Origin of the sequence: Blastococcus sp. TF02A-26, assembly GCF_003319125.1 — a bacterium.
Lineage (GTDB): Bacteria > Actinomycetota > Actinomycetes > Mycobacteriales > Geodermatophilaceae > Trujillonella.
The window spans coordinates 57,178-172,520 of the sequence record NZ_QOHG01000002.1; the positions used below are offsets into that span (position 1 = coordinate 57,178).

General features: G+C 74.6%; 101 protein-coding genes (2 of these 101 only partly in view). 34 read left to right on the forward strand and 67 right to left on the reverse strand.

Annotated elements, in window-relative coordinates; genetic code table 11:
- Positions 1 to 344, forward strand: the 3' portion of a protein-coding gene (locus DQ240_RS02355; protein WP_113838059.1) for an oxygenase MpaB family protein. 535 nt of this gene lie to the left of the window's left edge; only the last 344 of its 879 coding nucleotides appear in the window; its start codon lies off the left edge, out of view; its stop codon occupies positions 342 to 344.
- Positions 345 to 369: 25 nt separating this feature from the next.
- On the opposite strand, the gene DQ240_RS02360 is transcribed toward DQ240_RS02355, so the two are convergent.
- From DQ240_RS02360 to DQ240_RS02385, 7 genes are all read right to left on the reverse strand, one after another.
- Positions 370 to 942 carry a hypothetical protein gene (locus tag DQ240_RS02360; RefSeq protein WP_113838060.1) on the reverse strand — a complete coding sequence of 191 codons (573 nt, stop codon included), beginning with the start codon at positions 940 to 942 and terminating at the stop codon, positions 370 to 372.
- Positions 939 to 1,829 carry a PD-(D/E)XK nuclease family protein gene (locus DQ240_RS02365; protein ID WP_113838061.1) on the reverse strand — a complete coding sequence of 297 codons (891 nt, stop codon included), beginning with the start codon at positions 1,827 to 1,829 and terminating at the stop codon, positions 939 to 941. The genes DQ240_RS02360 and DQ240_RS02365 overlap by 4 nt, the downstream gene beginning before the upstream one ends.
- Positions 1,830 to 1,838: 9 nt before the next feature.
- Positions 1,839 to 2,339, reverse strand: a complete 501-nt coding sequence (locus DQ240_RS02370; RefSeq protein ID WP_158548492.1) for a GrpB family protein — start codon at positions 2,337 to 2,339, stop codon at positions 1,839 to 1,841.
- Position 2,340: 1 nt separating this feature from the next.
- Complete coding sequence (locus DQ240_RS02375; protein WP_113838063.1) at positions 2,341 to 3,198, reverse strand: PHP domain-containing protein; 858 nt, start codon at positions 3,196 to 3,198, stop codon at positions 2,341 to 2,343.
- 38 nt (positions 3,199 to 3,236) lie between these two features.
- Complete coding sequence (locus DQ240_RS02380; RefSeq protein ID WP_113838064.1) at positions 3,237 to 3,866, reverse strand: PH domain-containing protein; 630 nt, start codon at positions 3,864 to 3,866, stop codon at positions 3,237 to 3,239.
- Positions 3,867 to 3,871: 5 nt separating this feature from the next.
- Positions 3,872 to 4,030: a hypothetical protein gene (locus DQ240_RS23520; protein ID WP_199588992.1), complete on the reverse strand. Its 159-nt coding sequence runs from the start codon at positions 4,028 to 4,030 to the stop codon at positions 3,872 to 3,874.
- A 149-nt stretch (positions 4,031 to 4,179) separates the two neighbouring features.
- On the reverse strand, positions 4,180 to 4,803 hold the full coding sequence (locus DQ240_RS02385) for a DUF6758 family protein (RefSeq protein ID WP_113838065.1): 624 nt from the start codon (positions 4,801 to 4,803) through the stop codon (positions 4,180 to 4,182).
- Between the two features lie 79 nt (positions 4,804 to 4,882).
- Between DQ240_RS02385 and DQ240_RS02390 the strand changes: the two genes are divergently transcribed.
- Entirely contained in the window at positions 4,883 to 5,326 is a 444-nt protein-coding gene (locus DQ240_RS02390; RefSeq protein ID WP_233498432.1) for an NUDIX domain-containing protein, read from the forward strand.
- A 21-nt stretch (positions 5,327 to 5,347) separates the two neighbouring features.
- Here DQ240_RS02390 and DQ240_RS02395 read toward each other — a convergent pair whose 3' ends face one another.
- Entirely contained in the window at positions 5,348 to 5,854 is a 507-nt protein-coding gene (locus DQ240_RS02395) for a MaoC family dehydratase (protein ID WP_113838066.1), read from the reverse strand.
- Positions 5,855 to 5,988: 134 nt separating this feature from the next.
- Between DQ240_RS02395 and DQ240_RS02400 the strand changes: the two genes are divergently transcribed.
- Positions 5,989 to 6,477: a hypothetical protein gene (locus DQ240_RS02400; RefSeq protein WP_233498433.1), complete on the forward strand. Its 489-nt coding sequence runs from the start codon at positions 5,989 to 5,991 to the stop codon at positions 6,475 to 6,477.
- The gene (locus DQ240_RS02405; protein WP_233498434.1) at positions 6,474 to 7,403 is read left to right on the forward strand and encodes an MFS transporter permease; all 930 of its coding nucleotides are present in this window, start codon (positions 6,474 to 6,476) and stop codon (positions 7,401 to 7,403) included. Before DQ240_RS02400 ends, DQ240_RS02405 begins: the two co-directional genes overlap by 4 nt.
- A gap of 10 nt (positions 7,404 to 7,413) precedes the next feature.
- Here the strand turns inward: DQ240_RS02405 and DQ240_RS02410 are convergent, their stop codons facing one another.
- The gene (locus DQ240_RS02410; RefSeq protein ID WP_113838067.1) at positions 7,414 to 7,707 is read right to left on the reverse strand and encodes a WXG100 family type VII secretion target; all 294 of its coding nucleotides are present in this window, start codon (positions 7,705 to 7,707) and stop codon (positions 7,414 to 7,416) included.
- Between the two features lie 225 nt (positions 7,708 to 7,932).
- Here DQ240_RS02410 and DQ240_RS24360 point away from each other — a divergent pair, with 225 nt between their 5' ends.
- Complete coding sequence (locus DQ240_RS24360; protein WP_147261923.1) at positions 7,933 to 12,006, forward strand: FtsK/SpoIIIE domain-containing protein; 4,074 nt, start codon at positions 7,933 to 7,935, stop codon at positions 12,004 to 12,006.
- A 29-nt stretch (positions 12,007 to 12,035) separates the two neighbouring features.
- Here DQ240_RS24360 and DQ240_RS02420 read toward each other — a convergent pair whose 3' ends face one another.
- The 4 genes from DQ240_RS02420 to DQ240_RS02435 form a co-directional block, all read right to left on the reverse strand.
- A complete protein-coding gene (locus tag DQ240_RS02420; RefSeq protein WP_233498435.1) occupies positions 12,036 to 12,566 on the reverse strand; it encodes a hypothetical protein in 531 nt (176 codons plus the stop codon).
- 63 nt (positions 12,567 to 12,629) lie between these two features.
- Positions 12,630 to 14,012 carry a wax ester/triacylglycerol synthase family O-acyltransferase gene (locus DQ240_RS02425; protein WP_113838069.1) on the reverse strand — a complete coding sequence of 461 codons (1,383 nt, stop codon included), beginning with the start codon at positions 14,010 to 14,012 and terminating at the stop codon, positions 12,630 to 12,632.
- An 80-nt stretch (positions 14,013 to 14,092) separates the two neighbouring features.
- On the reverse strand, positions 14,093 to 15,388 hold the full coding sequence (locus DQ240_RS02430; protein ID WP_113838070.1) for a chromosome partitioning protein: 1,296 nt from the start codon (positions 15,386 to 15,388) through the stop codon (positions 14,093 to 14,095).
- The gene (locus DQ240_RS02435; RefSeq protein ID WP_233498436.1) at positions 15,388 to 16,182 is read right to left on the reverse strand and encodes an SAF domain-containing protein; all 795 of its coding nucleotides are present in this window, start codon (positions 16,180 to 16,182) and stop codon (positions 15,388 to 15,390) included. Before DQ240_RS02435 ends, DQ240_RS02430 begins: the two co-directional genes overlap by 1 nt.
- Before the next feature lie 195 nt (positions 16,183 to 16,377).
- Here DQ240_RS02435 and DQ240_RS02440 point away from each other — a divergent pair, with 195 nt between their 5' ends.
- Positions 16,378 to 16,629, forward strand: coding sequence for a helix-turn-helix domain-containing protein (locus tag DQ240_RS02440; protein ID WP_113838071.1), 252 nt, complete (start codon positions 16,378 to 16,380; stop codon positions 16,627 to 16,629).
- Here the strand turns inward: DQ240_RS02440 and DQ240_RS02445 are convergent.
- Positions 16,626 to 17,192: a hypothetical protein gene (locus DQ240_RS02445; RefSeq protein WP_113838072.1), complete on the reverse strand. Its 567-nt coding sequence runs from the start codon at positions 17,190 to 17,192 to the stop codon at positions 16,626 to 16,628. The two genes, DQ240_RS02440 and DQ240_RS02445, sit on opposite strands and share 4 nt — an antisense overlap.
- Before the next feature lie 84 nt (positions 17,193 to 17,276).
- On the opposite strand from DQ240_RS02445, the gene DQ240_RS02450 reads away from it, so the two are divergent.
- Both DQ240_RS02450 and DQ240_RS02455 read left to right on the forward strand, forming a co-directional pair.
- Entirely contained in the window at positions 17,277 to 18,005 is a 729-nt protein-coding gene (locus DQ240_RS02450) for a LysM domain-containing protein (RefSeq protein WP_113838073.1), read from the forward strand.
- Entirely contained in the window at positions 18,002 to 18,547 is a 546-nt protein-coding gene (locus DQ240_RS02455; RefSeq protein WP_113838074.1) for an Rv3235 family protein, read from the forward strand. Before DQ240_RS02450 ends, DQ240_RS02455 begins: the two co-directional genes overlap by 4 nt.
- A 22-nt stretch (positions 18,548 to 18,569) precedes the next feature.
- Here the strand turns inward: DQ240_RS02455 and DQ240_RS02460 are convergent, their stop codons facing one another.
- The 3 genes from DQ240_RS02460 to secA form a co-directional block, all read right to left on the reverse strand.
- Positions 18,570 to 19,595 (reverse strand): hemolysin family protein, encoded by a 1,026-nt coding sequence (locus tag DQ240_RS02460; protein ID WP_113838075.1) that lies wholly within the window; start codon positions 19,593 to 19,595, stop codon positions 18,570 to 18,572.
- Positions 19,592 to 20,980, reverse strand: a complete 1,389-nt coding sequence (locus DQ240_RS02465) for a hemolysin family protein (RefSeq protein ID WP_113838076.1) — start codon at positions 20,978 to 20,980, stop codon at positions 19,592 to 19,594. The genes DQ240_RS02460 and DQ240_RS02465 overlap by 4 nt, the downstream gene beginning before the upstream one ends.
- 190 nt (positions 20,981 to 21,170) lie before the next feature.
- Complete coding sequence (gene secA / locus DQ240_RS02470; RefSeq protein WP_113838077.1) at positions 21,171 to 24,206, reverse strand: preprotein translocase subunit SecA; 3,036 nt, start codon at positions 24,204 to 24,206, stop codon at positions 21,171 to 21,173.
- Positions 24,207 to 24,265: 59 nt separating this feature from the next.
- Here secA and DQ240_RS02475 point away from each other — a divergent pair, with 59 nt between their 5' ends.
- On the forward strand, positions 24,266 to 24,658 hold the full coding sequence (locus DQ240_RS02475; protein WP_113838078.1) for a pyridoxamine 5'-phosphate oxidase family protein: 393 nt from the start codon (positions 24,266 to 24,268) through the stop codon (positions 24,656 to 24,658).
- A 51-nt stretch (positions 24,659 to 24,709) separates the two neighbouring features.
- Here DQ240_RS02475 and hpf read toward each other — a convergent pair whose 3' ends face one another.
- The 6 genes from hpf to ahcY form a co-directional block, all read right to left on the reverse strand.
- A complete protein-coding gene (gene hpf, locus DQ240_RS02480) occupies positions 24,710 to 25,408 on the reverse strand; it encodes a ribosome hibernation-promoting factor, HPF/YfiA family (protein WP_113838079.1) in 699 nt (232 codons plus the stop codon).
- 94 nt (positions 25,409 to 25,502) lie between these two features.
- Entirely contained in the window at positions 25,503 to 26,267 is a 765-nt protein-coding gene (locus tag DQ240_RS02485) for a ComF family protein (RefSeq protein WP_233498437.1), read from the reverse strand.
- A 63-nt stretch (positions 26,268 to 26,330) separates the two neighbouring features.
- Positions 26,331 to 28,049: an LpqB family beta-propeller domain-containing protein gene (locus DQ240_RS02490; RefSeq protein WP_113838080.1), complete on the reverse strand. Its 1,719-nt coding sequence runs from the start codon at positions 28,047 to 28,049 to the stop codon at positions 26,331 to 26,333.
- The gene (gene mtrB / locus DQ240_RS02495; protein ID WP_304548242.1) at positions 28,046 to 29,770 is read right to left on the reverse strand and encodes an MtrAB system histidine kinase MtrB; all 1,725 of its coding nucleotides are present in this window, start codon (positions 29,768 to 29,770) and stop codon (positions 28,046 to 28,048) included. The genes DQ240_RS02490 and mtrB overlap by 4 nt, the downstream gene beginning before the upstream one ends.
- Positions 29,771 to 29,780: 10 nt before the next feature.
- Positions 29,781 to 30,488, reverse strand: coding sequence for an MtrAB system response regulator MtrA (mtrA, locus tag DQ240_RS02500; protein WP_113838082.1), 708 nt, complete (start codon positions 30,486 to 30,488; stop codon positions 29,781 to 29,783).
- A 169-nt stretch (positions 30,489 to 30,657) separates the two neighbouring features.
- Complete coding sequence (ahcY, locus tag DQ240_RS02505; RefSeq protein ID WP_113838083.1) at positions 30,658 to 32,154, reverse strand: adenosylhomocysteinase; 1,497 nt, start codon at positions 32,152 to 32,154, stop codon at positions 30,658 to 30,660.
- Positions 32,155 to 32,481: 327 nt separating this feature from the next.
- Here ahcY and DQ240_RS02510 point away from each other — a divergent pair, with 327 nt between their 5' ends.
- Entirely contained in the window at positions 32,482 to 34,812 is a 2,331-nt protein-coding gene (locus DQ240_RS02510; RefSeq protein WP_113838084.1) for a hypothetical protein, read from the forward strand.
- Positions 34,813 to 34,825: 13 nt separating this feature from the next.
- On the opposite strand, the gene DQ240_RS02515 is transcribed toward DQ240_RS02510, so the two are convergent.
- From DQ240_RS02515 to DQ240_RS02550, 8 genes are all read right to left on the reverse strand, one after another.
- Entirely contained in the window at positions 34,826 to 35,704 is an 879-nt protein-coding gene (locus tag DQ240_RS02515; protein ID WP_113838085.1) for a DUF1524 domain-containing protein, read from the reverse strand.
- A gap of 65 nt (positions 35,705 to 35,769) precedes the next feature.
- Positions 35,770 to 36,948, reverse strand: coding sequence for a mannose-6-phosphate isomerase, class I (gene manA / locus DQ240_RS02520; RefSeq protein WP_113838086.1), 1,179 nt, complete (start codon positions 36,946 to 36,948; stop codon positions 35,770 to 35,772).
- Between the two features lie 128 nt (positions 36,949 to 37,076).
- Entirely contained in the window at positions 37,077 to 38,873 is a 1,797-nt protein-coding gene (locus tag DQ240_RS02525) for a glycerol-3-phosphate dehydrogenase/oxidase (protein WP_113838087.1), read from the reverse strand.
- A gap of 42 nt (positions 38,874 to 38,915) precedes the next feature.
- On the reverse strand, positions 38,916 to 39,869 hold the full coding sequence (locus DQ240_RS02530; RefSeq protein ID WP_113838088.1) for a DUF808 domain-containing protein: 954 nt from the start codon (positions 39,867 to 39,869) through the stop codon (positions 38,916 to 38,918).
- Positions 39,870 to 39,942: 73 nt separating this feature from the next.
- A complete protein-coding gene (locus DQ240_RS02535; protein WP_113838089.1) occupies positions 39,943 to 41,088 on the reverse strand; it encodes an SIS domain-containing protein in 1,146 nt (381 codons plus the stop codon).
- Entirely contained in the window at positions 41,085 to 41,303 is a 219-nt protein-coding gene (locus tag DQ240_RS02540; RefSeq protein ID WP_113838090.1) for a Trm112 family protein, read from the reverse strand. Before DQ240_RS02540 ends, DQ240_RS02535 begins: the two co-directional genes overlap by 4 nt.
- A complete protein-coding gene (locus DQ240_RS02545; RefSeq protein ID WP_113838091.1) occupies positions 41,300 to 42,664 on the reverse strand; it encodes a phosphomannomutase/phosphoglucomutase in 1,365 nt (454 codons plus the stop codon). The genes DQ240_RS02540 and DQ240_RS02545 overlap by 4 nt, the downstream gene beginning before the upstream one ends.
- A 76-nt stretch (positions 42,665 to 42,740) precedes the next feature.
- Complete coding sequence (locus DQ240_RS02550; RefSeq protein ID WP_029432628.1) at positions 42,741 to 43,091, reverse strand: DUF3499 domain-containing protein; 351 nt, start codon at positions 43,089 to 43,091, stop codon at positions 42,741 to 42,743.
- Positions 43,092 to 43,202: 111 nt separating this feature from the next.
- Between DQ240_RS02550 and DQ240_RS02555 the strand changes: the two genes are divergently transcribed.
- The 3 genes from DQ240_RS02555 to DQ240_RS02565 are packed head-to-tail and all read left to right on the forward strand — an operon-like array spanning position 43,203 to position 45,440.
- A complete protein-coding gene (locus DQ240_RS02555) occupies positions 43,203 to 43,955 on the forward strand; it encodes an SDR family NAD(P)-dependent oxidoreductase (protein ID WP_233498438.1) in 753 nt (250 codons plus the stop codon).
- 19 nt (positions 43,956 to 43,974) lie between these two features.
- Entirely contained in the window at positions 43,975 to 44,442 is a 468-nt protein-coding gene (locus DQ240_RS02560; protein ID WP_113838093.1) for a metallopeptidase family protein, read from the forward strand.
- A gap of 44 nt (positions 44,443 to 44,486) precedes the next feature.
- Positions 44,487 to 45,440 carry a hypothetical protein gene (locus tag DQ240_RS02565; protein ID WP_147261924.1) on the forward strand — a complete coding sequence of 318 codons (954 nt, stop codon included), beginning with the start codon at positions 44,487 to 44,489 and terminating at the stop codon, positions 45,438 to 45,440.
- Here DQ240_RS02565 and DQ240_RS02570 read toward each other — a convergent pair.
- Together DQ240_RS02570 and DQ240_RS02575 are read right to left on the reverse strand one after the other, a co-directional pair.
- On the reverse strand, positions 45,415 to 46,254 hold the full coding sequence (locus tag DQ240_RS02570; protein WP_233498439.1) for a hypothetical protein: 840 nt from the start codon (positions 46,252 to 46,254) through the stop codon (positions 45,415 to 45,417). The genes DQ240_RS02565 and DQ240_RS02570 overlap by 26 nt on opposite strands.
- A gap of 115 nt (positions 46,255 to 46,369) precedes the next feature.
- Positions 46,370 to 46,612, reverse strand: a complete 243-nt coding sequence (locus DQ240_RS02575) for a WhiB family transcriptional regulator (protein ID WP_233498468.1) — start codon at positions 46,610 to 46,612, stop codon at positions 46,370 to 46,372.
- Between the two features lie 322 nt (positions 46,613 to 46,934).
- On the opposite strand from DQ240_RS02575, the gene cofD reads away from it, so the two are divergent.
- From cofD to glmS, 4 genes are all read left to right on the forward strand, one after another.
- The gene (gene cofD, locus DQ240_RS23525; protein WP_233498440.1) at positions 46,935 to 47,906 is read left to right on the forward strand and encodes a 2-phospho-L-lactate transferase; all 972 of its coding nucleotides are present in this window, start codon (positions 46,935 to 46,937) and stop codon (positions 47,904 to 47,906) included.
- A gap of 115 nt (positions 47,907 to 48,021) precedes the next feature.
- Positions 48,022 to 49,059 (forward strand): coenzyme F420-0:L-glutamate ligase, encoded by a 1,038-nt coding sequence (locus DQ240_RS02580; RefSeq protein ID WP_255410861.1) that lies wholly within the window; start codon positions 48,022 to 48,024, stop codon positions 49,057 to 49,059.
- A gap of 29 nt (positions 49,060 to 49,088) precedes the next feature.
- A complete protein-coding gene (gene rfbA, locus DQ240_RS02585) occupies positions 49,089 to 49,958 on the forward strand; it encodes a glucose-1-phosphate thymidylyltransferase RfbA (protein WP_113838288.1) in 870 nt (289 codons plus the stop codon).
- A gap of 113 nt (positions 49,959 to 50,071) precedes the next feature.
- Positions 50,072 to 51,961: a glutamine--fructose-6-phosphate transaminase (isomerizing) gene (gene glmS / locus DQ240_RS02590; RefSeq protein WP_113838097.1), complete on the forward strand. Its 1,890-nt coding sequence runs from the start codon at positions 50,072 to 50,074 to the stop codon at positions 51,959 to 51,961.
- A 66-nt stretch (positions 51,962 to 52,027) separates the two neighbouring features.
- Here the strand turns inward: glmS and DQ240_RS02595 are convergent, their stop codons facing one another.
- The 12 genes from DQ240_RS02595 to DQ240_RS02650 all read right to left on the reverse strand — a co-directional run bounded on the left by DQ240_RS02595 (position 52,028) and on the right by DQ240_RS02650 (position 66,376).
- Positions 52,028 to 52,879 (reverse strand): DNA-3-methyladenine glycosylase, encoded by an 852-nt coding sequence (locus DQ240_RS02595; protein WP_233498442.1) that lies wholly within the window; start codon positions 52,877 to 52,879, stop codon positions 52,028 to 52,030.
- 177 nt (positions 52,880 to 53,056) lie between these two features.
- Entirely contained in the window at positions 53,057 to 53,509 is a 453-nt protein-coding gene (locus DQ240_RS02600) for a GtrA family protein (RefSeq protein ID WP_158548494.1), read from the reverse strand.
- On the reverse strand, positions 53,506 to 54,321 hold the full coding sequence (locus tag DQ240_RS02605) for a glycosyltransferase family 2 protein (protein WP_113838100.1): 816 nt from the start codon (positions 54,319 to 54,321) through the stop codon (positions 53,506 to 53,508). The genes DQ240_RS02600 and DQ240_RS02605 overlap by 4 nt, the downstream gene beginning before the upstream one ends.
- Entirely contained in the window at positions 54,318 to 55,130 is an 813-nt protein-coding gene (locus DQ240_RS02610) for a sugar phosphate isomerase/epimerase (protein ID WP_158548496.1), read from the reverse strand. The genes DQ240_RS02605 and DQ240_RS02610 overlap by 4 nt, the downstream gene beginning before the upstream one ends.
- Positions 55,127 to 55,912: an NAD-dependent epimerase/dehydratase family protein gene (locus DQ240_RS02615; protein WP_113838101.1), complete on the reverse strand. Its 786-nt coding sequence runs from the start codon at positions 55,910 to 55,912 to the stop codon at positions 55,127 to 55,129. The genes DQ240_RS02610 and DQ240_RS02615 overlap by 4 nt, the downstream gene beginning before the upstream one ends.
- On the reverse strand, positions 55,909 to 56,982 hold the full coding sequence (locus DQ240_RS02620; protein WP_113838102.1) for a hypothetical protein: 1,074 nt from the start codon (positions 56,980 to 56,982) through the stop codon (positions 55,909 to 55,911). Before DQ240_RS02620 ends, DQ240_RS02615 begins: the two co-directional genes overlap by 4 nt.
- Complete coding sequence (locus DQ240_RS02625; RefSeq protein ID WP_158548498.1) at positions 56,969 to 58,144, reverse strand: FAD-dependent oxidoreductase; 1,176 nt, start codon at positions 58,142 to 58,144, stop codon at positions 56,969 to 56,971. The genes DQ240_RS02620 and DQ240_RS02625 overlap by 14 nt, the downstream gene beginning before the upstream one ends.
- Before the next feature lie 449 nt (positions 58,145 to 58,593).
- Positions 58,594 to 60,999 carry a hypothetical protein gene (locus tag DQ240_RS02630; RefSeq protein ID WP_113838104.1) on the reverse strand — a complete coding sequence of 802 codons (2,406 nt, stop codon included), beginning with the start codon at positions 60,997 to 60,999 and terminating at the stop codon, positions 58,594 to 58,596.
- A 97-nt stretch (positions 61,000 to 61,096) separates the two neighbouring features.
- Complete coding sequence (locus tag DQ240_RS02635) at positions 61,097 to 62,470, reverse strand: hypothetical protein (protein ID WP_113838105.1); 1,374 nt, start codon at positions 62,468 to 62,470, stop codon at positions 61,097 to 61,099.
- Between the two features lie 286 nt (positions 62,471 to 62,756).
- Positions 62,757 to 64,319 carry a hypothetical protein gene (locus DQ240_RS02640; RefSeq protein ID WP_113838106.1) on the reverse strand — a complete coding sequence of 521 codons (1,563 nt, stop codon included), beginning with the start codon at positions 64,317 to 64,319 and terminating at the stop codon, positions 62,757 to 62,759.
- 174 nt (positions 64,320 to 64,493) lie between these two features.
- Positions 64,494 to 65,264, reverse strand: coding sequence for an SDR family NAD(P)-dependent oxidoreductase (locus DQ240_RS02645; RefSeq protein WP_113838107.1), 771 nt, complete (start codon positions 65,262 to 65,264; stop codon positions 64,494 to 64,496).
- Positions 65,261 to 66,376, reverse strand: coding sequence for a glycosyltransferase family 4 protein (locus DQ240_RS02650; protein ID WP_113838108.1), 1,116 nt, complete (start codon positions 66,374 to 66,376; stop codon positions 65,261 to 65,263). The genes DQ240_RS02645 and DQ240_RS02650 overlap by 4 nt, the downstream gene beginning before the upstream one ends.
- A gap of 108 nt (positions 66,377 to 66,484) precedes the next feature.
- On the opposite strand from DQ240_RS02650, the gene DQ240_RS02655 reads away from it, so the two are divergent.
- Positions 66,485 to 67,702 carry a hypothetical protein gene (locus tag DQ240_RS02655; RefSeq protein ID WP_147261925.1) on the forward strand — a complete coding sequence of 406 codons (1,218 nt, stop codon included), beginning with the start codon at positions 66,485 to 66,487 and terminating at the stop codon, positions 67,700 to 67,702.
- A 70-nt stretch (positions 67,703 to 67,772) separates the two neighbouring features.
- Here DQ240_RS02655 and DQ240_RS02660 read toward each other — a convergent pair whose 3' ends face one another.
- A complete protein-coding gene (locus tag DQ240_RS02660; protein WP_199588998.1) occupies positions 67,773 to 68,147 on the reverse strand; it encodes a DUF2304 domain-containing protein in 375 nt (124 codons plus the stop codon).
- Positions 68,144 to 68,875: a glycosyltransferase family 2 protein gene (locus tag DQ240_RS02665; protein WP_113838110.1), complete on the reverse strand. Its 732-nt coding sequence runs from the start codon at positions 68,873 to 68,875 to the stop codon at positions 68,144 to 68,146. The genes DQ240_RS02660 and DQ240_RS02665 overlap by 4 nt, the downstream gene beginning before the upstream one ends.
- Before the next feature lie 161 nt (positions 68,876 to 69,036).
- On the opposite strand from DQ240_RS02665, the gene DQ240_RS02670 reads away from it, so the two are divergent.
- The gene (locus DQ240_RS02670) at positions 69,037 to 70,002 is read left to right on the forward strand and encodes an NAD-dependent epimerase/dehydratase family protein (protein ID WP_233498443.1); all 966 of its coding nucleotides are present in this window, start codon (positions 69,037 to 69,039) and stop codon (positions 70,000 to 70,002) included.
- A 4-nt stretch (positions 70,003 to 70,006) separates the two neighbouring features.
- Here DQ240_RS02670 and DQ240_RS02675 read toward each other — a convergent pair whose 3' ends face one another.
- Together DQ240_RS02675 and DQ240_RS02680 are read right to left on the reverse strand one after the other, a co-directional pair.
- Positions 70,007 to 71,116 carry a mannose-1-phosphate guanylyltransferase gene (locus tag DQ240_RS02675; protein ID WP_113838111.1) on the reverse strand — a complete coding sequence of 370 codons (1,110 nt, stop codon included), beginning with the start codon at positions 71,114 to 71,116 and terminating at the stop codon, positions 70,007 to 70,009.
- A complete protein-coding gene (locus DQ240_RS02680; protein ID WP_113838112.1) occupies positions 71,113 to 72,084 on the reverse strand; it encodes a glycosyltransferase family 2 protein in 972 nt (323 codons plus the stop codon). The genes DQ240_RS02675 and DQ240_RS02680 overlap by 4 nt, the downstream gene beginning before the upstream one ends.
- A 186-nt stretch (positions 72,085 to 72,270) precedes the next feature.
- Between DQ240_RS02680 and glf the strand changes: the two genes are divergently transcribed.
- Both glf and DQ240_RS02690 read left to right on the forward strand, forming a co-directional pair.
- Positions 72,271 to 73,458: a UDP-galactopyranose mutase gene (gene glf, locus DQ240_RS02685; protein ID WP_113838113.1), complete on the forward strand. Its 1,188-nt coding sequence runs from the start codon at positions 72,271 to 72,273 to the stop codon at positions 73,456 to 73,458.
- Between the two features lie 4 nt (positions 73,459 to 73,462).
- A complete protein-coding gene (locus DQ240_RS02690; RefSeq protein ID WP_113838114.1) occupies positions 73,463 to 75,409 on the forward strand; it encodes a glycosyltransferase in 1,947 nt (648 codons plus the stop codon).
- Here DQ240_RS02690 and DQ240_RS02695 read toward each other — a convergent pair.
- Genes DQ240_RS02695 through DQ240_RS02705 form a run of 3 tightly spaced genes read right to left on the reverse strand, consistent with a single transcriptional unit; the run spans position 75,396 to position 77,901 of the window.
- On the reverse strand, positions 75,396 to 76,310 hold the full coding sequence (locus DQ240_RS02695) for a glycosyltransferase (RefSeq protein WP_113838115.1): 915 nt from the start codon (positions 76,308 to 76,310) through the stop codon (positions 75,396 to 75,398). The genes DQ240_RS02690 and DQ240_RS02695 overlap by 14 nt on opposite strands.
- A complete protein-coding gene (locus DQ240_RS02700) occupies positions 76,307 to 77,074 on the reverse strand; it encodes an ABC transporter ATP-binding protein (protein ID WP_233498444.1) in 768 nt (255 codons plus the stop codon). Before DQ240_RS02700 ends, DQ240_RS02695 begins: the two co-directional genes overlap by 4 nt.
- A complete protein-coding gene (locus tag DQ240_RS02705) occupies positions 77,071 to 77,901 on the reverse strand; it encodes an ABC transporter permease (protein ID WP_199588999.1) in 831 nt (276 codons plus the stop codon). Before DQ240_RS02705 ends, DQ240_RS02700 begins: the two co-directional genes overlap by 4 nt.
- A gap of 194 nt (positions 77,902 to 78,095) precedes the next feature.
- Between DQ240_RS02705 and DQ240_RS02710 the strand changes: the two genes are divergently transcribed.
- Complete coding sequence (locus DQ240_RS02710; RefSeq protein WP_113838117.1) at positions 78,096 to 80,075, forward strand: DUF6541 family protein; 1,980 nt, start codon at positions 78,096 to 78,098, stop codon at positions 80,073 to 80,075.
- Between the two features lie 363 nt (positions 80,076 to 80,438).
- On the opposite strand, the gene DQ240_RS02730 is transcribed toward DQ240_RS02710, so the two are convergent.
- Positions 80,439 to 83,732, reverse strand: coding sequence for an N-acetylmuramoyl-L-alanine amidase (locus tag DQ240_RS02730; RefSeq protein WP_199589000.1), 3,294 nt, complete (start codon positions 83,730 to 83,732; stop codon positions 80,439 to 80,441).
- Between the two features lie 414 nt (positions 83,733 to 84,146).
- Here DQ240_RS02730 and DQ240_RS02735 point away from each other — a divergent pair, with 414 nt between their 5' ends.
- Positions 84,147 to 85,706 carry an LCP family protein gene (locus tag DQ240_RS02735; protein ID WP_113838118.1) on the forward strand — a complete coding sequence of 520 codons (1,560 nt, stop codon included), beginning with the start codon at positions 84,147 to 84,149 and terminating at the stop codon, positions 85,704 to 85,706.
- Between the two features lie 69 nt (positions 85,707 to 85,775).
- Here DQ240_RS02735 and DQ240_RS02740 read toward each other — a convergent pair whose 3' ends face one another.
- The 4 genes from DQ240_RS02740 to DQ240_RS02755 form a co-directional block, all read right to left on the reverse strand.
- Positions 85,776 to 86,531 (reverse strand): decaprenylphospho-beta-D-erythro-pentofuranosid-2-ulose 2-reductase, encoded by a 756-nt coding sequence (locus DQ240_RS02740; RefSeq protein ID WP_113838119.1) that lies wholly within the window; start codon positions 86,529 to 86,531, stop codon positions 85,776 to 85,778.
- 10 nt (positions 86,532 to 86,541) lie between these two features.
- Positions 86,542 to 87,891 (reverse strand): FAD-binding oxidoreductase, encoded by a 1,350-nt coding sequence (locus tag DQ240_RS02745; protein WP_113838120.1) that lies wholly within the window; start codon positions 87,889 to 87,891, stop codon positions 86,542 to 86,544.
- 70 nt (positions 87,892 to 87,961) lie between these two features.
- Entirely contained in the window at positions 87,962 to 88,990 is a 1,029-nt protein-coding gene (locus tag DQ240_RS02750; RefSeq protein ID WP_233498445.1) for a decaprenyl-phosphate phosphoribosyltransferase, read from the reverse strand.
- Positions 88,987 to 89,538 carry a phosphatase PAP2 family protein gene (locus DQ240_RS02755; protein ID WP_113838121.1) on the reverse strand — a complete coding sequence of 184 codons (552 nt, stop codon included), beginning with the start codon at positions 89,536 to 89,538 and terminating at the stop codon, positions 88,987 to 88,989. The genes DQ240_RS02750 and DQ240_RS02755 overlap by 4 nt, the downstream gene beginning before the upstream one ends.
- Positions 89,539 to 89,635: 97 nt before the next feature.
- Here DQ240_RS02755 and DQ240_RS02760 point away from each other — a divergent pair, with 97 nt between their 5' ends.
- The 5 genes from DQ240_RS02760 to DQ240_RS02780 all read left to right on the forward strand — a co-directional run bounded on the left by DQ240_RS02760 (position 89,636) and on the right by DQ240_RS02780 (position 94,925).
- A complete protein-coding gene (locus DQ240_RS02760; protein WP_113838122.1) occupies positions 89,636 to 90,439 on the forward strand; it encodes a TIGR03089 family protein in 804 nt (267 codons plus the stop codon).
- Between the two features lie 41 nt (positions 90,440 to 90,480).
- Positions 90,481 to 91,302 carry a DUF1028 domain-containing protein gene (locus DQ240_RS02765; protein WP_113838123.1) on the forward strand — a complete coding sequence of 274 codons (822 nt, stop codon included), beginning with the start codon at positions 90,481 to 90,483 and terminating at the stop codon, positions 91,300 to 91,302.
- Between the two features lie 105 nt (positions 91,303 to 91,407).
- Positions 91,408 to 92,178 carry a CoA transferase subunit A gene (locus DQ240_RS02770; RefSeq protein WP_113838295.1) on the forward strand — a complete coding sequence of 257 codons (771 nt, stop codon included), beginning with the start codon at positions 91,408 to 91,410 and terminating at the stop codon, positions 92,176 to 92,178.
- Between the two features lie 2 nt (positions 92,179 to 92,180).
- Positions 92,181 to 92,849, forward strand: a complete 669-nt coding sequence (locus DQ240_RS02775; RefSeq protein ID WP_113838124.1) for a CoA transferase subunit B — start codon at positions 92,181 to 92,183, stop codon at positions 92,847 to 92,849.
- Between the two features lie 192 nt (positions 92,850 to 93,041).
- On the forward strand, positions 93,042 to 94,925 hold the full coding sequence (locus tag DQ240_RS02780; RefSeq protein WP_113838125.1) for a glycosyltransferase: 1,884 nt from the start codon (positions 93,042 to 93,044) through the stop codon (positions 94,923 to 94,925).
- Positions 94,926 to 95,007: 82 nt separating this feature from the next.
- Here the strand turns inward: DQ240_RS02780 and DQ240_RS02785 are convergent, their stop codons facing one another.
- From DQ240_RS02785 to DQ240_RS02810, 6 genes are all read right to left on the reverse strand, one after another.
- Positions 95,008 to 95,847, reverse strand: a complete 840-nt coding sequence (locus tag DQ240_RS02785) for a class I SAM-dependent methyltransferase (protein ID WP_113838126.1) — start codon at positions 95,845 to 95,847, stop codon at positions 95,008 to 95,010.
- Between the two features lie 105 nt (positions 95,848 to 95,952).
- The gene (locus tag DQ240_RS02790) at positions 95,953 to 98,136 is read right to left on the reverse strand and encodes an MMPL family transporter (RefSeq protein WP_113838127.1); all 2,184 of its coding nucleotides are present in this window, start codon (positions 98,134 to 98,136) and stop codon (positions 95,953 to 95,955) included.
- A gap of 5 nt (positions 98,137 to 98,141) precedes the next feature.
- Positions 98,142 to 98,738: a TetR/AcrR family transcriptional regulator gene (locus DQ240_RS02795; protein ID WP_113838128.1), complete on the reverse strand. Its 597-nt coding sequence runs from the start codon at positions 98,736 to 98,738 to the stop codon at positions 98,142 to 98,144.
- A 104-nt stretch (positions 98,739 to 98,842) separates the two neighbouring features.
- Positions 98,843 to 100,012 carry an acyl-CoA dehydrogenase family protein gene (locus DQ240_RS02800; RefSeq protein WP_113838129.1) on the reverse strand — a complete coding sequence of 390 codons (1,170 nt, stop codon included), beginning with the start codon at positions 100,010 to 100,012 and terminating at the stop codon, positions 98,843 to 98,845.
- Between the two features lie 38 nt (positions 100,013 to 100,050).
- A complete protein-coding gene (gene purE / locus DQ240_RS02805; protein ID WP_113838296.1) occupies positions 100,051 to 100,539 on the reverse strand; it encodes a 5-(carboxyamino)imidazole ribonucleotide mutase in 489 nt (162 codons plus the stop codon).
- 35 nt (positions 100,540 to 100,574) lie between these two features.
- On the reverse strand, positions 100,575 to 101,780 hold the full coding sequence (locus DQ240_RS02810) for a 5-(carboxyamino)imidazole ribonucleotide synthase (protein WP_233498448.1): 1,206 nt from the start codon (positions 101,778 to 101,780) through the stop codon (positions 100,575 to 100,577).
- A gap of 187 nt (positions 101,781 to 101,967) precedes the next feature.
- On the opposite strand from DQ240_RS02810, the gene DQ240_RS02815 reads away from it, so the two are divergent.
- Positions 101,968 to 102,519, forward strand: a complete 552-nt coding sequence (locus DQ240_RS02815) for a hypothetical protein (protein WP_113838130.1) — start codon at positions 101,968 to 101,970, stop codon at positions 102,517 to 102,519.
- Positions 102,519 to 105,389 carry a hypothetical protein gene (locus tag DQ240_RS02820; protein WP_147261926.1) on the forward strand — a complete coding sequence of 957 codons (2,871 nt, stop codon included), beginning with the start codon at positions 102,519 to 102,521 and terminating at the stop codon, positions 105,387 to 105,389. The genes DQ240_RS02815 and DQ240_RS02820 overlap by 1 nt, the downstream gene beginning before the upstream one ends.
- A gap of 123 nt (positions 105,390 to 105,512) precedes the next feature.
- On the opposite strand, the gene DQ240_RS02825 is transcribed toward DQ240_RS02820, so the two are convergent.
- The 4 genes from DQ240_RS02825 to DQ240_RS02840 form a co-directional block, all read right to left on the reverse strand.
- Positions 105,513 to 108,473, reverse strand: a complete 2,961-nt coding sequence (locus DQ240_RS02825) for an AAA family ATPase (RefSeq protein WP_113838132.1) — start codon at positions 108,471 to 108,473, stop codon at positions 105,513 to 105,515.
- The gene (locus DQ240_RS02830; RefSeq protein WP_113838133.1) at positions 108,470 to 109,621 is read right to left on the reverse strand and encodes an exonuclease SbcCD subunit D; all 1,152 of its coding nucleotides are present in this window, start codon (positions 109,619 to 109,621) and stop codon (positions 108,470 to 108,472) included. Before DQ240_RS02830 ends, DQ240_RS02825 begins: the two co-directional genes overlap by 4 nt.
- Before the next feature lie 179 nt (positions 109,622 to 109,800).
- Positions 109,801 to 110,361: a PH domain-containing protein gene (locus DQ240_RS02835; protein WP_113838134.1), complete on the reverse strand. Its 561-nt coding sequence runs from the start codon at positions 110,359 to 110,361 to the stop codon at positions 109,801 to 109,803.
- Positions 110,362 to 110,444: 83 nt separating this feature from the next.
- Positions 110,445 to 111,314, reverse strand: a complete 870-nt coding sequence (locus DQ240_RS02840; RefSeq protein ID WP_233498449.1) for a biotin--[acetyl-CoA-carboxylase] ligase — start codon at positions 111,312 to 111,314, stop codon at positions 110,445 to 110,447.
- Between the two features lie 78 nt (positions 111,315 to 111,392).
- Here DQ240_RS02840 and DQ240_RS02845 point away from each other — a divergent pair, with 78 nt between their 5' ends.
- The 4 genes from DQ240_RS02845 to DQ240_RS02860 all read left to right on the forward strand — a co-directional run.
- Entirely contained in the window at positions 111,393 to 113,018 is a 1,626-nt protein-coding gene (locus DQ240_RS02845; protein ID WP_113838135.1) for an acyl-CoA carboxylase subunit beta, read from the forward strand.
- The gene (locus tag DQ240_RS02850; RefSeq protein WP_113838136.1) at positions 113,015 to 113,254 is read left to right on the forward strand and encodes an acyl-CoA carboxylase subunit epsilon; all 240 of its coding nucleotides are present in this window, start codon (positions 113,015 to 113,017) and stop codon (positions 113,252 to 113,254) included. The genes DQ240_RS02845 and DQ240_RS02850 overlap by 4 nt, the downstream gene beginning before the upstream one ends.
- Positions 113,251 to 113,859, forward strand: a complete 609-nt coding sequence (locus DQ240_RS02855) for a nucleoside triphosphate pyrophosphatase (RefSeq protein ID WP_113838137.1) — start codon at positions 113,251 to 113,253, stop codon at positions 113,857 to 113,859. Before DQ240_RS02850 ends, DQ240_RS02855 begins: the two co-directional genes overlap by 4 nt.
- A 174-nt stretch (positions 113,860 to 114,033) precedes the next feature.
- Positions 114,034 to 115,343, forward strand: partial view of an acetyl/propionyl/methylcrotonyl-CoA carboxylase subunit alpha gene (locus DQ240_RS02860; RefSeq protein WP_199589002.1) — the 5' portion only. 454 nt of this gene lie beyond the right edge of the window; the window shows 1,310 of its 1,764 coding nt (coding positions 1-1,310); it begins with the start codon at positions 114,034 to 114,036; its stop codon lies off the right edge, out of view.

Sequence of the window (115,343 nt, forward strand, 5' to 3'; positions counted from 1 at the left end):
CCGCCCTCGACGCGTGGTTCGCCGAGATGCGGCCGTCGCTGGCCGCGACCGCCGCGGCGCGCGACGCCGTCCGGACGCTGCTCCTGCCGCCGATGCCCACCTGGGTGCAGCTGCTGACCCCCGCCCGGCCGGCGTGGGGCGGCCTGGCCGGGCTCGGCTTCGCGCTACTGCCGGTGTGGGCACGGCAGATGTTCTCGATGCCCGGGCTGGGTCTGACCGACGCCGCGGCGACCGGCGCGCTGCGGGCGTTCCGGCAGGGCCTGCTCGCGCTGCCGGTGCGGATGCGTCAGTCGCCGATCGTGCGGGCCGGGTTCGACCGGACGGCACCGGCGGTCAGCGCGTAGCAGGCTTCGCTGATGGAGGCCCTGATCAGCCCTTCATCACGTACATCGACATCGCGAGCAGCGCCATGAAGATGACGGTGAAAGGCTCGACGTAGTCCCACGCGCCGGGGACGAGGCGGACGGCTAGGGCCAGCGGCACCGCGGCCGCGGCGAGCGCCACGACGACGACGCCCCGTTGATGCTCCGGCGACCACGGTCGACTCTCGATCTGCCCGGGCTGCGCCCCCGACACGGCCGGTGGACCGACGTCTTCGTCCACGCCCCGTGCCGCCCCGTGCCAGCCGTCGCCCCGTCCGGACGACGACCGCGGAGACTCTTCGGCATGCGCCCGCGACCACGTGTACTCGCTGTCGGGGTGCCACGCCTGCCAGGCACCCAGCCGGCTCACGGCCTCGAGGATGACCGGGTAGAGCTCTTCCGCGAGCCGGTGAACGGCGTTCACCAGCGGCAACATCTGCTGGTTCGCGAACTCCGCCAGGGCCTGCATCGCTGGCGCCAGCTGCCGAGCCAGATCATCCAGAGCAGGCCCCATCGCCTCCAGCAGACGCGCCGCAACCGCCTCTGCGAGAGTCGGCGGTGCTACGGCCGGCGCGGTCATGTCATCAGACTACGACCAGTGATCGACTGCTCGCTCGCCAAAGTGGCCGGCTCCTCCTCGGCGAGAAAGCTCCACGTCTCCGGCTGCGGGCCCGCAGCCCGGCCAGGGGCGCAGCTGGAGCGGAAGTCGCACCAGCCGCACTGCCGACCCGGGACGGCGGGGAACGCGGCGTCGGCGTCCTCCCCCGCCTGGAGCGCCTCGGAGGCCCGCTCGATGTCGGTGGCGGTGTCCTCGGCCCGGCGCACGTGGTTGGCCAGCGAGCGGTCGGTGTGCTCGAACGCGGCGACGGTGCCCGAGGGCAGGTGGTGCAGCTCCACCCGGCTGCAGGCGCGGCGCAGGGTGCGGCGGACACCGAGCACGTAGGTGGCCAGCGCCGCCGAGCCGCGCGCCTCGTCCTCGGTGCTGGGCCGGCGACCGGTCTTGTAGTCCACGACGACCAGCTCGTCGCCACGCAGGTCGATGCGGTCGATCCGGCCCGACAGCGCCAGCCGCTCGGTGGTGGCCGCGACCTGGCGCTCGGTGCCGACCGGTTCCTCGGCCGGGTCGAGGCCGGTCACGTAGTCGGTGAGCCAGCCCGCGGCCCGGGAGCGCCAGCGCTGGGCCTGGTCGGCGTCGCGGAACCCGGCGGGCGACCAGACGCCGTAGAGCAGCTGGCGGGCCGAGGCCGCCGTCCGCTCCCGGAGCGGCAGCTCCCACCACGACCGCAGCGCGGCGTGCACCGCGGAGCCGACGGAGTTGTGCGCCCAGGCGGGGCCCTTCGGCGGCGTCGGCCGGTCGAGGTAGGCGTGCCGGTAGCGGCGCGGGCAGTCGGTGAAGGTGGCGAGTTTGCTCGGTGTCGCGGGGAAGAGCCGGCGAGGCATGCCCGGCATCTCCAGCTGTCCCCCCATGCCCCCACGCTAGCGCCGGGGGCCGACGGTCCCGACGACGCGAGCGACGAAGGAGGACTTACGGGCGGTGTACTCGCCCCAGTCGTCGGTCTGCGCGGCGATGCCGCGCTTGAGGGTCACGTACTCCCGAGCCAGGGCCCCGTCGCGGAGCAATGCGTCGCGGAAGGTGGTCCGGCGGTGCCACTCCGCACCGTCGGCCAGCACCACGTGCACGACGGTCACCCGAGTCCCGTCGACCCACCGGGCGAGCCAGCCGTGGGGTTCGCCCTCGGCCGTGGTCCGGTTCCCGCCCTCGACGAGCCCGGCCTCGGTCAGCACCGCCACCGCCTGCGGGTTGGCGGCCGCAGGAACGCCGACCAGGACGTCGACGACGTCCTTGGCCTCGATGCCCAGGGCCGTGGACCCGACGTGCTCGACGGGCGTGCCGGGTCCGAGGATGCCGCGGATCCGGGCCGCCTCAGTCGCGAACCGAGCCGCCCAGCCGGCGGGGTCCGGGGCGACCAGCTCCACGTCAGTCGGTGAGCGGCGCGCTGCCGGTGCCGGCGGCCAGGAGGGCCTCCAGCTGATCGGGCGCGGTGGTGCAGGCGGCGATCGGCGTCGCCTTGTTGCTGCCGTGGTAGTCGCTGGAGCCGGTCACGACCAGCCCGAGCTCGCCGGCCAGGCCGCGCAGGTGCGCCCGCTCGGCGTCGCTGTGGTCGGGGTGGTCGACCTCCAGGCCGAGCAGGCCCGCCTCGGCCATGGCGGCGATCGCGTCGTCGTCGACGACCCGGCCGCGCTTGGTGGCCAGCCCGTGGGCGAACACCGGCACGCCACCGGCCGCGCGGACCAGGCGGATGCCGTCGAGGACGTCGGTGTCGGCCTTGGCGACGTAGTACGGGCTGCGGTGGTGCAGCAGGTCGGCGAACGCCTCGTCGACCGAGCCCACGACACCGGCGTCGACCAGCGCCCGGGCCACGTGCGGCCGGCCCACCACGCCGCCCTGCGAGCTCTCGACGATCCGCGACCACTCGACCGGGTAGCCGGCCCCGGCGAGCGCGGTGACGATCGCCTCGCCGCGGCCGAGCCGCTCCTCGCGCAGCCGCGCGCGCTCGGCGGCCAGCGCCGGGTGGTCGGGGTCGAACAGGTAGGCCAGCAGGTGCAGGCTGATCGGGTTCCCCTCGCCGCGCATCCAGCGGCACGAGAGCTCCATGCCCGGGACGACGGTCAGCCCGCGGGGACGCGCCCGCTCGGCGGCGGCCCAGCCGTCGGTGGTGTCGTGGTCGGTGAGGGCGACGACGTCCAGCCCGGCGTCGCGGGCGGTGGCCAGCAGCTCGGCCGGCGACTGGGTGCCGTCGGAGACCGAGGAGTGGGTGTGGAGGTCGATCAGCATCGGCGGTCAGCCTGCCCGATGCCTCGTGCGGACGGCGCTCAGGGGCCCCGGGGCGGCTGCGGGATCGGCTGGGTGTCCCGCCGGCCGGTGTCCGGCTGGCCGGCGCGCTGCTGGGCGACCGGTTCGACGCCGCCCTCCTCGTCGTCCTCCACGCCGTCGGTGCCGAACAGCAGCTGGCTGACCCGGCGGTAGAGCACGTCGGCCTGCGGCAGGTAGGTGATCTCCGACAGCGCCTGCTGCTGGCCGGCGGACTCGAACCGGAAGGTGCCGTAGCCCAGCACCTGGCCGAGCAGGGTCTCCTTCCAGGTGAGGTCGGTGATCCGGCGCAGCGGGAGCAGGGCGACCGTCCGGACGACGATGCCGCTGGTCAGCAGCACGCGGCGGTTGGTGACGATGAAGTGGCGCATCCACCACTCGCCGGCGCGCAGCGCGAGGAAGCACAGGGCACCGGCGACGACGAGCAGCCCGGCCGTGGCCAGCACCCGGTTGTCCGGGTCGACGGCGAGCAGCCAGACCCCGAGGACCAGCACCGGCAGCGCCTTGAGCGTGGGTGCGATGAGCACCGCCCAGTGCCGCCGGGTGGCGACGACCGGTGGCTGCTCGGCCGGCAGGAGGTACTTGGCCGCGTCCTTGCGCCACCGCTCTGGGCGCGGGGCCGGGTCGGTCATGCGGCCTAGATCAGCGACGAGACGAAGTCACCCAGCGAGGAGGCCGCGTCCCCGAGGGTCTCCCCGGCGCTCTTCACGATCTCCGCCGACTTCTCCGGCGCCTGGATGACGTAGAAGACGACGAAGGCGATGACCACCCACGTGACGACCTTCTTGAGGTTCACGGCCACCTCCGGGGGCGCTCAGGACACCGGCGGAGAGGTCCCGCCGGGTGGCCCGGGCGGGCCGGCCACATGGGTAACACGCGCCCCACGGGCACCCGCCGCAGACACGCCGCTCGGTTACGGAGCGGTCCGGTCCTGTGCGAGGGCCGCTACTCCCCGGGGAGCAGGTGCTCGCTGGGCGGGCCCAGCGGCAGATCGGGGTAGACGCGCTCGCGCAGGTCGATGAGCTCGAGCTGCTCGGCGAGCAGCCAGGCGGCCGACATCGGCCACATGACCAGCCACAGCCAGACCCCGTAGGCCTCGCCGACGAAGGCGGCCCGGTCGTCGGTGGTGGGTACCGCCCAGAGCGGCGCGTGCTGGCCGGCGGCCTCGACCGTGGCCGAGGACGGGCCGGTGATGACGTCACCGGGGTCGAGGCCCGGGAGACCGGCGTAGCCGCAGCCGACGCCGGTGCCCGGCTCCTCGGCGACCAGCACGAGCTCCGCCGAGCCGCCCAGGGGTGCCGGGCCGGCGCAGTCGACGACGATCGCCCGCGCGCCGGGCTCGCCACCCCACGCCATGCCGGTGACCGACCAGCCCGCGGGCATGGGGTCGGGCACCCAGGCGGGCACGCGCGCATCGGCGGTGACCGCGGCGATGGCGTCGTGCGCGATGAGCGCGGTGTGGTGCAGCGGGGTGATGGCCCCGTGGACGTGGCACCACGCCTGTCCGGGGTCCCCGGGGCGGACGGCGGGGCGCTCGCCGCAGCGGGGGCAGACCGGGGAGGCACTCATCGCAGACACCGTCCTGGGGGCCGTGGGGGTTCGTCAAGCGTGGACCAGGGCGGCGCCGGGCGCGCGTAGCGTCCGCGGCGTGCCCTCTCCCGCCCCTGACAGCGGCCCGGCCGCCGGTGCGCTGCCGGTGGTCGCCTGCGTCGGCGGGGTCGTGCACGACGCCGCCGGGCGGCTGCTGCTGATCCGCCGGGGCACCGAGCCGGGCCGTGGGCGGTGGTCGGTGCCCGGCGGCCGGGTGGAGCCGGGCGAGTCGCTGGCCGAGGCGGTCGAGCGGGAGGTGCTGGAGGAGACGGGGCTGCCGGTGCGGGCGGGCGCGGTCGTCGGCCGGGTGCGCGTGCCCGGGCGGGGCGTCGTCTACGACGTGGTCGACCTCGCGTGCGCGCTGGTGGATCCGTCGGTGGTGCCGGTGGCGGGCGACGACGCCGACGAGGTCACCTTCGTCGACGCCGCCGCCCTCGAGCAGCTGTCGTGCACGGACGGGCTGCTGGAGAGCCTGGGCGCCTGGGGCGTGCTACCCCGCTGACCTGGCCGCCCGCCTCCCGGCTCAGCGGTCCTTGGGCTCCGGGCGGCCGGGCTGCTCGCCGCCGCGGGTGTCGCCGTAGCTGCGCTTGGGGACCATGACCTTGCGGCGGAAGATGCAGACGACGGTGCCGTCCTGCTTGTAGCCGATGGTCTCCACGTAGACCACGCCGCGGTCGTCCTTGGACTTGGACTCGGTCTTGTCGAGGACCGTGGTCTCGCCGTAGATCGTGTCGCCGTGGAAGGTCGGCTTGACGTGCCGGAGGGACTCGACCTCCAGGTTGGCGATCGCCTTGCCGGAGACGTCGGCGACGCTCATGCCCAGCAGCAGCGAGTAGATGTAGTTGCCGACGACGACGTTCTTGCCGAAGTCGGTGGTCTCCTCGGCGTAGTTCGCGTCCAGGTGCAGCGGGTGGTGGTTCATCGTGATCAGGCAGAACAGGTGGTCGTCGTACTCGGTCACCGTCTTGCCGGGCCAGTGCTTGTAGACGGCCCCGACCTCGAACTCCTCGTAGTACCGACCGAACTGCATGTGGGGGCTCCCGCGACGTTGCTGGGTGGAGGGCGCCGGCACGAGCGGGACAGCGGAACCTGGCGGGGCCGGGTGCTGTGCCCACGCACGCGTCGGTGACCCGCCTGGACGGGCGCCGATCCTACGATGGGCCGATGTCCACGCCCTCCACGGCCGGGAAGGCCACCGGAACGGACGTGGTCCACCTCTCCGGCACCTCGCGCCGGGTGCGCCTGGGCGTGACCGCGGTGGTGTTCGCGGTGGTCATGAGCGGCACCGTCTGGGGCGACGACTCCGACTTCCCGTTCGGCCCGTTCCGCATGTACTCGACGCGCGCCGATCCCGACGCCCCGGTCGTCTCCACCCGGGTGGTGGGCCTGACCGCGGCCGGGGAGGAGGTGCGCCTGTCCGGCGGTGCGGTGGGGCTGCGCCGGGCCGAGTTCGAGGGCCAGCTGCCCCGGATGCAGGAGGACCCGGAGCTGCTCGGCCTGCTCGCCGAGACCTTCGCCGAGCGGCACCCGGACGCCGAGCCGCTCGTCGAGGTGCAGGTGATCCACCGCCGCTTCGAGCTCGTCGACGGCCAGCGCACCGGCGAGTTCACCGACACGGTCGTCGTCGACCACGACCTGGAGGAGGCCCCGTGAGCCGGTCCGACGTCTCCTCCCCCGCCGTCCCCGCCGCGGACGACGCGACGCTGCGGAACCCGCTGCGCCCGGCGTGGTGGTTCCGCCCGGTGCCGCTGACCCGTATCGCGGTGATGCGGACCATCGCCTACCTGTTCATCTGGGTCGACGTCTGGCTGACCACCTCGTGGGTCAAGGCGCACGCGGACGTGCCGACGGAGTGGTACGCGCCGCTGACCATCGGCAAGCTGCTGGCCCTCCCCACGCCGACGCACACGGTGGTCACCGTCGTGCAGTGGGCGCTGCTGCTCACCGCCCTGGTCGCGGCGACCGGCCGGGCGCCCCGACTGCTCGGGACGGCGGTGTTCCTCCTCTACTTCGAGTGGATGGTCATCGCGATGAGCTACGGGAAGGTGGACCACGACCGGATCGCCTTCCTGGTGCTGCTGGCGGTCCTGCCCACCGTCGGCGTCGCGCGGTTCCGGGACCGGCGGCGGTCGGAGGCCGCGGGCTTCGCGATGGCGGCCGTGTTCGTCACGGTCATGCTCACCTACTTCCTCGCCGCGTGGGCGAAGATCCGCTTCGGCGGCTGGGACTGGCCGACCGGCGCCACGCTCGCCCGCGCCGTCATCCGCCGTGGCACCCCGCTGTCGGACTGGACGCTGGACTTCCCGTGGCTGCTCGAGGCGATGCAGTGGGCGATGATCGTGCTCGAGGCGCTGGCGCCGCTGATGCTGCTCGTCTGGCGTGACCGGGCACGGGTGGCACTGGTGGTCCTCCTCATCGGCTTCCACCTGATGGTCTTCGCCGGCGTGACCATCGTCTTCCTGCCGCACTGCGTGGCGATCCTGTCGATCCTGCCGTGGGAGCGGGTGCCGGAGCTCCGCAGCCGCCTCACCGGCGGTGTCCGCCGTCCCGCCCCGGCCGGATCACCCGCAGGACCCTGACCCACCCCGCTCAGAGCAGCGCTCCGATCCGGGCCGCCATCTCCGCCTCGTGCTGCTGGTAGGAGTCGGCGACTCCGGCCAGCAGCGCGCCCATGCCGGTCAGCGCGTCGGCGACCCCCTGGGCGGCGATCCGCCACTGCTCGTACAGCTCGCTGAAGCGCGCCGCGGCCTGGCTGTCGGTCCACCCGTCCAGTACCGACGTGTTCACGCTGCTGGACAAGGTGGCCTGGCGCGCCGTGGCCTCCGCCGCCTCGGCTCTGCACTGCCCGGCCATCGACTGCAGCGTGGCGATGTCGACCTTCATGTGTCCTCCTCCGGTCCGGGTCCCTCCCGGTGACGGCGGACGCTAGGCCCGACCGGGGATGGCAGCGCTCCGCCGTCCACAGGCACCGGTGCCGTCCACAGATCCGGGCTCCACGACCACCGACGGGCGCTGGTCACGCACGCTCGCCGGGTGCGTCCTGCCTCCCCACCCGACCGTCCGCGGACCCGTCGGTGGACCCTCTCCGGCCCGTCCGGATCCCTCGACGTGGAGGTGGATGCACCCGACGGGGCACCCCTCGCGACGGTCGCCACCGGACTCGCCGGGATCGTGGGCGGAGAGCCGCCCGAGCTCTGGCACGGCTCGACCCACCTGTCCGGGGACACCGAGCTGGGCTCGGTGCTCCTCACCCACGGCGCCGTCCTGGGTGCGGGCCGCCCCGGTCCCCGGTCGGCGTCCGACCGGCCGGGGAGTGCGCTCTCGCTGGAGGTCGTCGGAGGCCCCGATGCCGGTCTCTCGATCCCGTTGTCCGGAGGGCGGCACGTCGTCGGCCGGGGCAGCACCGCCGACGTGGCGGTGGACGATGCCGACGTCTCGCGGCGCCACGTCGCCGTCGAGGTCTCCGGTGGTCGGGTGTGGATCCGCGACATGGGGTCGGCCAACGGCAGCCGGCTCGACGACGTGCCCCTGGGGCCCGAGCAGGTCGAGTGGTGCTCGGGCTCGGTGCTGTCCATCGGCTCCTCGACGCTCACGGTCCGGGGGCCGGGAGGCGCCCGGCTGGGGACCGCCCCCGCTCCGGGCGGCCGGGTCCTGGTCCGTCCGATCCCCGCCACGGCGTCCCGTCCCGGGGAGACGGAGGTCCGCTTCCCCGCGCCTCCCGCGGAGGTCGCACGCCGACGGCTGGGCTGGATCGCGATCGCTCTCCCCGCGGTCGGCGGGGCAGCCGCGGCCTGGCTGCTCGACGCGCCCACCTTCCTGTTCTTCGCCCTCCTCAGCCCGCTCGTGGCACTGGGGACCTGGCTCGGCGACCGGTGGACCGCCCGGAAGACCTCCCGACGCGGCGCGGCAGCACACGCCGCCGAGACCGCAGCGGCACGCACGGAACTCGAGGAGGCCGTCCGCGCGGACCGGCGGGCGGCCGAGCACGCCGCGCCGGACCTGCCCCGGCTGCTGGCCGCCGCCCGTCGCCGCGCCGCCCCTCTCTGGGAGCGGCGGCGCACGGCCCCGCACGCGTTCACGGTCCGGTTGGGACGCGGGGGCGGGGTCGTCGGAGTCGTGCGGGTGGAGGCCGACGGCACCAGGACGTCGCAGCACTGCAGCGACCTGCCGGTCGTGCTCGACCTGCCTGCCACCGGCGGCCTCGCGGTCGAGGCTCCTCGGACCGCGGCACTGGGGGTGCTGACCGCCGTGCTCGCCCAGGTCTGCACCCTCCTCGCCCCCGGCGACGTCGGGGTCGCCGTGCTGACCACGCGCGAGCGGCTGCCCGACTGGCGGTGGCTGCGCTGGTTCCCGCACCTGGACCCGGCCGACGTCCGGGTCGCTGCTGCTCCGGACGCCGACCGGGCCGGCGACGCCACCTGGCTCGCGGAGGTGATCGCCCGACGTGGGGCCGCACCCGGAACCGGTGAGACCGACGCCCCCTCGCTCCTGGTGGTGCTGGACCGCCCACCGGACCGCCGGCTCGCGGCGGCTCTGCGCCCCGGCCGCGGGAGTGGCGTGGTCGTCCTCGCGACCCCCGGCTCGGCCGGTGAGCTGCCGACCGCTGTCCTCCGCCTGTCCGGCGAGACCGGGCAGGCCGCGCACCTGCACCGGCCCGGCGTCCCTCCGCAGGACCTGGTCCCGGACCGCCTGCCGCTGTCCCGAGCGGTACGGCTGGCCCGCGACCTCGCGCCCCTCGCTACCCCGGAGACGGGATCGAGCCGGCTGCCCGACTCGGTCCGGCTCGTCGACGTGCTCCCCGGGACACCGCCCGGGTCCTCCGGGTGGTCCCGTCGCAGGGACGCGCTCACCGCCGTCCTGGGCCGCTGCGCCGAGGGCCCGGTGGCGGTGGACCTCTGCCGGGACGGTCCGCACGCGCTGGTGGCCGGCACCACCGGAGCGGGCAAGTCGGAGCTTCTACAGACGCTGATCGCCGGCCTGGCCGTGGCCCACCCACCCGACCGGTGCTCGTTCCTCCTCGTCGACTACAAGGGCGGAGCCGCGTTCGCCGAGGCCGCCACCCTCCCCCACACCGTCGGCGTGGTGACCGACCTGGACGCCCGGACCACGGCGAGAGCCCTGCACTCGCTGACCGCGGAGCTCTCGCGCAGAGAAGCGCTCCTGGCGGCCGCCGGGGTCCCCGATGTCACGGGACTGCCCGACGACGCCGACCTGGCGCGCCTGGTGATCGTCGTCGACGAGTTCGCCGGGCTGGCCGAGGAGCTTCCGGACTTCGTCCCGGGGCTGGTGGCCATCGCCCAGCGTGGGCGCTCGCTCGGCGTCCACCTGGTGCTGGCCACCCAGCGCCCCGCCGGGGTGGTGTCCCCGGAGATCCGCGCGAACTGCAGCCTCCGCATCTGTCTTCGGACGACCGACGAGGCCGACTCCCGGGACGTGCTCGGCACCGGCGTGGCCGCGCACCTGCCGGACCGGCGACCGGGCCGCGCGTTCCTCCGCGTCGGCGCGGCCGCTCCGGTGCCCTTCCAGGTCGCGCGCGTGGCCGGTCGCCCCGACCTCGGGCTCGATCACCCCCGCGTGCGCCGCTGGGAGTGGCCGACCAGCGCAGCTCCGGCACGGGCCGAGCGCGAGGAGGGCCCCACCGACCTGGCCCGGATCGTGGCCGACCTGGTGCGGCGCGCGGACCGGCAGGGCGCCGTCCGGCCGCACCGCCCGTGGACCCCGCCGCTCCCCGACCGCCTGGCGGCGGTCGACCTGCCGGCCCCCGGCGCCCCCGGGGCGAGGTCCCGGCTCCGGGTGGGCCTGGTCGACCGTCCCGACCTCCAGCGCCAGGACGTCCTGACGGTGGACCTGTCCCGCGGAGGTGGCTGGCTCGCCGTCGGTGGCCCGGCCAGCGGCCGCACCACGTTCCTGCGGACGGTGCTCGGCGAGGCGGTCGACAGCCACTCGCCGGCCGACCTGCACGTGCACGTGCTCGACCACGGCGGCGGCGCCCTGGCGGGGTCGGTGGCGGGACTGCCGCACGCCGGGACCACCGTGGGCGCCGACGACCCGCTGCGCACCGCGCGGCTGGTCGACCGCCTGGCGGCGGAGGTGGCGCAGCGGCGCGCGACCAGCAGGTCGACACCGCACCTGCTGCTCCTGATCGACGGAGCGGAGTCGCTGTCGGCGCAGCTGGACGAGGCCGACCCCACCCGCGGCTCGTCGGCGCTGCTCCGCCTCGTCCGGGACGGCGCGGCGGCCGGACTGACGTGCGTGCTGACCGCCGACCGGGCCGTTCCCGGCGGACGGCTGACCGCGGCCGTCGGTGTCCGGCTGGTGCTGCCCCTGCCGGACCGCACGGACTACAGCGTGGCCGGCGTCCCGGCCCGAGCCGTCCCGGGTCATCGTCCGCCCGGCCGGGCGCTGGTCGGCGAGGCGGCCCACGAGTGCCAGATCGCGCTGCCCCGACCGCTGCCCGCTCCGGCTCCGGGCACGCCGTCGGCAGCACTGCGCATCCCGGAGCTGGCACCGGATCCGCAGCTCCCCCTGCCGGACGGGGACCGGCCGCACCCCTGTCCGGCCACCGTGCCCCTCGGTCCGGGTGGCGACGAGGGCCGGGTGCTCAGCGTGGACCTCGTGCGGTCGGGCGGGCTGCTGGTCGTCGGTCCCCCCGGCAGCGGGCGGTCCGCCGTGCTGGCCGCCCTCACCGCACACCTCGGAGCGGCGGGCGTCGTGGTGGCGCGCGTGCTGGCTCCGGGAACCCCGCGCTCGGCGGGCCCACACGACGATGCCCCGGGCACGCGGGTGGACGCCGCGGACACGGTCGGCTGGGCCGACTGGGTGGACCGGCTGGACGGGCAGCCCGGTGTGGTGGTCGTCGACGACCACCCGCTCCTGGCCGCGACCCCCGTGGTCACCGCCCTCTGCACCGAGCCGCCGGCGACCGTCGTCCCGTTGCTCGCCGGCACGGCCGCCGAGCTGGCCGGCGTGTTCCGGGGACCGGTCGCGGCGCTCCGCCGCCGCCGCAGCGGCCTGCTCCTGTGCCCGGGTCCGGGGGACGCGGACGTGCTCGGCGTCCGCCTCCCGCGCACGCCCCTGCCGGTGCGACCGGGCTCGGGGTGGCTGGTCGAGGCGGGGTCGGCGCAGCGGGTGCAGGTGGCGCTGCGCCGTGTTCCGGCAGCAGCGTGGGGAGCGGCGGCGTGACCGGCCGGGCGCCGCAGGTGGGACCGGGATCAGAGCAGGTCGAGCAGCGGACCGACCTCCTGCGTCGCGTACCAGGCCAGCTCGTGCCCCTCGGCCTGGTCGACGACGAACTGCGCGTCGTCGCTGCCGAGATCGGCCTCGAGGACGACGTTGACGGCAGCGCGGACGTCGTCCTCGGCGTCGGCTCCGTCGACGTGGACACTCGCGACGTCCCGCAGCCCGATGTCCGCGGTCACCCGCACCGCTCCCGCCTCGATGTGCGGCTCGTCGAGCGAGGTCACGCTCGCGTCGGGAACGTCCGCGGCGACGACCGCCCGCCGGCGCTGGGCCAGCGGGTCGTTGTCGAGCAGGCGCAGGCTGGCACGGGCCGCGGCCAGGAGAGCGGCGTACTCGAGCTCCTCCGTGTCGGCTCCGGCGTCGCTCACCGCGTAGTGCTGGCGCAGCACCTCCGTGACGGCGAACGCGGTGTGCGGGCCCGGCAGTCGGCCCTCGTCCACGAGCGTCCGCAGGACCGTCGTCGTCGCCGGCAGGTACACGCGCACCCGGGTCGCTCCCTCCATCGGTGGAGCGCCGACGGTATCCCGGCCGGCCGGACGCCCTCCGCGGGCGGCGGTCCGGCCGCCTCAGGCGGAGGCCTCGACCAGCTCGGCCATCTCCTGCTCGATGAGGTCGGCGAGCAGATCGACGTCACCGACGGTGTCCCGGTCGGCGTTCAGGCAGACGTACACCCGGCCGTCGTAACTGGTCATGCCGATGGACAGCCCCTGACCGCGGACCAGGGGTACGACAGGGAAGACCTCGAGCATCCGCGCGCCGGCCGCGTAGAGCGGCACCTGCGGACCGGGCACGTTGGTGATGACCAGGTTGAACATGCGGCGCGACAGTCCGCGGGCGGCGCGGGCACCGAGCGCGTGCAGCGTCGGCGGGGCGAAGCCGGTCAGCGCGATCAGCGTGTCGGCGCCCACCGAGCGGCCCGACCGCGCGACCCCACGCATCGCGTAGCTCAGCCTGGCCAGCCGGACCCGCGGGTTGGCCTCCCCGACGGGCAGGTCCACCAGGTAGCTGGCGACCCGGTTTCCGGGAGCCTCCTGCTCGTCGCCCTGCACCGAGACCGGCACGAGGGCCCGCACCGACGTCGACGCGACCACCGCCGCCCCGCGGGACAGCAGCCAGTCGCGCAGCGCACCGGTCACCACGGTGAGCAGGACGTCGTTCACCGTGCCGCCGTGGGCCCGCCGCACCGCCTTGAGGTCGTCGAGGTCCGCCCGCGCGACCGCGACCCGGCGCTGCCGGCCACGGGCGGCGTTCAGCGGACTGTGCGGTGCGGAGAACACCGCCGACCGCGCGGCCCGGACGAACCCGGAGGCCGCGCCACCGAGGCGCGCCATCGTGGCCCGCACATCGGTGACCGCACCGCCGAGACTCTCCACGGCCGCCGAGGGCCGTTGGACGTACTCGGCCATGGCGGCACGCAGCAGCTCGGCGCCGCTGGGCAGCCGGCGCGGGTGCCACGGCTCGATCTCCGGCGCCGTGGCATCCGGCGAGGGGTCGAGCAGCACCTGCGCGATGTCCACCGCGCCCAACCCGTCGACCAGGGCCGGGTGCGTCTTGGTGATGACCGCGACCCGCCCGTCGGCCAGTCCCTCGACGAGGTAGAGCTCCCACAGCGGCCGCCGTCGGTCCAGCGGTCGAGAGGTCAGCCGGGAGACCAGGTCCAGCAGCTGGCTCTCGGTGCCCGGCCGGGGCAGCGCCGACTGCCGGACGTGGTAGCTCACGTCGAAGTCGGGGTCGTCGGCCCACACCGGGTCGGCGAGACGACCGGGGACCTCCAGCACGCGCTGCCGGTACCGGGGCACGAGCGGGAGCCGGGCCTCGACCAGCGCGGCGATCGCGTCCAGTCCCCCGGCCGGTGGCTCGAGCAGCAGGACCCCGGCGACGTGCATCGGGGCGTCGGACTCCTCCAGGTAGAGGAACGACGCGTCGATCGTCGTCAGCCGCTCCAGCATCAGCTCCCCCTCGGTCCGGCGCCCACGCTACGCACCGGCGGCACCGGCCCTGCACGCATCCTGCTGCCCACAGGGCGGGCTCACCCGGCGGTCCGGCCGAGCGACCACCGGGTCCGGCGGGACGCACCGGCGGGGACGCCGGCCAACTGCGCGGCCAGCGCCCGGAGCCCCTCCCGCAACGGCGACGTCGGGGCGACCTCGGCGAGCGTGCGGCCCGAGGCCAGCGCGGCGTCGGCTGCCCGACGGTCGGCCGGCAGGAAGCAGTCGACCTCGCGCCCGGCGAAGCGTTGCAGGGCCTCTCCGATCTCGCGCTGCGGATCGCCGGGAACCGGGCCCCGGCGCACCTGGTTGACCACGACGAGCGGCTCGACCCCGGGGAGGACGTCCCGCAGGTCGCCCAGCGCCCGGATGCACCGCTGCAACGCCACCGGATCGGCGCCGCCGACGCACAGCACCACGTCCGCGGCCTCGAGGACCGCCAGGGTGGCGCCGTTCCGCCGGGGCGCGGCCGTGTCGAACGACAGCTCCTCGTCCTCCTCGAGACTGAAGCCGCAGTCCACGACGGTCAGCGCGGCAAGCCGGCGCGCCTCCTCGAGCACCTGCACCACCGCCGAGGGCCGCAGCTCGGGCCAGCGGTCGGCGCGTGCGAGACCGGTCAGCACGCCCAGACCCGGCCTGATCTCCCAGGCCAGTTGCCGCAGGGCCGTCTCGTCCAGGGTCCCCGCCGCCGCACGCCGCGCGGCTGCCGCCAGTCCGGGTGACTCGTCGAGCAGCCCGAGCACCTGGGCCACCACGCCGCCGTACACGTCGGCGTCGACGAGCAGGGCCTCGACTCCCAGGCGAGCCGCCTCGTCGGCCAATCCGACCGCCACGGTGGTCCGCCCCGGCGCCCCGGTCGGGCCCCAGACGGCGACCACGGTGCCGGCGCCGTCGGTGCGCTCCCCGACCGACTCGACCGGCGGCGACCCGGGCAGGGCCGCCCGCGGGTCCGCCACGTCGTGCCCGCTCGGCGGGCCACCCGCCACCGCCTCCCGCAGCGCCCGGGCGATCTCCTCCGGGCCGGCGTCGGCCGGGAGCACCCGCCGCACGCCCCACGCCTGCATGCGTCCGGCGGCCCGCTCGTCCCCGGGTTCCACCAGGCCGACGACCGCCACCCCCGCGGCGGCCAGCCGGGCCACCGCGTCGCCGTCCAGCCGGCGCAGGTCGGCCGACAGGAGCGCCGCCTGCCCGGTCCCCGTCGCGGCAGCGGCGAGCAGGTCGCCCACGTCGACGCACCGCCGGACGACGGTCACGCCGTGGTCGGCGCGGTCGAGCGCCCCCACGAGAGCCGACTCCCAGGCGGCGCCGGTGACCGCGGTGAAGACCTGGAGCGCCATCAGCCGGTCGGCCCCGCGGGCGTCGTGGACGGGACGGCGGAGGGCCTCGGCCCGCTCGAGGGCACCGTCCCCGACGGCGGCGCCGCGGAGTCCACCGAGTCGTGGACGACCACGACCAGCGGCCGGCCGCCGATCGCGGCCAGGACGTCGTCGGCGTCTCCGGCGGCCACCGACACGACCACCTGCACCGTCGTCGCCGCGCTCGACAGCACGCCGTCGCTCCGCCCCGACACCGCCTGCACCGGAGCACCCACGACGACCGGCGTGACCGCACCGTCGGCCGTCCCGGTCGCGCCTGCTGCGGCGTCGGCGACCGCGTACACGTCGACGACCTGCCCGCGGGCCAGCCCGGGCGGCACGAAGCCGGCCTGCACCGGCAGGGCCAGCTGAACCAGCTCCGGGACGTCCTCGAGCACCGACACCGGCAGCAGCTCGCCGTCGCCGACGGCCCGCGACAGGGTGCGCCCCTCCGGCCGGGTGCTGGTGGACAGGTACCGCCCCGCGGCGTCCTCGAGCCGGACGTCGACGGCGACCAGATCACCGTCGGAGAGCACGGTCCCGGCGGCCAGGTCGGCCGAGGCCGCCCACACCGGCACGGTGGTGTCCGCGGCGCCCACCACCCGGGCACCGAGCAGCACCGCCACCAGGACGAGCAGCACGCCGAGGACCAGCCGCAGGTCCAGCCATCGCGGCGGCCGGACCCGGCGGGGCACCGGGCCGCGCATCCGCACGGTCGGCGGCGGACCCGCCGGACCCGGCGCAGCCGGTGGAGGAGCCGTCCGGACGTCGGTCACCGGCGTCGCCTCCGTCCACGGTCGGCGGGGCGTCCCGCCGCTGCTCAGCCGCCGGGATCCGACGGTCGGACGCAGATGATGCGCGACGAACACGTGCTCGTGCACGGGTTGTCCACACGTTCGGGTGTGGACGGTGCGGCCGCAGCCACCGGGAGGCTGACAGACTGACGCCGACCCCCGGATGAGAGACCGCCGATGCCCACACCGCGCTTCCTGACGCTCGCCGACGTGGCGGAGATCCTGAACGTCTCCTGGCGGCAGGTGTACGCGCTCGTCCGGCGCAAGGAACTCATCGCCATCCAGATCGGCGGGCGCGGTCAGTGGCGGGTCGAGGTCGACGAGCTGGAGCGGTTCATCCAGCAGCGCTACGCCGAGGCCCGTGCCGGGAACGTGCCCGAGCTGGAGCCGGAGACCGGGGACTCGGCGGCGGGCGTCGAGGGCGCCTAGTCCCACCCGGGGGCGAGTCGTCGCACCGCGGCGACCGCGTCGAGCGCGATCGCGCGGACCCCCTGCACCGCCGCTCCCCGCCGCGGCTCACCGGCCGGGTGCTCGGCGAGCTCCAGGTAGTCCGCACCCACGCGGTCCACCGTGCCGGTGCACGCCCCGCCGTCGTCGAGCAGTACCTGGACCGCTGCACGGTCGCGGGCCAGACCACGCAACGCCCACCGCAGGTCCAGCCGCCGGGCGACCTCCCGCTCGTCGGGGACCGCGGTCGTGCGGTCGAGCCCCGCCACCGTGCGCACGGCCGGCAGCGCGACGAGCACCTCGCGCCCGCCGGCCTCGGTCATCAGCAGCCAGCCGGGGCCGCACTCGAGCAGGACCCCGCGCAGGTCCCCGGCACCCCGGCAGCGCACCGTGAGCTGGCGCCCGGTCGCGCCGCCGATGCGGTCCGCCAGCCGGACCGCGCCGGACTCCAGCCGCGCCCGCGAGGCGTCCTCCGCCCGCTCGGCCGCGACCTCGCCGGCGTCCAGCTCCGCCTGCAGGTCGGCGAACAACCGCTGCCACCGCACGGGGCGGAGCGTACCTCTGTACACATGCCTTGCGTTTGGTGACGTTTGCTTGCTCTAGTACTCGAACCGATACGAGGAGGGGCGATGTCGCTACGACGTCTGGCCGGCACGACCGCCGCGATGGCGGTCGTCGCGGCGCTGCTGGCGGCGCTGAGCGCGGATCTGCCGGGTCCGGGCGTCCTCGCCGACCCGCAGGCGTTCGTCGACACCGCCGGTCCCGATCGCCTCGTCGCCGGGCTCGCCGCGCAGCTGGCCTGGCTCGCCTGGGGGTGGGGCGCCCTGGGCCTCGTCCTCACCGCACTCTCCGCGATCCCGGGGATCGTCGGCGGCCTCGCCCGTGGAGTCGGCCGCCTCGTCCTCCCCGCCGGCGTGCGCCGCGCGGCGGCCGTCGCCCTCGGGGTGGGGCTCGTCGTCGTCACGCCGACCCTGACCGCCTGCTCCCCCGCGGCCCAGCCGGCGGCCGCGGTCCAGTCGCTGCCCCAGAGCCTCCCCGTGCCCGACTGGCCGGCCGGCCCCGCACCCGCACCCGCCGAGGCCCCGCCCGCGGCACCCTCTCCCGCACCGGTGCCCGCCTGGCCGGCCGGCGAGCACGTCGTCCTCCCCGGCGACTGCCTGTGGGACATCGCCGCGGCCGACCTCCGCGCACGCACCGGCGCCGAGCCGCACGCCACCGAGGTCGCGCGGGCGGTCGAGGCGTGGTGGGCCGCCAACGCCGACGTCATCGGGCCCGATCCCGACCTGTTGCTTCCCGGCCAGGTGCTGCGCGCACCGGTCACCCCCGCCCCGCCTCCCGAGAGCGAGAACCCCGCATGACCGCGCCACCGTCCGCCGCGCCCGCTCCCCCCGTCGCGCCGCTCCGGACGTTCCGCCTGACCGTCGTCCCGACACCACAGCCCCCGCTCTGCGAGGAGCCGCCCACCCCGCTGGTGCGGCACGGGATGGCACCGCCCCGGCCGCGGTACCGCCCCGGACCGCGCCCCCGCGAGGCACACCGGCGGGCGCCGGACTTCGGGCCGACCTGGTCGGCGCGCGGTGACCTCCCCGATCCGGCCCTGACCGGGCGGCGGCTGCTCACGCTGGCGCTGGAGGGCCTGGCGGGGCTCCGCCCGCTCTCGCAGGTGCAGCGCCTGACCGCACCGAACCTCTACGCGGCGCTCACCGCTCGGCGCCGGCCCGCGTGGTGCGCGGGCGGGACGGCGCCGGTGCTGCTCGGCCCCGTGCACGTCTGCGAGCCGGTCGACGGCGTCGCCGAGATCAGCGCCGTCGCCCGCCGCTCGGGCCGGGCGCACGCGGTGGCCGCCCGGCTCGAGGGGATCGACGGCCGGTGGCGCTGCACCGCCCTGCAGATCGGCTGAGCGGCCATCTGCGGCCCGACCCTCAGCCCGCTACCACCGCCTGCTGCGGGAACAGCCTGCGCAGGACGTCGGCCAGGGTGATCACGCCGCTCACCGACCCGGCGTCGGTGACGAGCGCCAGGTGGTTGCGGGTCTCCCGCATCGCCTTGAGCGCGGCGTGCACGGTGGTGCCGGCGTCGATGGTGAACACGGGCCGGGCGAACGAGGCCGCGGGCGCCTCGTCCGGCGCGGTCAGCGTGTCCCGGACGTGCACCACCCCGGTGATCCGCTCGCCGGCACCCGTGCCCAGCAGGATCCGCAGGTGACCGCTGCGCCGGGTGAGCGCGCGGACGTCGCCGACCGTCGCGCCGGCCGGGACCCCGGTGGGCACCGACTGCACACCGAGCAGTTCACGGACCGTCATGTGCTCCAGCTCCAGCGCGCCGGAGATCTGCGCGGAGAACCGCGCGTCCAGCGCGCCGACGTTGGCCGAGTGCTCGACCAGCGACCGGAGCGCGTCCGGGCTGTGGCCCACGGCCATCTCGTCCGTGGGTTCGACCCCGACCCTGCGGACGAGCCGGTTCGCCAGCTCGTTGAGCCCGCGCAGCAGCGGCCGGAACACCGCCATGAACCCGCGCATGGGCAGCGCCAGCAGGGTGGCCGACCGCTCGGGGTGGGCGATCGCCCACGACTTCGGGGCCATCTCGCCCACCACGAGGTGGATGAAGGTGATCACGACCAGCGCGAGGACGAACCCCAGCACGTCGGCGGCCACCAGCGGCAGCCCCCACGACTCGAACAGCGGGGTCAGCCAGTGGTGGACGGCGGGCTTGCTGATCGCACCCAGCGCCAGCGTCGCCGCCGTGATGCCCAGCTGCGCACCGGCCAGCAGCAGCGTCAGCTCCCCCGAGCTGCGCAGCGCCGCCCGCGCGGAGCGGCTGGTCGCCGCGGCGTCCTCCAGGCGGTGCCGCTTGGCGGCCAGCGCGGCGAACTCGACGGCCACGAAGAAGGCGCTCAGCGCCACGATGCCGATCGTCACCGGGACGACGACCCAGGGACTGTCGCTCATCGCGCGGCCTCCTCGACGGTCCCGGCCGCGCTCTCGACCTCGGGCAGCGTGAGCCGCACCCGCGCGGGCACGTGCCGCTCGACGGCGAGCACCTCCACGCGCAGGTGGCGGGGCGCGTCGTCGCCACCGGCCAGCAGACCGGGGTCGGGCGGCAGTTCCACCTCGATGGTCGTGCCCTCCTCGGGCAGGCCGCCGTGCGCGGCGATCACCAGGCCGGACACGGTCTCGTAGTCACCACGCGGCAGGTCCGTGCCGAGCGCCCGCTCGACCTCGTCGACGTGCACGTCGCCGGCCATCTCCCAGACTCCGTCGCCCTCCACCGGCACGTAGCCGGGACTGACCTCCTCGTCGTGCTCGTCGGTGATCTCCCCGACCAGCTCCTCGGCGAGGTCCTCCAGCGTGATGACGCCGGCGAACCCGCCGTACTCGTCGACCACGCAGGCCAGCTGGTTGCGGGAGTCGGCGAGCTGGCGCAGCACGTCGGGCAGCGCGGTCAGGTGCGAGACCACCAGCGCCGGGCGGGCGATGGCCGTGACCGGCGCGGTGTCCGGCTCGTCGGTCGACAGCAGGTCCGCCAGGTGCACCACGCCGACGACGTCCTGGGTGTCCTCGGCGAGCACCGGGTAGCGCGAGTGGCCCGCGGCCATGCGCTCGCGCACCTCCCCGAGGGTGTCGACGTCCTCCACGACGTCGACCCGGGCCCGCGGGATCATCGCGTGCTCCACGTCGCGGCGGGGGAAGTCGAGGATGCGGTCGAGCATCATCGACAGCTCGACCGGCAGGTCACCGCTCTCGCGGGAGTCCTCGACGATGTGCTCGAGGTCCCGGGCGGTCGCCGCGTGCTCGACGTCGTGCACCGGCTCGATCCGCAGGACCCGCAGCAGCAGGTTCGACGCCTGGTCGAACACCCAGATCAGCCAGCCGAACAGCTTCAGGTAGAGCACGGTCGAGCCGGCCAGCCGCACCGCGACCGGCTGCGGCCGGGCGATCGCGAGGTTCTTGGGGAACAGCTCGCCGAACAGCATCTGGACGACGGTGGAGAACAGCAGCGCGAGGACGGCGCCGATGCCCACGCCGACGGCGGTCGGGATGCCGACGCCGCCCAGCAGCGTGCCGAGGGACTCACCGATCAGCGGCTCGGCGACGTAGCCGACCAGCAGCCCGGTGACCGTGATCCCCAACTGGGCGCCGGAGAGCATGAACGAGGTCCGCCGGGTCACCTGGAGCGCGCGGCGCGCACCGGCGTCCCCCGCCTCGGCGCGCGCGGTCAGCGCCGAGCGGTCCACGGACATGAACGCGAACTCCTGGGCCACGAAGTAGCCCGTGAGCGCGGTGATCGCGCCCACCACGAGCACGCCCGCCAGCAGCGCGAGCACTGTCGTCACCGGCCGCGCACCGCCTCATCGGGCTCCGGGTACGCGGCCTGGGGTCTGTGACTGGTGCTCATGACTCTCTTCGACGGGGGTGCACGGTCGAGAGGTCGAACGGACGAGGTCGTCCGGCGGTTCCGGACAGTGACGCAGACGACCGCGCCCCCGCCGGCACACGGGCCGGCGGGGGCGAGGGGGTCCTTCGCTACCGGGCCGCGCCGTGGCAGAACTTGTACTTCTTGCCCGAGCCGCAGGGGCACGGCGCGTTGCGGGCCGGCTCCTTGGAGCCGCTCACCGTCGCCGTCTTGGCCGCCTTGGCCGCGCCGCCCTCCTTGGGCGAGGCGTCGAGGCTGGGCGCCGAGTACGTCAGGTTCTCCTGCCGGCGCGGCTCGTCCAGGCCCTTGACGGCCAGCTGCGGACCGGTACCCGACGTCGTCGGCTCCTCGACCGGGGCGGGCACCGGAGCGGTCCGCGCGACCGGCTTCGACGTCTTCTTGCCCGGACCGGCGCCGGCGCCCGAGCGGCGGGCGGCCGGAGCCGCCTTGGCCGGCGTGGTCGCGGTCGACTTGCCGGGAGCGCTGCTCCCCGGGGACCCCGCGGGCGCGGTGCCCGCGCCGTTGCCGTTCGCGGCGGCAGCGGCGGCCTGCTGGCGAGCCAGCACGCGGGCGGTGCCCTCCTGGGCGGCGGCGAGCGCCTTCGCCTCCGCTTCGGCCTGCTTGGCCTGGGCCTCGGCCTCCTGCTCCTCCTTGGTCTTCACCTCGAGGTTGAACAGGAAGCCGACGGACTCCTCCTTGATCCCGTCGAGCATCGCGTTGAACATGTCGAAGCCCTCGCGCTGGTACTCCACGACCGGGTCGCGGTTGGCCATCGCGCGCAGGTGGATGCCGGCCCGCAGGTAGTCCATCTCGTACAGGTGCTCGCGCCACTTGCGGTCCAGCACGCTGAGCAGCACCCGCCGCTCGAGCTCGCGCATGACCTCGGAGCCCAGCGCGGTCTCGCGCTCCTCGTACGCGCGGTGCACGTCGTCGAGCAGCTCCTGCTTGAGCGTCTCGGGCGACAGCGCTGCCTGCTCGCCGTCGGCGACCCGGTCCAGCAGCTCGTCGCGGTCCAGGCCGACCGGGTAGAGCGCCTTGAGGCCGGTCCACAGCTGCTCGAGGTCCCAGTCCTCGGCGTAGCCGGTCTCGGTGGCGCCGTCGACGTAGGCGCCGACGACGTCGTCGACCATCGCCTTGACCTGGACGTGCAGGTCCTCGCCGTCGAGCACCTTGCGCCGCTCGTCGTAGATGACGGTGCGCTGCCGGTTGAGCACCTCGTCGTACTTGAGGACGTTCTTCCGGATCTCGAAGTTCTGCTGCTCGACCTGGGTCTGCGCCGACAGGATCGCCCGGCTGACCATCTTCGACTCGATCGGCTGGTCGTCGGGGACGCGCAGCGTGTTCATCATCGACTCGAGCATCGGGCCGTTGAAGCGGCGCATCAGGTCGTCGCCGAGGGAGAGGTAGAACCGCGACTCCCCCGGGTCGCCCTGCCGGCCGGAGCGGCCGCGCAGCTGGTTGTCGATGCGCCGGCTCTCGTGCCGCTCGGTGCCGAGCACGTACAGACCACCGGCCTCGGTGACCTGCTCGTGCTCCTCCTCGACCTGCTTCTTCGCCGCGGCCAGCGCGTCGTCCCACGCGGCCTCGTACTCCTCCGGCGTCTCCGTCGGGGTGAGACCACGGGCGCGCAGGTCCTCGTCGGCGATGAAGTCGGGGCTGCCGCCGAGCTGGATGTCGGTGCCGCGGCCGGCCATGTTGGTGGCCACGGTGACCGCGCCCAGCCGGCCGGCCTGCGCGACGATGTGCGCCTCCCGGGCGTGGTTCTTGGCGTTGAGGACCTCGTGCGGGATCTGCCGGCGCAGCAGGTACTTCGAGAGCAGCTCGGACTTCTCCACGCTCGCGGTGCCGACGAGCACCGGCTGGCCGGCCTCGTGCCGCTCGGCGATGTCCTCGACGACGGCCTCGAGCTTGGCCTTCTCCGTCTTGTAGATGACGTCGGAGCGGTCGATGCGGACCATCGGCCGGTTCGTCGGGATCGGGACGACGCCCAGCTTGTAGGTCTGGGAGAGCTCGGCCGCCTCGGTCTGGGCGGTGCCGGTCATCCCCGACAGCTTCTCGTAGAGCCGGAAGTAGTTCTGCAGCGTGATCGTGGCGAGCGTCTGGTTCTCGTCCTTGATCTGCACCTTCTCCTTGGCCTCGATGGCCTGGTGCATGCCCTCGTTGTAGCGGCGGCCCGACAGCACGCGGCCGGTGAACTCGTCGACGATCAGGACCTCGCCGTTGCTGACGATGTACTGCTGGTCGCGGTGGTAGAGCTCCTTGGCCTTCAGCGCGTTGTTCAGGTAGCTGATCAGCGGGGAGTTGACCGCCTCGTACAGGTTGTCGATGCCGAGCTGGTCCTCGACGAACTCGACACCCTCCTCGGTGACGGCGACCGTCCGCTTGGCCTCCTCCACCTCGTAGTGGGTGTCCCGCTTCATCAGCGGCACGATCCGCGCGAACTCCTGGTACCACTTGCCGGCCGACTCGGCGGGGCCGCTGATGATCAGCGGGGTGCGGGCCTCGTCGATGAGGATCGAGTCGACCTCGTCGACGATCGCGTAGTGGTGGCCGCGCTGGACCAGGTCGGCCTTGCTCCAGGCCATGTTGTCGCGCAGGTAGTCGAAGCCGAACTCGTTGTTCGTCCCGTAGGTGATGTCGCAGGCGTACTGCTCGCGGCGGTGCGCCGGCCGCTCACCGGACAGGATCGTGCCCACCGACAGGCCGAGGAAGCGGTGCACCCGGCCCATCCACTCGGCGTCGCGCTTGGCCAGGTAGTCGTTCACGGTGATGACGTGCACGCCCTCGCCGGTGAGCGCGTTGAGGTAGGCCGGGAGGACGCCGGTCAGCGTCTTGCCCTCACCGGTGCGCATCTCGGCGATGTTGCCCAGGTGCAGCGCGGCGCCGCCCATGATCTGCACGCGGAAGTGCCGCTGGCCCAGGGTGCGGGTGGCCGCCTCCCGGACGACCGCGAAGGCCTCCGGGAGCAGCTCGTCGAGGGTCTCCCCGTCGGCGTACCGCTCCTTGAACTCGTCGGTCTTCGCCCGCAGCTCGGCATCGGTCAGGTCGACGTAGTCGTCGGCCAGCGACTCGACCGCATCGGCGATCTTGTGCAGCCGACGGACGATCTTTCCCTCACCGGCACGGAGGATCCTCGAGAACACCACGGACCCAGAGTAGGCGGCCCACCTCCGAGCACCACGACCTCCGCGCATACCCTCCGCCGGTGGCAGCAGACCCGCGCACCCTGGGCCCCGGCACGCTCACCTTCCTCACGGAGCGGCACCTGGCGACACTGACGACGCTCCGCGCGGACGGCACCCCGCACGTCGTCCCGGTCGGGGTCACCTTCGACCCGGACACGGCCACGGCCCGCGTGATCACCTCCGGGACGTCGGCCAAGGCCCGGCACGTCCGCGACGGGCAGGCCCGGGTGGCGGTCTGCCAGGTCGACGGCCGCCGCTGGCTCACCCTGGAGGGGACGGCGGTCGTGAAGGACGACACCGCCTCCGTCGCCGACGCGGTGGAGCGGTACGCGCGCCGCTACAAGCAGCCGCGGGAGAACCCGGCGCGGGTCGTCATCGAGATCGCGGTCGACCGGGTGCTGGGCAACGCCTGACGTCGGAGTCGCTCGGCGACGGGTCCTGTCACCGAGCGACTCCGACCGGGGTCAGACGGGCGCCGCCACGGGCTCGGCGGAGGCGGGGACGCGGGCGGCGTCGCCGTCCAGCGGCGTCTCGACCAGGCGGATCAGGCCGTAGTCGTAGGCGTGCCGGCGGTAGACGACCGTCGGCCGCCCGGTGTCGGCGCACTGGAAGAGGAAGAAGTCGTGACCGACCAGCTCCATCTCGTGGAGGGCCTGGTCGACGGTCATCGGCGTCGCCGGGTGGTGCTTCTCCCGGACGACCTGCCCGGGGAGGTGCTCGTCGAGGTCGGTGACGAGGGGTTCCCCGTCGAAGCCGGACTCGAGCACGTCGGCCGCCGGTCCGGCGGCGAGGGGGGCGAGCGGCTCGGCGGTGGTGCCGGCGATCCGCACGCTCTCGGGGGTGCGCCGGCCGTGGTGCACCCGGCGGCGGTCGGCCGCCCGGCGGAGCCGGTTCTCGAGCTTGCTGCAGGCCAGGTCGAGCGCCGCGTAGAAGTCCGGCCCCGCGGCCTCAGCCCGGACGACGGGGCCCTTGCCCCGCAGCGTGATCTCGACGCGCTGACAGCTCGCGGACTGTCGTGGGTTCTTCTCGTGGAACAGCTCGACGTCCATCCGGAGCATCTTCAGCTTGCCGTCGAAGCGGTCGAGCGAACCGACCTTGTCCTCGACGTGCTGGCGGTAGTGCTCCGGCACCTCGACGTTCCGGCCGCGGACAACGATCTCCATGAGACCTCCCGGTAGTACGGGTCTGTGTCCGGTTGAACGCTAGTCGTCCGGCAGGTGTCCCGACAGTCGAGCGGGCGGACGGCCACGGCCCGGATCAGCCCGCCGACGGTGTCCGCCCAGGTGGCCCCGCGGGACCCGTCCGGGCGGCCCGGCGCGGCGTCGCGGCCACCACCGCGGCGAGCACCGGCGTGTCGTCCCGGCGTGTCAAAGCCAGGCCGGTGGCGGCCTCGGTGAGCGTGGCGCCGCTGGTCACGACGTCGTCGACCAGGACGACGAGGGTGCCGGGCGGCACGGGCGCGGCGGCCCGGACGGCGAACGTGCCGGCCAGGTTCGCCCGTCGCTGGGCGACCGACAGGCCGGCCGAGTCCGCGACCCGGCCGGTGCGCCGGAGCAGCCGGGCCGACGCCGCGGGGACGCCGGCCGCCCGGAGCTCGGCGACGGCGACGCGGGCCAGCTCGGCGACGTGGTCGCGGCCCCGGGCACGGAGCGCCGACCGCGTCGGGGGCAGCGGCACGAGCAGCACCGGCGTGCCCGTACGCGCGGAGGGGACGCCGGCCCGCACCGCCACCACGGCCAGGGCCAACGCCGTGCCCAGCGGCCGGGCGAGCTCGGCGCGGCCGTGCTCCTTGAACGCGTTGACCGCCGGACGGACCGGCCCGGCGTAGACGGCGGCGGCGACCGTCGGCGGGAAGCCGGCCGGGAACCGCCGGGGCTGCGCCAGGTGCGGGACGGCGAACTCCCCCGCGCAGCGCCGGCACAGCATCGGCCCCGGGACGCCGCAGCCGGCGCAGATCCGGGGCAGCACGAGGTCGGCCAGCGCCGCCGCGGTGGAGCGCACCAGCTCCCCGACGGCACGCACCCGCCCACCCTCCCCCGCCGTGCTGCATGGCCCGGGCCGCCGGCCGAGGCTGTGGACGGGGCGCTAGGCCGGGAAGAAGGGCTCGGTCCCCGTGCGCGGCTGCTGCCCGCGGACCAGGGTCACCCACGTGCCGCCGGACAGCTGCCACATCGACCCGCCGGCACTGACGAGCGGCTGCTGGCTCGGGGCGGCGGCGATCGAGCTCGGCTGGCTGGGCAGCCCGGCGGTGGGGACGGCGGTCAGGCCCCAGCCGTCCACGCTCATCGAGTAGGGGGCGACGCCCTCCTGCGGCCCGCCGGTGGCGAGGACCAGCAGCCGGTCCGAGGCGCTCCAGGCGACGTCGACCACGCCGGCCAGCGAGGGCGCGACCGGCCGCAGGTCCCGCAGGGTCACCGGCGCGCCCTCGGCCCGGACGACCGTGCCGACGAACAGCTGGTTGGGGCCGACGATCACCGCCGCGCGCACCCCGTCCGGGGAGAGCTGCAGCACCGAGGCGCCGCCCAGGTCGTCGAGTGCCGGTGCGCTGACCGGCTGCGGCTGCCCGTCGGCCGGCACCCGCACGACCGCGGTGCCGTCCCGGACGGTCCAGAACTCGTTCCGGGTGGCCGCGACGGTGGGCACGGTGAACGTGCCGCCGGGCAGCACCTCGGCGAGGTCCCCGCCGTAGGGGCCGACCAGCAGACTGGCCCGGAAGTCCCTGGTGGTGACGCCGACCATCGCCGACAGCTCGCCGGTGCGCGGATCGGCCGAGACGGCGGCGGACTGCAGGCCGTAGGTCCCCTGCCCCGCCGGGCCCGGCGCCGGTTCGCCGTCGACCAGGCGCAGCGCGCCGCCGTCCAGGTAGTGCCCGACGGCGCCGACGGGTGCGGCCTCCGGGTCGAACCGCGACCAGTCCTCGACGGTCTGCACGTCGGGCACGCCCTCGAGGGAGAGCCGCTCCCCGTCGGCGAGCAGCTCGACCGACGGCGTGCCGGGCAGCTGGGAGAGGGTCCACACCAGCTGCGCCGAGAGCAGGGAGAGCTCCGGCGGCGCGAGCTGGTCGATCCCGGAGAGGTCGACGGTGACCGACAGGCCGGACACGGTGACCCGGCCGACCAGCCGCGCCTCGCCGAGGAAGTTCTGCACGCCGGGAGCCAGCGCCGAGGAGGGGCCGGCCAGCAGCCGGTCGACCAGCGCCGTCGGCTGCGCCTCGCCGCGGATCACGTAGCGCGGATCGGGCACCACCCGCTGGAGCGTGGGGTCGACGAAGTAGACGGCCCGCTGGTCGTAGAGCCGCTCGAAGTCCGGCTCCTGCATGAGCAGCCCGTCGGGCGGGTTGTCCACCCGCCACTCGCCGGAGACCGGCTCCAGGCGGAACTCGTAGTTGTAGCTGCCGGCGCCGGTGGTGAGCACCCCGCCGGGGGTGACGGTGCCGAGCAGGTCCGCCGTCACCCGCACGGTCGCGGTGCCCTCGGGTCCTGGCCGCTCGGTCACCGTGGCGTAGCCGGCGGCGATCACCGTGATGCCGCTGTCGTCGGACCAGGAGTCGGCCACCCGGGGGGTCAGGTGGTCGCGGGCCACCGGGTGCTGGCGGGCCGTGCTCGCGGCGGCGTCGATGAACCCGCGGACGATCTCCTCGGGGCTGGCGCCCTCGTCCGGCCCCAGGGGCTCGAGGCCCTCGACGTCGGACGAGCGGTCCGGCTCCTGGGTGATCTGCACGGTGGCGGAGCTGCTGGGCACGGTCGAGCAGCCGGTCAGCGCCAGCAGGACGACGACGACGGCGAGCCACGCCGGGCGCCTCACGAGGGCCCCCCGGGCCGGCGGACGATGGCCGGCCGCAGCGGCAGCGGCGAGCTGGTCAGCTCCGCGCCCGAGGTCACCGGCAGCGTCAGCCGGAACTGCGCCCCCAGCCCCGGGGCGCCCCACACCTGCAGCCAGCCGCCGTGCAGCCGCGCGTCCTCCAGGCTGATGGACAGGCCGAGGCCGCTCCCGCCGACCGTGCGGACACGGGAGGGGTCCGCACGCCAGAACCGGTCGAAGACGTGCTGGGCGTCGGCCGGGCTGAGCCCCACGCCGAAGTCGCGGACGGTGACGGCGACGGCGGCCCGGTTCGCCGCCCAGGTGATCTCGACCGGCCGGCCGGCCCCGTGCTCGATCGCGTTGCCGACGAGGTTGCGGAGGATGCGCTGCACCCGCCGCGGGTCGACGTCGGCGATGACCGGCTGCTGGGGCCCGGTGACCCGCAGCTCGCTGTCGTGCCGCGCCGCCAGCGCCGAGAAGTCGCCGACCACGCGGTGGACGAGAGCGCCGACGTCGGTGGGCTCCCAGTCGAGCACCGCGGCGCCGGCGTCGTACCGGCTGATCTCCAGCAGGTCGGTGAGCAGGCTCTCGAACCGGTCGAGCTCCTCGTGCAGCAGCTCCGCGGAGCGGGCGACGTGGGGCGCGAAGTCCTCCCGGGACTCGTGCAGCACCTCCGCGGCCATCTGCACGGTCGTCAGCGGGGTGCGCAGCTCGTGGCTGACGTCGGAGGTGAACCGCTGCTGGAGCTGGGAGAGCGCCTCGAGCTGGGTGATCTGCCGCTGGAGGCTGTCGGCCATCGCGTTGAAGCTCGTCGCCAGCCGGGCCAGGTCGTCCTCGCCGCGCACCGCCATGCGTTCCTCGAGCTCGCCCTCGGCCAGCCGCTGAGCGGTCCCGGCCGCACGGCGTACCGGGTCCACCACCAGCCGGGTCACCAGCACCCCGATGCCGACGACGAAGAGCGTCAGCGCGACCCCGCTGATGACGACGGTGCTGCGGATCAGCGACAGGCTCTCCTCCTCCTGGTCGAGGGGGAAGGCGTAATAGAGCTCGATCCGCTCGGTCCCGGTGGGGTCCTCGGTCACCGGCGCGCCGATCAGCAGCGCGGGGCGCGGATCCCCGTCGGCGTCGGGGACGAGGCCGTACTGGGAGAACTGGCCGCCGGAGTGCACGCCGGCCCGCAGCTCGACCGGCAGGCCCAGGACGACCCCGAGGCGACCGGCGGAGATCTCCCGGTCACCGGCGCGGTAGACGACGACCACCTCGAAGTCGCCCGCGGAGCCCGCGCGGGTCTGCAGCTGCTGGACGGTGCGGTCGAGGGTGGCCCGCACGCTGGCGGCGTCGCCGGTGGCGATGCCGGTCACCTGGTCGCGGGCGTAGGTCACGCCGGCCTGCGCCTGGTCGATGGCCGCCTGGCGCTTCACCGAGAGGATCTGGTCGCGGATCTGGCTGAAGAGGACGAGGCTGACGATGATCACGACCGTGCCGGCCACCGCCATCGTGATGGCGCCGATCCGCACGTGCAGCGAGGAGCGCCACGCGTGCACCACGGTGGCGGCCAGCCGGCGCAGCACCCGACGCGCGCGGGCCGCCCGCACCTGGAGCCGCCGGCGCAGCTGCGCACCGCGCCCCCGCTGCGGCGCAGCGGGCGGCACCGGCGGCGAGGGCGGAGGCGGTGCGGGGGCGGCCGGGGTGGTCACCTCGGCCGGGAGGGGCCGTGCAGTCACCGATCAGCCGTCACGGCGGACCGGCCTTGTAGCCCACCCCGCGCACCGTCAGCACGATCTCGGGCCGCTCCGGGTCGCGCTCGATCTTGGCCCGCAGCCGCTGCACGTGGACGTTGACCAGCCGGGTGTCGGCGGCGTGCCGGTAGCCCCAGACCTGCTCGAGCAGCAGCTCGCGGGTGAACACCTGGCGCGGCTTGCGGGCCAGCGCCACGAGGAGGTCGAACTCCAGCGGGGTGAGGGCGATCGGCGCGCCGTCCCGGGTGACCTGGTGGGCGGGGACGTCGATGGCGATGTCGCCGATCGTCAGGTTCTCGGCCTGACCGGTCTCCCCCCGGCGCAGCTGGGCCCGGACGCGGGCCACGAGCTCGACGGGCTTGAACGGCTTGGTGACGTAGTCGTCGGCGCCGGCCTCCAGCCCCTGGACGACGTCGATGGTGTCGCCCTTGGCGGTCAGCATGACGATGGGCACGCTGGACTGCGTGCGGATGTCCTGGCAGATCTGCAGGCCGTTGCGGCCGGGCAGCATCAGGTCGAGCAGCACGATGTCGGGACGGGTCTGCTGGAAGACCCCCACCGCCCGGTTGCCGTCGGACACGAAGGCCGGTTCGTAGCCCTCGCGCCGGAGCACGATGCCCAGCATCTCGGCGAGGGCGGCGTCGTCGTCGACGACGAGGACGCGGCCGCGACTGGGCCCGGTCGAGGGTGCGGTGGATGCCACGGGCCCATTCTGCGCTGATCGGACCCGATAACGGCGACACCCGCCCGGTTCTTCGACCGGGCGGGTGTCCCAACGGCACCGCAGGTACCCCGTGGAGGGCCCGCGGTCGGCCCCCTCCCAGGGTCCCGCGCCGCGCGGAGCGTGGCGTGGGGAGAGAGGGGGTCCTTCGTCAGTAGCGGTAGTGGTCGCTCTTGTAGGGACCCTCGACCGGCACGCCGATGTAGTCGGCCTGGACCTTGGTCAGCTCGGTGAGCTTCACGCCCAGGGCGTCGAGGTGCAGGCGCGCCACGTGCTCGTCGAGCTTCTTCGGCAGCACGGTGACCGTGGGCTCCTGGCCCTCGTAGGCCGCGCGGTTGCTCCACAGCTCGATCTGGGCGAGCACCTGGTTGGAGAACGAGGCGCTCATGACGAAGCTGGGGTGCCCGGTGGCGTTGCCGAGGTTCAGCAGCCGGCCCTCGGAGAGCACGATGATCGTGTGACCGTCGGCGAAGCGCCACTCGTCGACCTGCGGCTTGATGGTCGTGCGCTCGACGCCGGGGGTGCGGGCGAGACCGGCCATGTCGATCTCGTTGTCGAAGTGCCCGATGTTGCCGATGATCGCCTGGTGCTTGGTCGAGGCGAGCTGCTCGGCCGTGATGATGTCCTTGTTGCCGGTGGCCGTGATGATGATGTCGGCCTTGCCGATGACCTCGTCGAGCGTGGTCACCTCGTAGCCGTGCATCGCGGCCTGGAGGGCGTTGATCGGGTCGATCTCGGTGACGATGACCCGGGCACCCTGGCCGCGCAGTGACTCCGCGCAGCCCTTGCCGACGTCGCCGTAGCCGCAGACGACGGCGACCTTGCCGCCGATCATGACGTCCGTGGCGCGGTTGATGCCGTCGATCAGCGAGTGCCGGCAGCCGTAGAGGTTGTCGAACTTGCTCTTGGTGACCGAGTCGTTGACGTTGATCGCCGGGAAGAGCAGGCGGCCGTCGCGGGCGAGCTCGTAGAGCCGCATGACGCCGGTCGTCGTCTCCTCGGTGACGCCCGCGATGCCCTGGCCGATGCGGGTCCAGTAGCCGCCGTCCTCGGCGAGCGTGCCGCGCAGCGTCTCGAGGATGACGCCGTACTCCTCGGAATCGGCCTCGGTGGTGTCCGGGACGACGCCGTCGGCCTCGAAGCGGGTGCCCAGGTGGATCAGCAGGGTGGCGTCGCCGCCGTCGTCGAGCAGCATGTTCGGGCCGACGATCTCGCCGGAGGAGTCGCGGAACTCGAACAGGCGCTGGGTGCACCACCAGTACTCGGGGAGCGTCTCGCCCTTCCAGGCGAAGACGGGGACGCCGGTGGGCGCCTCGGGGGTGCCGTCGCCGACGACGATCGCGGCGGCCGCGTGGTCCTGGGTGGAGAAGATGTTGCAGCTGACCCAGCGGACCTCGGCGCCGAGGGCGGTCAGCGTCTCGATGAGGACGGCGGTCTGCACGGTCATGTGCAGCGAGCCGGCGATGCGCGCGCCGGCCAGGGGCTGGGCGTCGCCGTACTCGGCGCGCAGCGCCATGAGGCCGGGCATCTCGTGCTCGGCGAGCTGGATCTCCTTGCGGCCGAACGGCGCGAGGGAGAGGTCGGCGACCTTGTGGTCGGCCTCGCCGGAGGGCGTGGTCAGGGTGCTGGGAACCGTGCTGGCGGTCATGTCGCTCCAGGGTGTCGCCCGGCGCTCGGGCCGGGGCGGGCCTCGCGGTGCGAGGCGGTCGGATGCAGGGTCGCTTCGATCCCCGACGACGGGGAGAGCGAGCATGCCGAGGCTTCGGCGGGGCTCGTGCCGGGCGCCACTCTACGCGACGCGGGCCGTCGGTCCGGGAGATCAGCCGCTTCCCACCCACCGGTCGGGAACTGTCCCCGGAGCCGGGAGGGCGGTACCTTGCCCGACGGCGCGGCTCCCCGCGGCGACCCCCGGCGAACGACCGGGTCGGCCGGCCCCTCCCGCCGACGCGCCGACCCTCCGACCTGCAGAGGATGCATGGGCACTGCGATCCGTCGGCCACCGGCGTCCGACGTCCCCTCGCCCGCGGAGCCCGAACCGTCGGAGGGCACGGTCGCGCGGCGCCGGACCTGGCCCGCGGTCCTCCTGTCGACGGCGATCGTGGCCGGGCTCTTCACGCTGCTCTTCCTGCGCAACCACCGGTTCGCCTGGCTCGACGACCGGCAGGCCGACAGCCTCGCCAAGCTGATCGACATCGGGCGGATCCTGCAGTCCGGCGAGTGGCCGTGGCTGAGCACGAACCTCGTCAACAGCGGCGCGCACGCGATCGAGGCCCAGTACGGCGTCTTCAACCCGTTCGACCTCGCGTTCGGGGTGCTGATCGGGAACCTCGACGACCTGGCGCTGGGCTCCTTCCTGCAGCTGCTCACCCACGTGCTGATCCTGACCGCGGCCGCCGCCTGGCTGGGCCGGCTGATCGGCCTCACCACCGGCTGGACGGTGGCCTTCGCCGTCTCCGTCGGGTTCGGGACCTACACGATCTACTGGGGCGCGGCCTGGTACGAGGCGGTCACCTCGTTCTCCTGGTTCGTGCTCGCGCTGGCCGCCGTCGTCGCGATGCACCTGACCGGGCGCACCCGCTACGGCTGGGTGCTGCTGGTGGCCACGTACCTCTGCTACCAGAGCGGCTGGCCGCTGGCGGTGCCGCTGCTCGGCCTCACCGTGCTCGTGCTGGTCGCCGCTCGCTTCCTCACCGGCAACCCGCGGGCGACGTCGTGGTGGATCCTGGCCTGGTACGGCGGCGGCGCGCTCACCTCGCTGGTCGGCCTGTACCCGCTGTTCGTCTCCTTCCGGTTCGCGGCCCGCCAGTCGTCGATCTCCAACGAGTCGAACGCCAACGTCGCCTCGCTGGAGGGGCTGCTGCACGCCGCCGACCCCTCGTACCACGGCTGGTTGAACCTCTTCAGCGGCGTGAACGAACTGCAGCCGCTGCCGCACTACTACGTCGCGTGGTTCCTGCTGCCGGTCGTCTGCTTCTGGCGGATCGACGCGGCCCGGTGCACTCCGCGCGTCCGCGCCCTGCTCGGGGCGAGCGTGGTGCTCGCGGCCGTCACCGCCCTGGCGGCCCTCGGCCCCGAGCGGCTCCTGGTGTTCCGGTTCCCGACGCGCTTCCTCCAGTACGGCGGCCTGTTCCTCCTGCTGACCGCGGCCCTGCTCGTCGCGCACGGCGCGCGCACCGTCACCCGCCGCCGGCTCCTGGTGTTCGGCGCCGCCATCGCGCTGCTGGCGGTCAACGCCTGGCAGGCCGATCCGGCGGGGCTGCACCGCATCGTCGGCCTGACCGTCGTCGTGACCGCGCTCGGGGTGGCCCTGGTCGGCCCCCGCGAGGTCCGCGCCGTGCTGCGGTCGGCGGAGCCGGGCACCGGCACCACCGTCCGCACGGTCGGCTGGGTCGCGGCCGCCGGCACCGTCCTCGTCATGGCCGCGACGGCCTACGGCAACCCCTACGCCCGGGGAGCCGACCGCGGGCTGCCCTCCAGTCAGTCGGACTTCCAGACCCTGAGCCGGGAGGACTACACCCTCTGGTACGGCACCCATCCGCAGTTCCTCTACGGCGGCGAGACCGGCGAGGGGGTGGAGGAGGTCCCCCAGGAGTTCCTCGACGGCTTCTACGCCGAGTACCACCCCTCCTCGACCGGCCTGATCGCCGGCGACCGGTCGGTCAACGGGTACAGCCCGCTGGCGCACCGCTTCCTGCTCGAGCACGTGCCCTTCGACGACCAGGGCAACATGCCGCCCGATGCTGCGCAGTCCTTCCTCGCCGAGGACCCGGAGACCGGGCTGACCTGGCTGGAGCTGCTGCGGGTCGACCAGGTCGTCGCGCCGCTGGGTCCGCGGGACGACGCCCTGCGCCCGCTGCTGGACGACGGCTGGGAACGGGTGCCCGGCGAGTACACCGCGGCGTACCAGCGGGACCCCTACGAGCTGCCGGGACTGCTCTCCTCGGTCTCGCCGGAGGTCACCGTCGCGGCGGAGAGCAGGTGTCCGCAGCGGAACTCCCGGGAGTGCGTCGAGGTGACGGTCGACGACGCCCCGGGCCGGGTCGTCTTCGCCCGGCTGTGGTTCCCCGGCTACCGGGCGACGCTGGACGGGCAGCCGATCGACGTCACCCGGCTCGACGGCACCCTGGTGGCGGTCGACCTGCCGGCGGGGGCGTCCGGGGAGCTGGTGCTCTCCTACCGGTCACCGGGCTTCGTCCCGTTGGCGGCGCTGGCCGTCGCGACGGTCGTCGGGCTGGCCGCGGCGCAGACGGTCGCGGTCCGGCGCCGACGCGCGGCCACCCCGGTCGAGGACTCCTCGGAGGTCTGACCCCGGCCGGCGGTCAGCCCTCGCAGCCGATCCCGTCGCCGTCGCCGTCGAAGGCATCGCTCCAGCCGGGATCGCCGCGGCGGATCGGGGCGGCCCCGGCCGCGCGCACCGCGGCGCAGTCGGCGTAGGTCACCGGGGCGTCCGGCTGCGGTGCCGGTGCGGGCTCCGGGGCCGGCACCGGGACCTGAGCGCCCGGCAGCGGCTCGTCGGGGCAGCCGGCCAGCACCCCGGCGATCGCGTCGCGCTCCGCGGCGGTCACCCAGAGCCCGTAGTCGAGCTTCACCGCCGTCTGCCGCGCCACGTAGGCGCAGCGGTAGCCGCGGTTCGGCGGCAGCCAGGTGGCCGCGTCCGCGTCGCTCTTCTGCTGGTTGAGCGGGCCGTCCACGGCGAGCAGGTTGAGCGGGTCGTTGGCGAAGGCGGTGCGGGTGGCGTCGTCCCAGCCCTGTGCGCCCTTCTGCCAGGCGTCCGACAGCGCCACGACGTGGTCGATCTGCACGTCGTCGCTGGTGTCCTGCCCTCGGGTGAACTCGATCGTCGTCCCGGAGTACGGGTCGGCGAGGGTCCCGGAGACGACGACGCAGTCCCGGGTGCCGGGCTCGAACGTCTCGCCGGTGAGGTCGCGGGCCAGCACGTCGTTGCGGGTGTCGCAGCCGTTGCGGTCGGTGTCGACCCAGCCGGCTCCGAACAGGTCGCGGTCGTAGCCGGTGCGCGGCGCCCGACCGCGGACGTCGAGCTCCCCCAGGGCGGCGAGCGCGGTGTCGGGTCGGGCGGCCGCGATCGCGGCGTCGGCGGTGTCGGAGGTGTCGCTGCCGAACGTGGTCTCGCAGCCGCCGAGCAGGGCCAGCGCCACGAGGGCGGCGGCCCACGGGGCGCGGGGAGGTCGGTGCCGCACCGGCCGACGCTACGTCCGCCGTCCGCCCCTCCCGGGGAGACACACGGGACCGCGCGGGGACGTTCTCAGCGCACGTTCGTGGTGGTCCGGTAGAGGACCGCGGGACCGCGGGCGGTCACCGGCTGACCGGCCGGCACGAACGCCGACTCCCCGCGGCGGAGCACCAGCTCGTCGTCCCCGGCGCCGGCCAGGACGGCCTCCCCCTCGGTGCACAGCAGCACCTGCGGACCGGCCGTGGTGAGGCTGCCGGACTGGTGGTCGAGCTGGCAGCGGGTGAGGTCGAAGTCCTCGACCGGCACGGGGTAGCGCAGACCGCCGGGACCGAGCACCGGGTGCATCACCGGCACCCGGCCGTCGGTGAAGTCCAGCACCTCGATCAGCGCCGCCAGGTCGACGTGCTTGCGGGTCAGCCCACCGCGGAGCACGTTGTCGGAGCTGGCCATGACCTCCACGCCGGCGCCGCACAGGTAGGCGTGCAGGTTCCCGGCGGGCAGGAAGATCGCCTCACCCGGCGCCAGCTTGAGGTGGTTGCACATCAGCGAGATGACCACGCCCGGATCGCCCGGGTAGGCCTCGGCCAGCCGGCCGGCCCAGCGGTAGGTGTTGATGAACTCGGGGTCGGCGGCGGCCACGAACTGGCCGGCCCGCCGGGCGACCGCCTCGACGAGGTGGGTGCGCCGCTTGCCCGACAGCGCGATGAGCTGCGGGATGGCGGCGCGCAGGCCACCGCGGGCCAGGGCGGCGATGGTCGGCTTGAGCTCCGGCAGCTGCAGCTTGGCCAGGCAGTGCAGGGACTCCTCGACCGGGCGGAACCCGCACAGCGCCTCGAAGGTCGTCAGCGCCAGCAGCAGCTCGGGCTTGTGCCACGGGTCCTTGAACGTGCGGGTCGGGTCGTCCTGCGGGACGCCGGCGGCCTCCTCGGCCGCGTACCCGGCCATGGCCTGCTCGATGGTCGGGTGGGCCTGCAGCGACAGGGGGGCGTCCGCGGCCAGGATCTTCATCAGGAACGGCAGGCGGTCACCGAAGCGCTCCCGCACGCGCGGGCCCAGCAGCCGCACCGGGTCCTCGACGATGGCCTTGTCCAGCGGGCGGCCGTCGGCCAGCAGGCTCGGCAGGTCCGGGTGCGCGCCCATCCAGAGCTCGGCGTGCGGCAGCTCCGCGGGGGCCGGCCGGCCGAGCAGCTCGGGGATGACGGTGCGGCTGCCCCACGGGTAGTGACGGACGTTGCTGGTGAGGTGCCACATCGACGAGGAGGTTACCGGCGAGTCGGGTCCCCGGGTCCAGTGGCGACCCGGATCACCCGGAGGGGGTGGCCCCGCTGCAGGGGCCCGCCGCGAGCCTGCGAGCGGTGGGGGGGCAGGGGGGTCCTCCATCAGACGGCGGCGGCGCGCACGTCCTTCGCGCCCAGCCGCGCGGCGTCCGCCGTCCGGTCGTCGGGCATCCGCTGCGACTCGCGCTCGGCGGCCACCCGGGCCTCGTAGTGCGCCACCTCCCGCTCGGTCCGCTCGGCGTCCCAGCCCAGGACCGACGCCATGAGGTCGGCGACGGCCGGAGCGGACTCCGTCCCGCGGTGCGGCGTGCTGATCGACACGCGGGTGCGGCGGGTGAGGACGTCGTCCAGGTGGAGCGCGCCCTCCGCGGTGACCGCGTGCACGACCTCGGCGGCGAGGTGGGCCGGCGCTCCGGGCAGGGGCCGGGCCAGTGCCGGATCGCCCGCGGCGAGGGCCAGCACGGCGCCGACCTGGTCGCCGTGGCGCTGCAGCAGCCGCGCGACGGTCTCCTCGGGCAGTCCCGCGGCCGCGGCCAGGTCCGGCGCGGCGTCGCGGACGGCGGCCCAGCGGTGCGCGCCGACCAGCGGCAGGTCCGCCGTCCGCGAGGGCGCCACCCCGGGGAGCCCGGCGGTGGCCGCGTCCACGGCGTCGGCGGCCATGACCCGGTAGGTGGTGTACTTGCCGCCGGCCACCAGCACCAGACCGGGGGCCGGGGTGACGACCGCGTGCTCCCGCGACAGCCGGCTCGTCTGGTCGGCCTCGCCGGCCAGCAGCGGCCGCAGCCCCGCGTAGACGCCGACGATCTGGTCGGCCGTCAGCGGCCGGGCCAGCACGCGGTTGACCTGGTCGAGCAGGTAGGCGATGTCCTGGCTGCTCGCGGCCGGGTGGTCGCGGTCGAGCACCCAGGGGGTGTCGGTGGTCCCGACGATCCACTGCTCGCCCCAGGGGATGACGAACAGCACGCTGGTCGGCGTCCGCAGGATGAGGCCCGGCCGGTGCTCGTCGGGGCCGCCGCCGGTGGCCACGCCCCCCGCCGCGCCGGCGAACTGACCGCCGTCGATGGCCTCCCGGGGCACCACGAGGTGCACGCCCTTGCTGGCGCGCACGCGGAGGCTGGGGGCGGTGTCGCCCAGCATCTCCCCCACGTCGTCGCTCCACACCCCGGTGGCGGCGATGACGCTGCGGGCCCGGACCACGTAGGACGAACCGTCGGTGAGGTCGGCGACGCGCACACCCACGACCGGCGCGTCCTCGCCGTCGCCCTCCCGCAGCAGGCCGGTGACCCGGGCGCTGGACAGGCAGGCCGCGCCGAGTCCGGCGGCGGTCCGCACCACGGCCAGGGTGTGCCGGGCGTCGTCGACCTGGGCGTCCCAGTAGCGGATCGCGCCGCGGACGGCGTCGCGTCGCAGCCCCGGGAACTCCGCCAGCGCCGCGCGCCGGGACAGGTGCCGGTGCGCCGGGACGCCGCGGTCGGCGGTCAGCGCCGCACCGAGGACGTCGTAGAGCGCCACCCCGGCGCCGTAGTAGGCGCGCTGCCACACCGGCGCGGTCAGCGGCAGCAGGAACGGCAGCGGCCGGACCAGGTGCGGGGCGATCGTCGTGACCAGCCGGGAGCGCTCCTGCAGCGCCTCGTGCACGAGCGGGAACGCCAGCTGCTCCAGGTAGCGGAGTCCGCCGTGGATGAGCTTGCTGGACCGGCTGGAGGTCCCGGCCGCCCAGTCCCGGGCCTCGAGCAGCCCGACCGACAGCCCTCGGCTGGCGGCGTCGAGCGCGGCACCGGCGCCGGTGACCCCGCCGCCGATCACCAGGACGTCGACGACCCCGGAGGTCAGGCGGTCCCGGTCGGCGCGCCGCCGTGCGGGCGACAGGAGCGTGCGGTCGGTGGTTCCCCGTTCCATGTCCCCCACTGTCCCAGCCCGCGCCGACGCGCGGCGGACGTCTCAGTGGGCGGCCGCGTCCTCCCGGCCCTTCCCGCGCACCCGCTGCACCAGCATCACCACGACCACGACCACCGCGCCGACGACCAGGCCGATGATCGCGCTGGCGATCGTGTTGGTCAGCCAGCCCAGGACCCCACCGAGGGCGCCGACCGCGTCGTGCACCCCCTCCTCCAGGTGGTGGACGACGTCGTAGAGGCCGTGCCAGCCCAGGTCGTCGGTGCCGACCAGGAGGATGTGCCCGCCGACCCAGAGCATGGCGGCGGTGCCGATCACGGTCAGCGCGGTGAGCAGCTTGGGCATGGCCTTGACCAGGCCGCGCCCGAACCGCGCCGTCGCGCCGCTGCCCTTCTCGGCGAGCTTCAGCCCGGCGTCGTCCATCTTCACGATCCCCGCGACGACGCCGTAGACGAGCACCGTGATGGCGATGGCGACCACGATCAGGGTCACCAGCCGCGGCACGAACGCCTCGTCGGTGACCTCGTTGAGCGAGATCACCATGATCTCCGCGGACAGGATGAAGTCCGTCCGCACGGCCCCGCTGATGATCGTCTTCTCGTCCTTGGGCCCCTCGTCGTCCGCGCCGTGCCCGTGCCCGTGGCCGCTGACCTTCTCCCAGACCTTCTCCGCGCCCTCGTAGCAGAGGTAGGCCCCGCCGAGCATGAGCAGCGGGGTGAGCAGGTCCGGCAGGAACTCGCTGAGCAGCATGATCGCCGGGAGGATGAACAGCAGTTTGTTGCGCAGGGAGCCCTTGGCGATGCGCAGCACGATCGGGATCTCGCGCTCGGCGGCCAGCCCGCGCACGTACTGCGGCGTCACCGCGGTGTCGTCGACGACGACCCCCGCGGCCTTCGCGCTCGCCTTCGCGGCGGCGGCGCCGATGTCGTCGATCGAGGCCGCGGCCGCGCGCGTCAGCGTCGCCACGTCGTCCAACAGGGCTGCCAGTCCACCCGCCACGGGAGGTCCTCCACTCGTTCGGGGTCGTGAGTCAGATCGTGCTCGGTCGAGCCGGGGGCCGCGACCGCGGAGGTCAGGAGCGCAGCGCGCGCTCCTGGTCCAGGGCGAGCGCGAGGTAGACCGCGCTGAAGTCGGCCACGGCCAGCTGGCGGGCCAGCTGGCACATCCGCCCGTGCCGCTCGGGCTCCCCGTGCTCGGCGAGGCCGCTCACCGGGACGTTCGCCGTGGCCGCGGTGCGCAGCACCTCGTGCATCGCCTCGGCCGCCGAGCGCGGCTCCCGCTCGCCGTGCCCGTCGTGGTCACCGGCGTCGGTGTCGCGGATGGTCAGCAGCCGCAGCCGGCGGCCGGCGTCCTCGGCGCGGTCGCGGAAGAAGTCGTCCTCGCCTGCGTGCGGGGCCAGCGGCCCGCCGAGCACCGCCCGCGCGGCCACCCGCTGGTCGGGCAGCCGGAACGTGGTGACCGGCAGCCCGGCGAGGGTCTCCAGCTGGTCGGCGACACGGGTCGCCGCGGCACCGGCGAGCGGACCCTCCGCGGCGATCACCGGGAGCGCGTCGAGCAGTTCGAGGGCGAGGGTCTTGGCCGGGTTGACGAACGACTCCTGCGCCGGGCCGCACTCGCGGGCGACCTCGTCGAGGGCGTCGGCGATCGCGGCGAGGTCGGCGGTGCTCGCGGGCACCAGCCCGAGGTCGGTGGCGAGCTTCAGCAGCGGCGTGAGCAGCGACCACAGCGTCGTGTGCTGGACCCGCGAGCGCGGCAGCGGGACGTAGGGCGCGCGGGCGGTCGAGCAGGCCGCGCGCAGCGGCGCGTCCTCGGCCCCGATGCCGACGAGGGTCACGCCCCGCCGGGCCGCCTCGTAGGCGGGCGCGACGGCGTACCGGCCGGCGCCGGTCCGCGTGGCGACGACGGCGATGTCGGTCGGCCCGGTCCACACCGGCAGGTCCGGCCCCGGCACGACGTCGACGGTGACCGGGCTCGTGGGGCCCAGCAGGGCGCGCAGCACCGACGCCGCGACCGCCCCCTCGCGCCGGGCCACGATGACCAGGCCGCGGGGACGCCCGCCGTCGGCGACCCGCGCCAGCCCGGACTCCTCGACCAGCCGGGTGGTCTCCCGCACCTGGGCGCCGGCGCCGGCCACGGCCGGCAGCAGCCCCCGGGGGTCGCGGGCCCGCAGCACCTCGAGGTCGTCGAGGACCTCCTCGGCCAGCTCCGGGGAGGTCATGCGCCGGAGGTCCCCCGGTGACGGGCCTCGTCGAGCAGCAGGACCGGGATGCCGTCGCGGACCGGGAAGGCCCGGTCGCACGTCGTGCACAGCAACTCGGCGGCGGCCTCGTCGACCGTCAGCGGGCTGTGGTGGGTGTCGGGGCAGGCGAGGATCTCCAGCAGGGCGGGGTCCAGCCCCAGCGGTCCCCGCGCGGGCTCGGTCGTTGCGGTCATGCGCGCACCATCTCCAGTACTCGGTCCCGTAGCCGTTCCATGGACGCCGCATCGGGCGCCTCGACGTTCAGCCGCAGCAGCGGCTCGGTGTTGCTGGCCCGCAGGTTGAACCACGAGCCGTCGGGCAGCTCGACGGTCAGCCCGTCGAGCTCGTCGATCGTGACGCCCTCGGCGTCCTCGTAGGCCGCACGGACCTCGGCGGTGCGTGCGGCGGCGTCGGTGACGGTCGAGTTGATCTCGCCCGACGCGGCGTAGCGGCTGTACGCGGCGGTGAGCTCCGACAGCGGCCGGCCCTGCTCCCCCAGCGCGGCCAGCACGTGCATCGCCGCCAGCATGCCGGTGTCGGCGCGCCAGAAGTCGCGGAAGTAGTAGTGGGCGGAGTGCTCGCCGCCGAAGACCGCGTCGGTGCGGGCCATCTCGGCCTTGATGAACGAGTGGCCGACGCGGGTGCGCACCGGCTCCCCGCCGTGCTCGCGGACGATCTCCGGGACCGCCCGCGAGGTGATCAGGTTGTGGATGATCGTGGTCCCGCGGCCCTTGGCCAGCTCGCGGACGGCGACCAGCGCGGTGATCGCCGAGGGGCTGACCGGCTCGCCGCGCTCGTCGACGACGAAGACCCGGTCGGCGTCGCCGTCGAAGGCCAGCCCGATGTCGGCGCCCTCGCGGACCACGGCGGCCTGCAGGTCGACGAGGTTCGCCGGGTCCAGGGGGTTGGCCTCGTGGTTGGGGAAGCTGCCGTCGAGCTCGAAGTACAGCGGGACGACGTCCAGCGGGAGGTCGGCGAGCACGACCGGGACGGTGTGCCCGCCCATGCCGTTCCCGGCGTCCACGACGACCCGCAGCCGCCGGATGCCCGAGAGGTCGACGAGCGAGCGCAGGTGGGCGGCGTACTCGGCGAGGAGGTCGCGCTGGGCGATCTCGGCCTGCCGGTCCGGCGTCCGGTCGTAGCTGTCGCGCTCGGCGAGCTCGCGGATGGTGACCAGCCCGGACTCCTGGCCGATCGGCGCCGCCCCCGCCCGGCACAGCTTGATGCCGTTGTACCGGGCGGGGTTGTGGCTCGCGGTGAACATCGCACCGGGGACGTCGAGCGAACCGGCCGCGAAGTAGAGCAGGTCGGTCGAGCCGAGGCCCGCCTCCACGACGTCCACCCCGCGGGAGAGGACGCCCTCGGCGAAGGCCCGCGACAGCGGGACGGAGGAGTCGCGCATGTCGTGCGCGGTGACGACGGCGGTCGCGCCGGTCTCGGCGTGCACGAACTCGGCGAAGGCGGCGCCGATGCGGCGGGCGACGTGCTCGTCCCACTGGTCGGGCACCACGCCGCGGACGTCGTAGGCCTTGATGATCGAACTCAGGTCCACCACGTGTTCGTCGCCCCTCGCCGGGTCGCGCGACGGCTCCCCGGCCGCTCGCGCCCGCTGATCCTAGGAGGACCGGGCGTCAGCTGAGGTCGGGGAGGACCCGCAGGTGGCCGCGGCGCGTGCCCCGGCCGTCGTCGGCCGGGTCGCGGGGCGGCTCCGGCCGCGCGGCCTCGCGCACCGCGTCGGCCAGGGCGAGCAGGTCGTCCCCGGTCGGGCCGACGTCGTCGACGTCGATCTCGTGCCGGACGACCTCCCAGCCGCGCGGCACGGTCAGCCGCTGGGCGTGGAACTCGCAGAGGTCGTAGCTGTGCGGCTCCGAGAACGTCGCCAGGGGTCCCACGACAGCGGTGGACTCCGCGTACACGTAGGTCAGGGTCGCCGCTGCCGGTTGCGCGCAGCCGCTGCGCGAGCAGCGACGTGACTGCCTCACCACCGGTTCCTCACGCCCTGGACAGTAGACGCGAGACGCCGACGACGGGAGCAGGCGCACCGGGTTTTCGGAGTGACGAGAGCAGGAGACACATCCTGCACGATGGACCCCATGGGCACCGATGGCGACCCGGTCCTCGTCCTCGGCGGACGCAGCGAGATCGGTCTGGCGGTCGCGCAGCGGCTGGTGGCCGCGGGCGCGCGGCACGTCGTCCTCGCCGCCCGGCGCGCCGGCGATCTCGACGACGAGGAGCGCGCCCTCCGTGCGGCCGGGGCGCTCACCGTCGACCGCGTCGAGTTCGACGCCGACGACCTGGCCTCCCACGCCGACGTCCTCGCCGAGGTCGAGCGCCGGCACGGCCTGCCCGGCACGACCCTGGTCGCCTTCGGCGTCCTCGGCGACCAGGCGACCGCCGAGCGCGACCCGGCGGCGGCGGTGGCCCTGGTGCATACCGACTACGTCGCGCAGGTGCACGTGCTCACCCTCCTGGCGCAGCGGTACCGGGAGGCCGGCCGGGGCCGGATCGTCGTCTTCTCCTCCGTGGCGGGGGCGCGGGTCCGCCGGGCCAACTACGTCTACGGATCGGCGAAGGCGGGGCTGGACGGCTTCGCCTCCGGGCTGGCCGACGCGCTCGCCGGCTCGGGGGTGCGGCTGCTGCTGGTCCGCCCCGGGTTCGTGATCGGGCGGATGACCGCCGGGATGTCACCGGCACCGCTGTCGACCACCCCCGACGCCGTGGCCGACGCGGTCGCCGGGGCCCTGGCCGCCGACCGCCAGGTGGTCTGGGTGCCGCGGGCGCTCGGACCGGTCGCCGCCCTGATGCGGGTGGTCCCCCGCGCGCTGTGGCGCCGGCTCCCGCGCTGAGACGTACTCTCCTGTCGCCATGACCCGACCTCCCCGCCGACCGGCCCGGTCCCGCCGGGACCGCCACGGCCGCGGGCTGCGTGGCCGGCTGGTGCCCGCCGAGGTCCCGCTGTCGCGCAGCCGCGCCGAGCAGTTCGACGACCTCGTGCTCGACGCGGTCGAGGAGCTCGAACGGCGCTGGGAGCGGGAGCTGGCCGGCGTGGAGTTCGCCGTCGAGGACGTCCCGTGGGTGGAGCACACCAGTCCGGACGAGGTCGTCCTCGACGCCGACGTGCTCGACGACAGCAGCGTCCCGCTGGCGCGCGTGCTGCCCGCCCACCGCGAGGGCGGCCGGGAGGTGCCCGCGCGGATCATCGTCTACCGGCGGCCGCTGGAGATCCGGGCGCACGACCGCGACGACCTGGCCGACCTGGTGCGCGACGTCGTCGTCGACCAGGTGGCCGTGCTGCTGGGTCGCGACCCGGAGGAGATCGACCCCACCGGCTGATCCGGACGCCGGTCGGCGCCGCCGCCCCTGCGATGCTGGGCGCGATGGACGCCGTCGCCGTGCTCTGGGCCGTGCTCGGCGTCCTGGGGCTGGCCGCCGCCGCGGCGCTGGCCTCCCCCGCCCTCCGGCGCCGGACCCGGACCGGCCCGGCCGCACCGGCCGGACCGCGCCCGGCCTTCCTGCAGGACGACCTGCCGTCGTTCCACGCCGCGCCTCCCGGGACCCCCGGCGCGACGCCGGCCGCGGCGCGGGAGCGACCGGCCGTCGACCCGACCGGCGCGACCGGCCCGTCCGCGGGTCGGGTGGTGGCGGCCATGGGGGCCGCCGCCCTGGTCCTGCTCGGCACGCTGGCGGTGATCGCCGCCGTGACCCGGGACCCCGCCGGCGACCCGGCCGAGGACGGGGCGGCGACCCCGTCGACGTCCGCCCGGCCGGTGCCCGCCCTGCCCCCCGTGCCGCCCGCCCCGGCCGCCGGCGAGCCGGGCGCCGGGCAGCTCGCCGCCCTGTCGGTCCCGCTCGACCCCGGCGGCTGGGCCGGGCGGCTGACCTTCGCGCCCGTCGTCCTCGAGCGGCGGGCGGTCGGCACCACGGTGACCACTGCGGCGGTCAGCGTGACCCGGCGCACCGACGGGACGGCGCTGGCCCACGTCCGGCTGCCCACCTGGAACTGCCTGGCGGGCGAGGCGCCCGCCGATCCGGCGGCGGCCGGCTGCGCGCCCGGGCCGGTGGAGTACGCCGACCTGCCCTCCCCCGCGCTGACCACCACGGACGACGACGAGGTGCTGCGCCTCACCGGGCGGTTCCCCACCTACACGCGGCCCAACGGCGACCCCCCGGTCTACACCGGCCGGGTCTACGAGCTCACCGTGTCGCTGAGCGCCGCGGAGCCGGCGGGGCCGGGCCGCTGGGCGGCGGCGGACGGCACCCTCTTCCTGGGCACCGACCGGGCCGAGACGGTCCCCGACCCCGGGCTCAGCGCGGTACTGCGGGCCGGTTGAACCAGCGGTCGGCCAGGCGCAGCGAAGTGGCCGGCGCGCCCATCTCCTGCCCGAGGGCGGCGGGCTCCCCGCAGCCCACCCAGGGCTGCCGGTCGACGCCGTCGACGAGGGTCAGCAGGGCCGCGCGCACGGACGCCCCCTCCGCCGCCACGGCCACCTCCACCTGACCCACCGACGCGTGCAGCCGCGCCGTCGCGCGGAGCAGGAGGCGGGACCGCGTGTCCGGCTGCGCCACCAGCAGGGCGGGGAGCAGGCGCTCGACCTCGCGGGGGTCGCGGCTGCGGACGACGGGAGCGCCGAGGTCGTCCAGCCGGTCGACCAGCCGGGCGGTGCGCGCCGTGCCGAAGGCGGCCTCGGGGCGCAGGGAGCCCAGCGCCCGCGAGGTCGGGTCGCCCAGGGGCAGACCGGACAGCGACAGCTGCCACGGGGCGCGACGGCCGGCGACGAGTCCGAGCACGCCGGCGGCCAGCTGCGCGGCGACCTCGTCGTCCCGGGCGAGCAGCCGGGCGGGCGGGCGTCCCGGTGGCAGCGGACCGAGCCCGTCGCCCAGCAGCGTCAGGTGCAGCGCGGGTCCGCGCCGGCGGGCGGTCAGCAGGGCGAGGCCGTCCGGCCCCTGCCCGGGCTCGCGCTCGACCACCACGGCGACCGGGCGACCACTGCCACATCGGGCGGCCGTGACGTTCAGGACCGCGGTGAGCCACGGGGCGCGGGCCGGGATCGGCGCACGCAGCGCGGCCATCAGCGGCGCGGCGGCCCGGAGCTCGCGGACGACGTCCCCGTGGCCGCTCACCACCCGCGTCTGCACGACCGCCATACGACCACAGCCGCCGACAGCGGACTGTCAGCGGCTGCGATGTCGACCTGCGGTCGGCCCCTGGCAGGGGCCCGCCGCGAGCTCGCGAGCGGTGGGGGGCCGAGGGGGTCCTCCGTCAGACGGCGCGGCGGCGCAGCCGACGGCGCTCCCGCTCGGAGAGCCCGCCCCAGATGCCGAATCGCTCGTCGTTGGCCAGCGCGTACTCGAGGCACTCGGCCTTGACCTCGCAGCCGGTGCAGATCTTCTTCGCCTCGCGGGTCGAGCCGCCCTTCTCGGGGAAGAACGCCTCGGGGTCGGTCTCGGCGCACAGGGCGCGCTCCTGCCACGAGGGCGCGTCGTCCTCACCCAGCCCCAGCAGGCTGCCGAAGGCCGGAGTCGAGGCGACGGTCCCCCGGTCGGCCGACCGCTCCGACGCGCTCACGTGATCGCTCAACCACGACACCTCTGCCATGACGATGCGTCCCCTCTCGTCCTCGTCGCCGGGGCGATCCCCGGGACGTTCCCAGGGCTCAGCTCTCGGTGACACCGCGGGAATTACACGCGTGTCGTTGGGTGACCGTCAACTTCGCATGGTGTAACCAAATGACCACAGGAGCCCCACGAGTCACAGATCATTCGTCAGATCTCGTTCCGCGCCGCGACACGCCGGGCGAACAGTCGACAACTGCCCATGGGGCACCATGAACTTCGTGGAGATCGTCGTACTCGCCGGCGGCATCGGCGGCGCCCGGTTCCTCACCGGGCTCAAGGACGCCCTCGGGGACGTCACCCCCGCGTCACGGATCACCGCCGTGGTCAACACCGGCGACGACGTCACCCTGCACGGGATGCGCATCTGCCCGGACCTCGACACGGTCATGTACACCCTCGGCGGGGGCATCGACCCCGAGCGCGGGTGGGGTCTGGCCGGGGAGAGCTGGCGGGTCAAGGAGGAGCTGGCCGCCTACGGCGCCGAGCCCACCTGGTTCGGTCTCGGCGACCGCGACCTCGCCACCCACCTGATCCGCACCCGCATGCTCGACGCCGGCTACCCGCTGTCGCAGGTCACCGCGGCACTGGCCGACCGGTGGCAGCCGGGTGTCGAGCTGCTCCCCATGAGCGACCAGAGGGTGGAGACCCACGTCGTCGTCACCGATCCCGACTCCGGGCGCCCGGCGGCGATCCACTTCCAGGAGTGGTGGGTGCGCCACCGTGCGGAGCTGCCCGCCAGCGGGTTCGTCCAGGTCGGGGTGGACGATGCCCGTCCCGCGCCCGGCGTGGCCGAGGCGTTCGCCCGCGCCGACGCCGTCCTCCTGGCGCCGTCCAACCCGGTCGTGTCCATCGGCACGGTGCTCGGCGTCCCGGGGCTGCGCGACGCGCTGCTGGCCACGAAGGGCAGGGTCGTCGGCGTCTCCCCCATCGTCGGCGGCGGACCGGTGCGCGGGATGGCCGACCGGTGCCTGCCCGTCGTCGGCGTCGAGGTCAGCGCCGAGGGCGTCGGGCGGCACTACGGCGCGCGCTCCGACGGCGGGCTGCTCGACGCCTGGCTGGTCGCCCCCGGCGACACCGCCGACGTGCCCGGCGTGGACGTCCGCCAGGTCCCGCTGCTCATGTCCGACCCCGACGCGACGGCGGCCCTGGCCCGCGCCGCGCTCGACGCCGCCGGTGTCTGACGAAGGACCGCGCTCTCGGCCTCGCCCAGAGGCTCGTGCCGAGCTCGCGAGGCATGAGGGGGGCGAGGTCCTTTCTCTCGCACGCTCGGCGCGGGACCCTGACGAGGGGCCACCGGTGGGACTGTCGGTGCATCCGGTGCCCGGACTGCCGGAGTTCTCCCCCGGCGACGACCTGGCCGCCGCCATCGCCGCCGCGGCGCCCTGGCTGGCCGACGGGGACGTCCTCGTCGTCACCTCCAAGGTCGTCGCCAAGGTCGAGGGCCGGCTGGTGCCCGTCGCACCGGGCGAGGACCGCGAGGCCGCCCGGCAGCGGGCCATCGACGGCGAGACGGTGCGCGTGGTCGCCCGCCGGGGACCGCTGCGGATCGTGGAGACGCGGCACGGCTGGGTGGTCGCCGCCGCCGGCATCGACGCCTCCAACGTCGCCGGGGACGCCCTGGTGCTGCTCCCCGAGGACGCCGACGCCTCGGCGCGCCGGTTGCGCGCACGCCTGGCCGAGCTGCTCGGCGTCGACGTGGCGGTGGTCGTCAGCGACACCTTCGGCCGCACCTGGCGGGAGGGGCTGACCGACGTCGCCGTGGGCGCGGCCGGGATCGCCGCCCTCACCGACTTCCGCGGCACGGTCGACGCGCACGGCAACCGGCTGGAGACCACGCAGGTCGCCGTCGTCGACGAGCTCGCCGCCGCCGCGGACCTGGTCAAGGGCAAGCTCGCCGGGCTGCCGGTGGCCGTCGTGCGCGGCTGGGCGGCTCCCGCACCGGCCGAGGACACCGGCACCCGGCCCCTGGTCCGGCTGGGGCCCGGTGACCTGTTCCGGTTCGGCACCCGCGACCTCGTGCCCAGCCGCCGGCCGGCCGCCGAGGTCGTCCCGCGGCCCGGTGACCTCGATGCGGTCGCCGAGGCCTTCCGCGTCGCGGCCGCGGCACTCCCCGACTTCCCGGTGGTGCTGCGCTACGGCGGTGGCGACGGCGTGGTCGACGTCCACCTGCCGGAGCGGGCCACGGTGACCACCGCGCTCAACCTCGGCGCGGTGCTCGGGGCCGTCGTCGTCCAGCTGCACGCCGAGGGCTGGGCCACCCGCTGGGAGCCGGTCGGCACGCCGGGCGGCTCCTCACTCGTCGGGAGGTTGTGGCTGGGCTCGACCCCGGCCTGACCTGCACGGAGTCGGTAGCGTCCACCCCCATGCGCGGGATCATCCTGGCCGGGGGCACGGGGAGCCGTCTCTTCCCCATCACGCAGGCCGTGAGCAAGCAGCTCATGCCGGTCTACGACAAGCCGATGGTCTACTACCCGCTCTCCACGCTGATGATGGCCGGCGTCCGCGAGGTGCTGGTCATCACCACCCCCGGCGACCAGGCCGCGTTCCGGGCGCTGCTCGGCGACGGCAGCCGGCTGGGCATGCGGATCGAGTACGCCGTCCAGGAGCGCCCCGAAGGGCTGGCCCAGGCCTTCCTCATCGGCGCGGAGTTCATCGGCGCCGAGTCCGTCGCGCTGGTCCTGGGCGACAACATCTTCTACGGCGCGGGCCTGGGCACCGCCCTGGGCCGGCTGCCCGACCCCGACGGCGGGCACGTCTTCGCCTACCACGTGGCCAACCCCCAGGAGTACGGCGTCGTGGAGTTCGACGGCGCGGGCCGGGTGCTCTCCATCGAGGAGAAGCCGGTCCGGCCCAAGAGCTCCTACGCGGTGCCGGGGCTCTACTTCTACGAGTCGTCGGTGGTCGACGTCGCCCGCGACATCACGCCCAGCGCCCGCGGCGAGCTGGAGATCACCGCCGTCAACGAGCACTACCTGCGCCAGGGCCGGCTCACCGTCACGGTGCTCGACCGCGGCACCGCCTGGCTGGACACCGGCACCTTCGCCTCGCTGCGCCAGGCGACGGAGTTCGTCTCGGTCGTCGAGGAACGGCAGGGCCTGAAGATCGGCTGCATCGAGGAGGTCGCCTGGCGCCAGGGCTGGCTGTCCGACGCCGAACTGCAGGCGATCGCCGAGCCGCTGGGCAAGAGCGGGTACGGGGTCTACCTGCTGGGGCTGCTCGCCGAGCCCCGCTGACCCCACTCCGCGGAGTGGGTCCGGACACGCCCGGTCCCCAGGCGCCCCAGGGCCCACCATGCGTCACGCGCACCCCGGGGTCGGACGTGACGGGACGGTTAGTCTCGGCCTCCATGTGCGGCATCGTGGGTTACGTCGGTCCGCAGGAGGCCCTGGGCGTCGTCCTGGAGGGTCTGCGCCGGCTGGAGTACCGGGGCTACGACTCGGCAGGGGTGGCGGTCCGGGTCGGGAACGCCGCGGGGGGCGAGCTCTCCACGGCCCGGAAGGCGGGCAAGCTGGCCAACCTGGAGAAGGTGCTCGCCGAGGAGCCGCTGCCCTCGTCGACCGTCGGGATCGGGCACACCCGGTGGGCCACGCACGGCGGCCCCACCGACCGCAACGCCCACCCGCACCGGTCCACCGACGGCCGGGTGGCGGTGGTCCACAACGGGATCATCGAGAACTTCGCCGCCCTGCGGGAGGAGTTCGAGGCCGCCGGCACCGAGTTCGGGTCCGACACCGACACCGAGGTCGCCGCGCACCTGCTGGCCGCCGCCTACGACGGGCTCCCCGCCGGACCCGACCGGTTCGCCGAGGCCATGCGTGTGGTCTCGCGGCGGCTGGAGGGCGCCTTCACCCTCGTGGCCACGCACGCGGACGAGCCGGACGCGGTGGTCGCCGCCCGGCGCAACAGCCCTCTCGTCGTCGGGATCGGCGAGACCGCCGACGGCACGCCCGAGTACTTCCTCGGCTCCGACGTCGCCGCGTTCATCGCGCACACCCGCGAGGCCCGCGAGCTCGGCCAGGACCAGGTGGTCGAGATCCACCGCGAGCGCGGCCTGACCGTGACCGACTTCGCCGGCACGGCCGTGGAGCCCACCGCGTACACCGTGGACTGGGACTCCGCCGCCGCCGAGAAGGGCGGCCACGACTGGTTCATGCTCAAGGAGATCGCCGAGCAGCCCCAGGCCGTCGCCGACACCCTGCTCGGCCGGATCGGCGACGGTGGCGAGCTCGTCCTCGACGAGGTGCGGCTGTCCGACCAGGAACTGCGCGACATCGACAAGGTCTTCGTCGTCTCCTGCGGCACCTCGTTCCACGCGGGGTTGATCGCCAAGTACGCGATCGAGCACTGGACCCGCATCCCGGTCGAGGTCGAGGTGGCCAGCGAGTTCCGCTACCGCGACCCGGTCCTCGACCGGTCGACCCTGGTGATCGTGATCAGCCAGTCCGGCGAGACCATGGACACGCTGATGGCGCTGCGGCACGCCAAGGAGCAGAAGGCCCGCGTCCTCGCGATCTGCAACGTGAACGGGTCGACGATCCCGCGGGAGTCCGACGCCGTCCTCTACACCCACGCCGGCCCGGAGATCGCGGTCGCGTCGACGAAGAGCTTCCTGGCGCAGATCATCGCCTGCTACCTGGTCGGGCTCTTCCTCGCCCAGGTCCGCGGCGTGAAGTACGCCGACGAGGTGGGCGACATCGTCGAGGACCTCCGCCGCCTGCCGCAGGCCGTCGAGGAGGTCCTCCTCCAGATGAAGCCGGTCCGCGAGCTGGGCCGGTCGCTGGCCTCGGCCGACACGATCCTGTTCCTCGGCCGGCACGTGGCCTACCCGGTCGCGCTCGAGGGTGCGCTCAAGCTCAAGGAGCTCGCCTACATCCACGCCGAGGGCTTCGCCGCCGGTGAGCTCAAGCACGGCCCCATCGCGCTCATCGACCAGGGCACGCCCGTGGTCGTCGTCGTCCCCTCACCCCGGGCCCGGGGGTCGGTGCACGGCAAGGTCGTCTCCAACATCCAGGAGGTCCGGGCCCGCGGGGCGCGCACCATCGTCATCGCCGAGGACGGCGACGACGACGTGCTGCCCTACGCCGACCACGTCATCCGCGTCCCCCGGACGCCGACGCTGCTCGCGCCCGTGGTGACCACGGTGCCGCTGCAGGTGCTGGCCTGCGAGATCGCCGACAGCCGCGGCTACGACGTCGACCAGCCCCGCAACCTCGCCAAGTCCGTCACCGTGGAGTGAGGCACGGGTCGGCCTCCCTCCCGGTGCCCGCTGCGAGCGTGCGAGCGAGGGGGCAGGGAGGTCCTCTCAGATGCGCCGGTGGTCGGTCGGCGCGTTGCGCGGGCCGAACCGCGGTGCGCGCGCCCTCCCGTTGACCAGCAGCAGCCGCACCACCCGGTGCCGCTGACCACGCCAGGGCTCCAGCAGGGCCATCATCGCGTCGTCGTCGGTGCGGGCGGCACCGGTCAGGGCGAACCCGACCTGGTTCTTCAGGTGGTAGTCGCCGTAGCTCACGGTGTCGGGGCAGCCGAACACCCGCTGCACCACCTCGGCCGCCGTCCAGACCCCGATGCCCGGGACGGTCTTCAGCCGCCGCTGCAGGTCGGCGGAGTCCAGCGCCTCGGGCGGCTCCATGCGCGCGGCCACCGAGGCGACGGCGCGCAGGGCGCGGCGACGGGCTCCGTCCAGACCGCAGCGGTGCCACTCCCAGTCGGTCACCTCGAGCAGCCGCCGGGGGGACGGCGGCACCCGCATCCCCTCGGGGGCGGGCCCCGGCGCCGGCTCCCCCGCCAGGCGCAGCAGCGCCCGCCAGACGCGATGCGCCTCGGTCGTGGTCACCTTCTGCTCGAGGACGGCGGGCACGAGGGAGTCCCACGTCCGCCCCGTCCGGCCCAGCCGCAGCCACGGCGTCGTGCGGTGCAACCGGGCCACCAGCGGGTGGTCGCGGCAGTCGAGCGCGGCGGGGTCGTCCTCGGCGCCGAGCCACGCGGGCACCCGCCGGCCGGCCCAGTCCGCCCCCGGCCCCCAGGCGGCGATCCGCACCTCCCCGGCGACCACGGCGATGCGCACCGTGGCCGGCCCGTCGGGGGTGGTGGTCACCCGCCAGGCGGCGTCCGGCTCGAACCGCAGCGTGGGGTCGCCGGTCCCCCGCAGGTGCACCGACAGCGTCCGGCGGACGTCCAGTGGCCAGTCGGGGCGGAAGGCCGACGTGAAGGCCGGCGGGGCCGCGGGGGCCGTGGCGGTGGCGGTGGCGGTGCTCAGGGTCTGCTCCGGGAGGCGGGGAAGCGGAACCCGCCGAACGCTACGCCGCGGTCGAGGGTGTCCGCCGGGACCGGGTCAGGCGGCCGGCCGGGCCACGGCCCGGGGCGCCGGCGCCACCTCGGCGAGCGCGGTCACCGACGCCGTGGACGCCGGGACGGCCATCGCCCAGCGGGTGAGCAGGAAGGCCGCCGGCATCGTGACGGCGACGGCGACCGGCGGGACGATCTGCTCGGGCACGGTCAGCACGTCGACCATCAACCAGGACACCGCCATCCGCAGGACGATCGTCGACCCGTTCGCCACCACGTAGCGCGCCAGCGACGACCGGGAGGTCTCCACACCGAACGCGTACCGGGCGTTCGCCACGTAGGCCACGAGGACGGAGATCACCAGCGCGAGGGCGTTGGCCACCATGTACGGGCTGATCAGCAGCAGCGCGAGGTACAGGCCCCAGTACAGACCGGTGTTCAGGCCGTTGACCAGGAGGAACCGCAGGAACACCCCGACCTGGGGACGGCGAGCGGTCACTCCTGCCCGCCGTCGTAGCGCCCGCGCGCCGCGCGCCAGAGGATCTTGACGAGCTCGAACTGGGCACGCCGGCCGTGGATCTTGGTCGGCACCGAGCCGGCGTCGGGGTAGGCGCGGGTGACCGGCACCTCCTCGCACCGGTACCCCAGCCGGGCGGCGCGGATCGGCAGGTAGGCGAGCAGCTCGTAGGTGTCGAACACCTCGCGCATCGGCGCCACCCGCGGGTCGGACAGCAGCCGGCGGGAGTGGCCGCGGAACCCGTTGGTCGTGTCGGTGTAGCGCCGGCGCGCGGCGACCGAGGTCAGCGGCGCGTGGAACAGCTTGATGGCCAGGGTGCGCTCGCGCGGGGTGTTGATGGCCGCGCCGCCCGGCACGTACCGGGAGCCCTGGACGAAGTCGCCGCCGGCGTCGAGCGCCTCGACGAAGCGCGGGATCGCGTCCACGCCGTCCTTGCCGTTGCCGTCGACGGTGATGACGCCGTCGTAGCCCTCCGTCAGGGCGAACGCGAAGCCCATGCGCAGCTGCGCCGAGAGCTTCCCGGAGTCCCGCTTGACCAGCAGGGCGCGGACGCCGAGGTCGCGCATTAGCTCCGGGTCGTTGGAGCCGTCGGTGCTGCCGCCGTCGGCGACGACGACGTCGAGGCCGAGCCCGAGGTCCTGGATGCGGCGCAGCTGGCCGAGGATCCGCTCGCCCTCGTTGATCACGGGGATGAGCACGACGTAGCGGCTACCGCGTTCGCGCAGCACGTGCACGTCGGCGCGGGGCACCGCCCACCCGGCGGTCGTGGCGTCGACGAGGAGGTCGTTGGTCACTCGTAGGTCTTCCTCACATAGTCCGCGGTGCGCCGGACGGCGCCCTGGGGGTCGTCGGCGACGGTCAGCATCTCCACCGACACGTGGCCCTCGTAGCCGACCTCGCGCAGGGCGGCGGCGACGACCTCGTGGTCGACGGGGCCGTCGGGCCCGACCGGCCCGAGCTGCGGCGCGCTGGCGTGCACGTGGGCGAGGACGTCGGCGCCGGCGCGGACCCGCTCCGCGGCGTCGTCCCCGGCCAGGGCCATGCAGGCGGTGTCCAGGTGCAGCCGGACACCGGGCGAGTCGACCGCTCGCACGAACGCCGTGGAGGCGACCGCGTCGGTCAGGTAGTCGCAGCGGTACACCTCGGGGTTGGCCTCGATGCAGAAGCACACCCCGAGGTCGGCGGCCCGGGCGCCGATGCCGGCGAACAGCTCGACGGCCATCTCGTCGGCCTGCTCGACCGGCAGGTCCCCGCGGCGGCGGTTGCCCGGCGAGCCGAAGACCAGCCGGGTCGCGCCGAGGCCGGCGGCCAGGCGGGCCATCCCGACGAGGTGGTCGGCCAGGCCCCGGCGGGCCTGGGCGTCCCCGAACAGCTGCAGCTCCGGGCGCTGGAACAGCAGGGACTGCAGCGCCACGATCCGCACGCCCGCCGCCTCGGCGGCGGCGCGGACCCGGGCGACCTCGTCGGGTCCCTGCGCCAGTGGGTCGTCCCACAACCGGGTGGGGGCCACCTCGAGCGAGGCGAACCCGAGCTCGGGGAGCTCGGGCAGCACGGCGTCGTCGAGCTCGGCCGGCCAGGCGAGGTTGGAGTACGCGAGCCTCACGCAGGAGCCCCCACGAGCGCCGCACCCCACGCGCGGATGCCGGCGAGCACCTCGCCGGCCGAGCGCAGGTAGGCGCCGTCGCGGCCGGCGAGCCGGGCGGCGTGCGCGGTGCGCAGGTCGTAGGCGACCTGCGGCCGGTCGGTGCACGAGTACTCGACGCCGAAGCACTCCCGGGCGACCTGCGCCGAGGACACGGGTTCGGTCGCGAGGTTCACGACCCGCAGGCCGGCGTCGCGGGCGAGGAGCACGTGACCCCAGAGGTCGCGCACGTCGTAGAACTGGAAGGTCGAGTCCTCGTGGGCGAACCGGGCCCCGGGCTGGTGGATGAGGTCGTAGACCAGGTTCTTCTTCAGCCCGGGACCGAACATGCCGGGCAGCCGGACGACGAGGGAGTCCTCGAACCGCTCGGTGACGAACCGCTCGAGCAGCGCGCGGTGCCGCCCGTAGGCCTGCTCCTGCGCGGTGTCGGCGGCGGTGTCCTCGTCGGCCTGGCGCGAGTCGCTGTAGACGTCGACGGTGCTCACCAGCACGCAGGAGCGCGCGCTGCTGCGGTCCAGGGCGTCGATCAGCCGCTGGATGTTGGCCCGGTCGGCCTCGGGCTCGGCGTTGGCCTTCCACTTCTCGGCCGGGGCGCCGGCGCAGACGACCTCGTCGACGTCGGCGGCGGGGAGCTGGTCGATGTCGGTGCTGCGGAACCGGGCGACCGGGGCGATCCGCCGGTCGAGCTCGCCGCCGACGAAGCCGGTCCAGCCGATGAGCGCCCGTCGGCGCGCGGCGCTCACGCGTCGGTCCGGGACTCGTCGCGCACGGCGGCGGCCTCGGCGTCCACGTTGAGCATGTCGCGGGCGGCGAGCACCGAGCTGGTCGCCTCGAAGGCCACCCGGTAGATCGGCCGCTCGTTGGCCGTCTCGTTGGCCTGGAACATGAACTCGGCCATGATCCCGATGACCACGCTGAGCAGCAGGAACATGAAGGACATCTGCAGGCTCATCGAGGTCCAGCCGGCGACCGCATCGCCCGAGGCGCCGATGATCGCGACGTAGAGCGCGTAGATGACGTTGACCAGGCTCGCGGCCATCGAGATGCCGACGGCCACGCGGAGCGGGCGGCCGCTGGCGTAGAAGATCGACCGCACGACCTGCCGGAAGCTGCTCGCCGGCCGGGGGTGCTGGCGGGCGCCGGAGGTGTACTCCATGACGGCGCAGGGGTAGCCGGAGATCGAGGGCAGGAGGCGCAGCACCCGGTCGCGGTCACGACGGGGCAGCCAGGCGTCGAGCGCCGGCCGGCTGTAGCCGCGCAGGCCCAGGCTGACCGTGGCGATCTCCTCGCCCATGCTCCGGCTGGCCAGGGCGCGGCTCAGCCGCAGCGCGACCCGTCGCCCGGCCGGGTCGGCCTTGTTGAGGCCGACGACGACCGCCGTCTCGTCGCTGACCATGCCCGCGCAGCGGACGATGTCCTCCGGGTCGTCGACGCCCAGCCGGGCGGTGACGACGATGTCGCCGAGCGCGCCGTCGAGGCCGGCGGTGAACGCCACCTCGTCGCGCACGCCCTTCACGAGGCCGAGGACCTGCATGTTGGCCTGCTGCTCGGCGAGCTTGCGGGCCCAGGCGATGCGGCCGCGGGCGCCGGGGAGCACGAGGACGATCTCGTGCACCGGGTAGGCCGCGGAGACGACGGCGTCGAGGGCGGCGAGGTCGCGCTCGACCTCCGCCGGAGCGCCCTCGGCGACCACCACGACGCTCAGGAACGTGCCGGTCCGCGCGGCGGGCGCCGGGGTGCGGACGACGACGTCGGCGCGCGGCGTACCGGCCTCGGTCGCCTCGGGAAGGGTCTGGGTGTCAAACAGCGTCACGGAGGTGCTCCTCAGCCACTCGGAGTGCGTCACCGATGTTGTCGATCTTGGATCCCAGGAGGGACAGGACCCGGCCACCGTCGGAGCGACGGAGCACGACCGGGCGCGCGTCGTCGCTGTCTCGGCGGGCGGGGACGGACTTGACGCCCCACAGCGACTCGCGGTGCACGGCCTCGCCGATGGCGGGCACGAAGCGCGCGGCGTCGCGGATCATCCAGTCCGCGCGGCTCGCCAGACCGCCCCGGAGGGCGGCGGCGGCCTGCTCGTACGTCGGGTACGAACCGTGCGGGGTGTACCGCACGTGACTCAGGGTGTGGTACGGCGTGGAGGGGAACGGCATGAGCGAGAAGTACGGGCCGTCCATGACGGTCACGCCCTTGCCGCGCAGCGCGTCCGGGAGGTCGACCAGGGCCATCTCGCACGGCTCGCAGTGCAGGCCGGCGTACTCGACGCCCGCCGGCAGGGCCTTGATGCCCTCACCGTAGGTGCACACGAGCGCCTGCCCGGCGGTGACGAGCTCGCCGTCCTCCAGGACCACCTCGACACCGGTGGGCCGCTCCTGCACGCCGGCGACCGGCGTGCCCAGGCGGACGGTGACGCCGGCCTCGTCCAGCTCCTCGCGCACCAGCTCGCGCAGCCGCACGGCGTCGAAGACCGCCTCGCGGACGACCCAGGAGGCCTCGACGGTCGCGGAGTTGAACATCTTGCGGACCGAGACCGGGGCATCCATCAGCGGGGCCCCGATGTAGTCGCAGACGCGCCGGAACTTGCGGGCGTTGGTCAGCGACCCGCGGGCCACGGCGTAGATGCAGAGGAAGTCGTCGACGACGCAACCGGAGTACCGCGCCATGAAGGCCTCGTACGAGGCCTGGCTGCGGCCGGCGGTGCGCAGGGACCGGGGGTAGTGGTAGCCGCCGTGCACCCGGGCCTGGTTGAAGTAGCTGGCCCCGCCCAGGAGGTCGGCGCGGGCCTCGAGGAGGACGACGCGGGCTCCGCTGCGGGCGGCCTGCGCGGCGAGCGAGGAGCCGTAGAAGCCGCCGCCGACCACGACGACGTCCCACTCGCCCGAGGCGCCCCGGCCGGCGAGCTCCTGGCCCTCGTACGTGCGACGGGGCTGGGGGATCGACGGCTCCGCGGGGGACTCGCGGAGAGCTCGGACCACGGGGGGCTCCTCTGCGGCGTTCGGTGTGGGGGTCCGCGTTGTGCGGCAAATGAAGCGTAACGGCGCGAATACGGACCGCTACAGCCCAAAAGTCGCCGAAACGAGACCGGCTCGGCTGGAGCGGTCCCGTCCGTCACACCCGTCACAGGCGACACGGGCCACGGACCGCTGACCTGCGAGGACACGGCGTCGACGGGCCGGGTCGCCAGAACCGGACCCGCCCGGACGACACCCCGGCGGGCCGCCGGGCGAGACCTCGGCAGAGCGGACGGACCGGTTCGGCAGATGTTGCCCGCTCCGACACGCAGCCGGCGCCGCCGGCTCGTCGAGCTGCTCCTCCGTGGCGAGGCCCTTCCGGGAGCGGGTCCGCGCATGCCGACGTCCCCGCAGGCGCGGGTCCCCTCCGGGACCCGCACCTGCGGGGACGGGCGAGCGGCAGCCGCGAGCGGCTACGGCCGGAGCGTGAAGGAGTTCGGGGCGCCGGCCACGGCTGGGTCGAGCGGCGGGCCCTCGAGGCGGATGTCCAGCCACGGTCCGTTCGGCTCCACCGCGCGGATGGTCCGGACCACCCCGTCCGAGAAGCGCACCGCCCGCGCGTCCTCGAACTCCTCCTGGTTGCGCACCGTGTTCGGGACGAAGAAGGCCGCCGTGTCGTTGGCCACGCCACGGGTCCAGTAGGTGTCGGTCAGGTCGACCGGACTCCGCATCAGGTACGAGAAGTACTGCATCGTGGCCGCGCCGTCCGGGACCGTGATCGCCGACGCCGAGCAGCCGGTGACGGTCGTGAGCGGCTCGTCGTCCGGGGAGATGTCCCGCATCGCTATCGTCGTCCCGCCGGGCGTCGGCTGGTTCACCGCGACCGGGAACCGCTGGCTCTCGGCGCCGGGGTCCAGCGGCACGAACCCGCGGGCGCTGGCCGCGATGTTGATGTTGTTCTCGACCATCGTGAACGACCGCGCGTTCGCGCCCGGGCCGACGTAGTCCAGGGTCACCTCGTAGAGCCCGGCCTCCTCCGCGCCCAGCACGGCCTCGCCGTCCTGCACCGTGCAGGGGACGTCCGCCCACTCCGCCGGGGCCACCGGCGTCCAGTGCAGGGTCGTCGGCGACACCTGGACCGGCTCGTAGGACCGGAACAGGGAGCGGTAGAACCACCAGTTCGCGCTGACGTTCCACGACACCCAGTCGCTGAGCCCGGGCACCGTGGTCGCCACCAGGTCGTGGGTCCGCTCCTCCATCTCCTCCTCGAAGACGGCGCGCTGGCTGCCCAGCGCGGCGATCACCGAGTCCACCGGCAGGTCCCGGTTGGGTCCCGTCAGCGCGCCCGCCAGGCCCATGTACTCCTCAACGACGTCGGGGCCGGCCTGGTCGACGGCGGCCACCTGGTCGCGGAAGTAGACGGAGAGGTAGCCCCCGAGCCGCGGCTCGAAGACGTACTCCGGGTCCTCGGCGAGGGAGTCCCGGGCGTCGCGCATGTCGTCCACGCCCAGGGAGCCGGTGACCACGAGGGCGCCGACCACGGCGGCGGCGAGCACGGCACGGCCCGCGACCACCCAGGAACGGCCGATCCCCCCGCGCCGCTGGAGGAGCCACGGGACCGCGACGGTCAGCGCCCGCGCGGCCGCCATGACCAGGACCACCGTCCCCCAGAGGTGGAACGACCAGAAGTACATCCCCTGGTGCCCACCGATGGTCCCGGCGAGACCGCCGGCGAGCAGCGAGCCGCCGACGTAGGTGAGCAGCAGGGAACCCCAGCCCCGCCGGAGCAGCGCGTACACCGCCACGGCGACGAGGACCACGAGGGTGAGGAGCACGTTCTCGGCATCCATGATCCGCACCAGGTCACCGAGGGAGTAGACGCGGTAGGGCTCCTCCCAGGACGCGAAGTACCAGCTCTGGTCCCCGCGGACGTCGGAGAAGTTGTAGCGGAACATCGTCGGGAAGTGCCCGGCGGTCGCGGCGAAGCCGGAGACGAGGAAGCCGACGAGCGCGGCCCCCCACAGGGCACCGAGTCCGCGCAGGCGGTCGCCCAGGCCCCGGCGCAGCACCTGGAAGGTGACGACCGCCAGGAGGAGTCCGCCGGAGACCAGCCCGTAGTCGTTGGACCACAGCGCGACGATCAGCCCGGCGCTCGCGCCCACGACCGCCGCCCGGCGCGGCGTCCACCGCTCGCGCAGCGCCACCAGGGCCACGGCCGCCAGCAGGTACGGCGCGACGGCCCGGATCGGCCGGAGGCTGTTGCCCGGGAACGCGGCGATGGCGAGGTCGCCGGCGCTGGCCCACCACATGCTCGGCCAGAAGTTGGTCACGGCGACCAGCACCGTGGGGACGACCATCCCCCACACCATCGCCAGGCCCCGGCGACGGGAGAACACCAGGGCCGCGACGACGCCGACGAGGAACTGGAACGCCACGAGCGTCACGAAGTGCGACGAGAACACCGAGTCGGCCAGGTCGCCGCCGCGCAGCGCGAACACGGGGTAGATGGCCAGCACCGGCCCGATCCCCAGGTACGGGAAGAAGTCCCGACCGGGCCACTCGCCGTCGGCGATGCGGAGGAGCCCGCTCACCGTCTGGAAGGCCCCGTCGAGGTGGAAGGTGGGCACCTCGTAGGCGAACCGCCGCGCGTGCAGCGCTGCATAGGCGAGGACGAAGAGCACCGGCACGACGTGGCTCGCGACTCGCAGCACGAGCCGCAGCCGGCCGCGCCCACCGGGGACCGCGGACCGCGCCGCGCCCCGCCGCGCCCCGCCCCGGGTGCTCGGCGCCCCGGCCGCGTCCGGCGCGCCGGAGGGCACCCGCGTGGCGGTCGTGACGGGATCGGCCTCGTCACGGGTCATCGTTCCGTCGAGCTTCACACTGCCTCGTTCTCGGTCTCCGTCCGTGGTCGGCGCTGTCGTCGCGCGCGACCGGGCGGACGGCCCGGGGACCGGGGTGGCCGGCACCGGGGGATGGTCAGAGAGGGAGCCCGCTCGGGTCGTTCCGCCGGACGGCGGGCACCTCGGGGAAGCGGACGAGGTCGTCGGGCACCAGCCGGGCCGTCGGGGGGTCGTCAGGCCTCGGGGCGGCGGGCGGTGGCTGCGCCCGGCTGCCGCGCCCGGCCCACACGCGGCGGCTCACCTCGGCCGTGCGCAGGGCGATCATGAGGAAGACCACGGGCAGGAACGGCAGGTAGAACACGATCGCGTCGATGTGGACGTGGTTGATCATGTGGCCGTAGGCCAGCACCAGCCACGAGAGCGCCCCGGCGAGGCCCAGGCCGCCCGCGACGGCGAGCCGCCGCTGGAGCGCGGCGTCGGGCCGGCGGCCGCGGTACGCCTCCACCGCGAGGGCGGCGTAGACCGCGACGAAGGCCCAGATCGGGATGCCGTAGACGCCCGGACCGAAGCCGGTCGCCGTCGGCGCCGGCAGCGTCACCGCGGGAGCCCGGAGGTAGGCCGTCATCTGGTAGAGCCAGAGACCGACCACGTCGCCGGAGCCGAGCAGCCAGCCGAACAGCGGGTCGTCCTGCGCGCGGGCGAGGTCGAGGGCCAGCGCCATGCTGCTGGGTGAGAACGTCCGCTCCCCCATGCGCTCGCCGATGACCGAGGCGTCCCCGTAGAGGGCCAGCAGCTGGCCGACGTGCAGGGCCATCGCGAGGGCGAAGCCGGCGACGCCGGCGACGAGCACCACCCCGAGGCGCAGGAGGAGCCGCCGGTCGATCCGGCCCCGGAACTCGTGGAAGGCGACGGCGGCCGCGGAGCCCAGCAGCACGGTGCTGATGAACTCGTACCCGCACAGACACTTGAGCAGGACGAGCCCGGCGACGAGGGCGCAGCCGCGCACCCACTTGCGCCGGCCCTCGCCCAGCCGGGGCCACACCAGCAGCGGGACCAGGATCGGCAGCAGCATGGTCCACAGCTGCCAGTAGGTGCTCGCGCCGAAGCCGTTGGTCCAGAAGGACAGGGTCAGCAGGACCAGGAGCACGGCGGCCACCCGGTTCCCCCACGCCCGCCGGCTGGCCATCACCGCGGTGGCGAGGACGGCGGCGGCGAGCAGCGCCGTCGTCATCCGCATGGCCTCGTAGAGGTGGTCCCCCGGGCTCAGCCAGTTCATGACCATGCCCTGCAGGCCGAACTGGCTGGTGTACTCGGCGCCGCGGGAACCGAGCGGCGGCAGGAGCACCGGGGCGGGGTCGAGCATCTCGGCGCGGACCAGCGCGTCCGAGTCGGCCTGGAAGAGGTCCTTGTAGCCGGGGTCGAGCAGCCTCAGGACGTCGAACCGGATCTCCAGCGCCAGGAGGACCGTGACGGCCAGCCAGGCGAGCCGCTCGCGGGTCATGCGCAGCACCGGTCCCCCCTCTCGCTGACTCGCGGCGCCTGAGGGCACCGTCGTCCGGTACGGCCAGCGTATGGGCGCGACCACGCACGGTCACGACGCAGATGTTGCCGAATCGGGACCGGTTTCGGCTGGAGTCCGGCGACGAGGCGGCCGATGCCCGCTGACACCCGACTGACCTGCACGAACACCGACGACCGGGTCAGCACGCCGGCGCGACTCCGACGTGCCCGGTGTGACGGAGTGGTCCCGATCACTACAGGGTGCGGACCCTGACACCCCGGAACCGACCGGTTCGTCAGATGTTCACCACTGCGCGGGCGCGGTCGGCCCGGCGTGTCGCCCGGCGGTCCGCACCCGAGCGGAACCGGTCGGCGGCGAACAGCAGGCCCGCCAGGGTGACGCCGATGGCCGGCCAGTACACGTAGCGGTAGTCGTAGCCGATGACCGTGGGCACGTAGCTGACGATGTACAGCAGCGAGGACGCGCACAGGGCCAGGACCACCGGCGCGTGTGGCAGGTCCCGACGCCGGCGCCAGGTCACGGCCAGGAGCACGGCGCCGGCCAGCAGCCAGGTGAACGGCTTGTAGAGGAAGCCGAAGTTGCGGAACGAGAAGTCCACGTAGGTGTACAGCCCGTCGGTCGCCGCGTTCGGCGTGAAGGTCAGGCCGTACGGGTTCGGGCCGACCCCGTACCACCACACGAAGCTCTCGCCGAAGGGGGTGTCGAGGAACCGGCTGAAGACGTAGGCCCGGTAGTGGAGGTAGCCCAGCGGGTCGCCGGCGATCCCGCTCAGGTACAGGTCCCGGATCTCCGCGGGGTGGTCGAGGAGGAACTGCGGGATGTCCCCGGTGCTGGCGCACCGCCACGTGTAGTTGACGTCCCGCTCCGAGGAGGGGCACCGCTGCGCCAGCGCCACGAGCTCCCGACGCAGCGACGGGCTGACGTCCGCGTCGGCCAGCTCCTCGACCGTGTACAGGTGCATGACGTCGTCGAGCATGATGCTCGACGAGGGGTGGGTCGCCGCCACCGGCCGCACCAGGTCGATGACCGGGGTGACCGCCAGGGCACCGACGACCACGCCACCGGCCAGCGCCAGGCGCGCGCGCCTCGCGTTGCGGGCACCGGGCCACCGCAGGAGGAACAGCAGCGGGACCAGCGCCGGCAGGGCGTTGTAGCGGACGGCTCCGGCGTAGGCGAGCAGCAGGACCACCGCGGCGACGGCGGCGGTGCGCAGCCACCGCCGGCCGATGCCGAGCTGCAGGTGCAGCAGCAGCGCGACCGCGCCGAGCATGGCGAACGCGAGATGGGTGTCCTTCCAGATGACACCCGAGATGTTGGCGACGTACGGCAGCACGCCCAGCGCCAGAGGCAGGAGGGAGACCGGCCGCAGGCCGGTCCGCCGGAACGCGTAGACGGCCAGGAGGACGAGGCTGCTCCACAGGGCCGTGAGCTGCACGACGAGCATGGCGCCGACGGTCTGGAAGGAGAGCTTGTTGACCACCCACCACAGGGCGGTCATGACCGGCGGGTGCCAGTCGTCCAGCTGCCGGGTGTCCAGCGCCTGACCGAACTGGTCGATGGAGTCGTTGGACAGGAAGCCCGGGTAGTACGCGACGACGTTGAGGGCCAGCAGTCCCACGCCCAGGGCGACCAGCACCCGCGGCCAGGAGCCCAGCGCCCGGGTGGCGGTGTCCAGCACCCGCGTGCCGGCGTGCCGGACACGCCGCCAGCGGTTCCCCGCCGGTGGGCGGGAGGGGAGCGCCGTCCGGCGCCCGGCCGGGCCGGGGTCCGGGGCGGCCGCGGCCTGCTCCGGTGCGGCCGGGACCTCGAGCGGCGACGCACTCGTCTGGGTCAGCATCGATCTGGAAACCGTTCTCGTGCGGGCCGGGGGCGTCTCGAGGAGACCCCGGCCTCCGCCGGCCGAGCTCGGCCGCTGCGCACGGACTCTAAAGTCGAACGGCACCGCCGCCAGGACGTCGGGAGCGTGTCAGCCCCACCCGTCCCACCGTGATCACGAGCCGCCCCGAGGGGCTCAGCGCGGCGCCATGCGGAGGGCGCCGTCCATCCGGATCACCTCTCCGTTGAGGTAGCCGTGCTCCATGATCGCCAGTGCCAGCTGCGCGAAGTCGTCGGGCCGGCCGAGACGCTGCGGGAACGGGATGCCGGCCGCGAGCGCCTCCCGGGCCGGCTCCGGGAGCGCGCCCAGCAGCGGCGTGTCGACCAGGCCGGGCGCGATCGTGCACACCCGCACGCCCACCGCGGCCAGGTCCCGCGCGGCGGGCAGCGTCATCCCGACGATGCCGCCCTTGGACGCGGCGTAGGCCACCTGGCCGATCTGCCCGTCGTAGGCGGCGATCGAGGCGGTGTTGACGACGACGCCCCGCTCGCCGTCCTCGAGCGGCTCGGCCGTCGCCATCGCGGCGGCGGCGAGCCGGAGCACGTTGAACGTGCCCACGAGGTTGACCTGGACGGTCCGGCTGAACGCGCCGAGGTCGTGCGGCTCGCCGCCACGACCCAGCGTGCGCTGCGCCCAGCCGATGCCCGCACAGTTGACCGCGATCCGCAGCGGCCGGTCCTTGCCGGCGGCCTCGGCGACGGCGGCGCGCACCGACTCCTCGTCGGTCACGTCGGTGCGGACGAAGGTCGTGGCGCCGCCCAGCTCCGCGGCCAGCGCCTGCCCCTTCTCCTCCTGCAGGTCGAGGACGGTCACCGCCGCACCGCGCTCGGCGAGGGCGCGCACCGTCGCCTCGCCGAGGCCCGAGGCCCCACCGGACACGACCGCCGCGACGTCGTAGGTCTTCACGAGGGCCCACCGTAGCCGCGACCGGTGAGGGCGAGCAGCCGGTCGACGACCGGCGGCCAGGTGTAGCGAGCGGCGATCGTCCGGCGCAGCGCCTCGCCGGCCTCCGTCGCCTCGGCCGGGCGCACGGCCAGCGCGCGCAGCCGGGCGGCGGCCTCCTCGAGGTCGTGCACCCGCCACCCGCCACCGCCGGCCAGCAGCTCCTCGGTCCCGCCGACGGGGAGGGTGACCACGCTGCACCCCACCGCGCCGGCCTCGAGCAGCACGGTGGGGAACCCCTCGGACTCCGACAGGCAGACGATCACGTCGGCGTCGGCGAGGAGCTCCTGCACCTGCGGGTGCGGGAGCGGGCCGGTCAGGGTGATGGGGCGGGGGGACGCCGCCGCGCGCCGGGCCAGCTCCCCGGCCAGGGAGCCCCCGCCGCAGACGGTCAGCTCCACGTCGACCTCCGCCGGCAGACCGGCCACCAGCTGGACGGCCTCGAGCGCCCCCTTGCCCGCCTCGAGCCGCCCGACCGACACCACCCGGAGCGGACCGTCCCGGCGCCCGTCCCGGGCCGGGCCGACCGCGGACACCGCGTTGCCGACGCTCGCGCTCGTGTGCACCCCCATGTGCCCCAGCCACGCAGCGGCCTCCCGGGAGACGCCCGCGACGGTGCGGACCCGCCGCTTGAGGCGGCCGGCCAGCACGTGCTCGTACGCGGTCACCCCCAGGTCGGCCGCCCGACTGCCGGTCGCCACGTGGTCGCAGCCGTGGTTCAGCCACACGGCGTCGGCGTCCCCGACGGCCCGGGCCACCATCAGGCTGGAGACGAACAGGTGCGAGTTGACCAGCACGAAGTCGTACGCGGTGTCCCTGACCTCGGTCATGATCCGGGCGTTGCGCGCGGTGCGGCGCGGGAAGGGCAGCCGCCCGGCGACGAGCCGCGCGTCGAGGCCGTGCAGCCGCTCGCCCACGGGCCCCTCGGTCCGCTCGGCCGCCCCCGGGTCGGTGGCGCAGTGGACGACGTCGACGACCCAGCCGCGGGAGACGAGCTCGGCCGCCACCCCCGCGCTGAAGCGCTCGATGCCCCCGGGGTGCGGGGGGTAGTACGGGGCGGCGATGAGGGCTCGCATGTCGTCCTTCGTTCGCGGTGGCGACCGGCCGGCTGCCCGAGATGCTAGTGACCGGACGGGTAACGTCTCGGCTCGCACGGCCACCCCGAAGACCGCACCACCGGAGGCGTGTCCCGCGTGAACCGGCTCGTCCTCGCCCTGTCGGCCGTCACCGGGGGGCTGAGCGCGGCGCTGGTCCCCGTCCTCGCCGTGCTCCTCCTCCCGGTCGACGACTACGGCACCTTCGCCCTGGTCTTCCTCGTGTTCGCGGAGGGCTGGTCGATCCTGCTGTCGGCCGTGGCCGACACCTGGGCGCGGGTGCGGGCCGCCGGCTCCTCGGCCGGCAGCTGGGCCGACTACACCGGCGCGCTCGCCGCCGTCGGCGCCGTCGCCGGCGTGGTCACGCTCGCGGTCGGCTGGCCGGTCCTGGGCTCGGGCGGGCTCGCCGCGACGATGGCGGTCGCCGTCACGGCGACGCTCTACCGCCAGGGCGCCCGCTACCACCACGCGGTCGAGCACGGGGTGCGGGCGGTCCTGCCGTCGGACGCGGTCGCCGTCGTCGTGCTGGTCGCGGTGCTGGCCGCACTCCTGCTCGCCGACCGCTCCCTGCTGACGTCCCTGCTGGTCGCCTGGGCGGTCTCCGCGGTCGCCGCGGCCGCCCTGTTCACCCGGGGAGCGCTGCGCGGCGGCGGCCCGGTCGGCTGGTACCGCCGCAACCGCCGCACCGTCCGGGTGCTGCTCGGCGAGTCCCTGCTGATGGACGCCGGCGCCACCGGCACACCGGTCCTCGTGGCCCCGGTACTGGGGCTGTACGACTTCGGCGTCTACCGCAGCGTGTCGAGCCTGTCGGTCCCGATCCAGCTGCTCATCGACCCGGTCCGGCCGCTGATCTCCCAGGTGAGCCTGAGGCGGCTGGCCACCGCCCGCGTCGCCGGGGGCCTGCTCGCGGTCGCCACCGCGCTGACGGTCGTGGGGTACCTGGCGCTGGAGTTCGTCGTCCCGGCGGTCCTGTCGTTCAGCCCGGTGCTCTCGGCGCTGAGCGACTTCGCCGTCCCGTGCGGACTCTTCATCGGCCTGCAGTTCCTCACCTACGTGCTGGGCATCCTCGCCCGCATGCGGGTGGCCCACCGCCGTCTGCTGGTCGGCCGGGCGGTGCACACGGTGTTCGCCATCGCGCTGCCGCTGCTCGGCGCGGTGCTGGGCTCGGCGTCCGGCGCCATCTGGGGCTTCGTCGTGTCGACCGGGATGACCGTCGTGATCTGGACGGCGCTGTTGGTCGGCGCGGCACGGGGGCCCGACCCCGCCCCCGCCGCTCCCCCGCAGGCCGGGACGCTCGTCCCCGAGTGAGGCGAGAGCACCGACGACGACGGCCCCCGCACCGGGGGTGCGAGGGCCGTCGGGAACCGGGGGTCCGGCGTCAGGTCCGCGGCTGACCGGTGAGTGTCCCGCCCTGCGGGCGGGCCAGCAGCCGGGCCTCGGTCTCGGCCAGGGCGACCTGGCGGGCGAGCCGGACCAGCCGGGCCTCCTGCTCGCGGAAGCGCACGCTGGTGCTGCCGACCGAGTAGATGACGACGATCGCCAGCAGGTAGAGCAACAGGTCCGTGCCGCGGTCGACGCCGACGACGTCGGCGAGCTCCTGCAGCAGGCCGGGGAAGATGACGGCGAGGACGCCGGCGAGGACCGTCAGCCCGGCGAGGATCTTCCGCCGGGCCTGGCCGCGCAGCGACGCGCGGGAGCGCAGCGAGAAGAAGACGGCCATGACGACCGCCGGGGCGAGCAGGAACTTGATCACGCTCGGCTCCAGGTGCTCACGCGGTGGGCGAGGATGTCACCCAGGATGTTCACGCTGTTGAGCAGCGGCTGCCCCTTGGAGCGCGAGTACTCCGTGTAGAGCACGTGCACCGGGAACTCGGTCAGCCGGTAGTGCGGCTGGGTGAGCACCTGCTCCAGCTCGCTGGCGTGGGCCATCCCGTGGAAGGCGAGGTTGATCCGCGCCGCGACGTCGCGGGTCACCAGGCGCAAGCCGTTGTGCGCGTCGGTCAGCTTGTGCGCGCTCCCGCGGTTGAAGACCTTGGTCGCCGTCTTGAGGATCATCCGGCGGAGGAAGCTCATCTCCGTCGTGCTCTCCAGGAAGCGCGAGCCGAGGACGACGTCGTAGCCGCCCTCCTCCGCCTTGGCGATCATCCCCAGGAGGTCGGCGGCCTGGTGCTGGCCGTCGGCGTCGAACGTCGCGACGTACTTGGCGTCGGTGAAGCGCAGCGCGGCCTCGAAGCCGGTCTGCAGCGCCCCGCCCTGGCCCAGGTTGATCGGGTGGGAGACGCGGATCGCGCCCGCGGCCTCGATCTCGGCGGCGGAGTCGTCCCGGCTGCCGTCGTCGACGGCGATCACCGTGAGTCCGAGGTCGACCAGCTCGGCGATGACCCCCCGCACGACGGTCGCCTCGTTGTAGACGGGCATGACGACTGCCGTGGCGGGCAGCCGGCCGGCCACGGAGCCCGAGTCCACCGTGATCTCGTTCATGACGCAAACGGTAGCTCTGGTCGCCCGGCGCCACCGGATGTTGAGCCGTGTCCGGAGCGTGTGGACCCCGTCCGTCACAGGCGGCCCACCGGACCCGCGTGTGCCCCGCGGGCTCCCTCCGCGGCCGCGTCGGCCCGCCTGGCCGGCTCTAGAGTGCAGGGGTGGACACCACCGGGGGCGCATCGAGCACGACGGACCTGCTGATCACCGGGGGCGCCGGTTTCATCGGCTCGAACCTCGCCCGGCTGGCCCTGGCCGACGACCGGATCGGCCGGGTCGTCGTCCTGGACGACCTCTCCACCGGAGCGCGGGAGAACCTCGCCGGTCTCGACGTCGAGTTCCACGAGGGCTCGGTCGCCGACCCGGCCGCGCTCGACCGGGCCGTCGCGGGGGTCGACGCGGTCGTGCACCTGGCGGCGTTGGCCAGCGTGCCGGCGTCGATCGACGACCCGCTCGGCTGCCACGAGGTGAACGCCACCGGCACCCTGCTGCTGCTGGAGGCCTGCCGGCGCCACGGCGTCCGCCAGGTCGTCGGCGCCTCCTCCAGCGCCGTCTACGGCTCCAACCCCGCACCGCTCAAGGGCGAGCGCGAGTGGGTGCGCCCGCTCAGCCCGTACGCGGTGAGCAAGCTGGCCACCGAGCAGTACCTGCTGACCTACCAGACCTGCTACGACCTCTCGACGGTCGCGTTCCGCTTCTTCAACGTGTACGGCCCCGGCCAGCCGGCCGACCACGTGTACGCCGCGGTCATCCCGCTGTTCGTCGACGCCCTGCTCCACGACCGCCCGCTGGTGGTGTTCGGCGACGGCCGGCAGACCCGCGACTTCGTCTTCGTCGGGACGGTCGCCGAGATCCTGCTCGACGCGAGCCTGCGTCGGCTCAGCCACCCGGAGCCGGTCAACGTCGCGCTCAACACCGAGACCAGCCTGCTCGAGCTGGTCGAGCAGCTGGAGGCGGCCAGCGGGCAGTCCGCGGAGGTCGACTTCCGGGAGCCACGCGCCGGCGACGTCCGCCACTCCCGCGCCGACGACAGCACCCTGCGCTCGCTGTTCCCGCAGGTCGTGCCCGTGCCGCTGGCCGAGGGCCTGAGCGCCACGGTCGAGTGGGCCCGCGGCCGGCTGGCCTAGCGGCTCACGAGTACCGCGGGCCGACCCGGTCCTCGACCGCGGCCAGCAGCTGCTTGACCCGCTCGGCCTCGCCCACGGGGCAGACCATCGTCACGTCGGCGGTGTGCACCACCACGCTGTCCCGGACCCCGACGAGGGCGACGAGGTGCTGCGGGTCGTCGCTGAACACGATGTTCCCGGCCGAGTCCAGCGTGACCGCCAGCCCGCGGACGGCGTTGTCCCCCACCGTCTCCAGGGTCTGCGCCAGCGCCGGCCACGAGCCGACGTCCAGCCAGTCGACGTCGAGGTCGGCGACCAGGACCCGGCCCGGCTCCCGCGCCGCCGGCTCGAGGACGGCGTAGTCGACGCTGATCTTGGGCAGGGTCGGGAAGACCTCGGCCAGGACCGCGGCGCGCTGCTCCCCCGCCCGCGCGGCGACGATGCGCGCCAGCCCCCGAGCGCTCTCGGGCAGGTGGTCGGCGAGCGCGTCGAGCACGGTCTGCGCCCGCCAGACGAACATCCCGGAGTTCCACAGGTGGTCGCCGGACGCCAGATAGCCCTCGGCGGTGGTGCGGTCGGGCTTCTCCACGAACTCCGCGGCCTCGGCCACGCCCGCCACCTCGGTCGGCGCCCCGCGGCGCACGTAGCCGAACCCGGTGGCCGGTGAGGTCGGGCGGATCCCGAGGGTGACCAGGGAACGCGGCCGGGTGGCCAGGGCGTCGAAGGCGGTGCGGAGCGTGGCCGCGAAGCGCTCCACCGGGCGGATGACGTGGTCGGCGCTCACCACCGCGAGCTCGGCCTCGGGGTCCACGTCGGCGACCAGCGCGGCGGTCAGGCCGACGGCGTTGGCCGTGTCGCGGGCCGTCGGCTCGAGCACCAGTCGCTCGGGGTCCAGGCGGGGCAGGGCCGCGCGCACCTGGTCGCCGTAGCGGGCGGCGGTGCAGACCCAGATCCGCTCGGCGGGGAGGACCGCCTCCAGCCGCGCGAAGGCCTCGGCGAGCAGGCTGTGCGCACCGCCGCCGGGGGTGGCGGGCCCGTCGCTGATGACGTCGAGCAGCTGCTTGGGCCGCTGCGCCCGCGACAGCGGCCACAGCCGCGTCCCCGACCCGCCGGCCATGATCACCGCGTGCCTCACCGGGTCTTCCCTCCGGCGGCCCGCCCCGGCCGGGCCAGCTTGGCCGCCCCGGGCACCCGGCCGCGGCCCACGTCGTCGGCCCGTCGCTGGAACGGAGCGCCCGCCGCCACCCGCCCGCTCGCGTAGGAGAGCAGCATCCGTGCCCCGAGCCCGGCTCGGAACGCGGCCCGCAACGGGGCGTTGCGCCGGCCGGGGTGCCGGTGGGACAGGTAGCGCAGCGCGCTGGTGTGGTGCACGCGCGCCATCCGGTGCGGCTCTCGGCTGGTCGCCTGACCGCCCTCGTGGACGACGACCGCGCTGGGCACGTACACGTGCAGCCAGCCGCGCCGTCCCAGCCGCTCGGCCAGGTCGACGTCCTCGAAGTACATGAAGTAGCCGGGGTCGAACCCGCCGACCGAGCGGAAGGCGGCCACGTCGATCAGCAGGCAGGAGCCCGACAGCCAGCCGGCGGGCCGCTCGCGGGGCTCCTCGCGCTCCCGGCGATAGCGCGCGGTCCACGGGTTGCCCGGCCAGATCCAGCCGAGCGCGGCGTGCCCGATGCCGGTCGACAGCCGCGGCAGGTCGCGGGCCGAGGGGTAGAGCTGCCCCTCGGGCGTGCGGATCGCCGGACCGAGGGTCGCCGCCCGGGGCCAGCGCGCGGTCGCGGCGAGCAGCTCGTCGACCGAACCGGGCTCGAACCGGACGTCGGGGTTGGCCACCAGCGCGTGGCCCGTGGTCAGGTCGGCCAGGCCGGCGTTGGCGGCGGGGCCGTAGCCGACGTTGCCGCCGGTGCGCAGCAGCCGGACGTGCGGATGGGTGGCCGCGGCCGCCTCGGGCGCTCCGTCGGTGGACCCGTTGTCGGCCAGGACCACCTCCACCGGCCGCGTCGTGGCCAGCGCCAGCGACTCGACGAAACCGGCCAGGGACTCCCCCGGGGAGTAGGTGACCGCGACGACGCGCAGCGGGGCGGTCGGGTCCTCGGGCGGCACACGGCGACTGTAGTGAGCGGGCCGGTGGCGTCGAGGCGGTGGGCGCGCGGCGCAGCGCCGGGCGGCCGATCCGGTGGGACCCGTGTGACCAGCGGGGCGCGGAGGAGGACCGATTCGTCACGGAAACCCCGCAACCGCCCGTTCGCGGGCCGGACGACGGCGCCCGCGCCGGTATCGTCCGGAGGCGTGACTTCCGCGCGCCCCGACCTCGTCATCGTCGGCTCCGGCTTCTTCGGGCTGACCGTCGCCGAACGGGTGGCCACCCAGCTGGACAAGCGGGTGCTCGTCCTCGACCGCCGCGACCACATCGGCGGCAACGCGTATTCCGCGCCCGAGCCGGAGACCGGCATCGAGGTGCACGTCTACGGCGCGCACCTGTTCCACACCTCGAACAAGCGGGTGTGGGACTACGTCAACCAGTTCACCTCCTTCACCGACTACCAGCACCGGGTCTTCACGACCTACGCCGGGCAGACCTACTCGTTCCCGATGAACCTCGCGACGCTGTGCGAGTACTTCGGCCGCAGCTTCACCCCGAGCGAGGCCCGGGCCCTGGTCGCCGAGCAGGCCGCCGAGATCGACACCGCGAACGTGACGAACCTGGAGGAGAAGGCGATCTCGCTGATCGGCCGCCCCCTCTACGAGGCGTTCGTCCGCGGCTACACGAAGAAGCAGTGGCAGACCGACCCGACCGAGCTGCCCGCCGCGGTCATCGCCCGGCTGCCGGTCCGGTACACGTTCGACAACCGCTACTTCAACGACACCTACGAGGGTCTGCCGGTCGACGGCTACACCGCGTGGCTGACCCGGATGGCGGACCACCCCAACATCGAGATCCGGCTGTCGACGGACTACTTCGACGTCCGCGACGAGCTGCCCCGGGACGTGCCGACGGTCTTCACCGGCCCGATCGACAAGTACTTCGACTACGAGGCCGGCGAGCTGGGCTGGCGCACCCTCGACTTCGAGACCGAGGTGCTGCCGATCGGCGACTTCCAGGGCACCCCGGTCATGAACTACGCCGACGAGGAGGTGCCCTACACCCGGATCCACGAGTTCCGGCACTTCCACCCGGAGCGGTCCTACCCCCAGGACAAGACCGTCGTCGTCCGCGAGTTCTCCCGGTTCGCCGAGACCGGCGACGAGCCGTACTACCCCATCAACACCCCGGAGGACCGCACCAAGCTCGAGCGCTACCGCGAGCTGGCGAAGCGGGAGGCCGCGGAGAAGCAGGTGCTGTTCGGCGGCCGGCTGGGCACCTACAAGTACCTCGACATGCACATGGCCATCGGGTCGGCGCTGAGCATGTTCGACAACCGCATCCGCCCCTTCTTCGACGAGGGCGGCTCGCTCGACGGCCGTCTGGAGGACTGACCGCATGGCGTCGACGGCGTCCCACGCGTCCCCGGAACGGGTCAGCGACCCCTCGGCCGCGGACCTCGCGGCCGGCAAGGGGGTGACCCTGCTGCAGCGGGTGATCCTCCCCCGCTCCGGTGACCCGCTGAAGGTCCGCTCGCTCTACGTCGACGAGGACCGCACCGTGCGGGCGCGGTCGTCCTCCCGCGGCGATGCCACCCTGGCGCCCGGGCGCGAGGTCTCCTTCGCGACGTACTTCAACGCGTTCCCGGCCAGCTACTGGCGCCGGTGGACGACGTTGGACCGGGTCGTGCTGGGGCTGACCCTCTCGGGTCGGGGCCGCGTCGACGTCTACCGCTCGAAGGCCGACGGCAGCGTCATCCACGTGACCGGGGCGACGACGGCCGGCGAGGAGCGACGCCTGGAGTTCGAGCTGGACCTCACCCCGTTCGAGGACGGCGGCTGGTACTGGTTCGACCTCACCGCCGACGACGCCGAGCTGACCGTCCGCGACGCCGGCTGGTGGTCGCCGCAGGCCCCCGAGCAGGAGGCCCGGCTCTCCATCGGGATCTGCACGTTCAACCGCCCCGACGACTGCGTCGCCGCCCTGCAGGCGCTCGCCGACGACGACGTCGTCCGCGAGCTGATCACCACCGTCGTGGTCGCCGACCAGGGCTCGCGGAGGGTCCGTGCCGCCGCCGCGTTCGCGGCGGCGGAGGCCGCCCTCGGGGGACGGCTGCGGCTGGTGGAGCAGGGCAACCTCGGTGGCAGCGGCGGGTTCTCCCGCACGATGTACGAGTCGCTGACTGCGACCGACGCGACGCACCACCTGCTGCTCGACGACGACGTCCAGATCGAGCCCGACTGCATCGCGCGGCTGTTCGCCTTCGCCCGGTTCGCGAAGGAGCCGGCGATCGTGGGCGGGCAGATGCTGACGCTGCAGGACCGCTCGGTGCTGCACACCATGGGCGAGGTCGTCGCTCCCGACACGTTCTTCTGGCGGCCCGCGCCGAACACCGAGTACACCCACGACTTCGCCGAGGAGTCCCTGCGCGAGTCCCCGGACCTGCACCGGCGGATCGACGTCGACTACACCGGCTGGTGGATGTGCCTGGTCCCCCGCGCGGTCATGGAGTCGGTCGGGCTGGCCCTCCCGCTGTTCATCAAGTGGGACGACGCCGAGTACGGCGTCCGGGCCCGCGAGGCCGGGCACTCCGTCGTGACGCTGCCCGGTGCCGCGGTGTGGCACCTGTCCTGGAGCGACAAGGACGACGAGGCCGGCTGGCAGGCCTACTTCCACACCAGGAACCGGTTGGTGGCGGCGGCCCTGCACAGCTCGTTCGAGCGGGGTGGCCGGCTGCTGCTGGACACCCTCAAGCACGACCTGCGGCGGCTACTGGTGCTCCAGTACGCCACGACGGCGCTGCGCCACCGCGGGTACGAGGACTTCCTCGCCGGCCCCGAGCAGTTGTTCCCGCTGCTGCCGACGGCGCTGCCGACGGTCCTCGCGCACCAGGCCGACTACCCCGACGGCCGGGTCATCGCCTCGACCGGTGAGCTGCCACCTCCGTCCATGGGCGCGACCCGCGCCGAGCGGCTCATGCGCAAGCCGGGCAACCCGGTCACCGCGGCTCGGGCGCTGGTCGGGGCGGTGCTGCACAACATGCGCCGGCCCGACCCCGCGGCCGCCGAGGTGCCTCAGCTCAACGTCCCCGCCCGGGACGCCCGCTGGTTCGTCCTGGCCCGCATCGACAGCGCGACGGTCGGCACCGCGGACGGCCGGGGGGTCACCTTCCGCCGGCGCGAGTACGACACCTTCTGGCGGATGCTGCGGCACACCCTCGCGGTCCACGCCCGGCTCTACCGGGAGTTCCCGGAACTGAGCCGCCGCTACCGCGCCCACCTCGATCAGCTCACGTCGCCGGAGAGCTGGGAGAAGGCCTTCGCCGACGAGGTCAGGGGCGGCTGAACCGCTCCTGGCGCCCGGCCCGGGTGAGGCGACGCCAGTCGCGCCACCCGGCCGGGTCGCGCCGGGTCACGAGGAAGAACCAGCCGAAGCGGACGGTCTCGAGCGGCCGCAGCCAGCGCATGCCCGGTTGCGCCATGAGGTAGCCGCGGTTGCGGTAGGTGAAGTAGCGCTTGACGTCGCTGGCCGGGTACTGGGCCGACAGCCGCCCGCCGAGGATCGGCGCGAACTCCGACGTCCCCTCAGGGTGGACATAGGCCGCCTGCGGGCAGGTGCCGAACGGGAGCCCCGAGCGCACCAGCCGCCGGTGGATCTCGGTCTCGTCGCCACGGAAGAACAGCCGCAGGTCCGGGACCCCGACGACGTCGAGCGCGTCGGCGCGGAACAGCGCCCCGTTGAACAACGACGCGTAGTTCGGCAGGAGGTCCAGGCCGGCGAAGTCGCTGCGTCGCCGCCGCCAGCGCAACCCCCGGCGCAGCGGGAAGGCCAGCCGGTCCGGGTCACTGTCGTCGGTGACCAGCGGCGACACCTCGACCAGGCCGTGCCGGCGGGCACTGCCCAGCAGCGTCTCCAGCACCGCGTCGTCGGCGGGGCGGCCGTCGTCGTCGGCGCACCACACCCAGTCCGCCCCCAGCGAGAGCGCGTGCAGCATGCCGAGCGCGAACCCGCCGGCGCCGCCGAGGTTGTGCGCGCTGGGCAGGTAGGTGACCGGCAGGCCGCAGGCCCGCACGACCTCCTCGGTCGCCTGGTCCGGGCCGTTGTCCACCACGACCAGGTGGTCGACCGGGCGGGTCTGCCCGGCGATCGCGGCCAGGCTGGCGGCCAGCAGGTGCGTCCGGTGCCGGGTGACGACGACGGCGACGACGCTGTCGCGGTCCGGGGTGGCGTCGGCTCCGGCGCTCACGCCGGCAGGCCCTTGTAGGCCCGGAGGACGTCGTCCAGCGGACCCTGCTGCCGGATCTGCCCGTGCTCCATCCAGATCGCCGTGTCGCACAGCTCCCGCAGGAACTCGTCGGAGTGCGAGGCGAAGACCAGCAGCCCCGACCGCTCCACCAGCTCGGACAACCGGTTCTTCGACTTCTCGAGGAAGGCGGCGTCCACGGCCCCGATGCCCTCGTCGAGCAACAGGATCTCGGGGTCGATGCTCGTGACGACGCCGAGGGCCAGCCGCACCCGCATGCCGGTGGAGTAGGTCCGCAGCGGCATCCGCAGGAAGTCGCCGAGCTCGGTGAAGTCGGCGATGTCGTCGACCCGGTCCTCCATCTGCTTGCGGGTCATCCCCAGGAACAGGCCCCGGATCATGATGTTCTCCAGGCCGGAGATCTCCGGGTCCATGCCGACGCCGAGGTCGAAGACCGGCGCCACCCGCCCGCGGATCTCCGCGACCCCGCGGGTCGGCTCGTAGATCCCCGACAGCAGGCGCAGCAGGGTGGACTTGCCGGCGCCGTTGTGACCGACCAGACCGACCCGGGCACCGTGCTCCAGGTTGAGCGTGATGTCGCGCAGGGCCTCGATGATCGGCACCTTGCTGCCGCTGTCGATGTTGCCCCCGACCAGTCCCATGACGGTCTTCTTCAACGACCGGGACTTGGCGTCGAAGATCGGGAAGTCGACGCAGGCGTCCTTGGTGGTGATGCTCACCGGAGCGGCGTTCTCTGTCACGGTCACACCCAGTAGGAGACGCGGGATCGGTAGCGGCGCATCACCAGCATGGTGAGCGTCCAGCCCACCACGGTGATGCCGAGGACGACGACCCAGTGCCGCCACAGGGTGTCCTGTCCCAGCAGGGGCCGCCGGACGATCTCGAGGAAGTGCAGGAAGGGGTTGAACTCCGCCAGCCGGGCGCGGTCGGCGATGGCCGGGTCGGGGCTGTTCACCAGGTCGTCGTAGATCCACACGATCGGCGTCATGAAGAACATCAGCTGCACCAGGCTCTGGGTGATCGGCATGATGTCGCGGAACCGCGTGGTGATGATCCCGACGCCCAGGGCCACCCAGGCGCCGTTGACCGCCAGCAGCGCGAAGGCCGGGACGGCGAGGAGCACCGACCAGTCCAGCGGCTGCGGGTAGATGAGCAGCATCACCGCGTAGACGATGAGGTTGTGCGCGAAGAAGAGCACCTGGCGCCAGACCAGCCGGTAGACGTGCACCGACAGCGGCGAGGGCAGGTGCTTGATCAGCCCCTCGTTGGCGATGAAGACCTCGGCGCCCTCGTTGATGCAACCGCTGATGAAGCCCCAGACGATGAAGCCGACGAGGATGTAGGGCAGCTGGACGGAGAGGTCGTTGCCGAACAGCGCGGCGTACAGGATGCCCAGCGCAACCGCCGTGACGGCCATGCTGATGGTGATCCAGATGGGCCCGAGCACGGAGCGCCGGTAGCGCTGGCGGATGTCCTGCCAGCCGAGATGACCCCACAGTTGGCGCTGCTCCCAGCCCTGGCGGAGGTCCAGCACGGCCCGCCGCAGGCTCGTCGGGGAGGTCGAGACGGACACGCCGACCCACGGTACAGACAGCGGGCTCCGCCGCCGACCAGCGACCCGACTGGCCCCGCCGATCCCATCCGCCCCAGCACTTGCGAGCAGGGAGCTACCGGTCCGTCACGGGCCGTACCGTGGTTCTCGCTCCACGCGTCCGCGCGGCCGGCGGAGCGAACCTGCTCCCAGCACCCGACGGGAAGACCCTGCTCGTGACCTCCGACGTCGCCGTCATCCTCACCACCCTGCTCCTGCTCCTGCTTCCCGGCCTGGCCGTGGCAGGGAGCCTGGGGCTGCGGCCCGCGACCGCCCTGGGCGCGGCGCCGGTGCTCACGTTCGGGCTGATCGCGACCGCGGCCACGGTGGCCACGTTCGTCTCCTTCCCGTGGAACCCCGCGACCTTCCTGCTGGGTACCGCCCTCGTCTGCGCGGTGATCGTCGCCGTCCGCCTGGCCTGGCGCCGCCGCCGGCCGACCGATGTTCCGGCCTTCCCCTACCGCGGCCGGCCGGCGCGCAACGACTGGGTCATCGCCGCGGGCGTCGTGGTGGGCTGGGCGACCTCCGCGATCGTCCTGCTCCGCGCCTTCGGCCGGCTGGACAACGTCAACCAGGACTGGGACTACGTCTTCCACTCCAACGCCGTCCGCCTCATCGCCGACACCTCCGACGTCGACCCGGCGGCGCTCCGGGCGATCAACGACTGGGAGGTCCAGTCGTCGTTCTACCCGAACGCGTTCTCCGCGCTGGGCGCCCTCGTCCGGGACGTCACCGGCGCGCCCGTCTTCGCCGTCCTGAACGCCCAGACCATGATGATCGCCGGGATCGCCGGCCTCGGACTCGCGATCCTGCTGCGGGCGATCGGCGCGCCGACCGTGGTCTCGGCCGCGACGCCGGTGCTGCTGGCCGGGTTCACCAGCTTCCCGTACGACGTCATCTGGCGCGGTCCGGTACTGCCCTTCGCCACCGGCATCGCGCTCATCCCCGCCTTCTTCCTCCTGCTGCGCGAGGCGCTGACCGACCGTCGCCCCACCACGGCGCTGGCGGCCGGCGCCGCCGCGGCCGCCCTGCTCGCGGTGCAGACGGCGACGGCGCTGTCCGCGGCGCTCGTCGTCGTCCCGTTCCTGGTGCAGCGGTGGGTGCCCCGCGGACGCACCGTCGTCCGCGACCTGGTGTCCCTGGTGTCCGTCGGCGTGTCCGCCGTCGTGCTGGGGCTGCCGTTCGTGTCCGGCGCGCTGGGTGTCAGCAGCTCCGGCGCCCGGGTGGACTGGCCGGCCGTCGAGGGCGTGGGCCAGGCGATCGGGGACATCCTCACGCTGAACCACGGCGCCGCCTCACCGCAGTACTGGCTGGCCGGCCTGCTCGGGGTGGGTCTGCTCGCCCTCCCCCAGGCGCGGTACATGTGGTGGTGGATCGCCGGCGGCGCCATCGCGGTCACGCTCTTCGTCATCTCCGCCGCCTTCGACTCGACGGTCGTGGAGGACCTCACCTCGCCCTGGTGGAACGACCGGTGGCGGTTCGCCGCGCTCGCCGTGCTCGCCCTCGCGCCGCTGGCCGCCTCGGGTCTGCTGGTCATCGCCCGGGGCGCCGACCGCGCGCTGAGCAGCGCGCTGCCTCGCGTGCGCCGCGCGGCGATGCGGCCCTCGCTGCTGGCGCTGGTGCTGCTCGTGGCCGTCGTCCTGCTCTCCAACGGGCTGTACACCCGGGCCAACGAGGTGCGGACGGCGCCGGCCTACCAGGGCCCCGGCCAGCTCTCCGCCGTCGAGGTCGAGGCCATGCGCTGGCTGGCCGACCAGCCCGACGCCGAGGACGGCTGGGTGATGAACGACCCCAACGACGGGTCGCCCTACATGCAGGCGCTGTTCGGCCTCACCCCGGCGTTCGCGCACATCCTCCCGCCCGGCATGGCGGCGGGGCGGACGCAGCGGATGCTCCTCGAGCACTTCCACTGCCTGGACAGCTCGCCGGAGATCCGGGACGCCGTCGAGGAGCTCGACATCCGCTACGTCTTCGTCGCGCGGGGCTACGTCCGGGCGGACATGACCCGGACGCCCGGCCTGACCGGGCTCCTCCAGGTCGACTCGCTCGAGCGGGTCTACCAGCGGCCCGGGGTGACGATCTTCCGCGTGGCGCTGACCGACGAGCCGACGGAGCAGGACCGGGAGTGCGAGCTCTCCCGCAACGACAACCCCTGAGCCCGCGCCTCGCCGGCGCCGTCCACCGCCGATCCGGCCCGCTCTCCCGCCCTCCGGGGCCGGAGCGCGGGCCGGACGCATCTGCAGCCCCGGCCCGGCCGGTGGGCGACCGCCGTCCCGGGAACGGGTCACCCGGTTGCGGGCGGGGCCGGTCCACCGGCCGTGGCGCCGCGCCGGGACCCGGCTCCACGTCCGCTCCGGCGGGTCGACCGGCGCCGCGGCGTCCTCCTCCGGGCCGACGGCCCCGGAGCGGTGTCGGCCCCGGGCGCGGTGTCGGGCCCGAGAACGGGATGGCCCCGGTCCGACCGGACCGGGGCCATCCCGTGGCGCTGCTGCCCGACCGCGGAGGGGGGTCGGGAGACGTCAGGCGGTGCGCTGCACCCGCCCCTGGGCGGCGATCCACCGCAGCGTCCCGCCCTGGAAGCGCTGCTCGCAGTCCCCGGAGACGGCGCACGTCATCGCGCCGGTCGGGTAGCCGAGCGAGCCGGTCTCCCACCCCTGCGCCGCCCACGCGTCCCGGATGGCGCCGTGGGTGGCCTGGGCCCCGGTCGCCGGCGACCAGTGCAGCGAGCCGCCCTGGAACTGCTGGCCGCAGCCGCCCCGGACCAGGCCGCACACCATGGCCGAGGTCGGGTAGCCCAGCACGCCGTCCTGCCGCCCGCGCTCGGCCCAGGCCCCGTCGATCGCGCCGCCGGTGACGTGCGTCCCGCCGCCGGGCGACCAGACGAGCAGGCCGCCCTGGAACAGCTGCCGGCAGCCGCCACCGACCAGGCCGCAGGCCATCGGCGACACCGGGTAACCCAGCCCGCCGCGCTCGGCGCCGTAGGCGTTCCACAGCCCCTGGATCGCTCCGGAGACGGTCGACGACCCGCTGGCCGGCGACCAGTACACGGGCCCGCCCTGGAACTCCTGGCGGCAACCGTCGGCGGCCAGTCCGCAGACCATCCCGGAGACGGGGTAGCCGAGCCCGCCGCCAGGGCCGCCGACCTGCGACCAGAACTGCGCGATCGCGCCCGAGACGAACTGGGTGCCGGCCACCGGGGACCACAGGACGCTGCCGCCCTGGAACTCCTGCCGGCAGCCGCCGCCGGGCAGGCCGCAGCTCATGGCGGTGGTCGGGTAGCCGAGCACGCCGGACGGGCCCTGGAGCGCACCCCAGAAGCCGGCGACGGCGCCTCCGGTCGCCCAGGCCCCGGTCGCCGGGGACCAGGCGAGCAGGCCGCCCTCGAAGGTCTGGGTGCACCCACCGGCCACGAGGCCGCAGGAGGTCTCGCCGGTCGGGCGACCCAGTGCGCCGCCGTCGGCCCCGGCCGCCTCCCACGCGGGCAGGATGCCCCCACGGACGGCGTGCGCGCCCGTCGTCGAGGACCAGACGGCGGTGCCGTCCCGGAACTCCTGCGTGCAGCTCGCCCCGCCCGGGGCACACACGGCGTCGGCGTCGGGCGGGCCGAGCGGACCTGCGCCGCCCCCCGTGGTCAGCCAGTAGCGCCCGAGCTCACCGGGGACCGGGTGGGCCCCCGCCGTGGTCTGCCACGCCAGGACCCCGTTCTGGAACTGCTGCCAGCACCCCTGGTCCGCGGTCCCGCAGGCCAGCGCGGCGGCCGGGTAGCCCAGCGAGCCGCCGTGACCGCCCCGGGCGAGCCACGCGGCCTGCACGTCGCCCCGGGTGGCCTGCGCGCCGGTCGACGGCGACCAGTACACCCAGCCCCGCTCGTAGGGCTGTCGGCAGCCGTCCCCGGCCAGGCCGCAGACCAGGCCGGCCACCGGGTAGCCGAGCGGACCGCCGGGCCCACCGGCGTTCAGCCAGCCCGCGCGCACGCCGCCCTCGACCTGCTGGGCGCCACCGGCCTCGGACCAGTAGACGCTCGCGCGCTGGAAGTCCTGGCCGCAGCCACCGCCGGGCAGTCCGCAGGTCAGGTCGATGACGGGGTAGCCCAGGCCCTGCGGGCCGCCGCGGGCGTTCCAGAAGCCGAGGACGGCGCCGCTGGTGGACCGGGCGCCGGTGTCGGCCGACCAGTAGTACGCGCCGTACTGGAACGACTGGGAGCAGCCACCGCCGGGGAGGCCGCACGTCATGTCGGAGGTGGGGTAGCCGACCGGGCTCAGCGGTCCTCCGGCGGTCAGCCACGCCCCGCGGATCCCGCCGAACAGCAGCCGGCTGTCGGTCGTCGGCGACCAGTAGATCGACCCGCCCGCGAAGTCCTGGGCGCAGCCGTCCCCCGGCAGCCCGCAGCGCATGTCGCCGGCCGGGTAGCCGAGGGAGCCGGCGGTCCCGCCGGACAGGTTCCAGCGGTGGCGGATCCCTCCGAACAGCGCGTGCGCGCCCGTCGCCGGTGACCAGTAGATCGCTCCGTGCTGGTAGTCCTGGACCCAGCCGACGCCGTCGCCCACCGGCCGCTCGGCGCCCACGGCCGTCCCCAGCGACGACCGCGCCGCGGCGTTGCTCTGGTAGTAGGTCTCGATCCCCGACAGCGCGCCGCTGATCTGCCGCGCCGCCGAGGAACGGATCTCGTCCATCCGCGAGTACCCGTACCTGCCGGGGCAGGCCGTGGCGCCGACGTCGCGATGGCCGAAGATCGTCGGCACCGTGACCCGGACGCCGGCGGCGTACCGCGACGTCCCTCCGCCACCGGAGACGAGGCTCGTGCTCCCGCGCGGGTCGATGCCGTACAGCGAGAACTTCCACGCGATGATCGCCGACACCGCGTCGACCATGGGCTGCGTGGTGTCGGTGACGTCGTAGTTGCCGAGCATGCTCACGCCGAAGGTGCCGGTGTTGAAGCCGCCGGCGTGCGCGCCGATGGTGGTCCGGGACAGACCGCCCGCGCGCCCTTCCCAGAGCCGGCCGAACTTGTCGACGAGCACGTTGTAGCCGATGTCGCCCCAGCGGTTGGACACCGCGTGCGAGTAGTAGATGCCGCGCAGGATCGCCGGGACGTCGGCCGCCGTGTAGTTGCTCGAGCTGGCGGTGTGGTGCAGCGTCGCCGCCTTGAGGGTGGGCGCGTACTCCGGCGCCCAGGTCCGCAGGTTCTCGTCGGCCCCCCACTGGGCGCGGGAGTAGACGTCGGGCATGGCCATCGCGGCATCGGCGGTGTCCTGGATGTCGGGCGTGCCCAGCGAGGTGTCGGCGGCACTCGTCCCCGGGTCGATGAGGTCCACCTGAACGTCGGTGGGCGCGGCGCCCGACCGCGTCACCAGCTCGACCTCGACGCCGGTGCTCGCACCGGTCCACAGGGGCGCCGTCGAGCCGCGGCGGTCCTCGGCGGCCCCGCCGTCGGCCTCGGGCTCGGCGTCCTCGGTCTCGACCTCGGTCCACTCGCCCCACTGCCCGGCGGCGTCCTGTACGCGGACCTGGACGACGGTGTCGGTCACGGCCGGGTCGTAGGCCCAGTTGACGTTGACCATGGAGAACCCGTCGACGTCGGTCCGCGTCACGGTCAGCGTCGGTGCGGTCTCGCTCACGCCCTCGACGGGCTCGGTGGTCCCCTCCTGCACCTCCACGGCGGCTGCGGGCTCGTCGAGCGACCCCATCGTCACCTGCTCGGCGTCGACCTCGATCGGCTCCGGCTCCGGGACGGGCGCGGCGTACACCGGCAGGACGAGGATCGTGCCCAGCAGGGCGAGGAAAGCGATCGCTCCGGACAGTATTCGGCGCACGGTGGAGATCTCCTGGTGGTGCGGAAGGCCGGCCACCACGCGAAGTGACCGGTTACCTACACAGGATCAGCGTCGACGTCCCTCGTCCGGTCTCGTGACACGCGACTCGGGCGGAACATCCGCCTCGGGGATCCCGTCCGCTCCTCCCGCCCCAGGGTGCGGGGCACCCGTCGGACCCGGGATCCGCCGCCTGCGCGGCGCCGCCCCGCCGGTCCCCGCCGTCAACCCGCGTCCCGTTCGTCCCAGCCGTTTCCGTGTCGAACGCCGCGGTTCCCCGGCAGGGGCGGCGCCCGACCTACGCTGGCTGCACCCCTCGGGGTCCGGCGCGCCCGTGTGGCCGCAGCCGGTGACGGAGGGGTCCCACGCACCGGCCGAGGCCGGGGGCGAGGTGATCCGTACAGGGAAGGACGCCCCGTGAGCCCGAAGAAGCCCGTTCCGCCCGGCGAGTCCGGCGACCGGCCGCTGCCGGCCCGCCTGGACCCGCGGCTGGGCCGGTCCGGCTCCGGCCGCTCCTCCCGCTCCGACTCCCCGGCGGCCGAGCGGCGCCCCCGGGCGGCCGGGCCGCGCACGCCGCGCGTCACCGTCCTGACCCGCGTGGCGGCCGGTGTGGTCTCCGCGGTCCTGCTCGCCACGACCGGCTGGGGCTGGTACCTCGGTCAGCTCGCCGAGGCGTCGGTCAACCGCACCGACGCCATCCCCGACAGCGGCAACGAGGACGACGGCGCCGGCGGCGAGGCGATGAACATGCTGCTGGTGGGCAGCGACAGCCGCGCGGACCTGACGCCGGCGCAGCTCGCGGAGCTCAACGCCGGCGAGGACTCCGGCCTCAACACCGACACCGTCATCCTCGTGCACATCCCCGCCGACGGGTCGCGGGCGTCGTTCGTCTCGTTCCCGCGCGACTCGTACGTGAACATCCCCGGGCACGGCTGGGGCAAGCTCAACTCCGCCTACGCGTACGGCTACTCGTCGGTGGACGACAGCATGCCCGAGGCCGACCGTCAGGCCGGCGGTGCCCAGCTGCTGGTGCAGACCATCCACGACCTCACCGGGCTGCAGATCGACCACTACGCCGAGGTCGACCTGCTCGGCTTCTTCGAGCTGAGCAACGTCGTGGGCGGTGTCGAGGTCAACCTGTGCGCGGCCGTCGACGACCGCGCCTTCTCCGGCGCCTTCTTCCCGGCCGGCCCGCAGACGATCGCCGGGGCCGACGCGCTGAAGTTCGTCCGGCAGCGGCACGGCATCAACGGCGACTACGACCGCATCATCCGGCAGCAGGTCTTCATCGCCGGGGTGCTCCGGAACATGATCTCCAGCGACGTCCTGCTGGACCCGGGCAAGCAGCGGGAGCTGGTCGAGGCCGCGTCCAGCGCCCTCACCGTGGACCAGGGACTGGACCTGTTCTCGCTCGCCCGGCAGATGCAGTCCGTGCAGTTGGACAGCATCGAGTTCCAGACCGTGCCCTACGTGGCCGAGGACCGGATCGACGGGGTCGGCTCGGTCATCCAGCTCGAGGACGAGGACGTCCTCCACCAGTTCTTCGCCGAGCTGTCGGCCGAGCCCGAGCCCGAGGCGCCGGCCGAGGCCCCCGAGCCGCCGGCCACCGTGGACCCGTCCCAGGTGAGCGTCGAGGTGCTCAACGGCTCGGGGACCTCGGGCCTGGCCCGCACCGCGGGCGGCGAGCTCGAGACCGCGGGCTTCGTCCTCGCCGGGACGGGCAACGCCGACAGCAGCGACTACACGCAGACCGTCATCCGGCACGTGACCGGTGACGAGGCGCTGGCCGCCACGCTCGCCGGCCAGGTCCCCGGCGCCGTCGTCGAGGTCGACGACACGCTGACCTCCGGCACGGTGCAGCTGGTGCTCGGCTCGGACTTCAACGGGGTCGGCGTCGCCACCACCGCGCAGCCGGCGCCGGACGAGGTGGTCGGCGAGGACCTGCGCACCGCCGACGACCAGACCTGCATCAACTGACGGACCCCGTCGCCCCCCGCCGCTCGCAAGCTCGCGGCGGGCCCTGCGACGGGGCCATCGCGCGTCGGGCTAGATCGGCAACCTGCGGAACAGGACGCGAGGGGTGTGCCGCAGGCCGCTCATGATCCAGCGCATGGCGCCCGGCACCCAGACGGTGTGCCGGCCCCTGCGCACGCCGGTGACGATCGCCTCGGCCACCGCCTCGGGTGTCGTCGCCAGCGGCGCCTCGGGCAGGCCCTCGGTCATCTTCGACCGGACGAAGCCGGGCCGGACCACCAGCACGGAGACGCCGGTGCCGGCCAGCGAGTCGGCCAGCCCGCTGTAGAAGGCGTCCATGCCGGACTTCGTCGAGCCGTACACGAAGTTCGACGCCCGGGGGCGCTCCCCCGCGACGGACGACAGGGCGACGATCACCCCGTGCCCCTGGGCGCGCATCCGCTCGGCCAGGACCGTGCCGACGACGACGGGCGCCACGTAGTTCACCCGCGCCAGGGCCGCGACGGCGTCGGGGTCGTGCGCCAGCCGCTCGGGCTCCCCGAGCTGGCCGAAGGCGACGACCGCGACGTCGACGTCCCCACCGGCGGTGGCCTCGGCGACCATCCGCTCCGGCGACTTCGGGTCCTCGGCGTCGAAGTCGACGACCTCCACGGTCGCCCCGGCGGTGCGCAGCTCCTCGGCGACCGTCGTGCGCCGGGCGCTGTCCCGCGCCGCGAGGACGACGCGCAGCGGCCGCTCCTGCAGGTAGCGGCGGGCGGTGGCGACGGCGATGTCCGACGTCCCCCCCACCAGCAGCAGGGAGCCGACGGATCCGAGCGCGTCGATCACAGTGGGGGCCTCACAGTTCCAGTCGTCTGGCCAGGTCGGACGTGAAGACGCCGTCGGGGTCCACCCGGGCGCGCACGGCCCGGAAGTCGTCGATCCGCGGGTACATGCGCTCGAAGACCTCGGGGCGGACGCGGGAGTCCTTGGCGAGGTAGGTGCGCCCGCCGACGTCGACCACCTGCTCGTCGAGCTCGTCGAGGAGCCGGGCCAGGCCCGCGACCACGGGGATGTCCAGCGCCAGGGTCCAGCCCGGCGACGGGTAGGACAGCATCCCGGGGTTGCCCTCGCCGAACCGCTTGAGCACGGCCAGGAACGAGGCGTGGCCGCTGGTGGCGATCCGCTCGAGCACCCGGCGCATCGTCTCCTCGTGCCCGAAGGGCACGGTCACCTGGTACTGCACGAACCCCCGCGGGCCGTAGATGCGGTTCCACGCCCCCACCCCGTCGAGCGGGTGGAAGAACGTCGGGATGCTCTGCAGCTGGTCCCGCTTGCGCTTCGGCGCCTTGCGGTACCAGACCTCGTTGAACGCCGAGACGGTGGCGATGTTGAGCAGCCGCGGCGGGAAGACGTCGGGCACCGACAGCTTCACCGAGCCCGAGTACCGCAGCGGGTCGGCCTGCCTGCGCGCGGGGAGCTCGTCGCGGCGGGCGAACCGGCCGCGGGTGAGCACCGAGCGGCCCATGCGGGCACCCTTGGCGACGCAGTCGATCCAGGCCACCGAGTAGTCGTAGAGGTGGTCGGTCTCGGTCAGCAGCGTCATGAGCGAGTCGAGGTCGGGCGTCCGGTCGGTGTCGACCAGCGTCTGCGAGCTCTCGATCGGCTTCATCCGCACGCGGGCCCGCAGGATGACGCCGGTCAGGCCCATCCCGCCCGCGGTCGCCCAGAACAGGTCGGCGTCGGAGTCGGGAGACACCCGGCGGACCTGGCCGTCGGCGGTCAGCAGGTCCAGCCAGCGCACGTGCTGGGAGAAGCTCCCGGCGACGTGGTGGTTCTTGCCGTGGATGTCGGCGGCGATGGCCCCGCCGACGGTCACGTAGCGCGTGCCGGGGGTGACCGGCACGAACATCCCCAGGGGCACGAACAGATCCATCAGCCGGTCGAGGGAGATGCCGGCCTCGACCTCGACCTCCGCCGCGGCGAGGTCGACGTCCAGCACGCGGTCCACGCCGGTCATGTCCAGCACGTGCCCACCGGCGTTCTGCGCGGCGTCGCCGTAGCTGCGGGCCAGGCCGCGGGGCACCACGCCCCGGCCCGGCCCGCCGGCGGCGGCCTCGGCCAGGACCTCGCGCACGTCGGCCTCGTCGCGCACCCGCTCGACGAGCGCGGGCGTGGGCGCGGTGCGACCCCACCCGGTCAGCGCCACAGGGCTTCGCCCGGCCCGGTCCAGGGGCCCGCGCCGAGCTCGCGCGGCGTGCGCGGGACCGGGTGTCTCGTCAGACACCGAGCACCCCCAAGCCCATGGCGACCGCCCAGAGCAGGCCCAGGCCCAGCAGCACCCGGTCGCCGAGCACGATCTCCTCCGGTGCGCCGGCCTCTCCCTTGTCGACGTCCCGGGCGTACAGCAGGATCGCGAGGAAGAACGGCGCGATCGAGATCAGCGACCACGGCACGCCGTCCTGTTCCTCGCCCATCTCGAACGCCCAGAGGCTGTAGGCGGTCACGGTCACCGCCGCGGAGAGGCTCCAGACGAAGCGCAGGTAGCTCGCCGAGTACTCCTGCAGCGTCTTGCGGGTGGCCGCGGCGTCCCCGATCAGGACGAGCTCGGAGTACCGCTTGCCGGCCACCATGAACATGGAGCCGAAGGCGGCGACCAGGAGGAACCACTGCGACAGCGCCAGGCCGGCGGCCACACCGCCGGCGATGCCGCGGAGCAGGAAGCCCGAGGCGACGACGGCGAGGTCGATCACCGGCTGGTTCTTGAGGAACAGGCAGTAGCCGAGCTGGATCACCACGTAGCTGCCCAGCACCCAGGCCAGCGCCGGCCGGGTGGCCAGCACGGCCACCACCAGGGCGACGGCGAAGAAGGCCACCGCCATGGAGACGGCGAGACCCCGCGACACGACGCCGGCGGCGATCGGCCGGAACCGCTTGCGCGGGTGCCGGCGGTCCTCCTCGACGTCGATCGAGTCGTTGACGAGGTAGACGCCCGACGCGGCCAGGCAGAAGAGCAGGAACGCCACGACCGTGGGACCGAGCACGTCCGGGTCGAGGACCTTGCCGGCCGCCAGCGGTGCGGCGAGCACCAGGACGTTCTTCGCCCACTGCCGGGGGCGCACGGCGCGCACCAGGCCCCAGGCGAAGGTGCCCCGCCAGCCGGCCAGACGCGGGGCCAGGGGCGGCGCAGCGGGTGGTGGTGCAGCAGGGAGCGGCTGCGGGGCGGTCGGCGGGCCGGTCGTCAGCGGAGGCACGGGGGCGGGCGGCGACGACGCCGACCTCGGGGACCCGGGCTGGGAGATCGTCACGCGAACGCCTTCCTGCCGTCGGCGGCGACCAGGCGACGCCGCACGAGGGCGGCCGTGCCGGCCCCGAGCGCCGCCCCGGACACGACGTCGGAGGGATAGTGCACGCCCAGCAGCACCCGGGACACCAGCATCACGCCGGTCAGCCCGGCCATCGGGACGGCGCCGAGCATCGGGCCGAACCCCACCGCCGCCGCGGCCGTCGAGCAGCTGTGCGCGCTGGGGAAGGACAGCCGGCTGGGGGTGGCGACGAGTGCCGGGACGTCGGGCAGCTGCGGGCGGACCCGCCGCACCACGCGCTTGACCACCACGCCGGCGCCGTGGGCCGCCACCACGCCGACCGTCCCGGCGGCCCACTCGGGGCGGCGCCGGCCGGACAGCCAGCCGGCCGCTCCGAGGGCGATCCAGCCGAGGGCGTGCTCGCCGAAGTGCGACAGGCCGCGGGCCACGGGGACGGCAGGGGTGGCACCCAGCGCACGCCGGGTGGAACGCAGCAGCGTGTGGTCCCACCGGGTCAGCCGGGATCCGGGGCCGCTCCGGGTCGCAGTCATCGGGGGGAACTGTAACCGGGCCGTGACCTACCGGGCGGTAGCGCGCGGCGGACCACTCGACCGGACTGCCCCGCTGGCCACAGGGCACCCTGGAGGAGTGCAGACCCCCGGCCCCGCCACCCCCGCCGACCTCCTGCGGGAGGCGCTGCGCCGCTCCCCCGCGGCTCCGCTGATCACCGCCTACGACGACGTCGCCGCCTCCCGCGTGGAGCTGTCGGCGACCACCTTCGCCAACTGGGTGGCGAAGACCGCCAACCTGCTGCAGGAGGAGTTCGACGTCGCGCCGGGCAGCCGCGTCGCGGTGGTGCTGCCGGTGCACTGGCAGACCGCCGCGGTGCTGCTGGCGGCCTGGAGCTGCGGCGCCACCGTGGTCGAGGCCGCGGCCGAGGACGACGGCGCCCTGGCCGACGCCGACGTGGTGCTGGCCGACGAGGGACGGCTGCCCCCGCTGGAGGAGCTGGACCTGCCGGAGCTGGTCGGCCTGTCGCTGCACCCCCTGGGGCTGGGCATGACCGGGTACGCCGGTCCGGCCCGGGACTTCGCCGTCGAGGTACGCACCCACGGCGACGTCTTCACCGCGTGGCAGCCGCCGGACCCCGCCGCGCCCGGGCTGCTGCTCGGCGAGCTGGAGCTCTCGCTCGCCGGACTGGTGGAGACGGCGACCGAGCTGGCCGGGCGGCTGGGGATCGTCGCCGGCGACCGGGTGCTGGTCGACGCGCGGACCGCCGCCGAGGCCGGTCCGGTGGCCTGGCTGCTCGCGCCGCTGGCCGCCGGGGCGTCGGTCGTGCTGGTCACCGCACCCGACCCGTCGCGGCTGCCGCGGCGCGCGGCCGACGAGCGGGTCACGGCTACGCTCGGCACCCGGATCGACGGCATCCGCGAGCTGGGCCGCCCCGCCTGACGGCGGCGCCGGCCGGCCGCGCGCGAGGGACGGGGTTCGGCGTGACCTTCTCCGTGGTCGCCCGCGACCCGGCGACCGGCGACCTCGGGATCGCCGTCTCCTCGTGCATCCTCGCCGTGGGCCGGGCGGTGCCGAGGGCCCGTCCCGGGGTCGGGGTGGTCGCGGTCCAGGCCCGGAGCCCGCGCGGGCTGGGCGGGGTGCTCCTCACCGGCCTGGCGGAGGGCACGGCCCCGGCGGTCCTCGTCCGGCGCGCCGCGCACGCCGCCGAGGACGCCGACCGGCAGCTCGCCGTCCTGTCGCGGACCGGCGAGATCGCCGCCGACACCGGCCCGGGCGCGTTCCCGGTGAGCGGTCACCTCCTGGGCGACGGCGTCGGCGTGCAGGGCAACATGCTGGCCTCCGACGAGGTGCTCCCGGCCATGCTGGCCGCCTTCACCGGGGGCACCGGAGCCCTCCCGGACCGGCTCCTCGCCGCGCTCACGGCCGGGCAGGACGCCGGCGGGGACCTGCGCGGCCGCCAGTCCGCGGCGCTGCTCGTGGTCTCCGGCGAGCCGGAGACCGAGGAGGACGACGGGGTGCGGGTCGACCTCCGGGTGGACGACTCCGCCGACCCGGTGGCCCAGCTGCGGATGCTGCGCAACCTGCAGCGCGCCTACGCCGAGCGCGACTACGACACCCTGGCGGTGTTCGCGCCCGAGGGGGCCCGCGACCTCTACGCGGCGCTGGCCGCCTCCCGGCGTGGCGACCGCGCCGGCGCCCGCACCGCGCTGGAGGCGATGCGGACCCGGCCGGACTGGGCCGCCTGGCTGACCGCGATGGCCGGCGACCAGCGCCTGGCAGGGGTCTCCCGGCTGCTGGACTGAGCGGCGCCCGATCCGAGTCGCTCCTCGACGGGGTGGATGATCGGCACCGCGGTCCGGGCCCTCGCCGGGGGAACGGGAGACGACGGAGAGACGGTGGTCGGCAGCATGGACAAGGTGGTGGCCTCGGCGCGCGAGGCGGTCGCGGACGTCGGGGACGGTGCGGTGCTCGCCGTGGGCGGGTTCGGCCTGTGCGGGGTGCCGATCCGGTTGATCGACGCGCTGCTGGAGCAGGGCGCATCCGGGCTGACCACGATCTCCAACAACTGCGGCGTGGACGACCAGGCGCTGGGGGTGCTGCTGTACGCCGGGCGGATCCGGAAGACGATCAGCTCGTTCGTCGGCGGCAACAAGGAGCTGGCCCGGCTGTACCTGTCCGGTCAGCTGGAGGTCGAGCTGACCCCGCAGGGGTCGCTGGCCGAGCGGCTGCGCGCCGGCGGCGTCGGCATCCCGGCCTTCTACACCCCCACCGGGGTCGGGACGATGGTCGCCGACGGCGGCATCCCGGTCCGCTACGACGCCGACGGCAACGTCGTCCAGACGTCGAAGCCCAAGGAGGTGCGGGAGTTCGACGGCCAGCAGTACGTGCTGGAGACCGCGCTCACCGCCGACTACGGCCTGGTCCGCGCCGCGATCGGCGACCGGCACGGCAACCTCGTGTTCAACGAGTCCGCCGCCAACTTCAACCCGCTGGCCGCGATGGCCGGGCGGATCACCATCGCCGAGGTCGAGGAGCTGGTCGAACCCGGCGAGATCGACCCGGCCCGGATCCACCTGCCCGGCGTCTACGTCGACCGCGTCGTGCACGTGGGCACCGAGGGCAAGGGCATCGAGAAGCGCACCACCCGCCCCCGCCCGTCGACCCCCGGAGGGAACTGACCATGGCGCTGTCCCGCGACCAGCTCGCCGCCCGCGTCGCGCAGGAGCTGACCGACGGCTCCTACGTCAACCTCGGCATCGGCCTGCCCACCCTGGTGCCCAACTTCGTCCCCGAGGGCGTGCACGTGGTCCTGCACTCGGAGAACGGCGTCCTGGGCGTCGGGCCCTACCCGTTCGAGGGCGAGGAGGACCCGGACCTCATCAACGCCGGCAAGGAGACCGTCACGATCCTCCCGGGCGCCAGCTTCTTCGACTCCTCGGCCAGCTTCGGCATGATCCGCGGCAAGCACCTCGACGTCGCCGTCCTGGGCGCCATGCAGGTCAACGTCCGCGGCGACCTGGCCAACTGGCTGATCCCCGGGAAGATGGTCAACGGCATGGGCGGTGCGATGGACCTCGTCCACGGCGCCCGCCAGGTGATCATCATGATGGAGCACGTCGCCCGCGACGGGTCCCCGAAGCTGGTCCAGGAGTGCACCCTGCCGCTCACCGGCAAGGCCTGCGTCGACCGGGTCGTCACCGACCTCGCCGTCGTCGACGTCACCCCCGGCGGGTTCGTGCTGCGGGAGACGGCCCCCGGCGTCGACGTCGACCAGGTCGTCGCCGCCACCGGGGCGCCGCTCACCGTCGCCGACGACGTCCGCACGATGGCGCTGCCCGCGGGGGTCTGAGCGCCGGGGGTCCGCCGATCACGACCGGCCGGGCATGCCGCACCTTGGTAATCTGCTGTCCGGGCGACGGCAGCGCACAGGCACCGCGCGACGCCCAGGAGCCGGAGCAGGCAACGGCCGGGACCACCGCGGGGGCGGGCGACCGCACTCAGCGGTCGCCCCCGAGCTCCCGGCTGAGAGGACAGACTTCACATGGCAGACGACACCGGGCCCGTGGCGACTCGGACGACCGACGTCGTGCGCGACGCGCTCGTCGAGCACACCGCCCCCCAGCGGCTGGTCGCCCAGCGCACCCTCTTCGACGGCCCCTCCCCGCTGGTCCCCACGGACCTCTACGCGCAGGTCACGCTGGGCATCGCCGACCGCGAGCGCAGCACGCTGTCCCTGCAGCCGTACGCCCGGGTCACCACCAACACGTACTTCGGCCGCTTCCCCGCGAGCTACTGGCAGCGCTGGACCGCCGTCCAGGAGGTGGAGGTCTCCGCGACCGTCCACGGCGCGGGCCGGATGGCCGTCATGGCCAGCGACGTCGACGGCGAGCGCCGCACCGTGGCGTCGGCCGACATCCGCGAGTCCGGCAAGGTGTCGCTCACCGCGCGGATCGACCGGTTCCTGGACGGCGGCGCCCTGTGGGTGGAGTGGGAGACCGGCGCGAGCGAGCTGCGGGTCGACGAGATGGCGTGGACGGTCCCTCCGCCGGAGTCGATCCGTCCGGTCGCGATGGTCATCTGCACCTACAACCGGGCCGACGAGTGCATCGACACGCTCGAAGCCATCGCCGGGGACCCCGGCCTGCTCCAGTACGCCGACGCCGTCTACGTCGTCGACCAGGGCACGGACCGCGTCGACAGCCGGGAGGGCTTCGCCCGCGTGGCCGCCTCGCTGGGCGACCGCCTCGTGTACCTGACCCAGCCCAACCTCGGCGGGGCCGGCGGCTTCACCCGCGGGCTGTACGAGGTGACCGGCGTGGCCGGCGCCGAGCACGCCAACGTCATCTTCATGGACGACGACATCCTCTGCGAGCCCGAGACGATCGCCCGGGTCAACGCCTTCGCCAACCTCACGGTCGAGCCGACCATCGTGGGCGCGCAGATGCTCAACCTGCTGCACCCCGAGCAGCTGCACGTCGGCGCAGAGACCGCCGACCTGCCGAAGCTGGGCGCCGGCATCGCCTCGCCCCGCGCGCTGTCGTCGGAGGACGTCACTGAGGAGCACCAGGAGGAGCGGGTCGACGCCGGCTACAACGGCTGGTGGTCCTGCCTCATCCCGGCCGAGATCGTCGCGGCCGTCGGCTACCCGCTGCCGCTGTTCTTCCAGTGGGACGACATCGAGTACGGCTTCCGCACCCGGGCCGCGGGCTTCGCCACCGTCACGCTCGCCGGCGCCGGCGTCTGGCACGCGGACTTCGGGTGGAAGGACTGGGACGACTGGCACCGGTACTTCAACCTGCGCAACGCGATGGTGACCGCGGCGCTGCACAGTCCGTTCGAGGGCAAGCCGCTGTCTCGTCAGCTGCTGCTGCAGCTCGGCCGCTACCTGCTCTCCATGCAGTACGGGTTGGCACACACCCTGATCAAGGCCGTCGAGGACTTCTCCGCCGGGCCGGACATGCTGCACGACGGCGGCGTGAGCGCGGCGGCGGAGATCCGCAAGGAGCGCGCGGAGTACCCGGAGACGGTGCGCCACCCGGCCTCGGCCGTCCCCGGCATCCGCGCCGCGGACGCCAGCATCGAGGTGGCCGCGCCGCCGCCGAGCGCCGTCACCGCCGTGATCGGCAAGCGCGTCCTCGCGCAACTGCGTGGCCGGACCCTGAAGCACCCGGTGTCCATCCCCGCGGCCGAGGCGGTCTGGTACCACGTGTCGCGGTTCGAGACCGTCGTGGTCACCGACGCCTCGCAGGAGGGCGTGCGGGTTCGCCGGCGCGACCCGGAGCGGGCCAAGGCGCTGCTCGTCCGGGGTGTCCGGGCCTGCCGCGAGCTGGCCCGGCGGGCTCCCGAACTGCGGGAGCAGTACCGCGCCGCGATGCCCACCCTCACCAGCCGGGAGAACTGGGCCCGGCTGTTCGGCCAGGACTGACGGCCGGGACGGGGACGACTGCGCCGGACGGCCCCGGGCGGGGCCGTCCGGCGCGGCGGCACGGTCGGGGACGGTCCGGGGGCTAGGAAGCCGCCCCCGGGACGCCGGTCAGCCGCAGCGCGATCTGCTCGTCATCGGCGGTGAAGCCGAGGTACTCGAAGGTGATGCCGGTCCGCTCGACGAACTCCGTCCACGCCCGGTGCTCGTGGGCCTCCCAGTCGGGGAAGTTGAAGTACTCGTCGAAGACCAGCACCGTGCCCGGCCGCAGCCGCGACTCCAGGGCGTCGAGGACGATCTTGGTGGAGGAGTAGAGGTCCGCGTCGAGGTGGACGAAGGCGGCCGGCTCCGGGTGCTCGGCGAGGAAGCCCGGCAGCGTCTCGTCGAACCAGCCGACGACCAGCTCGGCGCCCGGGACCTCCGGCAGCTCCGTCATGGCGAAGGTGCCGGCCACGAAGGCGGTACGCCAGTCCTCGGGCAGTCCCTGGAAGGAGTCGAAGCCGAACACCGAGCCCGGCGGGGCCGCGCCGACGATCTGCTGCAGCGTGGTGCCGCTGTACACGCCGAACTCGAGGAACAGGCCTTCGACGTCCGCCGCCTTGAGGCCCGCCGCGAGCGTGTCGGCCTTGTCGAAGTACGGGGTGGCGCGCTCCATCTCCCGCTGCAGGAAGGCGGCCGAGGTCCGCGCCGCCTCCCCGTCGGTGACGGTGAGCAGGTCGCGCCGCTGCCGCCGCTCCCACGCACGCATCGACGACTCGAGGCGCCGCTCGACCAGGCCGAGCTCCTCCCGCAGGGCCACGACCTCGGCCGTGAGCCGCTCCTGCGCCCGGTCCTGCGCCTCCGCCCGCGACCGGAGCTCGGACACCACGTAGTCCTCGAGGACCCGGCCGACCTTGCCGCGCAGCTCTTCGCGCAACCGCCTCATCACACGATCGAGTGTGGCAGCCGGAGAGGGGTCCGACGGATCGTGTCGAGCCAGGAGGAAGCCGTGGGTCGGTTGTGACGGAACGGGTCTCCCGAGGCCTCGCGGTCAGCGCGCCGCGGCGTGGTCGAGCTCCTCCACGGCCGTGCTCCGCTGCTCCAGCGCGGCGCCCTCGACGTCGACACGGGGGAGCCAGCCCAGCCAGCGGGGCAGCCACCAGGCCCGCTCCCCCAGCAGTGCGAGCGCCGCCGGGACCAGGACCATCCGGACGACGAAGGCGTCGAACACGATGCCGGTGGCCAGGGCGAACGCGATCATCTTGATCGTCGACTCGCCCGCGGGCACGAAGCCGGCGAACACCGCGAACATGATCAGCGCGGCGGCGACGACGACCGGCGCGGCCTGACGGAAGCCGGTGCGGATCGCCGCGAGGGACTCCGCGCCGCGGGTGTACGCCTCGTGCATCCGGGAGACCAGGAAGATCTGGTAGTCCATGGCCAACCCGAACAGGATCCCGATCACCAGGATCGGGGCCAGGCTGATCAGCGGGCCGGTGTCCTCGAGGTTGACCAGGTCACCCAGCCAGCCCCACTGGAAGACCGCCACGGTGGCGCCGAGCGAGGCGCCCACCGTGAGCAGGAACCCGAGGACGCCGACGACCGGCACGAGCAGCGAGCGGAAGACCAGCACGAGCAGCACCAGGGCGAGCCCGACGACGAGGACCAGGTACACCGGCAGCGCCTCGTCCAGGGCCTGCGCGACGTCGACGCTGACCGCGGTCTGGCCCGTCACCGAGGCCTCGATGCCGTCGAGGTCGGCGAACTCCGCGCGCAGATCGGCGACGAGCTGCTCCGTGGCCGGGTCGGAGGGACCGGACTCCGGGATGACGTTGAGCGTGGCGACCGTGCCGTCGTCGTTCACGTCGCCCGGGACCGCGCGGGCGACGTCCCCGACGTCGGCGACCGTGCCGGCGGCCTGCTGGGCGGCGGCCGCCGCGCCGTCCCCCTCGAACAGGACGACGAGCGGGCCGTTGAAGCCCGCTCCGAAGCCCTCGGCGAGCAGCTCCTGGGCGGCGGCCTCGGTGCTGCCCTCCGGCGGGTCCTGCACGAGCGTCGTCTGCAGGGAGGCGAACGGGATGGCGACGACACCGAGCGCGACCACGGTCAGCAGCACCGAGAGCACGCGGCGCCGGGTCACGGCGGTGACCCAGCGGACCAGCCACCCACCGGAGCCCGCGGCCGGGCCGCCGGCGGCCGCGGCGGACCCGGCGGCGCCGGGGCGCTTGCCCCGGGGCAGCGCGCGCACGCCGAGGAAGCCGAGCACCGCCGGCACCAGGGTGAGCGCGACGAGGACGGCCACCACGATGGTCGCCGCCGCGGCGATGCCCATCTGCGTGAGGAACGGGATGCCGACGACGGACAGGCCGGCCAGCGCGATGACGACGGTGAGACCGGCGGTGACCACCGCCGAGCCCGCGGTGCCGACGGCCGTGCTGACGGCCGTGCCCACGTCGGCGCCACGGCGGAGCTCCTGCCGGTACCGCGTGATGATGAACAGGGCGTAGTCGATGCCCACCGCGAGGCCGAGCATCGCGGCCAGGATCGGCGTCGTCGAGGAGAGCTCGGTGAAGCCGGTGGCGATCGTGACGCCCATGACGCCCACGCCCACCCCGATGACGGCGGTGAGCAGGTTCATCCCGGCCACGAGCAGCGAGCCGAAGGTGACGGCCAGGACGACCAGGGCGACCACCACGCCGATCACCTCGGCGGGGCCGCCCACGTGCGGCGGCGCCTGGACCGCCTCTCCGCCGACCTCGACGGTGAGGTCGGCGCCGTCGGCGTCCTCGACCGCGGTCCGCAGGGCGTCCTGCTGCTCCGCGGGCACCTCACCGCTCTGGGCGTCGAACACGACGGTGCTGTAGGCGATCGTCGGCTGGGCCGAGTTCACCCCGGGGTTGGCGGGGTCGAACGGGTTCGTGGCGGCGGTGACCCCGGGGAGCTCCCCGAGTTCCGTCACGACGGCCTGCACGGCGGCGGGGTCGAGCACCCCGCCGTCCGGGGAGGCGAAGACCACCCGGGCGGTGGCGCCGCCGGCCGCGGAGCCGAACTCCTCGTCGATCCGCTCGAGGGCGATCGTCGACTCCTGCCCGGGGATGGAGAAGCTGCTGGCGGTCTCGCCGGACAGGGTGACGGCGCCGACGCCGCCCCCGATCAGGACGACGAGCCAGACGAGCACCACCGGCAGCCGGCGCCGGTAGGACAGGGCGCCGAGTCGGGACAACAGGACTGCCATGCGGATCAGGCCTCCACCTGGGAGTGGTCGGGAAGGGAGGCGACGGGCCGGTCGTGACCGAGCGCGTCGAGACAGGTGCCCACGATGAGGCCGCGCCACGCGGTGGCCCGGTCCTCGGCGTGGGCGGCGAGGGTGAGGACGGCGAGGGCGGCCAGGGCGCCGATGACCCGCACCAGCCGCTCCACGTCCGGGGAGTCGGGACTGACCCCGAACGCGTGCAGGGCCGCCTCGAACTGCGCCGCCGGCGGGTCCCCGGGGTCACCACCGGTCTGGGACGCCGGGGCGAGCATCAGGGCGACGATCCCGGGGTGGGCCAGGGCGACGTCGACGAGCGCCTCGACGGCCCGCCGGTCCCGCTCCTCCCCCTCGGGGAGCGCGCCGACCTCGCGCAGCACGCGGGAGCCGATCTCCTCGGCGTGGGCGAGGACGGCGGCGTACAGCGCGTCCTTGCTCGGGAAGTGGTGCAGCAGACCGGCCTTGGACAGGCCGACCGCGTCGGCCACGTCCTGCACCGACGTCTTCGCGAACCCGCGTCGGGCGAACAGCGCGGCGGCGCGGTCGAGGATGCCCTCGTCCACCTGCTGCCGGAACGGTCGCGCCATGACGTCGACGCTACGACCGGACCGACCGTTCTGGTCGGTAAACCGCCCGAAGCGGTCGGGTGTCGTTGCTCACGACCGTGGTGGAGAGCCCTCCCGGGCCGGCCCTACCGGAGGAGGCTGCGCGCGACGACCATCCGCTGGATCTGGTTGGTGCCCTCGTAGATCTGGGTGATCTTGGCGTCGCGCATCATGCGCTCGACCGGGAAGTCCTGCGTGTAGCCCGCCCCACCGAACAGTTGGACCGCGTCGGTGGTCACCTTCATGGCGACGTCGGAGGCGAAGGACTTGGCGGCGGCGCACAGCCGGCCGAGGTCGGGGTCCACCTTGGCGCCGTCGTGCGCGGCCTCGCCGCGTGCCGCGGCCACGTAGACCAGGTGCCGGGCGGCCTCGATCTGGATGGACATGTCGGCGAGCATGAACTGGACGCCCTGGTTGTCCAAGACCGCGCGGCCGAACTGCTTGCGCTCGCGGGTGTACTCGACGGCGGCGTCCAGCGCGCCCTGCGCGACGCCGACGGCCTGCGCACCGATGGTCGGCCGGGTGAAGTCCAGCGTGCGCAGCGCGGTCTTGAAGCCGGTCCCCTCGGCCCCGATGATCCGGTCGGCCGGGATCGTGCAGTCGGTGAAGTAGAGCTCGCAGGTGGGCGAGCCCTTGATGCCCATCTTCTTCTCCTTGGGGCCCACCTCGAAGCCCGGGTCGTCGCGGTGCACGACGAAGGCGGAGATGCCGTTGGCCCGCTTCTCCGGGTCGGTGACGGCCATGACCGTGTACCACTCGGAGACGCCGGAGTTGGTGATCCAGGCCTTGGTGCCGTTGAGCACCCAGGTGTCGCCGTCGCGGCGGGCGCGCGTCTTCATCGCCGCGGCGTCGGAGCCGGCCTCGCGCTCGGACAGGCCGTAGCTGATCATCGCCTGCCCGGAGGCCAGCGTCGGCAGCACCTTCTGCTTCAGCTCCTCGGAGGCCGACAGCAGGATCGGCATCGACCCCAGCTTGTTCACCGCCGGGATGAGCGAGGCGGACACGTCGACCCGCGCCACCTCCTCGATGACGATGCAGGTCGCGATGGCGTCGGCGCCCTCACCGCCGTAGGCCTCGGGGATGTGGGTGGCGTGGAACCCGGCCGCCGTCAGCGCCTTCTGGGCCTCGATCGGGTAGCGCGACTCCGCGTCCACCTCGGCCGCGAAGGGCTTGATCTCGCGCTCGGCGATGTCGCGGACCGCAGCCCGGATCGCGTCGTGCTCGTCGGTCAGCTGGTACAGCCCGGTGCCACTCACGCCCCGATGCTAGGACGTCCACGCACCAGGGGCGTCCCTCAGCCGGGGGTGACGTCGGTCGCGAGTCGCTCCTGCAGCGCGGCGTCGCGGGCGAGGACCGACTCGGCGAGGTCGGCCTGGAAGCGCTCCACGGCGGCCCGCAGCACCGGGTCGGCGGCGGCCAGGATCCGGACGGCGAGCAGGCCGGCGTTGCGCCCACCACCGATCGACACCGTCGCCACCGGCACCCCGGCCGGCATCTGCACGATCGACAGCAGGCTGTCCAGGCCGTCGAGCCGGTCCAGCGGGCGCGGCACCCCGATGACCGGCAGCGGCGTCGCGGCGGCGACCATGCCCGGCAGGTGGGCCGCTCCCCCCGCGCCGGCGATCACCACGCGCAGGCCACGTCCCGCGGCGGACTCGGCGTAGTCGAGCATCCGGCGCGGCGTGCGGTGCGCGGACACCACGTGCACCTCGGACGGGACGCCGAACTCGGCCAGCGCCTCGGCGGCCGGCTGCATCATCGGCCAGTCCGAGTCGCTGCCCATGACGATGCCGACGACGGGGTCTGCCACGGTGCTCCTCAGTGCTCCTCGGGGAACGCGAACGCCGGGTCGACGACGCCGTCGGCCAGGTAGCGCGCGGCGGCGACGGCGCGGGCACGGACCTCGGCGAGGTCGTCGCCCAGCGCGGTGACGTGGCCCAGCTTGCGACCGCGGCGCTGCCCCTTGCCGTACCAGTGCAGCTTCACGTCGGGCCAGTGCGCCATGAGGTGGTGGACCCGCTCGTCCAGGGCGGGACCGGACCACCCGTCCTCCGCGGCGTCCCCGCCCAGGACGTTGGCCATCACGACCACGGGCGCGGTCATCGCCGTGGATCCCAGGGGGTAGTCGAGGACGGCGCGCAGGTGCTGCTCGAACTGGCTGGTCCGCGCGCCCTCGATGGTCCAGTGCCCGGAGTTGTGCGGGCGCATGGCGAGCTCGTTGACGACCACGCCGCCCGGGGTCTGGAACAGCTCGACCGCCAGGAGGCCGACCACGTCCAACCGCTGCGCGATGCGGATGGCCAGCTCCTGCGCGGCGGTGGCGGTGGCCTCGTCCAGATCGGGCGCCGGCGCGAGCACCTCGGTGTTGATGCCGTCCCGCTGCACCGTCTCCACCACCGGCCAGACGGCGACCTGGCCGAACGGGGACCGGGCCACCTGGACGGCGAGCTCGCGGACCATGTCCACCCGCTCCTCGGCCAGCAGCCGGCCGTGCTCCGCCAGCAGCGCGAGGGCCGCGTCCAGGTCGTCGACCACGAACACCCCGCGGCCGTCGTAACCGCCCCGCGGGGGCTTGAGCACGATCGGCCAGCCGGTCGCACCGGCGAAGTCGGCGATCCCCGTGTCGGTGGTGACCTCGGCCCAGGCCGGCTGGGGCTCACCGGCGGCGGCGAGGGCGTGCCGCAGGACCAGCTTGTCCTGCGCGTGCACCAGCGCCGCGGGTCCGGGGGCGACCCGCACCCCGGCGGCCTCCAGCGCCTGCAGGTGCTCGGTCGGCACGTGCTCGTGGTCGAAGGTGAGCACCGTGGCGCCCTCCGCGGCCGCCCGGAGCGCGTCGAGGTCGCGGTGGTCGCCCACCCGGACGTCGGCGCTCACCAGCGCGGCGGACTCGTCGGGGCCGGTGACGAGCACCCGCAGCGACTGGCCGAGTGCGATCGCGGCCTGGTGGGTCATGCGGGCCAGCTGCCCTCCGCCCACCATCGCGACGACGGGCAGGCCGGTGCGGGGGTCCAGGGTGCCGGCCATCGCATCGGACTCTACTGGCGGCACCTGCCACCTCCCCGCCACACCCGATACTCGGACCTCGAGCTCCCCGGCGGCACCACCGCGGTGGGATATCGTCGCGCTGACGTCGAGTCACAGCTCCGTCGCCTTCCGTCACTGCCACGAACGGCCGCCGAGAACGCGCCGGCGACCCACCCTGGGGGGAACAGTGCGCTCACACCGCAAACGCCGGGCGGCCGTCGCCGTCGGCGTCATCGCCGTCGCCGCGGCGGTGGCCGCGGGCATCGTCGTCTCGTCGTCCCTCGGCGGGGACGACGACGACACCTCGGCGCAGGCGGGACCCACCGCCACGCCGACCACGGCCAGTCCGTCGCTGAACGAGGACGGCAGCATCGCGCTGCCCACCAGCGACCCGACCGACGTCGCCACCGACGAGCCGCTCACCGCCGCGCCGGACACCGACGCGGCGATCCTCGTGACCTACGCCGGCTGGGACGAGACGGAGGGCGTCGTCGAGATCAGCGGCTACGTGGACCGCGTCTCCGAGGACGACGGCACCTGCACCGCCACCTTCACCGGCGGGGCCGCCGACCCGGTCGAGGTCACCGGCCCCGGCACGGCCAACGGTGCGTCGACGTCCTGCGGCCGCCTCACCGTGCCCGGCGGCGAGCTGGCGTCCGGCACCTGGACCGCGGTCCTCACCTACGAGTCGGACGACTCCGCCGGCAGCTCCGACCCGGTCGAGGTGGAGGTCCCGTGATGCGCGCCGTCGTCCGACTGCTCACGATCCTGGGCATCGTCGCCACCGCCGTCGTGACCCCGACCGTCGGCTCGACGCCGGCAGGCACGGCCGAGGCGGCAGACCTGCGGCTGTTCGAGGCCGGCAACATCATCTCCGACGCCGTGTTCTTCGACGGCTGGGCGATGGACGCCAACGCCATCCAGGCCTTCCTCGCCACCAAGGGCGCCGGGTGCCGCGCCGGTCAGATGCCGTGCCTGAAGGACTTCGGGCAGGCGACCGCCAACCAGAGCGCCGATGCGATGTGCGACGGCTACACCGGTGCGGCGTGGGAGAGCGCGGCGACGATCATCGCCAAGGTCGCCCGGTCCTGCGGGATCAACCCCCGCGTGCTCCTGGTGCTGCTGCAGAAGGAGCAGAGCCTGGTCACCCGGACCGAGCCGACCTCCTACGCCTACGAGAAGGCGACGGGCTTCGCCTGCCCGGACACCGCGCCGTGCAACCCGGCGTTCGTCGGGTTCGTCAGCCAGGTCTACTTCGCCGCGCGGCAGTTCGAGCGCTACCGGGTCGAGGCCCACCGGTACAACTACAAGGCCGGGCGGATGAACACGATCCAGTGGCATCCCGACCGGGACCGCTGTGGCACGTCCGAGGTCTTCATCGCCAACCAGGCCACCGCGGGTCTGTACAACTACACGCCCTACCGGCCCAACCAGGCCGCGCTGGACGCGGGCACCAGGACCGGCGACAGCTGCTCCTCGTACGGCAACCGGAACTTCTACAACTACTTCACCGACTGGTTCGGGACGACCGGTGCCATCACCGTGCCCGGCGGCATCGGCGCGGTGTGGGAGGCGGAAGGCGGCGGCCCCGGATACCTCGGGTACCCGGTCGGTCACCAGTTCTGCGGCCTGGTGCGCAGCGGCTGCGGCCAGCACTTCCAGGGCGGGTCGATCTACTGGTCCCCGGCCACGCAGCCCCTCCCGGTGTCCGGCGCGATGCGCGCCGTCTGGGCGGCCCAGGGCTGGGAGACCGGCTTCGGCTACCCCACCACCCGGATGGACTGTTCACTGCCCGGCGGCGGCTGCGGCCAGCACTTCGAGGGCGGGCTCGTCCTCTGGACCGAGGCGACCGCGGCCCATGCGCTCAACCGGGCGGTCAAGGGCGCCTGGGACGCGGCCGGCGGGCTGGGCGGCCCGGGCTACCCGACCGGTGACCTCGTCTGCGGCATGGCCGAGGGCGGGTGCCGCCAGCAGTTCCAGAACGCCACGATCTACACCTCCCCCGCCGGTGCGGGCGCCATCAGCGGCGGCATCGGTGGCTTCTGGCAGGCGCAGGGCGCCGAACGCAGCTGGCTCGGCTACCCGACCGGGGCCCAGATCTGCTCCGCCGAGGGCTGCCACCAGCCCTTCCAGCGCGGCACCATCGGCTGGACGCCGGCCAACGGCGTCCAGGTGACCGACGGGGCCATCGGCGGCCTGTGGGCACGGCTCGGGTACGGCGCCAGCGCCGTCGGCAACCCGATCGGCGCGATGACGTGCGGTCTCGCCGACGGCGGCTGCCGCCAGCTGTTCCAGAAGGGCGCGATCTACTGGTCCGCCGGCACGGGCGCGGCCTCCGTCTCCGGGGCGATCGGCACGTGGTGGACCGGCCAGGGCGCCGACACCGCGGCGGTGGGCTACCCGACCGGCGAGATGGTCTGCGTCGCCGGCGGGTGCCGTCAGGACTTCCGCACGGCGACGGCGACGCACACCGCCGCAGCCGGGGTCCGGCTGACCAACGGCGCCATCGGCGGCTACTGGTACGGCCAGGGCGCGGGCACCAGCAGCCTGGGCTACCCGGCCGCCGACATGACGTGCGCGATGCCGGCCGGCGGTTGCCGCCAGGACTTCCAGCACGGCGCCGTCTACTGGTCCCCGCCCAGCGGCACCCACGGTGTCACCGGCGCGATCGCGCAGCACCTGGTCGACCAGGGCGGCCCGGCGGGCGCGCTCGGCTACCCCGTCGGGGAGGTCGCCTGCGGCCTGGCCTCGTCCGGTTGTCGGCAGCCGTTCCAGGGCGGCACGGCCTACTGGTCGCCCGGCACCGGGGCCTGGGGCGTCTTCGGCGGGATCGCCGGCCACTGGGCGGGTCTGGGTGCCGAGCGCAGCAGCCTCGGCTACCCGACGTCGGCGATGGCCTGCGTCGCCGGCGGTTGTCACCAGTCGTTCCAGGGCGGCTGGCTGGGCTGGTCGCCCGCCGCCGGGGTCCGGGTCACCAGCGGCGCGATCGCCGGTCTGTGGCAGCTGCAGGGCGGCGGCTCGGGCGGTCTCGGCGAGCCGGTCGACGACATGTTCTGCGGGTTGACCGGAGGCGGCTGCCGGCAGTCGTTCCAGGGCGGCACCATCTACTGGTCCGCGGCCGGCGGTGCGCACACCGTCGCCGGCGGGATCGGCGGGCACTGGCACGCACTGGGCGCCGAGCGCAGCGCGCTGGGCTACCCCACGGGCGAGATCGTGTGCACCGCGAACGGGTGCAGCCAGTCGTTCCAGAACGGGCAGCTGGGCTGGTCGGACTCCGCGGGCGTCCGGAGCGTCACCGGCGGCATCAACATCTACTGGGCCGGCCAGGGCGGGGTGGGCGGTGCGCTCGGCGCGCCGCTGACCGAGGCGAGCTGCTCCACCGGCTGCAGCCAGACGTTCCGCAACGGTGTGGTCGCGTGGTCGCCGACGACGGGGACCTTCGCGGTCACCGGTCCGATCCGGACGGCCTGGTCGGCCGCCGGGGGCGGCTCCGGGTCCCTCGGCTACCCGCTCGCGGACGCCTACCCGGTGCCGGGCGGGACGGCGCAGGACTTCCAGCGCGGCCGCCTGACGCTCGACACGGCGTCGGGGACGGTCACCCGGTCCTGATCCGGTGATCCGGGGCCGCTCCGCGGTCCCTCCAGCGCGGGCCCTCCTCCGACCGGTGGTCGGAGGAGGGCCCGCGCCGCGTCCGGAGGTCTCCCGGCCGGACGGCGCAGCAGAGCGCTCGGCTCAGCCGGCGAGCCGGGACCCCGACCGGCCTGTGACGACCTCGAGCCGGGTCGGGATGCGGGTGCGGAGCTCCTCGACGTGGCTGATGACGCCGACGGTCCGGCCGCCGCGCCGCAGCTCGTCGAGGACGTCCATGACGGCGTCGAGCGCGCCGGCGTCCAGGGTGCCGAAGCCCTCGTCGACGAACAGGGTGTCCATCTGCACGCCGCCGCTCTCGGCGGTGACCACGTCGGCCAAGCCCAGGGCGAGGGCCAGCGAGGCCATGAAGCTCTCGCCCCCGGAGAGCGTCTTGGTCGGGCGCAGCGTGCCGGTGTACTCGTCGAAGACCTCGAGCCCCAGGCCGCCGCGGGCGCCGTGCCGGCCCTGCGCGTCGCTGTGCCGGAACGTGTAGCGGTCGCCCGACATCTCCAGCAGCCGGCGGCTGGCCACCTCCGCCACCTGCTCGAGCCGCGCGGCGAGGACGAACGACTGCAGCCGCATCCGCAGCGTGTTGGCGCCCCGGCCGTTGACGAGGTCGGCCAGGCCGGCGACCTGCTCGGCCACGGCGCGTCGCTCGTGCAGCCGCACCTCGGCCGCGACCACGTCACCGGCCAGCGTGTCCAGGTCGTCGCTGCACCGGCGGGCACGGTCGAGCGCTGCCACGGCCTCCTCGCGGGCCGCCGTCGCCCGGGCGCAGCGGGCCTCGACCGCGGTCAGGTCGGGAGCGGGGCCGAGCTCGGCGAGCTCCGGATCGGCCAGGACCTCGCGCAGCGCGTGCAGCGCCCGCTCGTGCGCGGCGATCCGCCTCTCCAGCTCCTCGAGCTCGGCCGGCTCCGTCAGCGCCGCGGCCGCGGCCGGCACGTCGGCGAACCCCGCCGCGGCGGCGCGTTCCTCGGCGGTCCGCGCGGCACCCTCGGCGGCGACGCGGGCCCGCAGCTCGGCGCCCTCGGCGCCCAGCACCGCCTCGCAGCGTTCGGCGGCGGTGGTCAGCCGGCGGGCGCGTGCGGCGAGGTCGGGGTCGTCCCCGCGGACCGCGTCGAGCCGCTCGGCGAGCGCGGCCAGCTCCGCGGTGTGCGCCGCGCGCTCGGCGGTGCGGCTGCCCAGCTCCTCGCGGTCGGCGGCCAGCCGGCGGGTGAGCGCGTCGCGCTCCTCGGTCAGCGCGGCGAGGCGGGCCCGGGCGGCCGGCAACCGCCCCGCGGCGGACTGCACCCGCGCCAGCTCCTCCTCGGCCCGGCTCGCGGCGGCCTCGAGCTCCGGCAGCGGACGCTCACCGGCCCGCGCGGCCAGCACCGCCAGCCTGCGGACCAGCTCCTCCGCGGCACCGGCGGCAGCGGTGTGGGCCTCCTCGGCGGCTTCCGCGGACTCCCGTGCGCGGTCCTCGTCCGCCGCGGACACCGCCGGGCCGGCGGAGGTGGCCGGCCGGGGGTGGTCGAGGGCACCGCAGACCGGGCAGTCGAACCCGTCGGTGAGCCCGGCGGCCAGCTCGGCGGCCATCCCCTCGAGCCGGCGCGTGCGGACGTCGAGCAGCTCCTCCCGCGCCGTGAGCCAGCGTTCCCGGGCGGCGTCCGCGGCGGACCGGGCCCCGTCCAGCCGGGTGGCGAGCCGCTCGGCGTCCCGGCCGGCCGCGAGGGCGTCCCGGGCGGTCTGCGCCTCGGCGGTCCGGCCGGGCAGCTGCGCCGTGGCGGCCGCGGCGTCGTCCACCCGGGCCTGGGCGCCGGCGACCGCCTCCGGCATCGCGGCCAGCGCCTCCTCGGCGGCGGCGCACTGGTCGGCGAGGCGGGCGGTGCGGCTCGCGAGCCGGCCCAGCAGGCGCTCCAGCTCGGCGGCCCGCCCCGCCTGCGGCTCCAGGGTCCGCGCCTCGGCGGCCTCGTCGCGCAACCGGCGGGCGAGGTCGGTGGCCGGCTCCTCGTCGTGCCCGGTGGCCGCCCACGCCCGCCGGGCCGCGGCGAGCTCGGCGGCCGCCGTCCGCGCGTCGCGGGCGGCCCGCTCGGCGCCGTGCAGCACCTCGCGGAGCGCCTCGGCGCGCCGGCCGGCGTCGAGCCGGGTGCGCACCGGCACCAGCGCGGGCTCGGCCGCGGTCAGCCGGGCCAGGTCCTGCTCGGCGCGGGCCCTGCGGGCGTGCCGGTCGGACCGCAGCCGGGCGGCGGCCAGCTCCTGCCCCGCGGCCGTCGCCGCCGCGGCGGCGGCGTCGGCCGCCTCCCCGACGGCGGTCAGCTCCGCGGCGGCCCGGCCGCGCAGCCGGGTCACCCAGGCGTCGACCGGCGCACCCGGGTGGGCACCCACCAGCTCGGGGGCCAGCTCCTCGGGCACGTCGGCGTCGGCCGTCTGCGCGACTCGGGCCAGGAGGGTGGACAGCTGCAGTCGCTCCTCGCGCAGCGCCTCCTCCGCGGCCCGCCGCTCGCCGGCGAGCCAGTCCTCGACCCGGGCGAACCGGCCCACGTCGAACAGCGTCCGCAGCAGCTCGGCCCGCCGCTCGGGCTCGGCGCGCAGGAACCGGGCGAAGTCGCCCTGGGGCAGCAGCACCACCTGGCAGAACTGGTGGACGTCGAGGCCGAGCCGCAGCCGCAGGTGCTCGGCCCCCTCGTCGATCCGGGTGCTCACCGCCTCCCAGCCGCCGTCGGTGGCCCGCTGCACGGTCAGCCGGGCCGGCTCGGTGGTGGTGCCGGTGCCGCGCTTCTTGGGCCGGGTCTGCTCCGGCCGGCGGGTGACCAGCAGCCGCTCCCCGCCGAGGGTGAGCTCGCAGCTGACCTCGGTGCGGGTGCCGGGGTCGGCGTGGTCGCTGCGCAGCCGCTTCTCCTCGCCGCGGGCGCCGGGCACCGTGCCGTAGAGGGCGAAGACGACCGCGTCGAGCAGGGTCGTCTTCCCCGAGCCCGTCGGGCCCCAGAGCAGGAAGAGCCCGTCGCGGGCCACGTCGTCGAGGTCGACGACCTCCGTGCCGGGGAACGGGCCGAAGGCGGTCAGCGACAGCCGGTGCAGCCTCACCCGGCGACCTCCTCGCGGGCGGCCGCCGCGAGTGCCCGGCCGAGCAGCTCCCGCTCGGCCGGCGTCGCGCCCACCCCGCCGCGGACGTGGCTGACGAACTCGCCGACCACGGCCGCGTCGTCCCGGCCGGCGAGCCGCTCGGTGTAGCTGCGCCCGTCGGCCACCCGGCCGCTGCCGGTCCACTCCAGGTGCGCGCAGTGCGGGAACCGCGCCTGCAACCGGCGCATCGGGTCGGCCGGACGGACCGCGTCGGTCAGCCGCGCGCTGACGAACGCCTCCTCCGCCTCGGCGTGCGCGGGGTCGGAGAGCAGCTCGTCGAGGGTCCCGGTCAGGACGACCAGCGGCCGCGGCACGGGCAGCGGCACGGCGCGGACGCCGGCCAGGCCGGTGGCGTCGAGGTCGACCAGCCAGACCTGCTTCTGCTGCCCCGCCTCGCCGAAGGAGTACGGCAGCGGGGAGCCGCTGTAGCGCAGCCGCTCGGTGAGGGTCTGCGGGCGGTGCAGGTGGCCCAGGGCCACGTAGTCGACGCCGTCGAACACCGGCACGGGCACCCGGTCGACGCCGCCGACGGTGATGTCGCGCTCGCTCTCGCTGGGCATCCCGCCGCCGACGAAGGCGTGCGCCAGCACCACCGACCGGGTGCCCGGCCGCAGGAAGAGGTCGGCGCGGACCCGCTCCATGACCTCGGTCAGCACCGCCTCGTGGCTGCGCGCGCCGGGGACGCCCAGCTCGTCGCGGGCGAGCTCCGGCTCGAGGTAGGGCAGGCAGTAGAGGGCGACGTCGCCGTGCTCGTCGGCCAGCAGGACCGGCTCGTCGAGGTCCGCGGTCGTCGTCCGGACGTGCAGCCCGGCGGCGGCCAGCAGACCGGAGAACGTGCCCAGCCGGCGGGCGGAGTCGTGGTTGCCCGGGGTGAGCACGACGGCTGCGCCCGCGCGGCGCAGCCGCCCGACGACCCGGTCGAGCACGGCCTGCGCGTCGGCCGAGGGCACCGCGCGGTCGTAGACGTCACCGGCGACGACCACCACGTCGACGCGCTCGTCGGCCACGATCCCCGCCAGCCCGCTCAACACCGCCTCCTGCTCGCGCAGCAGGTCGGTGCCGTGCAGCGACCGCCCCACGTGCCAGTCCGAGGTGTGCAGCAGCCGCATGGACCGGGACGGTAGGTCGGCCCACCGACAGAACCGGCCAGGCTCGCCGTGACCGATCCGTCACACCGCGCAGGACCCGGCGCCATCGACACCGCGCAGGACCCGGCGCCATCGACACCGCGCAGGACCCGGCGCCATCGACACCGCGCGGGCCCGGCGCCAGTCGACACCGCGGGAGGTCAGTGCGTCGGCGCCCCGTAGGCCTGGTCGTCGCCGCGCAGGAAGCCGGCGTTCTCCCGGCCGCGCCGGTCGGCGTCCTCCTCGATCATGTGGTTGAGGAGCTGCTGGATGCCGTCGCTGTCGGGGATCTGCTTGAGCACCGTGGCGCCACTGTCGCCGGCGGACTCGATCGTGATCGTGCCCGACTGGATGATCCGCTCCCACACCGTCTGGCTGTAGGAGACGTCGGTGATGCGCGACAGCCCGATGTCGCGGCCCTTGCGGGCGAGGATGCCCTCGCGGAACAGCAGCCGGTGCGTGGTGATCACGTAGTGCGTCGTCCGCCAGCGCAGCAGCGGCACCAGCACGAAGGCGATGAGCAGCAGCACGGCCGCGCCGACGATCAGCAGCCGGTAGAGGCCGGCCCGGTCGGAGTCGGAGTCGACGAGCGCCGCCCCGAAGGACGCGCCACCGACGATCAGCAGCAGGAACAGCACCGGCCAGAAGACGGTCAGCCAGTGCGGGTGCAGGTGGCGCACGACCTCTTCGTCCGAGGCCAGCAGCTTGTCGGGGTAGCCCATGGCGCACAGGGTGGCGCAGCGCGGGCCGCAGCGGGGGGCGCGGACGCGCGGCGCGTCCGTGTCGACCCCACCGGTCCCAGGCGTCAGGCGCGCGGGCGTACGTGCCGGACGTCCCCGCTGGCCAGCTCCACCGTCCCGCCGGCGGTGCGGACGACGAGCCGGCCGTCCCAGTCCACCGCCTCGGCCACGCCCTCGAGCCGGCTGTCGTCGGGCAGGGTCACGACGACCTCGGTGCCGACCGTGGCGCACCAGGCGAGGTAGTCGTGCGCCAGACCGCTCTGCACCGGGTCGCCGAGCGTCGCCGTCCACCCCAGGTACCGGCGCTCGAGCGCGCGCAGGAACTCCAGCAGCACCGGTGCCCGGTCCACGGTGCGGCCGACCTCCATGGCCAGCGACGACGCCCCCTCCGGCAGCTCGTCCGGGCGGGTGGAGACGTTCAGGCCCACCCCGACGACGACCGCCGGCGGATCGGCGGCGGGCACCGCCTCGGCCAGGATCCCGGCCAGCTTGCTGCCGTCGGCGGCGAGCAGGTCGTTGGGCCACTTCAGCGCCGCCCGGCAGCCGGGGACGGCGCCGACCGCCTCGGCCAGGGCGACGCCGGTCAGCAGGGGCAGCCAGCCACGCCGGGCGGCGGGGACGTCGGGGCGCAGCAGCACCGAGACCGTCAGCCCGGCCCGGGGCGGGGAGGTCCACACCCGGTCCAGCCGGCCCCGGCCCGCCTCCTGGTGCTCGGCGACGAGGACGGTGCCCTCGGGTGCGTCGTCGGCGGCGCGGGCGACCAGTTCGGCGTTGGTGGAGCCGATCCGCTCGACCACCTCCAGCGAGCGCCACAGCCGGCTCTCCCGGGTGAGCGCGGTGGTCAGGGCCGCGGCGTCGAGAGCGGGCCGCTCGAGGTCCGACCAGCGGGACTCCGACGGTGACGGCAGTGGCGACGACAGGGGGTCCTCGGGCACTCCCCTACGCTACGGCCGCGAGCCCGGCCCCCGGTGGGAGCCGGCGGTTGGACTCCCGAGCGGAACGAGGCAGGGTCTGTGAGCGCGGCTGAACTGGAGAGCGCGGGCGACAGCGTCCCCGGCGACATCGACATCCACACCACCGCCGGCAAGCTGGCGGACTTCGAGCGGCGGGTCCAGGAGGCCACGCACGCCGGCTCCGACCGAGCCGTGGAGAAGCAGCACGCGGCCGGGAAGATGACCGCCCGCGAGCGGATCGAGGCCCTGCTGGACCCGGGTTCGTTCACCGAGCTCGACGAGTTCGCCCGGCACCGGTCGACCAACTTCGGCATGGACGCCAAGCGCCCGTTCGGCGACGGCGTCGTCACCGGCTACGGCACCCTCGACGGTCGCCCGGTCTGCGTCTTCTCCCAGGACGTGACCGTGTTCGGCGGCAGCCTCGGCGAGGTCTACGGCGAGAAGATCGTGAAGGTCCTCGACCTGGCCATCCGGAACGGCTGCCCGATCATCGGGATCAACGAGGGCGGCGGCGCCCGCATCCAGGAGGGCGTGGTCTCCCTCGGCCTCTACGGCGAGATCTTCCTGCGCAACGTGCACGCCTCCGGCGTGATCCCGCAGATCTCGCTGGTGATGGGCGCCGCGGCCGGCGGGCACGTCTACTCCCCCGCGCTGACCGACTTCATCGTCATGGTCGACCAGACCAGCCAGATGTTCATCACCGGTCCCGACGTCGTGAAGACCGTGACCGGTGAGGAGGTCACGCTCGAGGAGCTCGGCGGCGCGCGCACGCACAACACCAAGTCCGGTGTCGCCCACTACATGGCCGAGGACGAGACCGACGCCCTCGACTACGTCAAGGCGCTGCTGTCCTACCTGCCGAGCAACAACCTGGACCCGCTGCCGGCCGTCGACGTCGGCCCGGTCGACGCGACCCCCGACGGCGTCACCGACGACGACCGCGAGCTCGACACGCTCATCCCGGACTCGGCGAACACCCCCTACGACATGCACGGCGTGCTCGAGCACGTGCTCGACGACGGCGAGTTCCTCGAGGTCCAGCCGCTGTTCGCGCCGAACATCATCGTCGGCTTCGGCCGGGTCGAGGGCCGGCCGGTGGGCGTGGTGGCCAACCAGCCCACCCAGTTCGCCGGCACCCTGGACATCGACGCCAGCGAGAAGGCCGCGCGGTTCGTGCGCACCTGCGACGCCTTCAACATCCCCGTGCTGACCTTCGTCGACGTCCCCGGCTTCCTGCCCGGCACCTCCCAGGAGTGGGAGGGGATCATCCGCCGCGGCGCCAAGCTCATCTACGCGTACGCCGAGGCCACCGTCCCGAAGATCACGGTCATCACCCGCAAGGCCTACGGCGGCGCCTACGACGTCATGGGTTCCAAGCACCTGGGTGCGGACCTCAACCTGGCGTGGCCCACCGCGCAGATCGCGGTCGTCGGCGCCCAGGGCGCGGTCAACATCCTCTACCGGCGCGAGCTCGCCGACTCCCCCGACGCCGACGCCCGCCGCGCCGAGCTGATGACGAACTACGAGGACACCCTGCTCAACCCCTACGTCGCCGCCGACCGCGGCTACGTCGACCAGGTGATCCGCCCGTCGGAGACCCGCGTCGAGATCACCAAGGGGCTCCGGCTGCTGGCCAACAAGCGCCAGACGCTGCCGCCGAAGAAGCACGGGAACATCCCGCTGTGAGCGAGCCGACCGAGCAGTCCGACCAGCCGCGGCGCCCGCTGCTGCGGGTCGTGAAGGGCGAGCCCAGCGCCGAGGAGCTCGCCGCCCTGACCGTCGTCGTGGCCGCACTCGCCTCGCGGGGTGCGCCTCGTCGCCGGCCGCGGCCGGTGGGCGCCTGGGCCTCGCCGGGCCGCACGCACCGCCGTCCCGTCCAGGCCGGTCCGGGCGGCTGGCAGGCGTCCGGGAGGCCTGCGTGAGCGACGTGCGCCGGCTGGTCCTGGCGTCGGCGTCGCCGGCGCGCCTGGCGCTGCTGCGCCAGGCGGGCCTGTCGCCCGACGTGGTCGTCAGCGGCGTCGACGAGTCCGCCGTGACCGCGCCCCGCGTCGCCGAGCGCGTGGCCCTGCTGGCCGCCGCCAAGGCGACCGCGGTGGCCGAGCGGGAGACCGACGCGCTGGTCATCGGGGCCGACTCGCTGCTGGAGTTCCGCGGGCAGGCCATGGGCAAGCCGGCCGACGTGCACGAGGCGCGGGACCGCTGGCAGCACATGGGCGGCCGCTCGGGCGTGCTGCACACCGGCCAGGCCCTGTTCGACGTGCGCGACGGCGCGATCGTCGGTCGGGACGTCGTCGTCGTGTCGACCACGGTGCACTTCGTCCGGCCGACCGCCGCCGAACTGGAGGCCTACCTCGCCACCGGAGAGCCCCTCGCCGTGGCGGGCGCCTTCACCCTCGACGGGCTGGGTGCGTCGTTCGTCCGCCGGGTGGACGGCGACCCGGCCGCCGTCGTCGGCCTGTCGCTCGCCGCGCTGCGGTCGCAGTTGGCCGCGCGGGACGTCGCCGTCACCGACCTCTGGCGGCGCTGAACCCACGACACCCCGTCGGCTCGCCGGCGCGGAGGTGTCCGCTCGCCCGGCGTGCGCACGCGATGCGCCCGAGCGTCCGGCCGCCCCGTCCGGACCGGGGGCGGCGGGCCTCGGCGCAGCCGCCCGCCGGAGCCTGACTATTGTCCGGTCGGTCCACTGAGAGGGAGTACGCCAGTGCAGAAGGTCCTGATCGCCAACCGCGGGGAGATCGCCGTCCGCGTCGCGCGTGCGTGCAAGGACGCGGGGCTCACCAGCGTCGCGGTCTACGCCGAGCCCGACCGGGACGCCCTGCACGTGCGCACCGCCGACGAGGCCTTCGCCCTGGGCGGGACGACGCCGGGTGACTCCTACCTGGTGATCGACAAGATCCTCGACGCCGCGAAGCAGTCCGGCGCCGACGCGATCCACCCGGGCTACGGGTTCCTCTCCGAGAACGCCGACTTCGCCCAGGCCGTGATCGACGCCGGCCTGACCTGGATCGGCCCCTCGCCGCAGGCGATCATCGACCTCGGGGACAAGGTCGCCGCGCGGCACATCGCCACGCGCGCCGGCGCCCCGCTGGTGCCCGGCACCAAGGACCCGGTCGGTGGCGCCGACGAGGTCGTCGCGTTCGCCGAGGAGCACGGCCTCCCGGTGGCCATCAAGGCCGCGTTCGGCGGTGGCGGCCGCGGGCTGAAGGTGGCCCGCACCAAGGAGGAGATCCCCGAGCTGTTCGACTCCGCCGTCCGCGAGGCGGTCGCCGCCTTCGGTCGCGGCGAGTGCTTCGTCGAGCGGTTCCTGGACAAGCCCCGCCACGTGGAGGCGCAGGTCCTGGCCGACACGCACGGGAACGTGATCGTCGTCGGCACCCGCGACTGCTCGCTGCAGCGGCGCAACCAGAAGCTGGTCGAGGAGGCCCCCGCGCCGTTCCTCACCGACGAGCAGCGCGCCCGGATCCACGAGTCGGCCAAGGCCATCTGCAAGGAGGCCGGCTACCACGGTGCCGGCACCGTCGAGTACCTCGTCGGCACCGACGGCTCGATCTCCTTCCTCGAGGTGAACACCCGCCTGCAGGTGGAGCACCCGGTCAGCGAGGAGACCAGCGGCCTGGACCTCGTCCGGCAGCAGTTCCGGATCGCCGAGGGCCTGCCCCTGGAGATCACCGAGGACCCCACTCCGCGCGGGCACAGCATCGAGTTCCGCATCAACGCCGAGGACGCCGGCCGCAACTTCATGCCCGCCCCCGGCCCCGTCGAGCGGCTGGAGATCCCGCAGGGCCCCGGCGTCCGGTGGGACTCCGGCGTCGAGACCGGCGGCGAGGTCGCCGGTGCGTTCGACTCGATGCTGGCCAAGCTCATCGTCACCGGCGCGACCCGCGAGGAGGCGCTCCAGCGCGCTCGCCGGGCCCTGGACGAGCTGGTGGTCGAGGGCATGCCCACGGTCATCCCGTTCCACCGCGCCGTCGTCCGCGACGAGGCCTTCACCTCCGAGCCGTTCACCGTGCA

Coding starts and splice junctions, on each gene's coding strand:
- glmS (WP_113838097.1), top strand. CDS start 50,072: ATGTGCGGCATCGTGGGTTACGTCGGTCCGCAGGAGGCCCTGGGCGTC.
- DQ240_RS02425 (WP_113838069.1), bottom strand. CDS start 14,012: ATGCTGGAGCGGCTGACGACGATCGACGCGTCGTTCCTCTACCTGGAG.
- DQ240_RS02820 (WP_147261926.1), top strand. CDS start 102,519: ATGCGCGCCGTCGTCCGACTGCTCACGATCCTGGGCATCGTCGCCACC.
- DQ240_RS02455 (WP_113838074.1), top strand. CDS start 18,002: ATGACCGCGCCACCGTCCGCCGCGCCCGCTCCCCCCGTCGCGCCGCTC.
- DQ240_RS02780 (WP_113838125.1), top strand. CDS start 93,042: ATGGCAGACGACACCGGGCCCGTGGCGACTCGGACGACCGACGTCGTG.
- DQ240_RS02365 (WP_113838061.1), bottom strand. CDS start 1,829: ATGGGGGGACAGCTGGAGATGCCGGGCATGCCTCGCCGGCTCTTCCCC.
- DQ240_RS02420 (WP_233498435.1), bottom strand. CDS start 12,566: ATGGAGGGAGCGACCCGGGTGCGCGTGTACCTGCCGGCGACGACGACG.
- DQ240_RS02665 (WP_113838110.1), bottom strand. CDS start 68,875: ATGAACGAGATCACGGTGGACTCGGGCTCCGTGGCCGGCCGGCTGCCC.
- DQ240_RS02400 (WP_233498433.1), top strand. CDS start 5,989: ATGTCCACGCCCTCCACGGCCGGGAAGGCCACCGGAACGGACGTGGTC.
- rfbA (WP_113838288.1), top strand. CDS start 49,089: ATGCGCGGGATCATCCTGGCCGGGGGCACGGGGAGCCGTCTCTTCCCC.
- DQ240_RS02690 (WP_113838114.1), top strand. CDS start 73,463: ATGGCGTCGACGGCGTCCCACGCGTCCCCGGAACGGGTCAGCGACCCC.
- DQ240_RS02830 (WP_113838133.1), bottom strand. CDS start 109,621: ATGCGGCTGCTGCACACCTCGGACTGGCACGTGGGGCGGTCGCTGCAC.
- DQ240_RS02570 (WP_233498439.1), bottom strand. CDS start 46,254: ATGGCGGTCGTGCAGACGCGGGTGGTGAGCGGCCACGGGGACGTCGTC.
- DQ240_RS02375 (WP_113838063.1), bottom strand. CDS start 3,198: ATGCTGATCGACCTCCACACCCACTCCTCGGTCTCCGACGGCACCCAG.
- DQ240_RS02775 (WP_113838124.1), top strand. CDS start 92,181: ATGGCGCTGTCCCGCGACCAGCTCGCCGCCCGCGTCGCGCAGGAGCTG.
- DQ240_RS02460 (WP_113838075.1), bottom strand. CDS start 19,595: ATGAGCGACAGTCCCTGGGTCGTCGTCCCGGTGACGATCGGCATCGTG.
- DQ240_RS02650 (WP_113838108.1), bottom strand. CDS start 66,376: ATGCGAGCCCTCATCGCCGCCCCGTACTACCCCCCGCACCCCGGGGGC.
- DQ240_RS02785 (WP_113838126.1), bottom strand. CDS start 95,847: ATGAGGCGGTTGCGCGAAGAGCTGCGCGGCAAGGTCGGCCGGGTCCTC.
- DQ240_RS02410 (WP_113838067.1), bottom strand. CDS start 7,707: ATGAAGGTCGACATCGCCACGCTGCAGTCGATGGCCGGGCAGTGCAGA.
- DQ240_RS02450 (WP_113838073.1), top strand. CDS start 17,277: ATGTCGCTACGACGTCTGGCCGGCACGACCGCCGCGATGGCGGTCGTC.
- purE (WP_113838296.1), bottom strand. CDS start 100,539: ATGGGCAGCGACTCGGACTGGCCGATGATGCAGCCGGCCGCCGAGGCG.
- ahcY (WP_113838083.1), bottom strand. CDS start 32,154: ATGACCGCCAGCACGGTTCCCAGCACCCTGACCACGCCCTCCGGCGAG.
- DQ240_RS02360 (WP_113838060.1), bottom strand. CDS start 942: ATGACCGCGCCGGCCGTAGCACCGCCGACTCTCGCAGAGGCGGTTGCG.
- DQ240_RS02795 (WP_113838128.1), bottom strand. CDS start 98,738: ATGGCGCGACCGTTCCGGCAGCAGGTGGACGAGGGCATCCTCGACCGC.
- DQ240_RS02395 (WP_113838066.1), bottom strand. CDS start 5,854: ATGCAGTTCGGTCGGTACTACGAGGAGTTCGAGGTCGGGGCCGTCTAC.
- DQ240_RS02440 (WP_113838071.1), top strand. CDS start 16,378: ATGCCCACACCGCGCTTCCTGACGCTCGCCGACGTGGCGGAGATCCTG.
- DQ240_RS02510 (WP_113838084.1), top strand. CDS start 32,482: ATGGGCACTGCGATCCGTCGGCCACCGGCGTCCGACGTCCCCTCGCCC.
- DQ240_RS02540 (WP_113838090.1), bottom strand. CDS start 41,303: ATGACCGCAACGACCGAGCCCGCGCGGGGACCGCTGGGGCTGGACCCC.
- DQ240_RS02525 (WP_113838087.1), bottom strand. CDS start 38,873: ATGGAACGGGGAACCACCGACCGCACGCTCCTGTCGCCCGCACGGCGG.
- DQ240_RS02380 (WP_113838064.1), bottom strand. CDS start 3,866: ATGACCGACCCGGCCCCGCGCCCAGAGCGGTGGCGCAAGGACGCGGCC.
- DQ240_RS02560 (WP_113838093.1), top strand. CDS start 43,975: ATGACCCGACCTCCCCGCCGACCGGCCCGGTCCCGCCGGGACCGCCAC.
- DQ240_RS02535 (WP_113838089.1), bottom strand. CDS start 41,088: ATGACCTCCCCGGAGCTGGCCGAGGAGGTCCTCGACGACCTCGAGGTG.
- DQ240_RS02565 (WP_147261924.1), top strand. CDS start 44,487: ATGGACGCCGTCGCCGTGCTCTGGGCCGTGCTCGGCGTCCTGGGGCTG.
- DQ240_RS02385 (WP_113838065.1), bottom strand. CDS start 4,803: ATGAGTGCCTCCCCGGTCTGCCCCCGCTGCGGCGAGCGCCCCGCCGTC.
- DQ240_RS02640 (WP_113838106.1), bottom strand. CDS start 64,319: ATGCTGACCCAGACGAGTGCGTCGCCGCTCGAGGTCCCGGCCGCACCG.
- DQ240_RS02835 (WP_113838134.1), bottom strand. CDS start 110,361: ATGGGCTACCCCGACAAGCTGCTGGCCTCGGACGAAGAGGTCGTGCGC.
- DQ240_RS02810 (WP_233498448.1), bottom strand. CDS start 101,780: ATGGCCGGCACCCTGGACCCCCGCACCGGCCTGCCCGTCGTCGCGATG.
- DQ240_RS02770 (WP_113838295.1), top strand. CDS start 91,408: ATGGACAAGGTGGTGGCCTCGGCGCGCGAGGCGGTCGCGGACGTCGGG.
- DQ240_RS02755 (WP_113838121.1), bottom strand. CDS start 89,538: ATGACTGCGACCCGGAGCGGCCCCGGATCCCGGCTGACCCGGTGGGAC.
- DQ240_RS02790 (WP_113838127.1), bottom strand. CDS start 98,136: ATGGCAGTCCTGTTGTCCCGACTCGGCGCCCTGTCCTACCGGCGCCGG.
- manA (WP_113838086.1), bottom strand. CDS start 36,948: ATGTGGCACCTCACCAGCAACGTCCGTCACTACCCGTGGGGCAGCCGC.
- cofD (WP_233498440.1), top strand. CDS start 46,935: ATGAACTTCGTGGAGATCGTCGTACTCGCCGGCGGCATCGGCGGCGCC.
- DQ240_RS02555 (WP_233498438.1), top strand. CDS start 43,203: ATGGGCACCGATGGCGACCCGGTCCTCGTCCTCGGCGGACGCAGCGAG.
- DQ240_RS02430 (WP_113838070.1), bottom strand. CDS start 15,388: ATGGCGCTCCAGGTCTTCACCGCGGTCACCGGCGCCGCCTGGGAGTCG.
- hpf (WP_113838079.1), bottom strand. CDS start 25,408: ATGGAGATCGTTGTCCGCGGCCGGAACGTCGAGGTGCCGGAGCACTAC.